96 protein-coding genes, 6 tRNA genes, 1 pseudogene and 1 riboswitch (2 of these 104 cut by a window edge) are annotated in these 115,343 nt (G+C 35.8%); of the genes and pseudogenes, 78 read left to right on the top strand and 25 right to left on the bottom strand.

The window, feature by feature from the left end; genetic code table 11:
- The 31 genes from ACFQ02_RS02030 to hldE all read left to right on the top strand — a co-directional run.
- Positions 1 to 229, top strand: partial view of a 5'-methylthioadenosine/adenosylhomocysteine nucleosidase gene (locus ACFQ02_RS02030; protein ID WP_380818631.1) — the 3' portion only. Its footprint begins 461 nt before the window's first position; 229 of the gene's 690 nt are visible here — the last part of the coding sequence; the start codon falls outside the window, past its left edge; the stop codon is at positions 227 to 229.
- Positions 230 to 267: 38 nt separating this feature from the next.
- Positions 268 to 744: an rRNA maturation RNase YbeY gene (ybeY, locus tag ACFQ02_RS02025; protein ID WP_380818629.1), complete on the top strand. Its 477-nt coding sequence runs from the start codon at positions 268 to 270 to the stop codon at positions 742 to 744.
- Entirely contained in the window at positions 738 to 2,708 is a 1,971-nt protein-coding gene (locus ACFQ02_RS02020) for a tRNA(Met) cytidine acetyltransferase TmcA (RefSeq protein ID WP_380818626.1), read from the top strand. Before ybeY ends, ACFQ02_RS02020 begins: the two co-directional genes overlap by 7 nt.
- A 51-nt stretch (positions 2,709 to 2,759) precedes the next feature.
- Positions 2,760 to 2,930, top strand: coding sequence for a DUF5363 family protein (locus ACFQ02_RS02015; protein WP_380818623.1), 171 nt, complete (start codon positions 2,760 to 2,762; stop codon positions 2,928 to 2,930).
- 135 nt (positions 2,931 to 3,065) lie between these two features.
- Positions 3,066 to 4,574, top strand: a complete 1,509-nt coding sequence (locus ACFQ02_RS02010; RefSeq protein ID WP_380818620.1) for a carbon starvation CstA family protein — start codon at positions 3,066 to 3,068, stop codon at positions 4,572 to 4,574.
- Between the two features lie 220 nt (positions 4,575 to 4,794).
- The gene (gene mraZ, locus ACFQ02_RS02005; RefSeq protein WP_380818618.1) at positions 4,795 to 5,253 is read left to right on the top strand and encodes a division/cell wall cluster transcriptional repressor MraZ; all 459 of its coding nucleotides are present in this window, start codon (positions 4,795 to 4,797) and stop codon (positions 5,251 to 5,253) included.
- A 96-nt stretch (positions 5,254 to 5,349) separates the two neighbouring features.
- Entirely contained in the window at positions 5,350 to 6,318 is a 969-nt protein-coding gene (rsmH, locus tag ACFQ02_RS02000) for a 16S rRNA (cytosine(1402)-N(4))-methyltransferase RsmH (protein ID WP_380818616.1), read from the top strand.
- On the top strand, positions 6,318 to 6,638 hold the full coding sequence (gene ftsL, locus ACFQ02_RS01995) for a cell division protein FtsL (RefSeq protein WP_380818614.1): 321 nt from the start codon (positions 6,318 to 6,320) through the stop codon (positions 6,636 to 6,638). Before rsmH ends, ftsL begins: the two co-directional genes overlap by 1 nt.
- A 15-nt stretch (positions 6,639 to 6,653) precedes the next feature.
- On the top strand, positions 6,654 to 8,456 hold the full coding sequence (gene ftsI, locus ACFQ02_RS01990) for a peptidoglycan glycosyltransferase FtsI (RefSeq protein WP_380818612.1): 1,803 nt from the start codon (positions 6,654 to 6,656) through the stop codon (positions 8,454 to 8,456).
- A 14-nt stretch (positions 8,457 to 8,470) separates the two neighbouring features.
- Complete coding sequence (murE, locus tag ACFQ02_RS01985) at positions 8,471 to 9,943, top strand: UDP-N-acetylmuramoyl-L-alanyl-D-glutamate--2,6-diaminopimelate ligase (protein ID WP_380818610.1); 1,473 nt, start codon at positions 8,471 to 8,473, stop codon at positions 9,941 to 9,943.
- Positions 9,944 to 9,947: 4 nt separating this feature from the next.
- Positions 9,948 to 11,330 carry a UDP-N-acetylmuramoyl-tripeptide--D-alanyl-D-alanine ligase gene (gene murF, locus ACFQ02_RS01980; RefSeq protein WP_380818608.1) on the top strand — a complete coding sequence of 461 codons (1,383 nt, stop codon included), beginning with the start codon at positions 9,948 to 9,950 and terminating at the stop codon, positions 11,328 to 11,330.
- Complete coding sequence (gene mraY, locus ACFQ02_RS01975; RefSeq protein WP_380818605.1) at positions 11,324 to 12,406, top strand: phospho-N-acetylmuramoyl-pentapeptide-transferase; 1,083 nt, start codon at positions 11,324 to 11,326, stop codon at positions 12,404 to 12,406. Before murF ends, mraY begins: the two co-directional genes overlap by 7 nt.
- A 12-nt stretch (positions 12,407 to 12,418) precedes the next feature.
- Complete coding sequence (gene murD, locus ACFQ02_RS01970) at positions 12,419 to 13,729, top strand: UDP-N-acetylmuramoyl-L-alanine--D-glutamate ligase (protein WP_380818603.1); 1,311 nt, start codon at positions 12,419 to 12,421, stop codon at positions 13,727 to 13,729.
- A gap of 16 nt (positions 13,730 to 13,745) precedes the next feature.
- On the top strand, positions 13,746 to 14,918 hold the full coding sequence (ftsW, locus tag ACFQ02_RS01965; protein WP_380818602.1) for a putative lipid II flippase FtsW: 1,173 nt from the start codon (positions 13,746 to 13,748) through the stop codon (positions 14,916 to 14,918).
- A 13-nt stretch (positions 14,919 to 14,931) separates the two neighbouring features.
- The gene (gene murG / locus ACFQ02_RS01960; RefSeq protein WP_380818922.1) at positions 14,932 to 15,999 is read left to right on the top strand and encodes an undecaprenyldiphospho-muramoylpentapeptide beta-N-acetylglucosaminyltransferase; all 1,068 of its coding nucleotides are present in this window, start codon (positions 14,932 to 14,934) and stop codon (positions 15,997 to 15,999) included.
- 33 nt (positions 16,000 to 16,032) lie between these two features.
- Positions 16,033 to 17,469 carry a UDP-N-acetylmuramate--L-alanine ligase gene (gene murC / locus ACFQ02_RS01955; RefSeq protein ID WP_380818919.1) on the top strand — a complete coding sequence of 479 codons (1,437 nt, stop codon included), beginning with the start codon at positions 16,033 to 16,035 and terminating at the stop codon, positions 17,467 to 17,469.
- An 11-nt stretch (positions 17,470 to 17,480) separates the two neighbouring features.
- A complete protein-coding gene (locus ACFQ02_RS01950; protein WP_380818600.1) occupies positions 17,481 to 18,404 on the top strand; it encodes a D-alanine--D-alanine ligase in 924 nt (307 codons plus the stop codon).
- The gene (locus ACFQ02_RS01945) at positions 18,404 to 19,174 is read left to right on the top strand and encodes a cell division protein FtsQ/DivIB (protein WP_380818598.1); all 771 of its coding nucleotides are present in this window, start codon (positions 18,404 to 18,406) and stop codon (positions 19,172 to 19,174) included. Before ACFQ02_RS01950 ends, ACFQ02_RS01945 begins: the two co-directional genes overlap by 1 nt.
- A gap of 33 nt (positions 19,175 to 19,207) precedes the next feature.
- Entirely contained in the window at positions 19,208 to 20,485 is a 1,278-nt protein-coding gene (gene ftsA / locus ACFQ02_RS01940) for a cell division protein FtsA (RefSeq protein ID WP_380818596.1), read from the top strand.
- A gap of 90 nt (positions 20,486 to 20,575) precedes the next feature.
- Positions 20,576 to 21,871 carry a cell division protein FtsZ gene (gene ftsZ, locus ACFQ02_RS01935; RefSeq protein ID WP_380818594.1) on the top strand — a complete coding sequence of 432 codons (1,296 nt, stop codon included), beginning with the start codon at positions 20,576 to 20,578 and terminating at the stop codon, positions 21,869 to 21,871.
- Between the two features lie 47 nt (positions 21,872 to 21,918).
- Complete coding sequence (gene lpxC / locus ACFQ02_RS01930; RefSeq protein WP_380818592.1) at positions 21,919 to 22,836, top strand: UDP-3-O-acyl-N-acetylglucosamine deacetylase; 918 nt, start codon at positions 21,919 to 21,921, stop codon at positions 22,834 to 22,836.
- A gap of 139 nt (positions 22,837 to 22,975) precedes the next feature.
- On the top strand, positions 22,976 to 24,139 hold the full coding sequence (gene pheA, locus ACFQ02_RS01925; protein WP_380818589.1) for a prephenate dehydratase: 1,164 nt from the start codon (positions 22,976 to 22,978) through the stop codon (positions 24,137 to 24,139).
- A gap of 219 nt (positions 24,140 to 24,358) precedes the next feature.
- On the top strand, positions 24,359 to 24,871 hold the full coding sequence (gene def, locus ACFQ02_RS01920; RefSeq protein WP_380818587.1) for a peptide deformylase: 513 nt from the start codon (positions 24,359 to 24,361) through the stop codon (positions 24,869 to 24,871).
- Between the two features lie 33 nt (positions 24,872 to 24,904).
- Complete coding sequence (gene fmt / locus ACFQ02_RS01915; protein WP_380818584.1) at positions 24,905 to 25,861, top strand: methionyl-tRNA formyltransferase; 957 nt, start codon at positions 24,905 to 24,907, stop codon at positions 25,859 to 25,861.
- 5 nt (positions 25,862 to 25,866) lie between these two features.
- Positions 25,867 to 27,210 (top strand): 16S rRNA (cytosine(967)-C(5))-methyltransferase RsmB, encoded by a 1,344-nt coding sequence (rsmB, locus tag ACFQ02_RS01910; protein ID WP_380818581.1) that lies wholly within the window; start codon positions 25,867 to 25,869, stop codon positions 27,208 to 27,210.
- 33 nt (positions 27,211 to 27,243) lie between these two features.
- Positions 27,244 to 28,620 carry a Trk system potassium transporter TrkA gene (trkA, locus tag ACFQ02_RS01905; protein WP_380818578.1) on the top strand — a complete coding sequence of 459 codons (1,377 nt, stop codon included), beginning with the start codon at positions 27,244 to 27,246 and terminating at the stop codon, positions 28,618 to 28,620.
- Between the two features lie 115 nt (positions 28,621 to 28,735).
- Positions 28,736 to 29,140 (top strand): large-conductance mechanosensitive channel protein MscL, encoded by a 405-nt coding sequence (gene mscL, locus ACFQ02_RS01900; protein ID WP_380818575.1) that lies wholly within the window; start codon positions 28,736 to 28,738, stop codon positions 29,138 to 29,140.
- Positions 29,141 to 29,429: 289 nt separating this feature from the next.
- Positions 29,430 to 32,093 (top strand): pyruvate dehydrogenase (acetyl-transferring), homodimeric type, encoded by a 2,664-nt coding sequence (gene aceE / locus ACFQ02_RS01895; protein WP_380818573.1) that lies wholly within the window; start codon positions 29,430 to 29,432, stop codon positions 32,091 to 32,093.
- 122 nt (positions 32,094 to 32,215) lie between these two features.
- Complete coding sequence (aceF, locus tag ACFQ02_RS01890) at positions 32,216 to 34,099, top strand: pyruvate dehydrogenase complex dihydrolipoyllysine-residue acetyltransferase (protein ID WP_380818571.1); 1,884 nt, start codon at positions 32,216 to 32,218, stop codon at positions 34,097 to 34,099.
- A 97-nt stretch (positions 34,100 to 34,196) separates the two neighbouring features.
- A complete protein-coding gene (lpdA, locus tag ACFQ02_RS01885; protein WP_380818569.1) occupies positions 34,197 to 35,618 on the top strand; it encodes a dihydrolipoyl dehydrogenase in 1,422 nt (473 codons plus the stop codon).
- Positions 35,619 to 35,725: 107 nt separating this feature from the next.
- The gene (gene hldE, locus ACFQ02_RS01880; RefSeq protein WP_380818567.1) at positions 35,726 to 37,153 is read left to right on the top strand and encodes a bifunctional D-glycero-beta-D-manno-heptose-7-phosphate kinase/D-glycero-beta-D-manno-heptose 1-phosphate adenylyltransferase HldE; all 1,428 of its coding nucleotides are present in this window, start codon (positions 35,726 to 35,728) and stop codon (positions 37,151 to 37,153) included.
- Between the two features lie 62 nt (positions 37,154 to 37,215).
- Here the strand turns inward: hldE and prfC are convergent, their stop codons facing one another.
- Positions 37,216 to 38,805, bottom strand: a complete 1,590-nt coding sequence (gene prfC, locus ACFQ02_RS01875; protein ID WP_380818565.1) for a peptide chain release factor 3 — start codon at positions 38,803 to 38,805, stop codon at positions 37,216 to 37,218.
- 179 nt (positions 38,806 to 38,984) lie between these two features.
- On the opposite strand from prfC, the gene ACFQ02_RS01870 reads away from it, so the two are divergent.
- From ACFQ02_RS01870 to ACFQ02_RS01770, 21 genes and pseudogenes are all read left to right on the top strand, one after another.
- Complete coding sequence (locus ACFQ02_RS01870; protein WP_380818563.1) at positions 38,985 to 39,845, top strand: phosphoribosylaminoimidazolesuccinocarboxamide synthase; 861 nt, start codon at positions 38,985 to 38,987, stop codon at positions 39,843 to 39,845.
- A 105-nt stretch (positions 39,846 to 39,950) separates the two neighbouring features.
- Entirely contained in the window at positions 39,951 to 41,285 is a 1,335-nt protein-coding gene (argG, locus tag ACFQ02_RS01865; RefSeq protein ID WP_380818561.1) for an argininosuccinate synthase, read from the top strand.
- Positions 41,286 to 41,432: 147 nt separating this feature from the next.
- Positions 41,433 to 42,302, top strand: a pseudogene (locus ACFQ02_RS01860) (VirK/YbjX family protein); the annotation flags it as partial.
- A gap of 12 nt (positions 42,303 to 42,314) precedes the next feature.
- Positions 42,315 to 42,989, top strand: coding sequence for a (d)CMP kinase (cmk, locus tag ACFQ02_RS01855; protein ID WP_380818916.1), 675 nt, complete (start codon positions 42,315 to 42,317; stop codon positions 42,987 to 42,989).
- Positions 42,990 to 43,118: 129 nt separating this feature from the next.
- Complete coding sequence (gene rpsA / locus ACFQ02_RS01850; RefSeq protein ID WP_380818559.1) at positions 43,119 to 44,765, top strand: 30S ribosomal protein S1; 1,647 nt, start codon at positions 43,119 to 43,121, stop codon at positions 44,763 to 44,765.
- A gap of 73 nt (positions 44,766 to 44,838) precedes the next feature.
- Positions 44,839 to 45,123 (top strand): integration host factor subunit beta, encoded by a 285-nt coding sequence (locus tag ACFQ02_RS01845; protein WP_380818557.1) that lies wholly within the window; start codon positions 44,839 to 44,841, stop codon positions 45,121 to 45,123.
- Between the two features lie 94 nt (positions 45,124 to 45,217).
- A complete protein-coding gene (locus ACFQ02_RS01840) occupies positions 45,218 to 45,511 on the top strand; it encodes a LapA family protein (protein WP_380818555.1) in 294 nt (97 codons plus the stop codon).
- Positions 45,511 to 46,692: a lipopolysaccharide assembly protein LapB gene (gene lapB / locus ACFQ02_RS01835; RefSeq protein ID WP_380818553.1), complete on the top strand. Its 1,182-nt coding sequence runs from the start codon at positions 45,511 to 45,513 to the stop codon at positions 46,690 to 46,692. Before ACFQ02_RS01840 ends, lapB begins: the two co-directional genes overlap by 1 nt.
- Positions 46,693 to 46,751: 59 nt before the next feature.
- The gene (gene pyrF / locus ACFQ02_RS01830) at positions 46,752 to 47,453 is read left to right on the top strand and encodes an orotidine-5'-phosphate decarboxylase (protein ID WP_380818551.1); all 702 of its coding nucleotides are present in this window, start codon (positions 46,752 to 46,754) and stop codon (positions 47,451 to 47,453) included.
- A complete protein-coding gene (gene yciH, locus ACFQ02_RS01825; RefSeq protein WP_380818549.1) occupies positions 47,450 to 47,770 on the top strand; it encodes a stress response translation initiation inhibitor YciH in 321 nt (106 codons plus the stop codon). The genes pyrF and yciH overlap by 4 nt, the downstream gene beginning before the upstream one ends.
- A 157-nt stretch (positions 47,771 to 47,927) precedes the next feature.
- Positions 47,928 to 56,072 (top strand): YadA-like family protein, encoded by an 8,145-nt coding sequence (locus ACFQ02_RS01820; protein WP_380818547.1) that lies wholly within the window; start codon positions 47,928 to 47,930, stop codon positions 56,070 to 56,072.
- A 181-nt stretch (positions 56,073 to 56,253) separates the two neighbouring features.
- The gene (gene ybgC, locus ACFQ02_RS01815) at positions 56,254 to 56,652 is read left to right on the top strand and encodes a tol-pal system-associated acyl-CoA thioesterase (protein ID WP_380818545.1); all 399 of its coding nucleotides are present in this window, start codon (positions 56,254 to 56,256) and stop codon (positions 56,650 to 56,652) included.
- 28 nt (positions 56,653 to 56,680) lie between these two features.
- Positions 56,681 to 57,367: a protein TolQ gene (gene tolQ / locus ACFQ02_RS01810; protein WP_380818544.1), complete on the top strand. Its 687-nt coding sequence runs from the start codon at positions 56,681 to 56,683 to the stop codon at positions 57,365 to 57,367.
- 99 nt (positions 57,368 to 57,466) lie between these two features.
- Positions 57,467 to 57,892: a colicin uptake protein TolR gene (gene tolR / locus ACFQ02_RS01805; protein WP_380818542.1), complete on the top strand. Its 426-nt coding sequence runs from the start codon at positions 57,467 to 57,469 to the stop codon at positions 57,890 to 57,892.
- A gap of 11 nt (positions 57,893 to 57,903) precedes the next feature.
- Entirely contained in the window at positions 57,904 to 59,040 is a 1,137-nt protein-coding gene (gene tolA / locus ACFQ02_RS01800; RefSeq protein WP_380818541.1) for a cell envelope integrity protein TolA, read from the top strand.
- Positions 59,041 to 59,072: 32 nt separating this feature from the next.
- The gene (tolB, locus tag ACFQ02_RS01795) at positions 59,073 to 60,380 is read left to right on the top strand and encodes a Tol-Pal system beta propeller repeat protein TolB (RefSeq protein WP_380818539.1); all 1,308 of its coding nucleotides are present in this window, start codon (positions 59,073 to 59,075) and stop codon (positions 60,378 to 60,380) included.
- A gap of 9 nt (positions 60,381 to 60,389) precedes the next feature.
- Positions 60,390 to 60,848 carry a peptidoglycan-associated lipoprotein Pal gene (pal, locus tag ACFQ02_RS01790; RefSeq protein WP_380818537.1) on the top strand — a complete coding sequence of 153 codons (459 nt, stop codon included), beginning with the start codon at positions 60,390 to 60,392 and terminating at the stop codon, positions 60,846 to 60,848.
- Between the two features lie 218 nt (positions 60,849 to 61,066).
- Positions 61,067 to 61,142, top strand: a tRNA-Lys gene (locus tag ACFQ02_RS01785).
- Positions 61,143 to 61,166: 24 nt separating this feature from the next.
- A tRNA-Lys gene (locus ACFQ02_RS01780) sits at positions 61,167 to 61,242 on the top strand.
- 24 nt (positions 61,243 to 61,266) lie between these two features.
- Positions 61,267 to 61,342: transfer RNA gene (locus ACFQ02_RS01775), tRNA-Lys, on the top strand.
- Between the two features lie 24 nt (positions 61,343 to 61,366).
- Positions 61,367 to 61,442, top strand: a tRNA-Lys gene (locus ACFQ02_RS01770).
- Between the two features lie 205 nt (positions 61,443 to 61,647).
- On the opposite strand, the gene hfq is transcribed toward ACFQ02_RS01770, so the two are convergent.
- From hfq to thiB, 10 genes are all read right to left on the bottom strand, one after another.
- Positions 61,648 to 61,938 (bottom strand): RNA chaperone Hfq, encoded by a 291-nt coding sequence (gene hfq, locus ACFQ02_RS01765; RefSeq protein WP_380818535.1) that lies wholly within the window; start codon positions 61,936 to 61,938, stop codon positions 61,648 to 61,650.
- Between the two features lie 112 nt (positions 61,939 to 62,050).
- Positions 62,051 to 62,986 (bottom strand): tRNA (adenosine(37)-N6)-dimethylallyltransferase MiaA, encoded by a 936-nt coding sequence (miaA, locus tag ACFQ02_RS01760; RefSeq protein WP_380818533.1) that lies wholly within the window; start codon positions 62,984 to 62,986, stop codon positions 62,051 to 62,053.
- A complete protein-coding gene (gene mutL, locus ACFQ02_RS01755) occupies positions 62,980 to 64,797 on the bottom strand; it encodes a DNA mismatch repair endonuclease MutL (RefSeq protein WP_380818531.1) in 1,818 nt (605 codons plus the stop codon). Before mutL ends, miaA begins: the two co-directional genes overlap by 7 nt.
- Positions 64,798 to 64,806: 9 nt before the next feature.
- The gene (locus tag ACFQ02_RS01750; RefSeq protein ID WP_380818529.1) at positions 64,807 to 66,027 is read right to left on the bottom strand and encodes an N-acetylmuramoyl-L-alanine amidase; all 1,221 of its coding nucleotides are present in this window, start codon (positions 66,025 to 66,027) and stop codon (positions 64,807 to 64,809) included.
- Between the two features lie 2 nt (positions 66,028 to 66,029).
- The gene (gene tsaE / locus ACFQ02_RS01745; protein WP_380818913.1) at positions 66,030 to 66,518 is read right to left on the bottom strand and encodes a tRNA (adenosine(37)-N6)-threonylcarbamoyltransferase complex ATPase subunit type 1 TsaE; all 489 of its coding nucleotides are present in this window, start codon (positions 66,516 to 66,518) and stop codon (positions 66,030 to 66,032) included.
- 82 nt (positions 66,519 to 66,600) lie between these two features.
- Positions 66,601 to 67,788 carry a tyrosine--tRNA ligase gene (tyrS, locus tag ACFQ02_RS01740; protein ID WP_380818527.1) on the bottom strand — a complete coding sequence of 396 codons (1,188 nt, stop codon included), beginning with the start codon at positions 67,786 to 67,788 and terminating at the stop codon, positions 66,601 to 66,603.
- Between the two features lie 93 nt (positions 67,789 to 67,881).
- A complete protein-coding gene (gene bioB, locus ACFQ02_RS01735; protein WP_380818525.1) occupies positions 67,882 to 68,883 on the bottom strand; it encodes a biotin synthase BioB in 1,002 nt (333 codons plus the stop codon).
- 66 nt (positions 68,884 to 68,949) lie between these two features.
- Complete coding sequence (gene thiQ, locus ACFQ02_RS01730; RefSeq protein WP_380818523.1) at positions 68,950 to 69,582, bottom strand: thiamine ABC transporter ATP-binding protein; 633 nt, start codon at positions 69,580 to 69,582, stop codon at positions 68,950 to 68,952.
- The gene (thiP, locus tag ACFQ02_RS01725) at positions 69,569 to 71,167 is read right to left on the bottom strand and encodes a thiamine/thiamine pyrophosphate ABC transporter permease ThiP (protein ID WP_380818521.1); all 1,599 of its coding nucleotides are present in this window, start codon (positions 71,165 to 71,167) and stop codon (positions 69,569 to 69,571) included. Before thiP ends, thiQ begins: the two co-directional genes overlap by 14 nt.
- Positions 71,167 to 72,162, bottom strand: a complete 996-nt coding sequence (gene thiB, locus ACFQ02_RS01720; protein WP_380818519.1) for a thiamine ABC transporter substrate binding subunit — start codon at positions 72,160 to 72,162, stop codon at positions 71,167 to 71,169. The genes thiP and thiB overlap by 1 nt, the downstream gene beginning before the upstream one ends.
- 95 nt (positions 72,163 to 72,257) lie before the next feature.
- Positions 72,258 to 72,354: riboswitch (TPP riboswitch) on the bottom strand.
- A gap of 97 nt (positions 72,355 to 72,451) precedes the next feature.
- Between thiB and glnE the strand changes: the two genes are divergently transcribed.
- Positions 72,452 to 75,394, top strand: coding sequence for a bifunctional [glutamate--ammonia ligase]-adenylyl-L-tyrosine phosphorylase/[glutamate--ammonia-ligase] adenylyltransferase (gene glnE / locus ACFQ02_RS01715; protein WP_380818517.1), 2,943 nt, complete (start codon positions 72,452 to 72,454; stop codon positions 75,392 to 75,394).
- Positions 75,395 to 75,459: 65 nt separating this feature from the next.
- Here the strand turns inward: glnE and pepT are convergent, their stop codons facing one another.
- Complete coding sequence (pepT, locus tag ACFQ02_RS01710) at positions 75,460 to 76,710, bottom strand: peptidase T (protein ID WP_380818515.1); 1,251 nt, start codon at positions 76,708 to 76,710, stop codon at positions 75,460 to 75,462.
- A gap of 267 nt (positions 76,711 to 76,977) precedes the next feature.
- Here pepT and potA point away from each other — a divergent pair, with 267 nt between their 5' ends.
- From potA to ACFQ02_RS01690, 4 genes are all read left to right on the top strand, one after another.
- A complete protein-coding gene (gene potA, locus ACFQ02_RS01705; RefSeq protein ID WP_380818513.1) occupies positions 76,978 to 78,096 on the top strand; it encodes a spermidine/putrescine ABC transporter ATP-binding protein PotA in 1,119 nt (372 codons plus the stop codon).
- The gene (gene potB, locus ACFQ02_RS01700; RefSeq protein ID WP_380818511.1) at positions 78,080 to 78,940 is read left to right on the top strand and encodes a spermidine/putrescine ABC transporter permease PotB; all 861 of its coding nucleotides are present in this window, start codon (positions 78,080 to 78,082) and stop codon (positions 78,938 to 78,940) included. The genes potA and potB overlap by 17 nt, the downstream gene beginning before the upstream one ends.
- The gene (gene potC, locus ACFQ02_RS01695; RefSeq protein ID WP_380818509.1) at positions 78,940 to 79,707 is read left to right on the top strand and encodes a spermidine/putrescine ABC transporter permease PotC; all 768 of its coding nucleotides are present in this window, start codon (positions 78,940 to 78,942) and stop codon (positions 79,705 to 79,707) included. The genes potB and potC overlap by 1 nt, the downstream gene beginning before the upstream one ends.
- Before the next feature lie 149 nt (positions 79,708 to 79,856).
- Positions 79,857 to 80,933 carry an extracellular solute-binding protein gene (locus ACFQ02_RS01690; protein ID WP_380818507.1) on the top strand — a complete coding sequence of 359 codons (1,077 nt, stop codon included), beginning with the start codon at positions 79,857 to 79,859 and terminating at the stop codon, positions 80,931 to 80,933.
- A 635-nt stretch (positions 80,934 to 81,568) separates the two neighbouring features.
- Here the strand turns inward: ACFQ02_RS01690 and acnB are convergent.
- The 5 genes from acnB to ACFQ02_RS01665 are packed head-to-tail and all read right to left on the bottom strand — an operon-like array spanning position 81,569 to position 86,376.
- A complete protein-coding gene (acnB, locus tag ACFQ02_RS01685; RefSeq protein ID WP_380818504.1) occupies positions 81,569 to 84,175 on the bottom strand; it encodes a bifunctional aconitate hydratase 2/2-methylisocitrate dehydratase in 2,607 nt (868 codons plus the stop codon).
- 57 nt (positions 84,176 to 84,232) lie between these two features.
- Positions 84,233 to 84,523 (bottom strand): YciI family protein, encoded by a 291-nt coding sequence (locus ACFQ02_RS01680; RefSeq protein ID WP_380818910.1) that lies wholly within the window; start codon positions 84,521 to 84,523, stop codon positions 84,233 to 84,235.
- A gap of 25 nt (positions 84,524 to 84,548) precedes the next feature.
- Positions 84,549 to 84,995, bottom strand: coding sequence for an acyl-CoA thioester hydrolase YciA (gene yciA / locus ACFQ02_RS01675; RefSeq protein ID WP_380818502.1), 447 nt, complete (start codon positions 84,993 to 84,995; stop codon positions 84,549 to 84,551).
- 35 nt (positions 84,996 to 85,030) lie between these two features.
- Positions 85,031 to 85,603 (bottom strand): septation protein A, encoded by a 573-nt coding sequence (locus ACFQ02_RS01670; protein ID WP_380818499.1) that lies wholly within the window; start codon positions 85,601 to 85,603, stop codon positions 85,031 to 85,033.
- On the bottom strand, positions 85,603 to 86,376 hold the full coding sequence (locus tag ACFQ02_RS01665; protein ID WP_380818496.1) for a hypothetical protein: 774 nt from the start codon (positions 86,374 to 86,376) through the stop codon (positions 85,603 to 85,605). The genes ACFQ02_RS01670 and ACFQ02_RS01665 overlap by 1 nt, the downstream gene beginning before the upstream one ends.
- Positions 86,377 to 86,690: 314 nt before the next feature.
- On the opposite strand from ACFQ02_RS01665, the gene ACFQ02_RS01660 reads away from it, so the two are divergent.
- Positions 86,691 to 87,332 carry an OmpW/AlkL family protein gene (locus ACFQ02_RS01660; RefSeq protein ID WP_380818494.1) on the top strand — a complete coding sequence of 214 codons (642 nt, stop codon included), beginning with the start codon at positions 86,691 to 86,693 and terminating at the stop codon, positions 87,330 to 87,332.
- A 76-nt stretch (positions 87,333 to 87,408) separates the two neighbouring features.
- Here ACFQ02_RS01660 and ACFQ02_RS01655 read toward each other — a convergent pair whose 3' ends face one another.
- A complete protein-coding gene (locus tag ACFQ02_RS01655) occupies positions 87,409 to 87,672 on the bottom strand; it encodes a GrxA family glutaredoxin (protein ID WP_380818492.1) in 264 nt (87 codons plus the stop codon).
- Between the two features lie 130 nt (positions 87,673 to 87,802).
- On the opposite strand from ACFQ02_RS01655, the gene ACFQ02_RS01650 reads away from it, so the two are divergent.
- Positions 87,803 to 88,753 carry a RimK family alpha-L-glutamate ligase gene (locus ACFQ02_RS01650; RefSeq protein ID WP_380818489.1) on the top strand — a complete coding sequence of 317 codons (951 nt, stop codon included), beginning with the start codon at positions 87,803 to 87,805 and terminating at the stop codon, positions 88,751 to 88,753.
- Positions 88,754 to 88,771: 18 nt separating this feature from the next.
- On the opposite strand, the gene fdhD is transcribed toward ACFQ02_RS01650, so the two are convergent.
- On the bottom strand, positions 88,772 to 89,593 hold the full coding sequence (gene fdhD, locus ACFQ02_RS01645) for a formate dehydrogenase accessory sulfurtransferase FdhD (protein ID WP_380818486.1): 822 nt from the start codon (positions 89,591 to 89,593) through the stop codon (positions 88,772 to 88,774).
- A 179-nt stretch (positions 89,594 to 89,772) separates the two neighbouring features.
- Here fdhD and fdnG point away from each other — a divergent pair, with 179 nt between their 5' ends.
- From fdnG to fdhE, 4 genes are all read left to right on the top strand, one after another.
- The gene (gene fdnG, locus ACFQ02_RS01640; RefSeq protein WP_380818484.1) at positions 89,773 to 92,832 is read left to right on the top strand and encodes a formate dehydrogenase-N subunit alpha; all 3,060 of its coding nucleotides are present in this window, start codon (positions 89,773 to 89,775) and stop codon (positions 92,830 to 92,832) included.
- Complete coding sequence (fdxH, locus tag ACFQ02_RS01635) at positions 92,829 to 93,752, top strand: formate dehydrogenase subunit beta (protein WP_380818482.1); 924 nt, start codon at positions 92,829 to 92,831, stop codon at positions 93,750 to 93,752. Before fdnG ends, fdxH begins: the two co-directional genes overlap by 4 nt.
- On the top strand, positions 93,733 to 94,464 hold the full coding sequence (locus ACFQ02_RS01630) for a formate dehydrogenase subunit gamma (protein WP_380818479.1): 732 nt from the start codon (positions 93,733 to 93,735) through the stop codon (positions 94,462 to 94,464). Before fdxH ends, ACFQ02_RS01630 begins: the two co-directional genes overlap by 20 nt.
- A gap of 78 nt (positions 94,465 to 94,542) precedes the next feature.
- Entirely contained in the window at positions 94,543 to 95,475 is a 933-nt protein-coding gene (fdhE, locus tag ACFQ02_RS01625) for a formate dehydrogenase accessory protein FdhE (protein ID WP_380818476.1), read from the top strand.
- 5 nt (positions 95,476 to 95,480) lie between these two features.
- Here the strand turns inward: fdhE and ACFQ02_RS01620 are convergent.
- From ACFQ02_RS01620 to orn, 3 genes are all read right to left on the bottom strand, one after another.
- Positions 95,481 to 95,556 (bottom strand) — tRNA-Gly (locus ACFQ02_RS01620).
- Between the two features lie 31 nt (positions 95,557 to 95,587).
- Positions 95,588 to 95,663, bottom strand: a tRNA-Gly gene (locus ACFQ02_RS01615).
- A 110-nt stretch (positions 95,664 to 95,773) separates the two neighbouring features.
- Positions 95,774 to 96,328, bottom strand: coding sequence for an oligoribonuclease (gene orn / locus ACFQ02_RS01610; RefSeq protein ID WP_380818473.1), 555 nt, complete (start codon positions 96,326 to 96,328; stop codon positions 95,774 to 95,776).
- A 69-nt stretch (positions 96,329 to 96,397) separates the two neighbouring features.
- Between orn and rsgA the strand changes: the two genes are divergently transcribed.
- The 6 genes from rsgA (at position 96,398) to ACFQ02_RS01580 (ending at position 101,750) form a co-directional block, all read left to right on the top strand.
- Positions 96,398 to 97,447 (top strand): small ribosomal subunit biogenesis GTPase RsgA, encoded by a 1,050-nt coding sequence (rsgA, locus tag ACFQ02_RS01605; protein ID WP_380818471.1) that lies wholly within the window; start codon positions 96,398 to 96,400, stop codon positions 97,445 to 97,447.
- Between the two features lie 229 nt (positions 97,448 to 97,676).
- Complete coding sequence (gene ptsH, locus ACFQ02_RS01600) at positions 97,677 to 97,934, top strand: phosphocarrier protein Hpr (RefSeq protein WP_380818469.1); 258 nt, start codon at positions 97,677 to 97,679, stop codon at positions 97,932 to 97,934.
- Positions 97,935 to 98,049: 115 nt separating this feature from the next.
- Positions 98,050 to 99,777, top strand: a complete 1,728-nt coding sequence (gene ptsI, locus ACFQ02_RS01595; RefSeq protein ID WP_380818466.1) for a phosphoenolpyruvate-protein phosphotransferase PtsI — start codon at positions 98,050 to 98,052, stop codon at positions 99,775 to 99,777.
- 62 nt (positions 99,778 to 99,839) lie between these two features.
- Complete coding sequence (gene crr, locus ACFQ02_RS01590; protein ID WP_380818463.1) at positions 99,840 to 100,340, top strand: PTS glucose transporter subunit IIA; 501 nt, start codon at positions 99,840 to 99,842, stop codon at positions 100,338 to 100,340.
- Between the two features lie 160 nt (positions 100,341 to 100,500).
- Entirely contained in the window at positions 100,501 to 100,920 is a 420-nt protein-coding gene (gene rraB, locus ACFQ02_RS01585; protein ID WP_380818460.1) for a ribonuclease E inhibitor RraB, read from the top strand.
- A 119-nt stretch (positions 100,921 to 101,039) separates the two neighbouring features.
- Positions 101,040 to 101,750: an SIMPL domain-containing protein gene (locus tag ACFQ02_RS01580; protein WP_380818457.1), complete on the top strand. Its 711-nt coding sequence runs from the start codon at positions 101,040 to 101,042 to the stop codon at positions 101,748 to 101,750.
- Between the two features lie 44 nt (positions 101,751 to 101,794).
- Here the strand turns inward: ACFQ02_RS01580 and ACFQ02_RS01575 are convergent, their stop codons facing one another.
- Positions 101,795 to 102,880 (bottom strand): ABC transporter ATP-binding protein, encoded by a 1,086-nt coding sequence (locus tag ACFQ02_RS01575; protein WP_380818455.1) that lies wholly within the window; start codon positions 102,878 to 102,880, stop codon positions 101,795 to 101,797.
- Positions 102,867 to 104,402: an ABC transporter permease gene (locus ACFQ02_RS01570; RefSeq protein WP_380818452.1), complete on the bottom strand. Its 1,536-nt coding sequence runs from the start codon at positions 104,400 to 104,402 to the stop codon at positions 102,867 to 102,869. Before ACFQ02_RS01570 ends, ACFQ02_RS01575 begins: the two co-directional genes overlap by 14 nt.
- 266 nt (positions 104,403 to 104,668) lie before the next feature.
- On the opposite strand from ACFQ02_RS01570, the gene ACFQ02_RS01565 reads away from it, so the two are divergent.
- The 3 genes from ACFQ02_RS01565 to rimO all read left to right on the top strand — a co-directional run bounded on the left by ACFQ02_RS01565 (position 104,669) and on the right by rimO (position 107,958).
- Complete coding sequence (locus ACFQ02_RS01565; protein WP_380818449.1) at positions 104,669 to 105,664, top strand: iron ABC transporter substrate-binding protein; 996 nt, start codon at positions 104,669 to 104,671, stop codon at positions 105,662 to 105,664.
- Between the two features lie 232 nt (positions 105,665 to 105,896).
- Positions 105,897 to 106,493 carry a peptidylprolyl isomerase gene (slyD, locus tag ACFQ02_RS01560; RefSeq protein ID WP_380818446.1) on the top strand — a complete coding sequence of 199 codons (597 nt, stop codon included), beginning with the start codon at positions 105,897 to 105,899 and terminating at the stop codon, positions 106,491 to 106,493.
- Positions 106,494 to 106,626: 133 nt separating this feature from the next.
- Positions 106,627 to 107,958 (top strand): 30S ribosomal protein S12 methylthiotransferase RimO, encoded by a 1,332-nt coding sequence (gene rimO, locus ACFQ02_RS01555; RefSeq protein WP_380818441.1) that lies wholly within the window; start codon positions 106,627 to 106,629, stop codon positions 107,956 to 107,958.
- A 110-nt stretch (positions 107,959 to 108,068) separates the two neighbouring features.
- Here the strand turns inward: rimO and mazG are convergent, their stop codons facing one another.
- The gene (gene mazG, locus ACFQ02_RS01550; RefSeq protein WP_380818437.1) at positions 108,069 to 108,872 is read right to left on the bottom strand and encodes a nucleoside triphosphate pyrophosphohydrolase; all 804 of its coding nucleotides are present in this window, start codon (positions 108,870 to 108,872) and stop codon (positions 108,069 to 108,071) included.
- Positions 108,873 to 109,044: 172 nt separating this feature from the next.
- Between mazG and uspA the strand changes: the two genes are divergently transcribed.
- From uspA to metJ, 6 genes are all read left to right on the top strand, one after another.
- Positions 109,045 to 109,470, top strand: coding sequence for a universal stress protein UspA (uspA, locus tag ACFQ02_RS01545; RefSeq protein ID WP_380818435.1), 426 nt, complete (start codon positions 109,045 to 109,047; stop codon positions 109,468 to 109,470).
- A 179-nt stretch (positions 109,471 to 109,649) separates the two neighbouring features.
- Positions 109,650 to 112,274: an alanine--tRNA ligase gene (gene alaS / locus ACFQ02_RS01540; protein ID WP_380818433.1), complete on the top strand. Its 2,625-nt coding sequence runs from the start codon at positions 109,650 to 109,652 to the stop codon at positions 112,272 to 112,274.
- A gap of 153 nt (positions 112,275 to 112,427) precedes the next feature.
- Positions 112,428 to 112,613: a carbon storage regulator CsrA gene (gene csrA / locus ACFQ02_RS01535; protein WP_380818430.1), complete on the top strand. Its 186-nt coding sequence runs from the start codon at positions 112,428 to 112,430 to the stop codon at positions 112,611 to 112,613.
- 28 nt (positions 112,614 to 112,641) lie between these two features.
- The gene (locus tag ACFQ02_RS01530) at positions 112,642 to 114,006 is read left to right on the top strand and encodes a phosphomannomutase CpsG (RefSeq protein ID WP_380818427.1); all 1,365 of its coding nucleotides are present in this window, start codon (positions 112,642 to 112,644) and stop codon (positions 114,004 to 114,006) included.
- Between the two features lie 51 nt (positions 114,007 to 114,057).
- Positions 114,058 to 114,945: a UTP--glucose-1-phosphate uridylyltransferase GalU gene (gene galU, locus ACFQ02_RS01525; RefSeq protein WP_380818424.1), complete on the top strand. Its 888-nt coding sequence runs from the start codon at positions 114,058 to 114,060 to the stop codon at positions 114,943 to 114,945.
- A 103-nt stretch (positions 114,946 to 115,048) separates the two neighbouring features.
- A protein-coding gene (metJ, locus tag ACFQ02_RS01520) for a met regulon transcriptional regulator MetJ (RefSeq protein WP_380818421.1) crosses the window boundary here: on the top strand, positions 115,049 to 115,343 show its 5' portion. The gene runs 23 nt beyond the window's last position; the window shows 295 of its 318 coding nt (coding positions 1-295); the start codon lies at positions 115,049 to 115,051; its stop codon lies off the right edge, out of view.

Genomic DNA, 115,343 nt, shown 5'->3' with positions numbered 1-115,343 from the left:
CAATGATAAAATCGATCAAATTAAGAGCGACTTTCCTGATGTGATCGCTGTAGAAATGGAAGCAGCCGCAATTGCTCAAGTGTGCCATTCTTTCGAGCTACCTTTTGTAGTCGTACGTGCAGTGTCCGATAGTGGGGATGGTAGTGCATCAGTATCTTTTGAAGAGTTTTTGCCGTTAGCAGCAAAACAATCTTCAGAAATGGTGCTAGCAATGTTGAAAAATTTGTAAAAATTAACCGCAGTTTTAGTAAAAATTGAGAACAAAAAATGAGAAAAGTGATAGTTGACTTGCAAGTTGCTACAGAAAATACAGAACACTTGCCTACATTGGAGCAAATTGAATATTGGGCAACATTGGCAATTCAACCGCAATGTAATGAGCCTGAAATTACTGTACGAATTGTCGATGAAGATGAAAGTCATCAGTTAAATTTAATTTATCGCGGTAAAGATCGCCCAACAAACGTTTTATCTTTTCCTTTCGAGTGTCCTGATGAAGTCGAATTGGCATTGCTCGGTGATTTAGTTATTTGCCGTCAAGTGGTTGAAAAAGAGGCAAAAGAGCAAAATAAACAGCTTGTTGCACATTGGGCTCATATGGTTGTGCATGGTTGTCTGCATTTGCTTGGTTATGATCACATTGAAGATATTGATGCTGAAGAAATGGAAAGCCTTGAAACACGAATTATGCAAAATTTAGGATTTGAAGATCCTTATTTAGCGGAGAAAAATGAACATTGCTAGCTCGGCAAATTGCGTTATTAGTAGGAGAAGATGTTTGGCTTCGTCAACAAGTAGATAAAATTTTTTCTTCTAAATTGTTAAGTGCGGTAGTTTTTTATCAAGAAAATTATCCACTTTTTGAAGTTGAATTTTCTACCTTGCACGTCCCCTTTAATAAAGCTAGAAATCAGCTAGGACAAGAACATCGATGTATCATTTATGATGCCCGTGTTGGAATAAATTTAGAGGCTTTAGCTATAGCTGTAGGGACGTTACAGGCTGGTGGGGTGCTAGTTTTATTATTTAACCACTGGGAAAGCCTTCGATCTCAAATTGATCAAGATAGTTTGCGTTGGAATGGATTAAACCAAGCAAGCAAGACTCCAAATTTTATTCATTTTTTTCAAAAACTTGTTGAAAAATATCGATTTCCTATTTACCAACAAAGTTTATCCTTAAATCCAAATTTGAATTTTAAGGTAACGCCAAATACTATTAATATAAAGCAAAGCCTGTCGCTACAGCCGACACTAGAACAGCGAGAAATTATCGAACAAATTTTAAATGCTAAGCAACAAATCTATGTCATTACAGCAAAGCGAGGTAGGGGAAAGTCAGCTTTAGCTGGATTTTTAGCGAGTCATCTTGATTCTGTAATAATGACAGCCCCGAATAAAAGTGCGGTCAAAATTTTACAAAAATTTTCTAATAAAAATCTCAAGTTTATAGCTCCCGATTTATTATGCGAACAAATTGAAAAAAATCCATTGCAGTATCAAACTCAGTGGTTGATTATTGATGAAGCAGCCATGCTCCCCATTCCATTATTACAAAAATTGATCTCAAATTTTTTCCGTATTGTTTGCACTACAACGGTGCAAAGTTATGAAGGTACAGGACGTGGATTTTTGCTACGATTTATGCAGAAAAATCACCGCACTTTAGCATGTTTTGAATTATGTAAACCTTTACGCTGGCGACAAGATGATACTATAGAGCCTTTTATTGATGAATTGTTACAGGTTAATGCAGAAGATAAACTTACTAAGCAGCCATTTCAAATTGAATCTAAAATTAACATTAGCGAATTTTCGCAACAAGATTTGCTTATAAAGAATGCTTTTTGTGAATTTTACGGTTTATTAGTAGCCGCTCATTATCGTACTTCGCCTGTAGATCTGCGTCGTTTGTTTGATGCTGAAAATCAATTTTTTACTCTAGCAGAATGTGATCAAAAAGTTATTGGTGGAGTATGGACTGTTGCTGAAGGCAACATGCAAGATCTCAACTTAATTAAGCAAATTCAATTAGGAGTGCGTCGTCCTCGGGGAAACTTAGTAGCACAACAACTTTGTCATCAAATGAATTTATCACAAGCCTGTAAGCTACAATCAAAACGTATTTCACGAATAGCTTTACTTCCTGCTTGGCAGCAGAAAGGAATCGGACAGAAATTAATAGAAAAAGTCGTTGAAAATTCCCAAGTGGATTTCATTTCAGTGAGCTTTGGTTATACTCCTGAATTAGCAAAGTTTTGGCAAAAATGTGGGTTTAACATTGTCCATGTAGGGGAAAATCAAGAAGCAACTAGTGGGTGTTATTCTGTCATTGCATTACGTGCAGTATCAAAGTGCGGTGAAAATTTTTGCCAAAAAGCTATTTCGCATTTTAAAAGAAATATTTCACTTTCTTTTCATTGTTTAGCGAAATATTTCGCAACTACGTCAATTGATTGGTGTTTGCGAGAAGAAGATTTGATTTCTTTACAAAATTTTGCAAATTTTCACCGCTCTTTATCGACTACATTGCCCGCTATTCGTCGCTTACTTCGATATGTTGAAGCGGACAATAGTTTATTGTCTGATTATTGTGATGCGATGATGATAGCAGAAAAGTCAAATTTTACTTTAGGGAGAAAGCAAACGCTTAGTTTATATCGGCAAGAAGTAAAAGAAATGTTGCAAAAATATCACAGTATTTTATGATTTAACTTGAATTATTTTTGTTCTTCTTTAATTTCAATTCAAGGTGACATTATGACAGAAAATAACCCTTCAAAAAATTGGTTTCGTAAAATCATAGCAAAATATAATGAACTTTGTGAGCAACTGGGCGTAGATAATGGAGCTTGTCGAAGCTGTGTGCCTTTAGTAAGATTTGATGATGAATGTGATATAGACGATAAAAAAACTAACAATAAAATGTGATGTATCTCTCGTTTTGAGAATATTTCTATTAACCTACAATTGCTTTTATTTACTTAATTATAACAAATCAATAGAATACGTTTGCTCAATAGAGAGTAAACGTATTTTTTTGGTCTTAAATTGTAGAGGATTATTATGTTGTGGTTTTTTTTGTGTGTCCTTTTACTTCTTATGGGGTATTTTTTCTATAGTAAACTCATAGAGAAGATTTTTGTGATTAATCCAACACGTAAGACACCTGCATTATCAATGCAAGATGGTGTAGATTACGTGCCAATGTCTAAAAAGAAAATTTGGTTAATTCAACTGTTAAATATTGCCGGGACTGGTCCAATTTTTGGTCCTATTTTAGGTGCATTGTATGGACCTGTCGCAATGTTATGGATTGTGTTTGGTTGTGTATTTGCAGGGGCAGTACATGATTATTTAACAGGAATGTTAAGTATTCGTAATGGTGGAGCGAATATTCCTTATTTAGCAGGAAAATATTTAGGTAACCCCGCAAAACATTTTATGAATGTGTTAGCAATTCTATTATTGTTACTTGTGGGTGTCGTGTTTGTAGCGAGTCCAGCTTCTTTATTGACAAATATTACTACAGATTTGATGAATTCTGGGTCAGTAGGTGTTGCCGCAGTAAATGATGAAGCAGGTGCTAGTAAAGGGAGCATTTTAGCTCTTTGGACAGCAATTATTTTTGTTTATTATATTATCGCAACACTTGTTCCAATTGATAAAATTATTGGGCGTATTTATCCTCTTTTTGGCGCATTACTGCTATTTATGACGTGCGGTATGTTATTTGGTTTAATTTTTGAAGGGATCCCGTTTTTTAGAACCGTAGGTACAGACATTAGTGTATTTGATTTCTTTAAAAATATGCATCCATCTAATTTACCGATTTGGCCAATTCTATTTATTACGATTGCTTGTGGAGCTGTTTCAGGTTTCCATGCAACGCAGTCTCCGCTGATGGCTCGCTGTACTCAAAATGAGAAAGAAGGACGTTTTATTTTTTATGGAGCAATGATAGGTGAAGGCGTAATCGCTTTAATTTGGTGTATGGTTGGCTTAAGTTTCTATGATGATCAAGCAACTTTAGTAGAAGCAATTAAAGCTGGAACTCCCGCTAAAGTTGTTTATGACTCAGCAGTTGGCATGTTAGGATTTTTCGGTGGTATTTTAGCCGTGTTAGGTGTAGTCATTTTACCTATAACATCAGGAGATACAGCATTCCGAGCTGCTCGCTTATTAATTGCGGATTTTTTTAAATATGAACAGCGTAATTTAGTAAAACGTTTAACGATTGCTATTCCTCTATTTGCTATTGGTTATTTTGTATCAACCATTGATTTTTCCATTTTATGGCGTTATTTCGGTTGGGCAAATCAAACTACAGCAACAGTTACTTTATGGGTTGGGGCTGCATTTTTATATCGCAATAGAAAATTTCACTGGTTGGCAACGATCCCTGCTATTTTTATGACAGCAGTTTGTTCAACTTTCATTTTGAATGCAGGCATTGGGTTAGGTTTAGATTACCAATTATCTGTATGGGGCGGCATTATTGTAGCGGCTGTTGTTGCATTAGCGTTCTTAACTTTATTAAAACCTTTAACGACGGATGAAGGAAACGAAAGTTAGTTTTTTTAATTTATATTTGAAAGGCCGTTTGATTTGATTATTCAGACGGCTTTTTCTTTTTTCGTAGAAAATTAAATAGATTGTTATTAATTTCTTGCAACTTGAGTGAACAAGGGCTAAACTTAGGAAAAGTGGTAATAAGTGGTGTTTTATGGTAAAAAATGGATATTTTATCTAGTTAATGAATGAAACTCGCAAAATTATCAAATTGGGGAAAGTTATGTTTCGTGGTGCGTCAGCGGTGAATTTAGATTCAAAGGGAAGAATTGCTATCCCGACCCGTTATCGTGCTGAGATTATTGAACATAGTCAAGGAGCAATGGTTTGTACAGTTGATATTCGCCAACCTTGCCTATTGTTATATCCCTTACAAGAGTGGGAGCTTGTTGAGCAAAGATTGTATAAATTATCCAACTTCGATCCTACTCAACGTAGTGTACAACGCGTCATGCTAGGTTATGCGACAGAATGTGAATTAGATGCTACAGGTCGAATTTTAATTGGTAGTCTATTACGTCAGCATGCCAATTTAGAAAAAAGCGTTATGCTAGTTGGTCAGTTAAATAAATTTGAGATTTGGAGCGATGTACAATGGCAGGCTCAAATTGAAAAAGACATAGCGTTAGGTTCTAGTGGACAGTTGGCATTATCTGAAGTTTTAAAAATGCTATCAGTATAATTTTTATCACAAATGATAGCGGCACTAGTAAAGATAAACGGCATATTTCCGTATATGCCGTCTTATCTTCCAATTTTACTTTGATGATAAATAAAAATGAGTAAGCAGAATAATTTTTCTTCCTCCGACCATTTTACCGTATTATTGCACGAAGCGGTTGATGGGTTAGCACTAAAAGAAAGAGCGGTCTATATTGACGGTACTTTTGGACGGGGAGGACATTCTCGTTTGATTTTATCTCGTTTACCACAAAATTCTCGTTTAATTGCCATTGACCGAGATCCTAGTGCGGTACAAGTCGCGACACAAATTCAAGATCCTCGTTTTCAAATTGAGCATAATAGTTTTTCTCAAATTCCTGAAATTTGTAAGAAATTAGATTTAGTGGGGAAAATTGATGGTATTTTATTAGATCTTGGTGTTTCTTCCCCACAACTTGATGATGCAAATCGAGGATTTAGTTTTATGAAAGATGGTCCATTAGATATGCGAATGGATAATACTAAAGGACTATCAGTAGCTGAGTGGCTTCAACAAGTTTCAGAACAAGATCTTGCTTGGGTTTTGAAAACTTTTGGTGAGGAGCGTTTTGCTAAGCGTATTGCACAAGCTATTGTTAATTATAATAGAAATGCATTACAAAATGGTACGGAGCCTTTAACTCGAACTTTGCAATTAGCAGAACTTATCTCTAGATCAATACCGTTTAAAGATAAACATAAACACCCTGCTACTCGTAGTTTTCAAGCAATTAGAATTTTTATTAATAATGAATTAAGTGAGTTAGAGCAAGTTTTACAAAGTGCGTTACAAGTTTTAGCTCCTCAAGGAAGATTATCTATTATTAGTTTTCATTCTCTTGAAGATCGAATAGTCAAACAGTTTATGCGTAAACAAAGTAAAGGTGAAATGATACCTAAAGGTTTACCTTTACGAGAAGATCAAATTCAACGTAATCAAACTTTAAAAGTGATAGGTAAAGCAATTATGCCGACAGATGAGGAAATTATGGCGAATCCTCGTTCTAGAAGTGCGGTACTAAGAATTGCTGAGAGGGTGGTGTAATGTTAGAAGGTTCAGAACGTTATCCATTGCGTAACATTATCCTAGAAGATTTATTTGTAGCGAATAAATTGCCGATTTTATTACTGATAGCAGTAGTGGTTACTGCACTTGGTACAATTTGGTTGACTAACAGTACACGAGTATTAGTGAGCGAAAAAAATGATTTGGTGTTGCAATATCAAGCATTAGAAAATGAGTTTCGAAACCTACAACTAGAAGAAATCACTCAAAGTGATAATACTCGAATAGAAGCGATTGCAACAGGTAAGTTACAAATGAAAAAAATAGCTCCAGAACAAGAAGTATTAATCTTAGAGTAATCTGAGGTGTCTAATATGATGATAAATAATAAAAAAAGCAAAGTGAAAAGAAATCAATCAAAAAATGCGATTAAACCCAACAAGCCAAAAGTTATTTATGAGACAAGTTTTCTCAAAGGTCGATTTCGTTTTGCAGTAGTTGCTGTTATTTTAGGATTAACGGCATTGATTGCCCGTGCTACTTATGTTCAAGTGATTAATTCAGATTCTCTTAATTATGAAGCTGATAAACGCTCTTTGAGAAAGCAGAAAATTTTATCTGTACGAGGATCAATTTTAGATCGCAATGGACAGCTATTATCAGTGAGTGTCCCAATGTATTCTGTGATTGCTGATGCAAAATTTATTTTTGATGAAAATGCATTGCAGGATAAAGAACGTTGGAAGGCATTAGCAAAAGCACTAAAAATACCTTACAACAATTTACTGAGACGAGTAGAAAAAGATCCAGCGTCGCGATTTGTGTACTTATCGCGTCAAGTGTCAAAAACAGTTGCTGATTATATAAATCAATTAAAGATTAAAGGAATTAGATTAGAGACAGAAGCTCGCCGTTTTTATCCTAGAGTAGAAGAAACCGCTCATTTGATTGGTTATACGGATCCTGATGGTCGAGGTATCGAAGGAATTGAAAAAAGTTTTAATTCTTTGTTAATAGGAAAGTCTGGTTCACGAACTTATCGAAAAGATAAATATGGCAATGTAGTAGAAGATATTGCTGATATCAAAAAATATGATGCACAGAATGTAATTCTAAGTATTGATGAAAAATTACAATCAATGGTGTATCGTGAAATAAAAAAAGCAGTGACTGAAAATAAAGCAGAATCAGGAACAGCTGTATTAGTAGATATTCGTACAGGTGAAGTATTAGCAATGGCAAATGCACCTTCTTATAATCCCAATAAACGAATAGGGGTCAAAGAAGAATTATTGAGAAATCGAGCTATTACAGATACCTTTGAGCCTGGTTCAACAGTAAAACCTTTTGTGATTTTGACCGCACTTCAACAGGGGGTTGTTGGTAGAAATGAAGTTATCAATACTGGTCCTTTAGTACTGAATGGGCATGAAGTAAGAGATGTTGCACCTCGTGATAAACAGACGTTAGATCAAATTTTAGAAAATTCTAGTAACCTTGGTGTGAGTCGCTTGGCATTGCGTATGCAGCCTCATATGTTGATGGAAACTTATTTAAACGCAGGTTTAGGTAGACCAACAGAGCTTGGTTTAGTTGGTGAGCGATCTGGAGTTTTAAACGCAAATCGCAAACGCTGGGCTGATATAGAGCGAGCTAATGTTGCATTTGGTTACGGTATTAATGCTACTCCATTACAAATCGTTAGGGCTTATGCAGCTTTAGGAAGTTTTGGGATTTATCGTCCTTTATCTATTACTAAAGTTGATCCGCCAGTGCTAGGGAAGCGAGTTTTTTCTGAAAAAATTACTAAAGAAGTCGTTAATATGATGGAAAAAGTGGCGATAAAGAATAAACGTGCAATGGTGGAAGGTTATCGTGTTGGAGTCAAAACTGGAACAGCGAAAAAATTAGAAAATGGGCGTTACGTTGATAAATATATTGCTTATACGGCAGGCATCGCTCCAATAAGTAATCCACGCTATGCCTTAATTGTATTAATTAATGATCCAAAAGCAGGAAAATATTATGGCGGTGCAATATCTGCCCCAGTGTTTTCTAGCATCATGGGATACACATTACGAGCTAATAATGTTCCGCAAGATAGTACGGAGCAAGTACGTACAGTAAAACGCACAGTGAGATTAAGCGAACAAAAAATTAACTCTGATAATAAATAATAAAAGGTAAAATTATGCAGGAATTAGCTGCACTTTTAGGTTTGCCTTCCTTGCCCCCAATAGGTAAACTAACAACAATGAGCTTAGACAGCCGTTCTGTGACAGTCGGCTGTCTTTTCGTTGCAATAAAAGGGCATCAGACGGATGGTCGAAACTATATTACGCAAGCTTTGCAAAAAGAAGCAAGTGCGGTGCTTTTTGAGACAGATTCGGCTGAACAACATTTGATAGTGAAAATGGATAATGGCGTACCACTAATAGGCTATTATGAGTTAGCTAAACATTTATCACAGATCGCAGGTCAGTTCTATGATAATCCATCACATAAATTAACACTAGTTGGCGTTACAGGAACAAATGGCAAAACTACCGTTTCTCAGTTGCTTGCTCAATGGACACAGCTTCTCGGTCAGAGAAGTGCAGTAATGGGAACTATTGGTAACGGCTTATTTGGAGAAATTAAGGAAGGTACCAATACAACTGGAAGTGCGGTAGAAATTCAGCAAAATTTAGCCGATTTTGTCAAACAGGGGGCTGATTTTGTTGCGATGGAAGTATCTTCGCATGGTTTAGTACAACAAAGAGTAGAAGCATTACAGTTTGCAGTGGGAATTTTTACTAATTTAACTCGTGATCACTTGGACTACCATAAAACAATGAAGAATTACACGGCGGCGAAAAAACGATTATTCACCGAATTAAAGTGTGATATAAAAATCATCAATGGTGATGATAGTATAGGACACCAATGGTTAATGGAGTTGCCTCAAGCAGTAGCAGTAAGTTGCAATCCAGATTATCAATTGGGGCAACATCGATGCTGGTTGCAAGCAGAAAAAGTGACTTTTAATGCTACAGGTGCAATTATTGTATTTCGATCTAGTTGGGGAAATGGTGTATTACATAGCCCATTAATAGGTGTATTTAATGTCTCCAATTTGTTATTGGCAATGGCAACGTTACTTGCATTAGGGCATGATTTACATGAATTAATCGAAACCGTAAGCCAGCTTAAAGGTGTTTCTGGACGAATGGAAATGCTGAATGTAGCAGATCAACCCACTGTTATAGTGGATTACGCTCATACACCTGATGCTTTAGAAAAAGCTTTACAAGCCTCTCGTATTCATTGTCATGGAAAGTTATATTGCGTTTTTGGTTGTGGCGGAGATCGAGATCGAGGTAAGCGTCCTTTAATGGCTGAAGTTGCAGAAAAACTAGCTGATTTTGTAATCGTTACTGATGATAATCCTCGTACAGAAAATCCAGCTCAAATTATGCAAGATATTCAACAAGGTTTTACACATCTAAGTGCGGTGACAATTATCCATGATCGTAAATTGGCAATCACAGAGGCGATTAAAAGTGCGGATCAAAATGATGTTATTTTGATTGCTGGTAAAGGACATGAGAACTATCAAATTATTGGTACGGAAAAACAGTATTTTTCTGATCAAGAAGTAGTTAATAATTTATTTAAAAAGTAAGAAAATGATAGAAATTGAAATTAAGTCTATTGCTGATGTTTTAGAAGCAAAATTAATTGGTGATGGAAATATTAGTGTTAGTGAAATTAGTATAGATAGTCGCAATCCTGTAAAAAATGGATTATTTTTTGCTTTAAAAGGAGAAAATTTTGATGCTCATCATTATTTAAAAAATGCAATAGAACAGGGTAATGTTGCAATAGTAGTAGAACAACCATCAGAAGCAAATTTCCCTCAATTAATTGTTTCAGATACTCGTTTAGCTTTGGGAAAACTTGCAAAATGGTTAAAAGCAAGAATTAATCCACGCACACTAGTGATAACTGGGTCATCGGGAAAAACTTCAGTAAAAGAGATGACTGCGGCAATTCTACAGCACTTGGTACAAGATAAAGATGAAGTTTTATTTACTAAGGGTAATTTTAACAATGATATTGGAGTGCCATTAACTTTATTGCGACTAACGCCTAAACACAAATATGCTGTAGTTGAGCTAGGTGCTAATCATCAAGGAGAAATTGCTTATACAACAACTTTAGCTGAACCTGATGTTGCATTGATTAATAATGTTGCCTCTGCTCATTTAGAAGGATTTGGCTCAATTGAAGGGGTCGCAAGAGCTAAAGGCGAGATTTTTCGTAGCTTAAAGCATGATGGGATTGCGTTGATTAATTTAGACTGTGAATATTTAAAATTTTGGCAACAAGAAATAGGTTTGCATCAAATCCAATCTTTCTCATTGCATAGTTCAAAAGCAGATTTTTATGCTGAAAATATCAAAATTACTCCAGAAAGAGCAGATTTTTTGTTGTGTACTCCACAGGGGAAAATTCAAATTCAACTTCCTTATTTAGGTGAGCATAATGTTGCCAACGCTCTAGCAGCGACCGCTTTAGCAATGAATGCAGGAGCAACATTGATACAAGTGAAAGCAGGATTAGAACAGAAATCTCAAGTTAAAGGACGATTATTTCCTATTCAGCCTTGTGAGAATTTATTGTTATTAGATGATACTTACAACGCTAATCCAAATTCGATGCAAGCTGCAATTGCAGTTTTGCAAAAATACCAAGCATTTCGAATTTTTGTTGTTGGTGATATGGGCGAATTGGGGGAAAATAGTCAGTCTTGTCATGTGCAAGTAGGAGAAACTGCGAAAAGAGCAAATCTAGATCTGGTGGTAAGTTTTGGTTCACAAAGTGCGGTGATTTCACAAATTTGTGGCGGTAAGCATTTTGAAAATAAGCAAACTTTAAGTGATTTTGTCATTGATATAATTGAAGAAAAATTAGAACAAAAACGACAAGTAGTATTATTAGCAAAAGCCTCTCGCAGTATGCAGGCAGAAGATGTTATCAATACGTTGAGGGATTATTTTATATGTTAATTTGGTTAGCTGAGTATTTGCAGCAATTTTATAGTGGTTTTCACGTGCTATCTTATATTACAGTACGTGCAATTTTAGCATTATTAACCGCTCTTTTATTATCTCTGTTAATTGGGCCTCATTTAATCCGCCGTCTGCAAATTCTGAAGTTCGGGCAAGAAGTCCGTCATGATGGACCTGAAAGTCATTTAAGCAAGAAAGGTACTCCTACTATGGGTGGGATTATGATTTTATTTGCTATTGGGGTAAGCACGTTGTTATGGGCAAATTTATCTAATTTATATATTTGGATTAGCTTATTTGTGTTATTTGGCTACGGCACAGTTGGGTTTATAGATGATTATCGTAAGATTACGCATAAAAATACAGATGGTTTAATTCCTCGCTGGAAGTATTTTTGGTTGTCAGTGATAGCATTAGTTGCAGTATTTTGGATGTATGTAATAGGAAAAAATACAGATGCTACACGTCTAGTCGTGCCATTTTTTAAAGATGTCATGCCACAGCTGGGAGTATTTTATATTGTGTTAGCTTATTTTGTAATCGTTGGTACGAGCAATGCGGTAAATTTAACGGATGGCTTAGATGGTCTAGCGATTATGCCAATAGTTTTTGTCGCTGGAGGCTTTGCTCTGATTGCTTGGGCGACAGGTAATGTAGAATGGGCAAAATATTTGTATATTCCGCACATTAAATATACATCTGAATTAGTTGTATTTTGTACTGCGATAGTGGGAGCTGGGCTAGGCTTTCTATGGTTTAATACTTATCCAGCTCAAGTATTTATGGGTGATGTTGGTTCTCTTGCTTTAGGTGGTGCATTAGGTGTTATAGCTGTTTTAGTTCGACAAGAATTACTGTTAGTCATTATGGGTGGTGTATTTGTAATGGAAGCAATGTCCGTGATTTTGCAAGTAGGATCATATAAATTGCGTAAACAACGGATTTTTCGTATGGCACCCATTCATCATCATTTTGAATTGAAAGGGTGGCCAGAACCAAGAGTAATCATTCGGTTTTGGATCATCTCTTTAATGCTAGTATTACTGAGTTTAGTTACTTTGAAATTGCGATAAGTGTGGTGAAAAATGAACAATTATCAAAATAAATCTATTTGTGTAGTAGGATTAGGCAAAACAGGGTTATCTTGTGTAGATTTTTTACTGTCTAAGCAAGCAAAAGTGCTAGTGATGGACACGCGTGACACTCCATCAGGTGTACATCAGTTGGCAGCGGATATTCCTTTACATACTGGAGGGCTAAATCAACAATGGTTGCTGGAAAGTGACTTGATTGTTATTAGTCCAGGCGTATCTCTCAAAACAAGAGAAATTCATACCGCACTTGAGGCTGGTATTGAAGTGGTTGGTGATATTGAATTATTTTGCCGTGAAACTAATAAGCCAATTATTGCAATTACGGGTTCAAATGGAAAGAGTACAGTAACTACATTAGTCGCTGAAATGGCAAAAAATGCAGGCCTTGAAGTAGGTATGGGAGGGAATATAGGTATTCCTGCTTTGTCTTTACTTGAAAAAAATTATGATATTTATGTACTAGAACTATCAAGTTTTCAATTAGAAACTACTTACAGCTTGCACGCAATCGCTGCAACCGTGCTAAATGTTACTGAAGATCATATGGATCGTTATCAAGACTTGAGAGAATATCAACAGCAAAAACTAAAAATTTATCATCAAGCAAAAACAGCTGTAGTAAATGATGACGACCCACTTACTAAAGAAGAGCATCAAAGCTCGCAGAATCAAGTTAGTTTTGCACAAAAAAATGCCGATTATTGTCTTCAGCTTGTTAATAATAAAATATATTTAATGGCAAAGGGAGAGCGAGTCTTAGCTTGTGAGGAAATGCAACTTACAGGAAGTCATAATTACTTAAATGCTCTCGCTGCAATTGCATTAGCTCAGGCTGCTAATATTAATTTAACTGGAATTAAGACCGCACTTCGACAATTTGGTGGACTAGCACATCGTTTTCAAACAGTACATTTTGCTGATGGGGTACGCTGGATTAATGATTCTAAAGCTACGAATGTAGGTAGTACAGTAGCTGCACTAAGGGGATTGAGAGTAAAAAGTAATTTATATTTATTGTTAGGTGGCGATGGAAAAGGAGCTGATTTTTCTGAATTAGCATCATTGATTAATAAACCAAATTTTTATTGTTATTGCTTTGGTAGGGACGGTGCTGAATTAGCGAAATTGTCTATTCAAAGTAAGCTTTTTAATACAATGGAACAGGCAATTGAACATTTTAGACCGCACTTAAAGGAAGGAGATGTAGTATTATTATCACCAGCATGTGCTAGTCTTGATCAATTTAAATGTTTTGAACACCGTGGTAATGAATTTACTCGTTTAGCAAAATTAAAAGAATGAAAAATTGAAAGAAAAAATGAAATCTAGTTATAAAAGGATAACAGAATTAACGCCATCAAATTTGCTTTATGATAGAGCATTATTGTGGTTGTTTATTATTTTATTGATGATCGGGTTAATTGCAGTATCTTCAGCATCTATTCCTGTTGGTGTGCGGTTATTTGACGATCCTTTTTATTTTGCGAAACGTGATGGCGTGTATGTTTTAATGTCAATTGCTGTTTGTTATTTTTTCTTGAATGTTCCAATATCTGTGTGGGAAAAATACTATGGGTGGTTCTTTTGGGCTGCATTTATTTTATTGATACTCGTACTTTTACCTGGTATTGGACGTGAAATTAACGGGGCAAGACGCTGGATTCCATTACAGATTTTTAATTTTCAGCCAGCTGAATTTGCTAAGCTAGCTTTAACTTGTTTTTTAGCAAGTTATTTTACTCGGCGTTATAATGAAGTACGTAGCAAGAAACTCAGTGCATTTAAGCCAATGATTGTAATGGGGATTTTTGGTGGGTTATTAATTTTGCAACCAGATTTAGGTAGTACAGTGGTACTTTTTATTATTACTTTTGGGCTATTATTTATTGCTGGTGCAAAATTTGGGCAATTTATTGCCTTAGGAATTTTGGGCATTTTATTGATTGTTTGGTTGGCTGTATCATCTGCGTATCGTTTAAAACGTGTAACAGGGTTTATCGATCCTTTTAAAGATCCTTACGGTACTGGTTTCCAGCTGTCTAATTCATTAATCGCATTTGGTAGAGGTGAATTTTTTGGTGAAGGACTGGGCAATTCTATTCAGAAATTAGGAAACTTACCTGAAGCTCATACTGATTTTGTAATGGCAGTAATTGGTGAAGAATTTGGTTTTATTGGTATTGTTTTCATTGTTATATTGTTAGCATTATTAGTTTTTAGGGCAATGAAAATTGGACGAGAATCCTTACAGTTAGAACAGAGATTTAAAGGGTTTTTCGCTTTTGGCATTAGCATTTGGATCTTCTTTCAAGGATTTGTGAACCTAGGAATGGCATTAGGATTATTACCTACGAAAGGATTAACGTTTCCATTAATTAGTTATGGAGGTTCAAGTTTAATCATCATGTCGATTACAATCAGTATTTTATTAAGAATCGATCATGAAAATCGTTTAATGGTTGGTGGGCAAGCTAGATTACGAGATAATTAAGGATTTTGTTGTGATAAAGGAAAATAAAAAAAGATTATTAGTCATGGCTGGAGGAACGGGAGGGCATGTTTTTCCAGCTATCGCAGTGGTACAGGAATTGCAAAAAAAAGGATGGGATATTTGCTGGCTTGGTACAAAAGACCGTATGGAAGCACAAATTGTACCTAAGCATGGTATTCCTATTCAATTTATCCAAATTTCAGGCTTGCGTGGTAAAGGAATTAGCTCATTATTGACTGCACCTTTTAAGATTTTACGAGCAATTTTTCAAGCAAAGAAAATTATTAAACATTATCGACCAAATGTAGTGCTAGGAATGGGGGGGTATGTATCAGGACCAGGAGGCGTTGCTGCCAAATTAAGCGGAATCCCTATTGTATTGCATGAGCAAAATGCGGTAGCAGGTTTAACTAATCGTTGGTTAGCTAAAATTGCAACTACAGTATTACAAGCATTTCCTAGTGCATTTGAGCAAGCGGAAGTAGTTGGTAATCCAGTACGAGCAGATTTATTTGGAGAGTTATCTCCACAACAGCGATTAGAAAAGCGGGCAGGAAAACTACGTTTGTTAGTTGTTGGTGGTAGTCAAGGTGCTAGGATATTGAATTTTACGATTCCACAAGCAATGGCTCAGTTAGCAGAAAAATTTGAAATTTATCATCAGGTAGGAGCAGGTTCAGTTCAAAATGTGACCGCACTTTATACTCAGCACTCTCCAAATGTGGATGTTAACATCACTGAATTTATTGATGATATGGCAAAAGCTTATAGCTGGGCAGATATTGTTGTCTGTCGTGCAGGAGCGTTGACAGTATCTGAATTAGCAGCTGTAGGCGTTCCTGCTATTTTTATTCCTTTTGAACATAAAGATCGTCAACAATATTTAAATGCAAAATATTTAGCAGATGCTGGTGGAGCAAAGATTATTGAACAATCTGATTTTACAGCTGAAAAATTAACTGAATTATTGCTTTCTTTAGATCGTGATAAATTATTAGTGATGGCAGTTAACGCAAAAGCAATGTCAACACCACAGGCAGCTTCGCAAGTAGCACAAATAATCATTGATGTAGCAAAATAATTGAGATAGAAAATGACAGAATTTCAAGAAAAAATGACAAAATTTCAAGAAGAAATCAGAAAAATAATTCCTGAAATGCGACGAGTGCGACAAATTCATTTTGTTGGTATTGGTGGTGCTGGAATGGGCGGTATTGCGGAAGTATTGCTTAATGAGGGTTATTTAGTAACGGGTTCAGATATTACAGAAAGTGCAGTGACTAATCGGCTTACTGCTTTAGGAGCAAGGATCTATTTTTCTCACGAAGCAGAGCATGTGGAAAATGCTAGTGTAGTTGTAATGTCTAGTGCCATTAGCTCAGATAATATAGAAATTTTAGCCGCTAAAGAAAGAAGAATTCCAGTCATCCAACGAGCTCAAATGTTAGCCGAGATTATGCGTTTTCGGCATGGTATTGCAGTGGCAGGTACTCATGGGAAAACAACAACAACAGCCATGATTTCAATGATTTATGCTCAAGCTGGGTTAGATCCTACTTTTGTCAATGGTGGGTTAGTTAAATCTGCAGGGACAAACGCTTATTTAGGTTGTAGTCGTTATTTAATTGCGGAAGCAGATGAAAGTGATGCATCATTTTTACATCTACAACCAATGGTATCAGTCGTAACAAATATAGAGCCAGATCATATGGATACTTATCACGGTGATTTTGCTGAGATGAAACAAACGTATGTGAATTTTTTACATAACTTGCCTTTTTATGGTTTAGCCGTGTTATGTGCTGATGACCCTGTATTAGATGAATTGATACCAAAAATTGGACGACAAGTGATCACTTATGGTTTTAATGAAAAAGCAGATTATCGTATTGAAAATTATCATCAAGTAGGATTTAAAGGTTATTATATTGTTAATATGCCAAATGGTCGAAAGATCGAAATAATGTTAAATGTTCCTGGTAAGCACAATGCTTTGAATGCGACCGCAGCATTAGCAGTGGCAAAAGAAGAAGGCATTGATGATGAAGCCATTTTACTCGCATTAGCAGATTTTCAAGGAGCAGGAAGGAGGTTTGATCCTTTAGGAGAATTTCAGCGTCCAAATGGTAAAGTGATGCTTGTTGATGATTATGGACATCATCCAACAGAAGTGAGTGTTACTATTGAAGCAGCTCGTAAAGGATGGAAAGATAAGCGAATTGTGATGATTTTTCAACCTCATCGTTATTCTAGAACTCGAGATTTATTTGATGATTTTGTTCAAGTTCTTTCACAAGTTGATGTCTTGATCATGTTTGATGTTTATAGTGCTGGAGAAGAGGCAATACCAGGTGCTGATAGTCGTTCACTTTGTCGCTCAATTCGTAATTTAGGCAAAATTGATCCTGTATTTGTAGCAGACCAGAGTCAATTAGCAGAAACTTTAGATCGTTTAATTCAAGATGGTGATCTGATTTTAGCTCAGGGGGCAGGAAACGTAAGTAAATTATCTCGTCAGTTAGCTACTGAGTGGACAAAAAAAATAACATAAGAGAATATAAAATGAAACCATTAAAACAACAAAAAATAGCAGTCCTATTAGGTGGTACATCAGCAGAGCGAGAGGTGTCACTTAACTCAGGAAAAGAAGTGTTACAAGCTCTTAAAAATCAAGGGTTTGATGCTTATCCTATTGATCCAAAAACTTATCCTGTAGCCACTTTAAAAGAACAAGGATTTGATCGAGTTTTTAATATTTTGCATGGTCGTGGCGGTGAAGATGGTACAATGCAAGGTCTGTTAGAGCAAATTGGATTGCCTTATACAGGGTGTGGGGTGATGACCTCCGCTTTAACAATGGATAAAATGCGAACCAAAATGTTATGGAAAGCTTTCGGATTACCTGTTGCTGAAATGGAAATTGTAACAAAATCAAATGCATGCGAACTAAGTCCAGAAAAAGTTGTCGAAAAGCTAGGCTTGCCATTAATGGTAAAACCCTCTCTTGAAGGGTCTAGTGTAGGCTTAACTAAAGTTAAAACCGTTGAACAACTTAAAAGTGCGGTCGAATTTGCCTTAAAATATGATGAAACAGTATTGATTGAAGAATGGTTGAGCGGTGAAGAATTTACAGTGCCTGTGCTTGGTGATGAAGTGCTACCATCAGTGAAAATAGTACCTGATGGAGAGTTTTACGATTATGACGCTAAGTATATTTCTGATAATACAAAATATTTTTGTCCATCAGGATTAACAATAGAACGTGAAAAAGAGCTAGCCGAATTAGTTAAGCGTGCTTATGAAATTGTTGGTGCCCGTGGTTGGAGCCGTATTGATGTTATGTTGGATGGGAAAGGGCAATTTCGTTTAGTTGAAGTTAATACAAATCCAGGCATGACAAGTCATAGCTTATTTCCAAAATCAGCGGTTACTGTAGGGTATTCTTTTGAGCAACTTGTTGTAAAAATTTTGGAGCTAAGTTTGTAATGAGTAAATTATGGCACAAGACCGAATCGTCTATAAGGAATAATACTGATAGAGCAAAGTCTTTTGTGCAGCTGAAATCTTTACTTATACTTTTGTATATTAGTGTGGCAGTCTATTTTTATACAAATTGGCAATCTTGTTTGGAAAAGCTAGACAGTCAGCCTATAAGTGCATTTGCATTATTAGGAACGCCAACATTTACTACAGACGATGATGTCAGAGATGCATTGCAAAAATTTGGTAGTTTAAAGGGTTTTTTTGGGCAAGACATCGATGTGCTAGGTGAACAAATTCAAACAATGCCATGGATTCGTGAGGCTGTAGTTAGAAAAATATGGCCAAATCGGTTAAGCATTATGGTAAGTGAATATACACCTGTGGCGACTTGGAATGAAACAGAATTTTTGTCTGATGATGGAGTAATTTTTAAACTACCCGCTGATAAATTAAAAGCAGAAAATTTGCCTCAATTATTTGGTCCAGATTATCAAAGCTCACTTGTTATGGAGGCTTGGCATAAAATTTATCATGATTTAAGATTAAAGGGATTGAAACTGAAAGCTGTTTCAATTGATGATAGAGGTGCGTGGCAAATCACTTTGGATAATGATGTTCAGTTGAAATTAGGACGTGGAGAGTGGAAATCTAAGCTAGACCGTTTCGCTACAATTTATCCACAAATTGAAATACCTGAGCATAAAAAATTATCTTACGTTGATTTGAGATATAAGGTTGGTGCGGCAGTTGGATTTAAGGATGTCGACCATTAAACATTAAATTAAAATAAGATGAAGTGATAAAAAATGGCAAAGATTGTGGAATCAAAAACAATAGTAGGTTTAGAGGTAGGAACATCCAAAGTAGTTGCTGTAGTTGGTGAGGTCTTGCCTGATGGTGTAGTTAACGTGTTGGGTGTCGGCAGTTGCCCTTCAAAAGGTATAGATAAAGGTAGCATTACTGATTTAGGTGCGGTAGTTGCTTCTATTCAACGTGCAATTGATGCTGCTGAGTCTGTAGCCGATTGCCAGATTATGGGTGTAACGCTTGCTATTACAGGGGAACATATTCAAAGTCTAAATGAGAGTGGTTTTGTGCCTATTTCTGAGGGTGAAGTAACTCAAGATGAAATTGATTCTGCTATTCATACAGCAAGATCTGTTAGGATGGGAGAAGGGCTAACACTTTTACATGTGATTCCGCAAGAATACAAAGTAGATAAACAGGTAAATATTAAAGATCCTTTGGGGTTGCAAGGTGTGAGGCTGACTGCTCAAGCTCACTTGATAGCTTGTCATCAAGATTGGCTAAATAACTTAAAAAAAGCAGTTGAACGTTGTAAATTAAAAGTAGATAAAATTGTATTCTCAGGCGTAGCTTCTGCTTGCTCTGTTTTAACAGAAGACGAGAAAGATTTAGGTGTCTGTTTAATAGATTTTGGTGCGGGCACTATGGATATTGTTGTTTATACTAACGGGGCATTGCGGTTTAGTAAAGTGATTCCTTACGCAGGTAATCGAGTAACTGATGATATTGCTTATTTTTGTGAAACTTCTAGATCAGAAGCAGAACGGATTAAAGTAAATTATAGTAGTGCTTGGCATCCCCCTTCATTGCAAGGTGATAAAAAGATTGAGGTAATTGGAATTGGTGGTAGAGCTCCAAGAGTATTAACAAAAGATCAACTTTCAGTAGCAACTTCTGCCCGTTATGAGGAACTATTGGGATTGGTTAAAAATGAATTAACTCAGTTAAAATATGAATTAGAAAGCAAACAAATGAAATTTGAACTGATAGCGGGAATTGTTTTAACTGGGGGCGGTTCTCAAATTGAAGATTTAAAACAGTGTGCGATGAAAGTATTTGGCTATCAAGTGCGGATCGGCAGTCCATTGAATATTGGAGGATTGACAGATTATGTTAATAAGCCATCATATTCTACTGTTGTTGGATTATTACAATATAATTACAATGATCAAGAAGAAAATCAAATGGGTAGAGATTCATACAATGAGGAAGGATTGTTAAAATCAGCATGGGCTGGATTGAAAAAAATCGCAAATAAAGTCAAATCAGAGTTTTGAAAAATTTGATTTTTCATCTACAATAAGAGTAAGTTAGGTTATTTGATAATTAGTGCCGGTCTGAGAATTGGCAATAACGGAGAAAAAATTATGTTTGAACCGGTTGACTACGATCTTGGCGATATGAATGGTGCACTCATTAAAGTTGTTGGTGTCGGTGGTGGCGGAGGCAATGCCGTAAATCATATGGTTGCCAATATGATTAAAGATAATATCGGTGGTACGTTGCTCAATTCTGACGAATTAACATTTCCTACAGCAAATGACGAGCATGATAGAATTATATTTTATGCAGTAAATACGGATGCACAAGCTTTACGGAAAAGCAATGTACAGCAAACTGTCCAAATTGGTGGGGCGACAACTAAAGGATTAGGTGCAGGAGCGAATCCTAATGTAGGACGCAAAGCAGCTGAAGATGATCAGGATGCGTTGCGTGCTATGCTAGAAGGTGCTGATATGGTTTTTATCGCAGCAGGCATGGGTGGCGGTACTGGAACTGGTGCGGCTCCAATTGTGGCTCAAATTGCTAAAGAATTAGGGATATTAACCGTTGCGGTTGTAACAAAGCCTTTTTCTTTTGAAGGTAGAAAGCGGATGCAATTCGCTGAAATGGGGATTAAAGAATTATCCAAACATGTTGATTCACTGATTATCATTCCAAATGATAAATTATTAAAAGTATTGGGTAAGAATATTACGTTGATTGATGCGTTTGCGACAGCGAATGATATTTTACGTAATGCTGTAACAGGTATTTCTGACATGATTACATCTCCTGGTTTGATTAACGTGGATTTTGCTGATGTGAGAACAGTCATGTCTGAAATGGGACGAGCAATGATGGGATCGGGTGTTGTTCAAGGTTCACCTGCTGATGGACGAGCAGAAAAAGCCGCTCAGGAAGCAGTAGCGAGTCCGCTGTTGGAAGATGTAGATTTATCGGGTGCTAGGGGAGTACTCGTTAATGTTACTGGCGGTTTTGATTTAACATTAGACGAATTTAATATTGTTGGTGACGTTGTGAAAGCTTTCGCATCAGAAGATGCTACTGTGGTTGTAGGAACAACATTAGTACCTGATATGTCAGATGAAATTAGAGTCACAATTGTTGCAACGGGTATTGGTGATATTTTAGCTCCTGATATTCAAATTAAAGCACAATCTCCAGTGGTTAATCGTAATGCTGGAGTTGCGGAGCAAAATCGCTCATTTGCAACTGAACGTAATGAAATTGGTGCGGTCAAAAAACAAGATGTTAGTCGAGGATCAGATATGGGAGGACGAAGTATTTTAGATACTCCAATTACTGATAGATTGAGTTCCTTCAAACGAGAAGGCAGTATTTTTAACGCAGAAAGTTTTATGCGAAATAAAGATGAATAACTGTTGAAGTGCGGTCTGTTATTCGTTAATTAATGAAGAGAAAAATTATGATTAAACAAAGAACACTAAAACAAAGTATTAAAGTAACAGGTGTGGGTTTGCATAGTGGTAATAAAGTTACCCTCACTTTGCGTCCTGCAGCAACTAATACGGGAGTTGTGTATTGTCGTACAGATTTAAATCCGCCAGTGATGTTTCCTGCGGATGCGAATGCTGTTCGTGATACTATGCTTTGTACTTGTTTAGTGAATGAAAGTGGTGTGAAAATTTCTACTGTAGAACATTTAAATGCCGCATTAGCAGGATTAGGTATTGACAATATTATTATTGAAGTGGATTCTGCTGAACTTCCTATTATGGATGGAAGTTCAAGTCCATTTATTTATCTTTTACTCGATGCAGGTATAGAAGAGCAAAACGCACCGAAGAAATTTATACGAGTGAAACAGCACGTACGAGTAGAAGATGGTGATAAGTGGGCTGAATTCAAACCTTATAATGGCTTCCGTCTAGATTTCACAATTGATTTTGATCATCCTGCAATCAATAAAAATGTTTGTAACTACGTTATGGATTTTTCAGCTCAAGCATTTATTCAACAACTTAGTCGTGCAAGAACATTTGGTTTTATGAAGGATATTGAATATTTACAATCGCAAGGCTTAGCATTAGGCGGTAGTTTGGATAATGCTATTGTGCTTGATGATTATCGTATTTTGAATGAAGATGGCCTACGTTTTAAAGATGAGTTAGTTCGTCATAAGATGCTTGATGCTATCGGTGATCTCTATATGGCGGGCTACAATATCATTGGTGATTTTAAGGCATATAAGTCTGGTCATGGTTTAAATAACAAATTACTGAGAGCATTACTATCTAATCAAGAAGCATGGGAATTTGTGTCATTTGATGAGAAAGAGCAAGTACTTCAAGGCTATGTTGCACCAGGTTATGTTTTGATTTAATTAGTTTTTAACTAAAAAGCTATATTTCGATGAAATATAGCTTTTTTCTTTACCACAAATTTTGTAGTTAAAAGTATATAAAGTAACGTCTAAATAAAATATTCTTTATTCTTATTTAGCAAAATACAAAGGGTAAAATATGAATTTTGATTTAAATGAAATACGTCAACAAATTACTCAAGTCGATCGTAGTTTATTAAAATTATTATCAGAACGACATCGTTTAGCACTTGATGTAGCACGTAGCAAAGAAATTACACAAAAATCTTTGCGTGACGTCGAGCGTGAACAGCAATTATTGAGAGAATTGGTTCAGTTTGCAGAAAATCATCATTACCAACTTGAGGCTCAGTATATTACACAAATTTTCCAACGGATTATTGAAGACTCAGTTTTAACTCAGCAAGTGTATTTACAAAAAAAACTAAATCAACAGCGTGAACAAAATATTCATATTGCTTTTTTAGGTAAGAGAGGCTCATACTCGCATCTCGCTGCTCGTAATTATGCAACTCGTTATCAAGAAGAGTTAGTTGAAATAAGTTGTGATTCTTTTAGTCAGGTTTTTGAACAAGTTCAAGCAGGTGAAGCTGATTACGGCATTCTTCCTCTAGAAAATACTACATCTGGTTCTATTAATGAAGTTTATGATTTGTTGCAGCACACAGAATTATCATTAGTAGGAGAATTGGCATATCCAATCAAACACTGTGTACTAGTGAATAGTCAGCAAAATCTAACCGAAATTGATACATTGTATAGTCATCCTCAAGTAATTCAACAATGTAGCAATTTTATTCGTACTTTGGATCGTATTCATATTGAATATTGTGAGAGTAGTTCTCATGCTATGCAATTAGTAGCGAGTCTTAATAAGCCTAATATTGCAGCATTAGGTAATGCAGATGGTGGAAATTTATATGGGCTTCAAGTACTAAAAACTGATATTGCTAATCAACAGAATAATATTACTCGTTTCATTATTGTCGCTAAACAACCTATTGTAGTTGCTCCGCAGATACATACGAAGACATTATTATTAATGACAACTAATAAGCAACAAGTAGGGTCATTGGTTGATGCATTATTGGTGTTTAAAAAGCATAATATAAATATGACAAAATTAGAATCTCGTCCGATTTATGGTCAGACTTGGGATGAAATGTTTTATTTAGAAATTGATGCAAATATTAATAATCCAAGTGTTCAAATTGCATTAGAAGAATTACGCCAATATAGCAATTATTTGAAAATATTAGGTTGTTATCCAAGTGAAATTGTAAAACCTGTCGACGTTACATAAACATCTTAATGATGTGAAAAATTACCGCACTTTCATTATAGTAAAGTGCGGTATTTTTTCTGTAAAATTAAAATATTGCCATTATGTTATAATAGCAGTGCTTTCTTATGAAGTTTTATCAATCGAAATAATCACTAATCCTTTTCACATTTTATTAAACTTTTTCGTAAAAATAGGTACAATAGCCATATATTTTTGTATTAAATTAGAAAGGATCTTATGGCGTTATTAGATGTATTGATTTATCCCGATGAAAGATTAAAAATCGTAGCTGAACCTGTTACGGTATTTGATGAAGCATTGTCACAGTTTATAGATGATATGTTTGAAACGATGTATCATCAAGAAGGAATTGGTTTAGCAGCAACTCAAGTGAATGTACATAAACGAGTGATTACTATTGATATTGAAGGTACAGGCGAAAATCAAATTGTATTGATTAATCCAGAGATTATAGAAAGCTGTGGTGAAACAGGTATTGAAGAAGGTTGCCTTTCATTACCAGGATTAAGGGGCTTTGTGCCAAGAAAAGAGAAAGTGACAGTGAAAGCCTTTAATCGAAAAGGAGAAGAATTTATCTTACAAGCAGATGAATTATTGGCGATTTGCATTCAGCATGAAATTGATCACTTAAATGGAGTGGTGTTTGCGGATTATTTGTCACCTTTAAAACGTCAACGTATGAAAGAGAAATTGTTGAAATTACAAAAACAATTGGCTAAACAAAAATAACTCAAAATTGACTGCACTTTGAAGGATTATGTAATGAAACCATTAAACATTATTTTTGCTGGCACACCTGATTTTGCAGCACAGCATCTGCAAGAATTACTTAATTCACAGCATAAGGTGATAGCAGTTTATACTCAACCAGATAAACCTGCAGGACGAGGTAAAAAATTACAGGCAAGTGCGGTGAAAATATTAGCAGAACAACATAATCTACTGGTATATCAACCAAAAAGTTTGAGAAAAGAACAAGCTCAAGCTGAATTGCTGGCATTAAATCCAGATGTGATAGTAGTTGTAGCTTATGGCTTAATTTTACCAAAAGCGGTGCTAGATATTCCAAAATTTGGTTGCTTAAATGTACATGGTTCATTGCTTCCACGTTGGCGTGGTGCAGCACCTATTCAACGTGCTATTTGGGCGGGAGATCAACAAACAGGTGTAACCATTATGCAAATGAATGAGGGATTAGATACTGGCGATATGTTACACAAAGTTTATTGTGATATTCAACCAACGGACACATCTGCTGATTTATACCAAAAATTAGCTCAAATAGCACCAAAAGCATTAATTGATGTTTTAAATCAATTAGATGAGGGAAAGTTTTGTCCACAAAAACAAGATGATAATGTTGCTAGTTACGCCGATAAATTATCCAAAGAAGAAGCTAAAATAAATTGGAATCACACTGCACTTCAGCTTGAACGTAATATCCGAGCTTTTAATCCGTGGCCGATTAGCTATTTTACATTAAATGATCCACAAGGTAATTTGCAAACTTTAAAAGTCTATCAAGCTCAAGTGTTACCTCACCAAAATAAAGTCGCAGGAACAATTTTAAGTGCAGATAAAAATGGTATTCAAATCGCAACTTCAGATGGTGTACTGAATTTATTACAATTACAGCCAGCAGGTAAGAAAGTTATGTCTGCTCAAGATTTGTTGAATGGCAGAGCAGATTGGTTTGCTGTTGGTAAAGTGTTGGATTAATGAAAATGGCAAAACAAAAGAATAGACAAAAAACAGTAAAGCTTTCTGTGCGGGCTTTAGCTGCTCAATTACTTTTTCTTGTCTTAGAGCAAGGAAAATCTTTATCTACACTTATTCCTGAACAACAAAGTAAAATAAAACCACAAGATTTACCTTTATTACAAGAAATTTGTTTTGGCGTTTGTCGTGTTTTACCTCGTTTAGACAGCATTATCGCTATGTTACTAGATAATCCATTAAAAGGTAAAAAGCGAATTGTACATTGCTTGCTATTAGTGGGTTTATATCAACTATTATATTTACGTGTTCCTGCTCATGCTGCAGTTGATGAAGTTGTAAAAGGGACAGAAAGTCTGAATGTCGGTGCATTTAAAAATTTAGTAAACGCTGTTTTGCGTCGCTTTTTGCGTGAGAAAACAGGAATTTTAGCTAAAGTAGATCAGAATTGGCATACTTTACATCCAGATTGGTTTATTAATCGATTAAAAAAATATTATTCAAATTGGCGAGAGATTATTGAGGCTAATAATCAAAAACCGCCAATGTGGTTACGAATAAATCAAAATTACAGTAACTCAGAACATTATATTCAATTATTAGAGCAAGTTGGTGTTAAAGGAATCGCAGAGGGGAGACAATCAGTACGGCTTAGTCAGCCAAGTTCAGTAGAAAATCTACCACACTTTACTGAAGGTTGGGTAACTGTGCAAGATTTGCATGCACAGTGGGCAGCTTCGTTACTTGAACCTCAGAATGATGAATTGATTCTAGATGCTTGTGCTGCACCAGGTGGTAAAACTACGCATCTTTTAGAGCTTGCTCCTAAAGGAAAAGTAGTGGCGTTGGACATTGAACAAAACCGTCTAGTGCGAGTAAATCAAAATTTACAACGATTACAACAGACCGCTTTAGTGATTCAAGGCGATGCAACTAACCCTACTTCGTGGCTCAATCAAGTAACTGATTTTTTAGGAGAAAGTGCGGTACAGTTTGATAAAATTTTACTTGATGCTCCTTGTTCTGCAACGGGCATTATTCGTCGCCACCCTGATATAAAATGGTTACGTCGAGATCAAGATATTGAAGAATTAGTCCAATTACAAAAACAAATTTTGACGACTCTTTGGTCTCTCTTGAAAGAGGGAGGCGTGTTGCTATATGCTACTTGCTCTGTTCTACAAGAAGAAAATCATCAACAGATTAGTGCTTTTTTGCAATCACAATCTGATGCGATATTAGAACCGTTGCTATTTCCATTGCAAGAAAATATGCTTGGCTACCAATTTTTTCCCACGGAGAACAGTGGAGATGGTTTCTATTATGCAAAATTGAGAAAACGAGTAAAATAAACTAAATTTAACAATAGCTAGGCTCAGAGTGAAATGAAAATAATTATCTTAGGTGCTGGACAAGTTGGCACGACTTTAGCAGAAAATCTTGTTAGTGAAGATAATGATATTACATTAATTGATAATAAATATGATCGTTTAGCCTTTTTACAAGATAAACATGATTTAAGAGTAATTAAAGGAAATGCGTCTTCACCAAAAATTTTGCGAGAAGCAGGTGCGGCTAATGCTGACTTATTAGTTGCAGTAACGAGTTCTGATGAAACCAATATTGTTTCCTGCCAAGTTGCTTATACATTATTTAATACACCGACAAAAATAGCTCGTATTCGAAATGCAGAATATTTAAGAGAACGAGATAAATTATTTCACCCTGATGTTATTCCTATTGATCACATTATTTCTCCTGAGAAATTAGTAACAGATGAAATCACTCGTTTGATTGATTATCCAGGTGCTTTACAGGTCTCACATTTTGCAAATGGAAAAATAAGTATTGTCGTAACAAAAGCTTATTATGGAGGTCCTTTAGTTGGCTATGCATTATCGGCTTTAAAAGATCATATGCCTCACATAGATTGCCGTGTTGTGTCTATTTTACGTCAAGGTAAAGTGATTCGCCCACAAGGTTCAACTATTATTGAAGCAGGCGATGAAGTAACGTTCATTTGCGAGACTATTAACATTAAAGCTGTAATGAGTGAGTTACAACGCCTTGAGAAACCTTATAAAAAAATTATGATTATTGGTGGTGGCAATATAGGGATTGGGGTGGCAAAAGCCCTTGAAGATCAATGTACAGTAAAATTAATTGAGCGTAATGCTGAAAGAGCAGCTATGTTTGCTGAGCATTTAGCTAAAACATTAGTATTTTGTGGCGATGCTTCGGATGAATCCTTATTATTTGAGGAACATATTGAAAATATTGATGTTTTTCTTTCTTTAACTAGTGATGATGAAGCAAATATTATGTCCGCTCTTTTGGCAAAACGATTAGGTGCTAAAAAAGCGATGGTACTGATTCAAAGAATGGCATACATTAATTTAATTCAAGGCGGAACAATTGATAATGCGATTTCACCTCAACAAGCAACAATTTCTGCATTGTTAGGACATATTCGAAAAGGTGATATAGCCACTGTAGTATCGTTACGACATGGCGGGGCAGAAGCCTTAGAAATTATTATACATGGTGAAAGTAGCACATCTAATGTTGTGGGACGTAAAATTGCTGAACTGAAATTACCTATGGGGGTCATTATTGGTGCGGTTTTACGTGATGGTGAAGTACTAATTGCTCGAAAAAACGTGATTATCCAAGAATATGATCATGTCATAGTATATGTGTCGGATAAAAAACATATATCAGAGATTGAAAAATTATTCCAACCGAGTGCTTTTTTTATTTAATTATAGTATTGTTATGATTTTGTAATTATATGTAATTAAATGTAAAATAAATATACTTACAACGTCCCCTTTTCTAGAATAACTCTGTATCAGCTTTATTAAAAAGGAGAATTTTATGAGTTTTATTCAAGAGTTTAAACAGTTTGCCATGCGTGGTAATGTTGTAGATATGGCTGTGGGGGTTATCATTGGTGGTGCTTTCGGTAAAATTGTGAGTTCCCTTGTCGGTGATGTAGTTATGCCTGTTTTAGGTATTTTAACAGGTGGTGTTGATTTCAAAGATTTGCATATTGTACTAAAAGATGCAGTTGGCGATATACCTGCAGTTACTTTAAATTACGGTGCTTTTATTCAAAATGTATTTGATTTTATTATTATTGCTTTTGCAATTTTCTTAATGATAAAAGCACTTAATAAGTTGAAAAAACCAGCTGAAGAACCAACTCCAGAACCTGCACCGATTGAACCATCAAATGAAGAGAAACTATTGGCGGAAATTAGAGACCTATTGAAAAAATAGCCGCTTGTTTTTGTTAAAAAGCTCGTTTCAGACGGGCTTTTTTATTTCTACAAAGTCAATTCTTATCTGTAATTAGATGATCATTCTTATTAAAAAATTACTATCTTTTTTTAAAAAAATCTAATAATATTTATTAAAATTGTTAAATATTTGTAATGTTGTTGGAAGTGCTATAAAATAGCAACTAATTTAATCTAATTACAATTTTTTAGTTATTTATCCGTTGCTTGTTTTTGTCAATATAGCAAATTCAAGCTGAATTTTAACTTAACAAAGTAAGGAAAAAACTATGTCAGATATGGTTAAGTATGACGTAGATCCAGTCGAGACTAATGAATGGTTATTGGCAATTGACTCAGTCATTCGTGAGGAAGGTGTTGAAAGAGCACAATTTATTATTGAGCAATTAATGCAATGTGCAAGAGCAAACTCAGTATCGTTACCTACAGGCGTAACAACTGACTACATCAATACCATTCCAGCCTCAGAAGAACCAAATTATCCTGGTAATTTAGATTTAGAACGCCGCATTCGTGGTGCCATTCGCTGGAATGCTATAATGATGGTATTAAGAGCATCTAAAAAAGACTTAGAGTTAGGTGGTCATATGTCTTCATTTCAGTCTTCAGCAACTATTTATGAAGTCTGTTTTAACCATTTCTTTAAAGCTCGTACCGAAAAAAACGGTGGTGATTTAGTTTATTTTCAAGGACATATTTCGCCAGGAATTTATGCTCGTGCATTTTTAGAAGGACGTTTGACTGAGCAACAACTAGATAATTTCCGTCAAGAAGTGGATGGTAAAGGTATCTCTTCTTATCCGCATCCGAAATTAATGCCAGAGTTTTGGCAATTCCCAACAGTATCAATGGGGTTAGGACCATTGAATGCAATTTATCAAGCACGTTTCTTAAAATATTTACATAATCGAGGCTTAAAAGATACTTCTGATCAAACCGTTTATGCTTTCTTAGGTGATGGCGAAATGGATGAAGTAGAATCTCGTGGTGCAATAGCTTTTGCTGCACGTGAAAAATTAGATAACTTAATTTTTGTTATTAACTGTAATTTACAACGTTTAGATGGTCCTGTTAGTGGTAATGGTAAAATTATCCAAGAACTTGAAGGTATGTTTAACGGTGCAGGTTGGGAAGTTATCAAAGTAATTTGGGGACGTCGCTGGGATCGTTTATTACAGCGTGATACCACAGGTCGCTTATTACAATTAATGATGGAAGTAGTTGATGGTGATTATCAAACTTTCAAATCAAAAGATGGAGCTTATGTGCGTCAACATTTCTTTGGTCGTTATCCTGAAACAGCAGCACTTGTAGCTGAAATGACTGATGATGAAATTTGGGCATTAAATCGTGGTGGACATGATCCATTAAAAGTATTTGCAGCCTTTAACAAAGCAAAACAAGTAAAAGAAAAACCAGTAGTGCTTTTAATGAAAACTATTAAAGGTTACGGTATGGGAGAAGCTGCGGAAGGTAAAAATATTGCTCACCAAGTTAAAAAAATGGATATGTCAGGCGTTAAACATGTGCGTGATCGTTTCTGTTTATCCATTACCGATGATGAAATTGAAAAATTACCTTATATTAAATTTGAAAAAGATTCTGAAGAATATAAATATTTGCATGAACATCGCCAAGCTTTAAACGGTTACTTACCAAGTCGTTTACCACGTTTTGATTATCCGTTTGAAGTGCCAACTCTAGATGATTTTGCATCATTGCTTGAAGCTCAAAATCGTCCAATTTCAACAACAATGTCCTTTGTAAGAACCTTAAATGTGTTACTTAAAGATAAATCTATTGGTAAACATATTGTTCCAATCATTGCTGATGAAGCTCGTACTTTTGGTATGGAAGGGCTATTCCGTCAAGTGGGAATTTATAATCCGCACGGTCAAAATTATACTCCACAAGATCGCGAGCAAGTTTCTTATTATCGTGAAGCAGTTGATGGTCAAGTATTGCAAGAGGGAATTAATGAACAAGGGGCTACAGCATCTTGGTTAGCAGCGGCTACATCCTATTCAACCAACAATGTACCGATGATTCCATTCTTTGTTTATTACTCTATGTTTGGTTTCCAACGTGTTGGCGATCTAATGTGGGCAGCAGGCGATCAACAAGCACGCGGTTTTATGATCGGTGGTACATCAGGTCGTACGACATTAAATGGAGAAGGGCTACAGCATGAAGATGGTCATAGTCATATTCAGTCTGCGGTAGTGCCAAATTGTATTTCCTATGATCCAGCATTTGCTTTTGAAGTACCTGTTATTGTACAAGATGGTGTTCGTCGCATGTATGGTCCTGAACAAGAAAATGTTTATTACTATATTACAACTTTGAATGAAACCTACGATCAACCAGCAATGCCAAAAGGTGCAGAAGAGGGGATTCGCAAAGGGATTTATAAGTTTGAAACAGTGACAGGACAAGACAAAGCAAGAGTACAATTATTGGGTTCTGGTTCGATCTTACGTCATGTACGTGAAGCAGCTAAATTATTAGCGAATGATTTTGGTGTAAGTTCAGATGTTTACAGTGTGACTTCATTCACTGAATTAGCCCGTGACGGTGCAGATGTTGATCGTTGGAATTTATTACACCCAATGGAAAAAGCTAAAGTTCCTTATATTGCTCAAGTTATGAACGAGTTTCCAGCAGTAGCTGCGACTGACTATGTAAAACTCTATGCTGATCAAGTACGTGCTTATGTACCTGCACAAAGCTATCGTGTGCTAGGTACTGACGGATTTGGTCGTTCTGATAGTCGTGAGAATTTACGTGAACACTTTGAAGTAAATGCTCATTATGTAGTAGTTGCAGCATTAACAGAGTTAGCAAAACAGGGAGCTGTGGATACTAAAGTTGTAGCTCAAGCTATTGAAAAATATGGTATTGATGCAGAAAAAATGAATCCACTTTACGCATAATGCTATAGGTAATTGAGCATAAATTGAAATGACAGTTGTCTCAAATTTTAATAATACAAGCAAGTGCGGTGAATTTGAGACAATATTTTAACGTTGATCGACGAAAAAATAAGGGCAAAAGCATGTCAAAAGAAATTCAAATTCCAGACATTGGTGGAGATGAAGTGACTGTTACTGAAGTGATGATAAAAGCAGGTGACAGCGTTGAAGTGGAACAATCAGTGATTAATGTAGAAGGCGATAAAGCTTCAATGGAAGTCCCTTCCCCAGTAGCTGGAGTAATTAAAAACGTGTTAGTAAAAGTAGGGGATAAAGTCTCTACTGGTACACCAATGTTTGTGCTAGAAGAACGACAAGAAAGTGCTACAGAACAATCTGAGTCTGTAGCTTCTATACAAAGTGCGGTAGCTTCTGTAGTAGAAATTAGCGTGCCTGACATTGGGAGCGATGAAGTTAATGTTACTGAAATCATGGTGAAAGTAGGTGACAGTGTTGTTGCAGATCAATCTATCTTGAACGTTGAAGGTGATAAAACTTCAATGGAAATTCCTGCACCAACAGCAGGTGTTGTGAAAGAGATTTTAATCAAAGTTGGCGATAAAGTTTCAACAGGATCATTAGTAATGAAATTTGAAGTTGCGGGTCTAGTCACAACAGAGCAAACTGCAGAGGAAAAATCAGTTGTATCATCAAATTCATCTATTTCAACTTCATTAGCAGTGAAAGATGTTAATGTGCCTGATATTGGTGGTGATGAAGTAAATGTTACTGAGATTATGGTAAAAGTAGGTGATTCAGTAACAAAAGAACAATCTTTGATTACAGTTGAGGGTGACAAAGCTTCAATGGAAGTCCCTTCACCTTTTGCTGGTGTAGTAAAAGAAATTTTAGTGAAATCTGGTGATAAAGTTTCAACGGGCTCATTGATTATGAAGTTTGAAGTCGTAAGTGCTACATCTGCTCCTGCTTCCGTTCCTGAAATTCAAAGTGCGGTGGAAAAACCAGCACCAACCACATCAACAAGTACACAAGTGGCAGATCAAAGTGAAATAACATCAAGTAAAACTTTTGCTCATGCGACCCCTGTAGTTCGTCGTTTAGCCCGTGAATTTGGGGTAAATCTTGATAAGATAAAAGGCACTGGTCGTAAAGGACGCATTCTTAAAGAAGATGTACAGGCTTATGTAAAAGCTGCAATTAAAGCAGTAGAAAGTGGTAGTGTATCAGCACAACCAAGTACAGCTGTCGCAAATGGAGCGGGCTTAGGCTTATTACCTTGGCCGAAAGTAGATTTCAGTAAATTTGGTGAGACTGAAGAAGTAGAATTAGGACGTATTCAAAAAATTTCGGGTGCTAATTTACATCGTAACTGGGTGATGATACCTCATGTCACTCAATGGGATAAAGCAGATATTACAGAATTAGAAGCTTTCCGCAAACAGCAAAATGTGTTAGCAGAAAAACAAAAACTGGATGTAAAAATCACTCCATTAGTGTTTATTATGAAAGCAGCTGCAAAAGCATTAGAAGCTTATCCACGTTTTAACAGTTCACTATCTGAAGATGGTCAGCGTTTAACTTTGAAAAAGTATATTAATATTGGTGTTGCAGTAGATACGCCAAATGGTTTAGTTGTACCTGTATTCCGCGATGTAAATAAAAAAGGTGTAATTGAGCTTTCTCGTGAGTTGGCAGAAATTTCGAAAAAGGCTCGAGCAGGTAAATTAACCGCATCAGATATGCAAGGTGGTTGTTTTACTATTTCAAGTCTTGGTGGTATTGGCGGAACACATTTCACTCCGATAGTGAATGCTCCTGAAGTCGCTATTTTAGGTGTATCGAAATCTGAAATGACACCTGTATGGAATGGTAAAGAATTTACACCTCGTTTAATGTTACCACTATCATTATCGTATGATCATCGAGTGATTGATGGTGCTGATGGTGCAAGATTTATTACCTATATTAATGGCGTATTAAGCGATCTTCGTCGTTTAATTATGTAACGGAAATTGAGTGCTTTTTCTTGTTGGAAAAGCACTTTTTGCAAATTCTAAAGTGCGGTGCGAATCGCCCAATTTTTAATCGGTAAACGAGGTAAAAATGAATAAAGAAATCAAAACTCAGGTTGTTGTACTTGGTGCAGGTCCTGCTGGCTATTCTGCAGCGTTTCGTTGTGCGGATCTTGGTTTAGAAACCGTCATAGTTGAACGTCATTCTACGTTGGGCGGTGTATGTTTAAATGTAGGTTGTATCCCATCTAAAGCTTTGTTACACGTAGCAAAAGTAATTGAAGAAGCAAAAGCCTTAGCTGCACACGGTATCGTATTTGGTGAACCAAATACAGACGTTGAGAAAATTCGTGGTTGGAAAGAAAAAGTAATTACTCAGTTAACAGGCGGTTTAGCTGGTATGGCGAAAATGCGTAAAGTTCAAGTAGTGAACGGTTTTGGTAAATTTTCAAGTCCAAATACGATTATAGTCGCTGGTGAAGAGGGTGAAACCACAATTCATTTTGATAATGCGATTATTGCGGCGGGTTCACGTCCAATTCAATTACCATTCATACCACATGAAGATCCTCGTATCTGGGACTCGACAGATGCACTTGCGTTAAAAGAAGTACCGCAAAACCTATTAATTATGGGCGGTGGCATTATCGGCTTGGAGATGGGAACAGTATATCATGCTTTAGGATCTAAAGTTGATGTAGTAGAAATGTTTGATCAAGTTATTCCTGCTGCGGATAAAGACATGGTGCAAATTTACACTAAACGTATTGAGAAAAAGTTTAGTTTGCTTTTAGAAACGAAAGTAACTGCGGTTGAAGCAAAAGAAGATGGTATTTATGTATCAATGGAAAGCAAATCAGGTACAGAAACTCGCCGTTATGACGCAGTATTAGTTGCGATTGGTCGCACACCAAATGGAAAAATGATTGATGCTCAAGTAGCTGGCGTGGAAGTAGATGAACGTGGTTTCATTCGCACAGATAAACAAATGCGTACTAATGTACCTCATATTTTTGCTATTGGTGATATTGTCGGTCAGCCAATGCTCGCTCACAAAGGTGTGCATGAAGGGCATGTTGCAGCAGAAGTCATCGCAGGAAAAAAACATTATTTTGATCCAAAAGTGATCCCGTCAATTGCTTATACTGAACCTGAAGTAGCTTGGGTAGGTAGAACTGAAAAAGAATGTAAGGCGGAAGGTATCAACTATGAAGTAGCCAAATTCCCTTGGGCGGCTTCTGGTCGAGCAATTGCTTCAGACTGTGCTGATGGAATGACTAAATTGATCTTTGACAAAAATACACATCGTATTATTGGCGGAGCAATTGTAGGAACAAATGGAGGCGAACTCTTAGGTGAAATTGGTTTAGCAATTGAAATAGGTTGTGATGCAGAAGATCTTGCATTAACGATTCACGCACACCCGACTTTACATGAATCTGTTGGTCTTGCTGCTGAAGTGTTTGAAGGATCTGTAACAGATTTACCGAATCCAAAAGCGAAGAAAAAATAAATTTTAATTATTTTGATTTTTTAACAGAGCCTTTCCTCCATAGAGAAAAGGCTTTTTTTTTTGAGCTATGGTAGAATGTGCAAAATTTCCAAATAAGAGGAATAAACATGTCTCAGTATTCAGCACAATTTCCACAAGCGAAAGTATTAGTTTTAGGCGATGTAATGTTAGATCGATATTGGTTTGGTGCGACTAATCGCATTTCTCCAGAAGCACCCGTGCCAGTAGTAAGAGTGCAAGAGCATGAAAATCGAGCTGGCGGAGCGGCAAACGTAGCGATGAATATTGCGAGTTTAAATGTTCCTGTTCGTTTGTTAGGTTTTACAGGGAAAGATGAAGCAGGTACAACGCTATCAAATTTACTAGAACAGTATAATATTGACTGTGATTTTACAAAATTAGAGACTCACCCAACTATTACTAAATTACGTATTTTATCTCGTCATCAACAGCTATTACGTCTTGATTTTGAAGAAGATTTTCAAAATGTTCAAAGTGATGAATTGATTAAAAAACTACAAAGTGCGGTACAAAATTACGGAGCATTAATTTTGTCTGACTACGGAAAAGGCACATTAAATCAAGTGCAGCAGATGATTCAAGTTGCTCGTCAAGTTGGCGTGCCAGTGTTGATTGATCCTAAAGGTACGGATTTTCAACGCTATCGTGGAGCAACTTTATTAACGCCAAATATGTCTGAGTTTGAAGCGGTTGTAGGTAAATGTCATGATGAAGAAGAAATCGTAACAAAAGGGTTAAAATTAATCGAGCAAATTAATTTGACTGCGTTGTTAGTAACACGTTCAGAAAAGGGCATGACTTTATTGCGACCAAGTTTACCGCCATTCCATTTGCCGACACAAGCAAAAGAAGTGTTTGATGTGACAGGAGCAGGAGATACAGTCATTAGTGTGCTAGCTATCGCATTAGCTGATGGGCGAAGTTTTGAAGAGGCTTGTTATTTAGCGAATGCAGCAGCTGGAGTAGTAGTAGGTAAGTTAGGGACATCAACAGTTTCTAGTGTTGAATTAGAAAATGCAATCCATAATCGCAATGCAAGTGGTTTTGGAATCATGTCTGAATCTGAGCTTAAAACTGCCGTACAATTAGCTAAAGCGAGAGGTGAAAAAATAGTGATGACGAATGGTTGTTTTGACATTTTACATCCAGGACACGTTTCCTATTTAGAAAAAGCTCGCAAGTTGGGAGACCGCCTGATCGTAGCAGTAAACAGTGATCATTCAGTGAAGCGTTTAAAAGGAGAAACTCGACCAATTAATCATTTAGCCGCAAGAATGGCAGTATTAGCAGGATTATCTTCAGTAGATTGGCTTGTTCCCTTTGAAGAAGATACTCCGCAACGTTTAATTGGAGAAATTTTACCTGACTTTTTAGTAAAAGGTGGCGACTACAAACCTGAGGAAATTGCAGGCAGCAAAGAAGTATGGGAAAACGGTGGTGAAGTGAAAATTCTCAATTTTGAAGATGGTTGTTCGACGAGCAATATTATTAAAAAGATTCAAACGCAGAGTTAATTTAAAATAATGAAAAATAAAACCGCACTTTGACAGAGGTTAAAAAGTGCGGTTTATTTTTATCAATGTTCTCTCGTTTTAAAGAAACTCACGTCAGGATAACGTTCTTGAGTGAGATTTAAATTCACCATAGTAGGGGCAATATAAGTGAGATTATCACCACCGTCTAAAGCGAGATTTTGTTCATTTTTACGTTTAAATTCTTCAAGCTTTTTGTTATCCGTACAAGTTACCCAACGTGCAGTAGCAACATTGACATTTTCATAGATAGCTTCTACGTTATATTCCGTTTTTAAACGTGAAACCACAACGTCAAATTGCAATATCCCCACCGCACCTACAATTAAATCATTGTTGGAAAGTGGGCGAAAAACTTGCACAGCACCTTCTTCGGAAAGTTGTACTAATCCTTTCAGCAATTGTTTTTGTTTGAGCGGATCTTTAAGACGAATGCGACGAAATAACTCAGGTGCAAAATTTGGAATTCCCGTAAATTTTAATTCTTCTCCTTGCGTGAAAGTATCGCCAATTTGAATAGTGCCATGATTATGCAATCCAATAATATCACCTGCATAGGCTTCTTCTGCATGAGAACGATCTCCAGCCATAAAAGTTAGAGCATCGGAAATTACGACATCTTTACCAATTCTGACATGACGTAGTTTCATTCCTTTTTCATATTTACCCGACACAACTCGCATGAACGCAACTCGGTCACGATGTTTAGGATCCATATTAGCTTGAATTTTAAACACAAAACCAGTGAATTTTTGTTCCGCACTTTCTACTACTCTAGTATCTGCTTGGCGAGCTTGTGGTACAGGCGACCATTGCGTTAATCCATCTAGAAAATGATCCACGCCAAAATTACCTAAAGCCGTACCGAAAAAGACAGGGGTTAATTCCCCTTGTAAAAATAAATCAAGATCAAATGGATTAGATGCACCTTGCACTAATTCTAATTCATCTCTTAATTGTTGTGCTAAGTCTGAGCCAACGTATTGATCTAATTCAGGATTATTCAAGCCCTTAATCACTCTAACATCTTGAATACGATGACCTTGCCCTGTTTGATATAAATACGTTTCATCTTTATAGAGATGATACACGCCTTTAAACAATTTCCCACAACCAATAGGCCAAGTAATAGGTGCACAATGAATTTTGAGTATGTTTTCGACTTCATCAAGCAACTCCATTGGATCACGAATATCACGATCTAACTTATTCATAAAAGTTAAAATCGGCGTATCTCTTAAGCGAGTTACTTCCATTAATTTAATGGTTCGATCTTCCACCCCTTTAGCACTGTCAATGACCATCAAACAGCTATCCACCGCAGTTAAAGTGCGGTAAGTATCTTCTGAAAAATCCTCATGTCCTGGTGTATCTAAGAGATTCACTAGACAATCATTATAAGGAAATTGCATAACTGAAGTCGTAATTGAAATGCCCCGTTGTTTTTCCATTTCCATCCAGTCAGATTTCGCGTGTTGGGTAGAACCTTTCCCTTTAACAGAACCAGCTTTTTGAATTGCATTACCATAAAGTAACACTTTTTCAGTGATGGTCGTTTTCCCTGCATCGGGGTGAGAAATGATCGCAAAAGTGCGACGTTTATTGACTTGCTGTGGGTAATCGTTGAAAGACATAATAACAATGGTTGATTAAATTTAATAATCTTTTATTGTGCCTTAAAATAGCTATTTTCTCAATCACTTTACGGAAGAAGAAAAAATCTTTAAAAATAGCAAACGTTTGCGTGATTTTTTACTAAAAAGTGCGGTACAATATCTCATTACTTTTTTATTTAATAGTGCAAGGTGTAAAAATGACGCAACTCAGTTTAAACAAAATTTACTCAGGTAAAGTACGAGATCTTTATGAAATTGATGACAAACGTATGTTAATGGTTGCCACAGATCGACTTTCTGCTTTTGATGTAATTTTAGATGATCCTATTCCAAGTAAGGGAGAAATTTTGACTCAAATTTCAAATTTTTGGTTCAAAAAATTAGCTCATATTATGCCAAATCATTTCACAGGTGACAGTGTTTTTGATGTCTTATCGCAACAACAAGCAGAAATGATCAAAAATCGTGCCGTAGTGTGCAAACGATTAAAGCCAATTAAAATTGAAGCTATCGTACGTGGCTATTTGACAGGAAGTGGATTAAAAGATTATAACAAAACAGGCTCAATTTGTGGCTTGGCTTTACCAACAGGATTAGTAGAAGCGAGTAAATTGCCCGAACCTATTTTCACACCATCGGTGAAAGCAGAGGTGGGCGATCATGATGTCAACATTAGCTATGCAGAATGTGAAAAACAGATAGGTAAACAACTCGCTGCGGAAATTAGAGAAAAATCCACCGCACTTTATCAAGCCGCCGCAGAATATGCGTTAACCAAAGGTATCATTATTTGCGATACTAAATTTGAATTTGGCTTAGATGAAAATGGCACGCTCACCTTAATGGACGAATTACTTACGCCCGATTCAAGTCGTTTTTGGTCAGTAAAAACTTACCGAGAGGGGACAAATCCACCATCATTTGATAAACAATTTATTCGTGATTGGTTAGAAAATAGTGGTTGGAATAAAGAACCGCCAGCACCTGCCGTGCCAAAAGAAATTATTGAAAAAACTGTAGCAAAATACCAAGAAGCGTTAGATTTATTAACTAAATAGGAATTTCAATAAAAGTGCGGTAGATTTTACGCTAATTTTAGTTGATAATGAGCCGTTTTATCTGTGCATTTTTAAACAATAACAAATTAAATTAGAAGGTCATTTATGTCGAACACAATTTTGCAACAACTTCCTGTAGGCGAAAAAGTTGGAATTGCTTTTTCTGGTGGATTAGATACAAGTGCCGCATTGCTTTGGATGCGTCAAAAGGGGGCAGTGCCTTACGCTTATACCGCAAATTTAGGGCAACCTGATGAAGAAGATTACAACGCTATTCCACGTAAAGCAATGGAATACGGTGCAGAAAAAGCACGTTTAATTGATTGCCGCAATCAATTAGCTCATGAAGGTATTGCGGCTATTCAATGTGGAGCATTTCATATTTCTACAGGTGGGGTAACCTATTTTAACACTACGCCATTAGGTCGTGCGGTAACTGGAACAATGTTAGTTTCAGCAATGAAAGAAGATGACGTTAATATTTGGGGTGATGGTAGTACTTTTAAAGGCAATGATATTGAACGTTTTTACCGCTATGGATTATTAACTAATCCAAGTTTGCGTATTTATAAACCTTGGCTCGATAATCGTTTTATTGACGAACTTGGCGGTCGTCAAGAAATGTCCGAATTTCTCATTGCCAATGGCTTTGATTATAAAATGTCAGTAGAAAAAGCCTATTCTACAGATTCCAACATGCTTGGTGCGACACATGAAGCTAAAGATCTCGAATTTTTAAACAGCGGAATTCGCATTGTTAAACCAATAATGGGCGTTGCATTTTGGAAAGAAGATGTGGCGATTAAAGCGGAAGAAATAACAGTAAGATTTGAAGAAGGTGTTCCTGTTGCATTAAATGGAAAAACCTTTGCAAGTGCGGTAGATTTATTCTTAGAAGCTAATAAAATTGGTGGTCGTCACGGTTTAGGCATGTCAGATCAAATTGAAAACCGTATCATTGAAGCAAAAAGTCGTGGTATTTATGAAGCACCAGGCATGGCATTATTACATATCGCTTATGAACGCTTAATCACAGCGATTCACAATGAAGATACAATTGAACAATATCGTATTAACGGCTTACGTTTAGGACGTTTATTATATCAAGGTCGCTGGTTTGATCCACAAGCCTTAATGTTGCGTGAAACAGCACAACGTTGGGTTGCAAAAGCAGTGACAGGTGAAGTTACTTTAGAATTGCGTCGTGGAAACGATTATTCGATTTTAAATACTGTTTCACCGAATATGACTTATCACCCTGAGCGTTTGAGTATGGAAAAAGTAGAAAATGCTCCTTTTGATCCTGCAGATCGAATTGGGCAACTTACTATGCGTAATCTTGATATTATTGATACTCGTGACAAATTGGGTATTTATACTCATTCAGGTTTACTTACAGTTGGTAATGAAACCATGTTACCGCAACTTAGCAAAAAATAACTTGCACAAAATCTACTAAAAATGACCGCACTTTAACAAAATAAAGTGCGGTTTTGCATTCACCTTACCAATAATTAATAGTTAATACTTTAGTAAATAACAGGTATAATAACGCCATTATTTTGTAGTTTATATTTAACAAATCTCATGTTTGACTTATATTCTTTGACAACTTTTAACAGCATGTATCCTCATGAAAAAAGGGCATTAAAGCGATTGCGAGAATATTTACGCTACCAAGCACGGCGAATGTTACATGCTAAACAGTTAAAGCAACTAGGCGGTTTTTTGGCTGAACATCAACTTTGGCAGAAAGTGTTTATTCGCCACCCTTATCGTTTTAATGGATTGCTTACCAAGTTTTGTGATCGAAGTTTTCATGCTCAGCAACGATTAGAAACGATAATTACTTCTTTTACAGTAGCAGAACGTCATCTTCCACAAACTAAAATTAAAAAACTGGTTGAACAAGAAAAATTATTGCTAGCAACATTAACAGAAGAGTTAAATTTATATTTAAATATAAATCAAGTTGATCCGCTTGAAGGGTTTTTCTCACTGAATATTGTAGATCAGCAAGGGCAGAGCATTTATCATGCTTCTTTCTGTTTTTTGTCACCAACAGCGTTATTGATCGCCTCTATTCAAGGTCCAAATCACGATCAAGCTCAACAAACGGTTCGTAATGCAACGAAAAGCTTACATGGTGTACGTCCAATGTTTATGTTATTGAATGCGTTCAAGTTGTTAAGCCAAATATTAAATTGTGAACTGTACGGCATACCGCATAAAAAACAAGCAAAGTATCGCTGGAATGATAATTCAAGATTATTGTTCAATTACGATGAATTTTGGCAAGAGAATCAAGCAAATTTAGCTAACAACGGTTACTGGTTAATACCTACCGAAATTGAACAAAAACCGTTAGAGCAAATACAAAGCAAAAAACGCTCGATGTATCGTAAACGTTACGAAATGTATCAACAACTAGCAGAACAAATAACCGCTTTTTTAGCAAAAGGTGAACACATGAAAAACGTCATTATTACTGTTGATGGACCAAGTGGAACAGGGAAAGGAACACTTTGCTATGCGTTAGCACAAAAACTGGGCTTTGCTTTATTAGATAGTGGTGCAATTTATCGTGTCACCGCTTTAGCAGCACTAAAACAACAGATTGCACTTGATGACGAAAAAGCCCTTGCGGAATTGGCACAACACCTAAAACTAGTATTTTTACCACAAAATGGTGAAGTGGAAATTTTGTTAGATAGTGAAAATGTGAGTAATCAAATTCGCACTCAAGCTGTCGCAGAGGCTGCATCACAAGTGGCTGTTTTTCCGCAAGTTCGCACCGCACTTCTCGCATTACAACGGAGTTTTGCTAGCCAAAAAGGCTTAATTGCTGATGGACGAGATATGGGAACAGTAGTCTTTCCAAATGCACAAGTAAAATTATTTTTAGATGCAAGTGCAGAAGAAAGAGCAAAAAGACGCTTAAAACAGTTGCAAAATAAAGGAATTGATGGTAACTTTGCACAGATTTTAGCCGAGATAAAAGAACGCGATTTTCGTGATCGCAATCGAACTCTTGCTCCATTGAAGCCCGCAGAAGATGCTTTATTGTTAGATAGTACAACAATGAGCATTGACGAAGTGATAACTCAAGCCTTGAGTTATATCAAAGGGAAGTTAAACAATTAAGATTAACTAAGAGCGGTGCATTTTTGCTAAATTTTTCCGTTTATTCAAGGAAGAATGAACATTTATTATCAGCCCCACTTTTGCTGGAATGAAAGTGGTCGTTATTAACTTAAATTTAGAAGATTAATTATGTCAGAATCTTTTGCTCAACTTTTTGAAGAATCATTAAAAGACCTTGAAACTCGTTTAGGTTCAATTGTTAACGGTACAGTAGTAGCTATTGAAAAAGGCTATGTGTATGTTGATGCTGGTTTAAAATCTGAATCTCGTATTCCTGCGGAAGAATTTCAAAACGCTCAAGGCGAATTAGAAGTTCAAGTAGGCGATCTAGTAAACGTAGTATTAGATGCGGTGGAAGATGGTTTCGGTGAAACTAAACTTTCACGTGAAAAAGCAGTTCGTCACGAGTCTTGGATTGAATTAGAAAAAGCATACGAAGAACAGGCAACTGTTATCGGTTTAATCAACGGTAAAGTGAAAGGTGGTTTCACAGTTGAGTTAAACGGTGTACGTGCATTCTTACCAGGTTCATTAGTGGATACTCGTCCAGTAAGAGACACTCTACACCTTGAAGGTAAAGAATTAGAATTTAAAGTCATCAAACTTGATCAAAAACGCAACAACGTAGTAGTTTCTCGTCGTGCGGTGATTGAATCTGAAAATAGTCAAGACCGTGAAGAAATCCTAGCTAACCTAGTAGAAGGTTCAGAAGTTAAAGGTACAGTTAAAAACTTAACTGAATACGGTGCGTTTGTTGATTTAGGTGGTGTTGATGGTTTATTACACATCACAGATATGGCTTGGAAACGTGTTAAACATCCAAGTGAAATCGTTAATGTCGGTGATGAAATCACAGTTAAAGTATTAAAATTCGACAGAGATCGTTCTCGTGTATCTTTAGGCTTAAAACAATTAGGTCAAGATCCTTGGGTGGCGATTGCTGAAAATCATCCAGTGAACAGCAAATTAACAGGTAAAGTAACTAACTTAACTGATTACGGCTGTTTTGTTGAAATTTTAGAAGGTGTTGAAGGTTTAGTTCACGTTTCAGAAATGGATTGGACAAACAAAAATATTCACCCATCTAAAGTAGTTAACTTAGGTGATGAAGTTGAAGTAATGGTATTAGAAATTGATGAAGAACGTCGTCGTATTTCATTAGGCTTGAAACAATGCAAACCAAATCCATGGTTACAATTTGCAGAAACTCACAACAAAGGTGACAAAGTTTCAGGTAAAATCAAATCTATTACAGACTTCGGTATTTTCATCGGTCTTGAAGGTGGAATTGACGGTTTAGTTCACTTATCTGATATTTCTTGGAATTTACCAGGTGAAGAAGCTGTTCGTCAATACAAAAAAGGCGACGAAGTATCAGCAATCGTGTTACAAGTGGATTCTGCTAAAGAGCGTATTTCTTTAGGTATCAAACAACTTGAAGAAGATCCGTTTAATAACTTTGTTGCAGTAAACAAAAGAGGTGCAGTAATTTCTGCTAAAGTTGTTGAAGCTGACAACAAAGGTGCGAAAGTTGAATTAGAAGGTGGCGTGGAAGGTTATATCCGTGCAGCTGATTTGACTAGCGAAGTTGCAGCAGGCGATGTAGTTGAAGCGAAATACACAGGTGTAGATCGTAAAGCTCGTCTTGTTCATTTGTCTGTTAAAGCGAAAGATCAAGCAGAAGAAGCAGCAGCGGTAGCAAGCTTGAATAAGCAAGAAGAAGTTGCTATTCCTAATGCAATGGCTGAAGCGTTCAAAGCAGCTAAAGGTGAATAATTAAAAAATTCCCTGTAAAGTCGGCGTAGCGTCAAGTCTAGCTACGCTGACATTGACAAGTTAGGAGAATATTATGAATAAGTCAGAACTTATTGAAAACTTAGCACGAAAAAGTAAATCTCTTTCAGCAAGAGAAGTAGAAGTTTTAGTGAAAGAAATTTTAGAACAAATGTCGCTAGCGTTAGAACGTGGCAGACGCATTGAAATTCGAGGATTCGGTAGTTTCACGCTTCATTTTCGTCAACCGAGAATAGGACGCAATCCAAAAACAGGCGAACAAGTGAAATTATCCGCAAAAGCGGTACCGCACTTTAAAGCAGGAAAATTATTGAGAGAACGCGTGAATATTCATGCTTAATATTTGACTAACTGAAAAAACGGCACTTTAGTGTCGTTTTTTATATTTATTTTTGGCATAATGAGAACAATAAAGCCTATTTAGGAGAGTAATCATGATTAAATATATTCTTGCTTTTGTTATTTTACTTGCTGTTATTTTGATTGCCATCACCGTTGGGGCTAATAATGATCAAGTTATCACTTTCAATTATATTATCGCACAAAATCAAGTTCAGCTTTCAACTCTGGTCGCTGTTTTATTTGGTTTAGGTCTAATTTTAGGCTGGTTAATTACAGGATTTTTCTATTTAAAATTAAAATTGAAAAATCTTGCCCTTTCTCGTAAAGTTAAACGTCAAACTGTACTAATTAATGAGTTAAGTGCAGCTAAGAATAAGGCTGTATAATGCTTGAATTACTCTTCCTGCTTTTGCCCATTGCCGCCGCATATGGTTGGTATATGGGACATCGTAGTGCTAAAAAAGATCAGGAAGATATAAGCAACAAATTATCTCGAGATTACGTCACGGGGGTTAATTTGTTGTTATCTAATGAACCACAAAAAGCGGTGGATTTGTTTTTGAATATTTTACAAAAACAAGAAACCGAAAATGATCTTGAACGCACATCGCAATTTGAAGCAGAACTCACCCTTGGCAATCTTTTTCGATCTCGTGGTGAAGTTGATCGAGCGTTACGCATTCACCAAACAATTGATCGCAGTCCGCATTATAGTTTTGAACAAAAATTATTAGTGAAACAACAGCTAGCAAAAGATTTTATGGCTGTCGGCTTTTATGATCGAGCAGAAGCTCTTTATATTGTGTTAATTGATGAACCCGAATTTGCTAAAAATGCCTTACAACAACTTGCCGTCATTTATCAAAAAACAAAAGAATGGAAAAAAGCCATTAATGTTGCAGAAAAATTAGCAAAAATAGCACCAGATACTGATCCATGCCCCCTTGCTCATTATTATTGTGAATATGCCTTAACTCTACCGCCACAACAAGAAAATAAGTCTATTGAATTACTCACTATCGCATTAAAGATTTATTCTAACTGTGTCAGAGCATCTATCTTATTAGCGCAAGCTTATATGTTGCGATTGGATTATCAAAGTGCGGTCAAAAATTTAGAAAATGTATTAGCACAAAATGCAGATTACGTAGGCGAAGTGCTAGCTATGCTAAAATATGCTTATGATGAATTAAACCAACTTGAAAATTTTGAATTATTTTTAATTCGGGCTACTCAAATGACTAAAAATAGTGCGGTAGATTTAGCCTTGGCAGATTTAGTGGCAGAAAAATATGGCATTGTAGCAGCACAAACTAAGTTATACCACCAGCTTAAACAGAATCCGAGTACAGTTGTTTTTTACCGTTTTATTCAGTATCAAATTGATAATGCTGGCGAAGGAAAAGAAAAAGAGAGCCTTATTTTATTGCATAACATTGTTGGAGCAAAAATTAAACAAGGCTTTGATTATCGTTGCACAAATTGCGGTTATCAAACGCACAAATTAACTTGGTATTGCCCATCTTGTCGCAGTTGGGAAACGATCATACCAATGAAAGATAATTAAACAATAGCCGAACAATAATTAAACAAAACAAGTCCTAAACAGCCAAAAAAGGAAAAAATATGAATAATAAAATCATCGTTGCATTGGATTACGAAAAAGAAGCACAGGCTTTAGCATTAGTTGATCAAATTGATCCAAGCTTATGTTGCCTAAAAGTGGGTAAAGAAATGTTTACCACCTTAGGAACGGAATTTATTAAATGCCTACACCAACGGCAATTTGATGTTTTTTTAGATTTAAAATTTCACGACATTCCAAACACTGTTGCAAGAGCGGTGCGTTCTGCAGCAGATTTAGGCGTATGGATGGTGGATTTACACGCCAGCGGTGGGCTAGCAATGATGGAACAAGCCAAACAAATTTTACAGCCTTATGGTAAAGATGCACCTTTATTAATCGGTGTTACCGTGCTAACTAGTATGGAAGATTTAGACTTATTGCAAATTGGCATTAACGCTTCACCAATGGAACAAGTGATCCGTCTTGCACATTTAACCCAACGTGCAGGGCTTGACGGCGTAGTTTGTTCACCGCAAGAAGTGGAAATTTTACGTAACCATTGCGGTAAAGATTTCAAACTTGTCACGCCAGGTATTCGTCCTGTTGGTTCTGATTTAGGCGATCAACGCCGTGTGATGACCCCACCAGCAGCCATTCAAGCGGGAGCGGATTATTTGGTTATTGGTCGCCCAATTACTCAAGCCGATAATCCAGCACAAGTTTTACGAGCTATTAACCAATCAATTGCTGAATTAAAATGAGCGAATCTGAATTAGTTTATTCAACAGAAGTGGGGCGAATAAAAACAGTGCCTACACCGCCAGAAAAAGCCAAAGGCGATGGCATTGTTCGCATTCAACGGCAAGTAAGTGGTCGTAAAGGAAGTGCGGTCTGTGTTATTTCAGGATTAGATTTAACTGAAAGCGAATTAAAATCTCTCGCAACGGAATTAAAAAAACGCTGTGCTTGTGGCGGTGCTATAAAAAATCACTGTATTGAAATACAAGGTGATAAACGTCCGTTAATTAAACAGTTACTTGAGCAAAAAGGATTTCAAGTTAAATTTATTGGTGGCTAAATTTTTTTATTTCATACCGCACTTTTTACCATATTATGTAAAATAAACAGTATATTTTCATATATACAATCCATATATTAATATGATATTATGACAAATTTACACTATAAAGTGTTATCACTGTTAATGATTGTTAATATATTAAAAAGGAATCAGGATGAACCATATTTTCAAAACTAAATTTAACATCACTACTGGCGTTACCAAGGTGGTCTCGGAGATCGCAAGTAATCGCCGTGTATTGTCATCTAAAAAATCGAACAGGTCAGGATTAACCTGCAATGTGTTACCCCCCCTCTCCTTTAAACCCGCATTAATTGCACTTTCAATACTGTCTTATTTTTTTGCTCCACATGTTGCTTATGCCGCGCCAATACACGTTGATGGAGGTTCTATTGCAAGTGATTGGGGTCATAATAAAAAATGTGATTATTATGGTTGGTTTTCAAATAATCGTGATAACTCATATTGCCAATTTATTGCTTTAAATCCAAGTGGTACCCAAGGAGTTGTTAATTTCTCCGTTATGGGGGTAAAAGCGGTAGCCATTGGTAATGATGCTAAAGCAAGGGGCTCGCAATCTGTTACTGTGGGTAACAACTCTGCAGCACATAACCAATCTGTTGCCATTGGGGCGGATGTTTTCGCTAGGGGAAAATCTTCTGTTGCTATCGGGAATGATGATATTGATGATAGTAATTTTTATGATAAATTACCAGAAAGTACGATAAATACCATTTACCGTGAGCTTTGGAATAATGGTAGCGGACAATATTTTATTGATGAAAGATCCTTTAAAAATAAATATAATATTACAAATGGTCAAGACAATCGTCAATTCTCCCCAACCTATGCAGGGGGCTTAGGATCAATTGCGATTGGTTCACGCACCGTGGCTAGTGGTAAACTTTCCACCTCCCTTGGGGCGTTATCTTTTGCTTTAGCTGATTATTCCACCACATTAGGTATGCGTGCATTCGTTTCTAGAGATGCCCAGGGCGGTACGGCAATTGGGCGTGAAAGCCGTGTATTTGCTGAAGGCTCGCTAGCAATAGGTAATTTTAACGAATCCACTAATAAAGGCGCAATGTCTTACGGTTCCAATGCGAAAGCAGTAGGTGAAAACACTATTGCAATTGGTTCAATGGTAGCTGCTGGGGCGAAGTTTAATGCAGATAAAGGTAACAAATGGCTTGAGTTGTATAAAAACTTTAATAAAAATGAAACTGTGCTAGATGACGCCAGTGAATTTGATACTAAAGCCAGCGAAATTCTAAAAAATGGTACTACAACTGAATCGATGCCTTTAGACACAGAAAGTGAGATATTATTAACCATTGGTAGAAAGGAAATTAAAAAGACCCAAAAACATGGTGAAACTGGAGATGGAAAAAATGCCATAGTTATTGGTGGACGTTCTTTCGCTTTATGGCAAAACAGCTTGGCGTTAGGTTATTCTGCCTTAGCTGATGCCTCAAATGCGTTTGCTATTGGTTCTTATGCCTATGCTGGAAATCGAGCGGATAACGCTATGGCAATTGGGGTGCGTTCTTACGCTGAAGGGAAAAATAGTATCGCTCTTGGTTATCGTGCAAGAGTACAAGATGAAAGTCAAAACTCTACATTTTTAAACAGTATTTCTAATGGCAAGAATAAAGATCATTATAAAGGAAATAACTCTCTCGCTTTAGGGATTGAATCACTCGCCTATTTAAATAACTCCGTTGCTTTAGGTCATCAATCAGAAACTGATTACTTATATAGCGATTTATTAGCAAAACCTTACACACCAAAAGGCTCAATTATTATCCCAACGAGCGGACAAACGGGCGTAATTTCTGTGGGGAGTAAAGGTCGTGAACGCCGTATCGTTAACGTGGCATCAGGTTATTTAGATACTGATGTGGCTAACGTAGGGCAATTAAAATCCCTTGAAGAACGTGTAAATTTACTTTCTTTCAATGGTGGTGCTAGCCATACTCCTTATTTTGGTGTGGATCAAACTTCACAACATAGCGAAGCAAAACGCATTACCGACGGACAAAAAGCGACACAAAATTATGAACGCTATGTCAATATTGCAGGGCAATATGCTAACTTGCTAAACCGCAAAGCGAACGGTAAAGAAACTTTTAATGAAGAATCGTTAAAAGGAATCGAAAAAGAAGTAACCGAATTAGGTAAAAATAATAATATCGCAACCACTGCATCTGAAATCACAAAAGTGATTGAGGAGCTTAAAAAACTAGAAGCTGGTGCACTTTCACGTGCTTCTGATGCAGAATTAAAAGCGAAGCTCGATGAATGGACGAAGAAAATTAATGACGCTGTTAAAGCAGACAATACCGATGACAAAAAAGCGAGACTTACGCAATTAACAAAAACAGAAATTGAAGAATCTAACTTCAACGGCAACCGTGCTGAGGGTAAAGATTCTATCGCCATTGGCTTTAAAGCACACACTGAAACCGCAGCAGAACACGCTATTGCTATGGGCTACAACGCCGAAGCCAAAGTCGCAGGTGCGGTTGCTATTGGCGACACAGCTTTAGTTGAAACAAACGCAGGCGATTCAGTGGCGTTGGGTAAAAACTCAAAAGCGAGTGCAAAAATGACCGCACTTGATGGTGCTGAAATCAGTACTGATTCAAGCAGTGTTAAATTTAGCTGGAAAGGGGCTGGAACTTCAGAGAACATTAATGCAGATAAGAAAAAAGCAGTAGTGAGCGTTGGTGACACAGGCAAAGAACGCTTAATTACTAATGTAGCTGCGGGTAAATTAGACGCCACTTCTACTGACGCTATCAACGGCGGACAACTTTACGGTGTGGCAAGTGTATTTGCGACATTGGCTACTGATGTACTTGGCGTTGATAAAGCTGATAATGGAAAAGAGGGTTTCAAAAAAGGAAGTTTTGATAAATTGAAAGATGTCAATGGTAAAGATACAAGTGTTGCAAAACCTACATCTTTCAAAGATGCAATTGATAAAAACATCGAAACCATCAACAAAGGACTAAAATTTGCAGACAATAAAGGCGGAGAATTTACTCGCCAACTTGGAGCAAAAGTAACCATTAAAGGTGACGGCACGGATCTGACTTCGGCGGCTAATGGTGATTCAATTACTTTTACATTAAATAAAGTAAAAACTCTAAATGATTCAACAAATGGAGCTGAGGGAGATAAAGTCGTTACCGCTAATGCAGTGAAAACTTATCTTAACTCTAAAATTAATGGTATTAGTACTACGTTAGAATTAGAAGCAGATAATTCTAAAAATGGTACTGGTCCTCACGGCACCGTAGCACTAAAAACGCAAAAACTGAAAATAGCGGGTACTGCGAATGAAGTAACTACTTCGGTTCAAAGTAATGGACAAACTATTACTATTGGTTTAGATAAGAAAATCAAAGATGACATTAAGGATTCTAGCGATAAGATCAAAGAGATCAAAACAGAAGTCACTAATCTGAAAAGTAACCAAACTTTAAAATATAAAGCAAATGGTACGAATGGACAAACTGTAAAATTAGCTGAAGGTCTTGATTTTAAAAATGATACTAATATCACTGTTGAAGTGGGTGCGAGCGGAGCTGTTACTCATAAACTTAACTCAACTCTAAAAGGCATCACTTCTATTGCAAAAGACACCAACGGCAACGGTACGAAAATCACTTTAGAAGATGACAAAATCACCGTAAACAAAAAAATTACGGGTGTTGAAGATGGCAGTATCACAGCGGGTTCTAAAGATGTAGTCAATGGTGGACAATTGCACACAGAGCTTGAGAAAAAAGCCAATAAACAATTGGATAACATCGATCAAGCAGGCAAAGATGTGATTTCAAAATTAGCAGCTGATGCAGTTAAAGCGGAAAAAGATCAAAAGGCTTCATCTGCACTTTCAGTTAAAGCTGAGAAAGCTGATAACGGTAAATCAACAACTATTAAAGTAGGTTTAAATGAAAGCACCCTGATTACGAATTTAAGTACAGGTGCAAGTATCGACAAGCCTAATGACGGCACACCAAAACTAGTTACCGATAAACAAGTAAACACTTATGTTAGTTCTGTATTAGGCGGTAAAAAACTGACTTTTGCTGATAAAAATGGTGGTACACACGAAAGCAAATTAGACAGCACCTTTAAACTTATTGGTAATGAGGATATTACTGTAACAGTTGGTAATGGTGATGCTAAAGATGAGGGTAAAGCAACATTTACCTTAAATAAAGCAACAACTATTCCAAATACAGACAATCACGCTGATAAAGACAAAGTAGCAACAGCAGGTGCGGTGAAAACTTATGTCGATAACGCATTGAAAACCTCAAAAGACAATGCCGATAAAACTGCGGTCAAATATGACGATGAAAATAAAACATCGCTCACTTTAGGCGGAGCAGGTTCAGGGAAGCCTCCTGTAGAAATTAAAAATCTCAAATCAGGTCTTGGTCTTGATGACAATGGCACAGCAAATCTTGATGCCAATACTGCTAAAGCTAAAGTGGATAGCTTGCTTAAAAATACTGACAAAGACGCATTGCATAAAGCAGTAAATGCTGGTGATCTAAAAGCGATTGCATTATCAGGCTTAGATTTTGCAGGTAATTCAGGCGAAGTTCACCGAAATCTTGGTGAAAAACTGAATATTAAAGGTGCTGGAATAATAGCTCAAGATTTTAAAGGAGCTGATGGAAATATTAATGTAAAAGCTGAAAACGATACATTAACTGTAGAACTTGCTAACAAACTAAAAAATCTTGAATCTGCTGAATTTATTTCAGACTCTGTGAGAGGCGGAAATGTCAAACAAAAAGTGAAAACTACTATTGACGGCACAGGCACTGCGATCAAAGAGATTGAAGATAGTGGAGTTAACAAACGTAATGGAAAAACTGCTGAGTACAAGCTGGATAAAGTCCTGCTTAAAGATGGAGATAAATTAGTTGCTATGGATACCGAGCATGGCACAACAGTAAAATACGGAAATGAACAGGTTACCACAACTGCGGATGGCATCTCTATTAGAAATGGAGAAAACGAAGATAAAGAAGTGCTTTCCATTAAAAATAAAAACGGCAAAGGCGAAATAAATTTTGCTAAAGGTGCTGATGGTAAAATCACTGGCTTAGCAGATCTTACAGATACTTCTGATGATTCAAGTGCAACTAACAAAAAATATGTTGACAATGCACTGAAAACATTAAAAGACAATGCGGATAAAACTGCGGTTAAGTATGATGATGACACTAAATCATCTATTACGTTAGGCGGAAAAGATTCAGGCAAAGCTCCTGTTGCGATCACAAATCTGAAATCAGGTCTTGGTATCGATGATATTCAAGGTCAACCAGATTCCGCTAAACAAGGAAAAATGGTTGAGTTAGTGAAAGATTTAGTTGCTGGAAAATTTGACACTAACACTCACAAAGCCGTTAATGTAGGGGATCTAAAAGCTATCGCATTATCAGGCTTGAACTTTGTAGGCAATGACGGAAAAGATGTTCACAAAAATCTAGGTGAAAAATTAGAGATTGTGGGTCGTGGCGTGAAAGATATTAACAACTTTAAAGGTACAGACAATAATATCGCTGTAACCAATAAAGACAGTAAGTTAGAAATTTCACTCAACGAATCGCTAAAAGATATGGACTCTTTTGAAACTAAAGCAAAACAAGTCAGAAATGATCCAGAACTTTATGCAAAAAGTAAGTTAGATGGTGCAGGTTTACATCTCAAGCCTTATGCTGACGATACAGGATTATTACCATTGACAGATAAAGAAGCTGATTACGGTTTATTAAGTTTAAAACTAAGAGATGGTGATAAAACCAACACTCAAACTGCTGACGATATTACTCTGAAAAACGGTGATAGCGAAAATGTTTCTACTGCAATTGCAAATACGTTAGAGGCGAAAGATGGTAATGATCCAACAGTAACGCTTATTAATAAGCAAACTGCTGCTGGAAATACCATGAGTGATGATAAAGGCAATATTGCAGTCTATAGTCGAACAGGGGCAACTTTATCAAATAAAAAAGGTGATGATGCTACTTATAAGGCTGATAGAGTAACTTTATTAGATATTGATGGTAACACTGCAACATTGAATAGCAAAGGCTTAACCGTTGGTGATAGTGATTCAAAAAGTGGTGATAAAACTAATACCACTTATGCTAAAAATGGTTTAACGGTTCATGGTAAAGATGGTAAAGAAGCAGTAAGTTTAACTACCACTCATAAAGATGGTAAAGATACTGCGACACTTGCTTTTGCTAAAGATGGTGATAAAGCAACAGGTGTGATTACAGGATTGAAAGATCTTGATGATAAAGCCGATGGCTCAAGTGCAGCAAATAAAAACTATGTTGATAGTAAGCTTGAAAAAGCTTTAAGTGATGCTGCTGGCAACCGCCCATTTGATTATTATTTAGATGATGTCAAAGTTAGCAAAGACAAAGACGGTAAATTCTATAAAGAACAAGATGGTGAAAAAGTTGAGCTAAACGATGATGAAAAAGCAAAAGTTGTCATTAAAGCTGAGCCGACAGCCACTCCAATGGTAGTGAGCAATATTAAAGACGGTAAATTATCTACTGATTCGAAAGATGCAGTAAATGGTTCACAATTGGTGAAAGCTACAGGTGCAATGTTAGACAAAGACGACAATATGACCTTTGCTGATGGACGTGATGGCAAAGCAGCAAGCGATGCTGATGCAGCAGCTAATAAAGGTTTAACTGCACAAGATGGCTTAAATGGCAAAAATGCTAACGATAAAGCTAACGCATTACGCAATGGTGAAGCTGGAACTTTAGTTTATACTGATGAAGCAGGTAACCGTTTAGTGAAAGCCAATGACGGTAAATACTATAAAGCAACGGATATTGAAGCTAATGGTATGCCGAAAGCGAATAAAAGTGCGGTAGAAAATCCACAACTTTCTTTAGTGAATGCTGAGGGTAAAACCGATGTACCAACTGTGTTAGGCAATGCGGCAAGCGGATTAGGTGTTAGCACACCAACAGAAAATCAAAAAACGAAATTAGCAGAACTTGCTAAAGCGATTGATGACAAAGTGGGCGTTGTGGGCGAAAAAGCGAAAGCGCTTTCTGATAAAGCTCAAACTTTTACTGATTTAACGTTAGCGGTAAGCAGTTTAGAGCAAGCTATCGACGCAATGCCTGATGGTGAGGCGAAAGAAAAAGCTCAAGCAACGTTGCAAGCTAATAAAGAAAAATTAGCACAAGCTAAAACGGATTTAGAAACTGCGAGAAACGAGTTAAAAACAGCGAAAGCGGAGTTAACTAAAGCTAATAGTGATTATGACAACGGTTATAATGACGCAACTAAAGCAACAGATAAAGTCGCTGATTTAGTGAAAGCTGATAGCAGTGCTAAATTAAGCAATGTTGCGACAGTTGGTGATTTACAAGCAGTTGCTAAAGCGGGCTTGAACTTTACTGGTAATGACGATGTGAAAGTACATAAGAATATCGGTGAAAGTGTCTCGATCAAAGGCGAGGGCGAATTTAACAGCGAAGCAACAGCGAAAGGAAACATTAAAGTTGAAGCATCACAAGATGGACAAGGCTTAGAAGTGAAATTGTCTGATCGCTTGCAAAATATGACCTCTTTTGAAACTCGTGAAGTTGATGGCAAAAAAGCAGTATTAAATAGCTATGGCTTGCAAGCAACAAGTGCAGAAGCACAAACAAATATTAGTGCAATGGGTGTTGCGATTAAAGGCAAAGGTAATAATGCGGGTAAATCAGCAAATTACCAATTAGATGGCGTTAAATTGCAAGACAAAGACAATACCGCAACAATGTCAGCAAATAATATCACGTTGGCTGATAAAGCAGGTAAAGCGTCTTCAAGCTTAGATAAAAATGGTTTAACTGTTAAAGGCGAGGGCGGTGAAATCGCAATTAACGGTGCAAGAGGTGAAATTACGTTACCTGATGTGAAACCAGATGCAAGCGGAAGTGTTGCGGTGAATAAAAACTATGTAGATGCAAAAAATAATGAATTGCAAGAAAAATTGAATTCTTCTAGCAAAGAGTTACGTGCAGGTATCGCTGGAGCGTTAGCAGCAGCTGGATTGCCTAATTCTTCAATGCCAGGTAAATCAATGATTGCAGCATCGGCTAGTTCATATAAAGGTCATAGTGCGGTTGCTTTAGGTTATTCACGAGTGAGTGATAACGGAAAAGTGATCATTCGATTACAAGGAACAAGTAACTCAGCAGGCGACTATGGCGGTTCTGTTGGGGTTGGCTACCAATGGTAATCAAACTTGACTAAAACTCACCGCACTTGTTTAGTCAAAGTGCGGTGTGATGATTACAGCTAAGTTTAAAATTAAAATCCCTTTTTACAAAAAAGGGATTTTTTGCTTTAATATTCACTTGCTTATCTTTGTTCATCTCTCTACAATGGCGTTTTCCTACATTTAAAATATGAGTAATCAAATGAATATTTCTCAGCTTGCTGTGCGAGTTTATTATGAGGACACTGATGCGGGTGGCGTAGTTTATCATGCAAGATATTTGCATTTTTTTGAGCGAGCTAGAACAGAATATTTACGGCAGATGAATTTTTCTCAACAACAATTGTTAAATGAACATAATATCGCTTTTGTGGTCAAAACTATGCACATTGATTACAAAATTGCAGCGAGATTAGATGATTTGTTACTGGTTGAAACTGAAGTAACAGAAGTTCGAGGTGCTACAATTTTATTTGAACAAAAATTAAAACGAAACGAACAAATTTTATCTACTGCACAAGTGAAAATTGCTTGTGTGGACATGGTGAAAATGAAAGCAATGGCATTGCCTGATATGATTAAATCGGCATTTTTGAGCTAATCAGTGATTTTCAATTTCGGAGTTTATAATGACCACTGAATTAAATTTTTTAGGACTATTCCTTAAAGCGAGTATTGTTGTGCAAGTGATTATTTTGATTTTACTTGCTTTTTCTATTATTTCTTGGGCGATTATTATTCAGCGTAGCCGTATTTTAACTCGTGCGTTAAAGGAGTCTGTTGCTTTTGAAGATCGTTTTTGGTCGGGTGAAGATTTAAATAAATTATACGAGGGATTATCCAATCGCCGTGATGGATTATCAGGTAGCGAACAAATCTTTTTTGTTGGTTTTAAAGAATTTTCACGCTTAAAACAAGCTAATCCTGATGCCCCTGAGTCAATCATTCAAGGCAGTACAAGGGCAATGAATTTAGCGATGAATCGAGAAGTAGAAGATCTTGAAACGAGAGTGCCATTTTTAGCTACTGTTGCTTCAATTAGCCCTTATATTGGTTTGTTTGGGACAGTTTGGGGAATTATGCATGCGTTTATGGCATTGAGTGGAGTAAAACAAGCAACTTTACAAATGGTTGCACCAGGCATCGCAGAAGCGTTGATTGCTACCGCAATTGGTTTGTTTGCGGCAATTCCAGCGGTGATAGCATATAACCGTTTAAGCTTAAGAATCAATAAGTTAGAGCAAAATTATGGTAACTTTATTGATGAATTTACTTCAATTCTACATCGTCAAGTATTTGGGCGTAATCATTTATAATCATTTTATTGAAAATTTATCCAAAATTGCCCGCACTTTGCATTTTGCATAAAGTTATAAATTAAGTGCAGTCGGTTTAGCAAAATTTTAGGGGTAAAAATGTCTTATCGTCGTCGAGGTCGAAATATTAAATCGGAAATCAATATTGTTCCGTTTTTAGATGTGTTGTTGGTATTGTTGCTGATTTTTATGGCAACAGCACCGATTATTAGCCAAAGTGTGCAAGTAGAATTACCTGATGCTGTTGATAGTGAGTTAGTATCGAGTAATGAAAATAAACCGCCTGTTATTTTAGAAGTGTCAGGTATTGGGCAATATGCTTTATCTATTGCGGGTGAACGTGCTGAAAATCTTACCGAAGAAATGGTCAGTCAAATGACTAAACAGGAATTTGAAAAAGATAATAAAACTGTATTTCTAGTAGGGGGAGCAAAAGATGTCCCTTATGAAGAAATTATTAAGGCATTGAATTTATTACATTTAGCGGGCATTAAATCGGTAGGTTTAATGACTAATCCAATTTAAGTAGGTGTTTTGTGCGTAAAAATCAACAAAATAACGGCATAAGTGCAGTGATTATTTCTGTTGTTCTGCACCTGATCTTATTTGGCTTGTTGATATGGGGATCTTTTTATAGCCATGTAGAAATTATGGGCGGTGGAGAAGATTCTGGCGAGGCGATCGGGGCAGTAATGGTGGATACTGGTAAAGCTGCACAAGAGTGGGGTCGCTTGCAACAAAACAAAAAAGGTGAAATAGAAAAGCAGCGTTTATTGCAACAACAAAAGCTTGAGGAAGAAAAGCGACAGCAGCAGTTGGAAATTGAGCAACAACAGCTAGAAAAACAGCGTATTGAACGTGAAAAACAGCTTGCGGAGCAGAAAAAACAAGAGCAACAGAAAAAATTAGAAGAGCAAAAAAGGTTAGCTGCAATTGAAAAACAAAAAGCTGAAGAAGCTCAAGCTAAACAGGCAGCAGAAGCAGCAAAACTTAAAGCAGAGGCGGAGGCTCAACGCTTAGCAATGGCAGCTAAGCAAGCAGAACAAGAAAAAATTGCGAAAGCGAAAGCAGAAAAAGAACGGTTAGAAAAAGAGCGGTTAGAAAAACAAAAAATTGAACGTGAAAAAGCGGAAAAAGCCAAGGCTGAAAAAGAGAGGGCAGAACGAGAAAAAGCGGAGAAAGAAAAGTTAGCCAAATTAAAAGCAGAGAAAGAGGCTAAAGCCAAAGCCGAAAAAGAAGCTAGAGCTAAAGCAGAAGCTGAAAAACGTGCGGCTCAAGCCGCAGCACTTGATGATTTTCTCAATAGTGGTGATATTGGTGGTGGCAGTGCTGCGGTGGGTGGAAACGCTAATAAACGAGGCTCTCAAGGTAGTGGTGCAGCGATGGGGAATGGTGACGGCGGAAAAATTGGAGATCAGTACGCAGGCTTGATTAAAAAGGAAATTATGCGACGATTTTTGATTGAACCTAGCTTTTTAGGTAAAAAATGCGAAGTACGCATTCAATTAGAACGAGATGGCACAATTTCAAGTTATCGAAAAATCTCAGGAGATGGAGCTGTTTGTTCTGCTGCATTAAGTGCGGTCGCTCGTACGAAAAAAGTGCCAGCGGCTCCAACAGACGCCATTTATGAAAGAAATAAGAGTCCGATTATTGTTTTTGAACCGAAATAGTAATGATAAACACATAAAATAAGGGAAAATTTATGAACATAATTAAACACATACTGAATTTATCGCTGCTGTTGTTGATAGCTTGTGTGGCTACAGCTCAAGCAGAAGATGAAGTTCGAATTGTGATTGATAAAGGGGTTGATAGTGCTAGACCTATCGCTGTTGTGCCGTTTAAATGGAATGGTGCAGGCACAATGCCTGTTGATGTGGCAGATATTATTTCAGCAGATTTACGCAATAGCGGTAAATTTAATCCTATTCCAGTTAATCGTATGCCACAACAACCAACTTCAGCAGCAGAAGTTAATTCTGAAGCTTGGTTAGCGTTGGGGATTGATGCAATAGTTGTTGGTCAAGTAACACCGAATGGTAATGGTTATAGTATCGCTTATCAGTTAGTGGATACTATAGGAGCAACTGGTACAGCGGGGGCGGTATTGATGCAAAATCAATATGCGGTACCCGCAAATGCAATACGTTTAGGTACTCACACAATTAGTGATGAAGTGTTTGAAAAATTGACAGGTATCCGTGGTGCATTCAGAACGAAGATTGCTTATATAGTACAAAAACATGGTGGTTCAAAGCCTTATCAAGTACGTATAGCTGATTATGATGGACATAATCAATTTATTGTAACTCAAAGTTCACAACCGCTAATGTCACCAGCTTGGTCTGCTGATGGTGGTAAGTTAGCTTATGTTACTTTTGAAAATCGGAAGTCTCAGTTAGTTGTTCATGACTTGCACTCTGGAAAAAGACGAGTTGTAGCTTCATTTGAGGGACACAATGGAGCTCCATCTTTTTCTCCTGACGGTTCTCGATTGGCTTTTGCTTCCTCTAAAGAAAGTAAATTGAATATCTACGTAATGAGTTTAGCTGGTGGGCAGATAACACAGTTAACTCACAATGAGGGTAATAATACGGAGCCTTCTTGGACAGCGGATAGTCAATCCATTATTTTCACTTCAGATAGAAGTGGCGTGCCTCAACTCTATAGTATGGATACCGCTGGAGGCAATATTTCGTTAATCAGTTCAGGAGGACGTACTTATAGCGGTCAAATGTCCGCAGATGGAAGTGCATTGATCATGATTTCAGGCGATCATATTATGCGTAAAGACTTAGCAAGTGGCAAAATAGAAATGTTAAGCACGACTTTTTTAGATGAAAGTCCAAGTATATCGCCAAACGGTATAATGATTATTTATAGCTCTACACAAGGCGTAGGAAAGGTGCTACAATTGGTTTCCTCTGATGGTCGCTTTAAAGCACGTTTGCCAGGAAGTGACGGACAAGTGAAATTTCCTGCCTGGTCACCATATTTAAGTAAAAACTAGGAGAATTAAATGAAAAAATTTGCAAAATTATTAGTTGTAGCGGGTTCTGTTGCAGTATTAGCAGCATGTAGTTCATCAAAAAATGAAACTGCGGATGCAAACGGACAAACTTTTGGCGGTTATTCTGTGCAAGATTTACAACAACGTTATAACACTGTTTATTTCGGTTTTGATAAATACGCAGTGGAAGGCGAATATGCTCAAATTTTAGATGCACATGCAGCTTATTTAAATGCAACTCCAGCATCTAAGGTTTCTGTGGAAGGTCATGCAGATGAACGCGGTACACCTGAATACAATATCGCATTAGGTCAACGTCGTGCTGATGCTGTTAAAAATTTCTTATCAGCAAAAGGCGTGCAAGCAGGACAAGTTTCAACTGTTTCTTACGGTGAAGAAAAACCAGCAGCTTTAGGACATGATGAAGCAGCATATTCTAAAAACCGTCGTGCAGTGTTAGTATATTAATTAACTGTTTTGCATTAAAAAATGATAAGAATAAAACCAGACTTAGTTCTGGTTTTATTTTTTTTACAATAGAATTGATTATTTTTTATTTTAGAATACGTTGTTCAGTACAAAGAATAGATAAATTGTTGAGTATTCATTCAAACAGACAAAAGAATGAAAATTTTTGTTGATTATTAAAATAAAAACGCTATTATAAGCACCTGTTACGCAAGAGTGGGTCGTTAGCTCAGTCGGTAGAGCAGCGGACTTTTAATCCGTTGGTCGAAGGTTCGAATCCTTCACGACCCACCACTTAGAACAAAACCTTAATTTTAAGGGTCGTTAGCTCAGTCGGTAGAGCAGCGGACTTTTAATCCGTTGGTCGAAGGTTCGAATCCTTCACGACCCACCACTTAGAACAAAACCTTAATTTTAAGGGTCGTTAGCTCAGTCGGTAGAGCAGCGGACTTTTAATCCGTTGGTCGAAGGTTCGAATCCTTCACGACCCACCACTTAGAACAAAACCTTAATTTTAAGGGTCGTTAGCTCAGTCGGTAGAGCAGCGGACTTTTAATCCGTTGGTCGAAGGTTCGAATCCTTCACGACCCACCATTCAAGCGTTCGATATCTCAAATTAGAATACTATGAAAAGAATAATTTTATTTTATTCTTAATACAAAGATATATTTACAAGATATAACTTGTGTAGGATCAAAATAGCAACTCATCTCAGTTAGAATGAAATAAAAAGTGCGGTAAAAATTTTTATTTTATACCGCACTTGTTTCGTTAATTAATTTTTTTATTTCACTGCAAGTTATTCAGCTAATTGAGTGCTACTTGGCTCACTAGAAACATCATTTAAGCTACCTTGAGGCTGCTGAGCAGAATTATTATGATGAGCTACAGAGCGAGCAGGAACTACAGTGGAAATTGCATGTTTGTAAACCATTTGATTTACAGTGTTCTTCAGTAAGATTACAAACTGATCGAAAGATTCAATTTGACCTTGAAGTTTGATGCCGTTTACTAAGTAAATTGATACGGGAATACGTTCGCGACGTAGTGCATTTAAATAAGGATCTTGTAAAGATTGCCCTTTTGCCATATTTTTATTCCTTTTTATTATTTGTTGATTAGATCAAACTATTTGGGAGTATTCATTTGTCTCCTCCGACAATATAGCAATAATCTAATAAAATGTCATCTCTGTGACAAAATTATTTTACAGATTGTATAACTGATTGCTTTGCCTGTTCAATTTGTAGGCTGTCTAACCATTGTAGCGGATATTTCCAGCCTCTAAGCCAAGTGATTTGTCGTTTAGCGAGCTGTCTTGTAGCACAAATGCCTCTAAATACCATTTCATTATAATCATAATCACCTTGCAAAAATTCCCACATTTGACGATAGCCTACACAGCGAATTGACGGTAAGTTGAGGTGTAAATCAGATCGTTGAAATAATGTTTCAACTTCCTGCTGAAATCCTAAAGCTAGCATTTTATTGAATCGTTGTTCTATTCTTTGGTGTAAAATGGCTCGTTCTTGAGGAGCTATCGCAAATTGTAAGATTTTATAGGGTAGTTTATTGCCTTTTTGATTCATTAATGAAGTTAGAGACTGGCCACTAATATAAAAAACTTCCAATGCTCGGTTAATCCGCTGACTATCATTAGGATTGATTCGCTGAGCGGATATAGGATCTATTTCCGCTAATTTTTGATGTAAAGCATGCCAACCGTATTTTTTTGCTTCTTGTTCAATTTCACGGCGAATATTCTCATCGGCGGAGGGTAACGGAGAGAGTCCTTCTAGCAAGGCTTTGTAGTATAGCATTGTGCCACCAACGAGTAATGGTATCTTTCCTTGAGCAGTAATTTTTGTCATTTCTTGTAATGCATCATGACGGAACTCAGCAGCCGAATAAGTTTCAGCGGGATCTTTAATATCAATCAAGCGGTGAGGTGCTAGTGCTAGCTCTTCTGCACTAGGTTTTGCCGTACCAATGTCCATTCCTTTGTAAATTAAAGCGGAATCTACGCTGATAATCTCTAAAGGCAAAGTTTGGCATAGTTTTATGGCTAAATCTGTTTTACCAGATGCCGTTGGCCCCATTAAGAAAATTGCAATGGGGTTATCTGAATTTCTTAGCATGATAGTTTTTCCAAGTAGATTTTCCAATCTATAGGCAATAATAGTTGTTTAAGTTGGTAATCTGTTGTAATGAGTTGTTCTGTTTCCGTGAGTAATGCTATTGCATCAGCAAAAATATTGATTTCTGTAGTCTGTAATACATCACAAAGTGCGGTCAAAAAAGTAGAAAATTCAGTTAGATTTTGTTCTAGCAAACGGATTATAGCATTTTGTATATTTTGATGACGTAAACACGCAGGAACTTTAATGATGCTAATTCGTTGTTGCGGTAAGTTTTCGTTAAAATAAAAACCTGTTTGCTGAAAAAAATGTTTCTGTTGCTGCCATTGCAAAAATTGCGATGCATTCAAACGAAATGTTATTGGAATCAATAAAGCTTGTTGTGAAACAGGAGATTGTTGTAATTTTAGTTTACATCTCAATTTCTGTAATGCAGTCAGTGAAATTAAATAGAATTGTTGATCTTGTTGTAATAATAACGCTTTATTCTCAATCAGTGATAAAGCACGAAGCATATTTTTATTGCTTTGTGAGAGCGTGTTAGTATTTTCTCTATTATGTTGTTTTGTGAGCAATTCGCCATATACTTTTTGTACTTCTAAATTAGCGTTATCGGCTGATTTTACAGAATTTGGCATAAACTCTTTATGTACAGGCTGAGAGATTGGATATTGCCGATTAGATTGAGTAAAAATATTTTTTCCTGCTGCTGCTCGATTTGGCTTATTAGAAGAAATCCATTGTCCATCGGGTTCACAAACTTGCACTAATGTAGCATTTTCTTTGCTCTCGGAGGGAAACGATAAGTCTACTTTCTCGTTATTTAGTGCATCAAAAATACCTTGAAAAATAAAATCATGAACTAGACGAGATTGATGAAAACGTACTTCGTGTTTAGTTGGGTGAACATTCACATCAACTTCATTAGGATCCAAATCGATAAATAAAACGAAAGCAGGGTATTGATTCGCTGAAAGTCGCTCAGCATAAGCTTGTCTAATAGCGTGATTTATAACTTTATCTCGGATCATTCGTCCATTGACATAACAATAATTCAGATCGTTTTGATTACGACTGTATGTTGGCAAGCCAACCCAACCAAATAAATGTAATTTATTGTGTTTCCAGTTAATTTCTAAAGCATGATGAACAAAATTTTCTCCACAAATTGCAGCGAGGCGTTTCATCTTTTGTTGATTATTGACCGCACTTTTATATTGTTTGATGATTTTTCCGTTATGAGTGAGAGTGAATGCAATATTGAATTTTGCTAAAGCAATACGACGAATAACTTCTTCAATATGAGCAAATTCCGTTTTCGCAGTACGCAAGAATTTGCGTCTTGCTGGCGTGTTGAAAAATAAGTTTGCAACTTCTACAGTTGTTCCTACAGGGTGCGATGCAGGTTGTATGGTAGTCTCCATCTCTCGACCTTGAGCGTAAACTTGCCAAGCTTCTTTTTGTTCTTGAGGGCGAGATGTTAGGGTTAGACGAGAAACCGAACTGATACTAGCTAAGGCTTCTCCACGAAATCCTAAACTGAGGATTGCTTCTAAATCTTCAATACAAGTAATTTTGCTAGTTGCGTGACGAGCTAGAGCAAGTGGTAATTCTGTTTTTGCTATGCCGATACCATTATCTCGCACTCTGATTAATCCAGCTCCACCATCTTCAATATCAATTTGAATTTGCGTTGCACCCGCATCAAGGCTATTTTCTACTAGCTCTTTTACGACTGAAGCAGGACGTTCGACTACTTCTCCAGCGGCAATTTGGTTAGCGAGCTGAGGCGGTAAAATTTGTATTGGCATTTTTACTTCTTATTCTCGTAAACGAATTTTTTGTCCAGTTAGCACTTTACCATTTTTTAAGTGCGGATTTAATTTTAGTAATTTTTGCGGTGAAACCCCATATTCACGAGCAATGCTATATAGGGTTTGATTTTTTTTAACAATATGAAATTTTGCAACTACAGTTTTTTTATTTTCAGCTTTTTCTTGCTTTGTTTCCTGTTTATTTTCTTTAGAAGATAGCTTTTGCTTTTTGTTTTCTTGTGCTTTTGACTCACTATTTTCAACAATATTGGGTATTTTCAGATTTTGCCCAACAAAAACTTGCTTGTTTTTAATATTATTTAATTTTATCAGTGCATTCATACTGATATTGTATTTTACTGAAATTTGGAATAGAGTCTCGCCTTTTTTGACTTTATGAATAAAAGTGCGGTCAATTTTTTGATCTTTTTTATCATCTCCAGCGACTAATATTTTTGGCTGAGGCTTATAATAGCGTTTACGATATTCTACAAGGCTATCGTAAATTAAGCGTGCGATTTGTTGACGATATTGTTTATTACTTAATTTTTTTTCTTCCGTAGCATTTGATAGAAAACCTGTTTCTACTAAAATTGAAGGAATATCAGGCGAACGCAGTACGCCAAGACTTGCATGTTGTGGTGTATTGCGGCTAAGTGTTGTTATTTTAGCGAAACGTTTTAAGACGATGCGACCTAGTTCATAACCAACACGTTGGCTATGTCCAAATTGTAAATCAAGTACAGTTTGATCTAAATATTTTTCATTATGAGATGAAAGCACAGTGCCTGCACCACCAAGTAATTCTGATTGTTTTTCACTATCTTCTAACCATCTCCCCATTTCACTATTAGCTCGTCGATTTGATAATACCCAAACCGAAGCACCACGTAATTGCGGAGAAAGGGAAGAATCTGCATGAATAGAAATGAGAAAATTCGCTTTTTGTTTGCGTGCAATTTCTGAACGCTGAGATACTGAGATATAATAATCACCCTTACGAGTAAGTACAGCATCGAAATTAGGATCTTTATCTAATAAATATTTGAGTTCTTTTGCAATAGCTAAAGTAACGTTTTTTTCGTAAGTTTTTAATTTACGTCCAATTGCACCAGGATCTTTTCCACCATGACCAGGATCGATAGCTATTATCCATTCTTGTGAAAACCCAGCGATGGAGAAAAAAGATATAAAAATCAATAAAATAAATTGAATAATCGGTTTCATTGTTATCCATCAAGTGCGGTTAAATTTTGTAAAATTTTTTCACCAAGTTGGGTTGTAGCAACTAATTGAATATTACGTGCAAAATCAGCATACTCAATATTGATGAGCAAGTCAGCTTCAGCCAATAAGCCTTGCCCTTTTTCTGCCCATTCAATTAAACAAAGGCTATTTGCTTTAAAATAATCACGAATTCCAATAAATTCAAGTTCTTCAGGATCACTTAAACGGTATAAATCAAAATGATAAACTTGTTTTTGCGGTAAATGATACTCTTCTACTAATGTATAAGTAGGGCTTTTTACGTTACCTTGATGACCTAAACTTTGGATAATTCCACGGCTAAGTGTCGTTTTCCCAGCACCTAGTTCACCGTTTAAGTACAGTACAACGGTTTCATTGTTTTGTATATTACAAATCGCCTGAACTAGTTTCGCACCAAATTGGCACATTGAATTTTCATCGGCAATATATTGGCTGTAAGTTGTCATTATTCGTTGAGTATCAAAAGTTAAATTTATAGTTATTAGTTGAAAGTGCGGTAGAAATCACCGCACTTTTAATGTTGTAAAATTATTATTTTACAGTAACTCGAGCAAATTTTCGTTTACCTACTTGATATACAGCAGTAGATGCAGCGATTTTTAATTTGCTATCATTGATTTTTTTACCATCAATTTTTACGCCACCTTGATTTATCATACGGATAGCTTCAGAAGTCGTTTCTACTAAACCAGCTTCTTTTAACAGATTAGCGATAGCAATTTCACCAACAAGTTCAAATTCAGGCATTTGATCTGGTATTGCTCCTTTTTGGAAACGGTTAATAAAATCCTGTTCCGCTAAATCTGCTGCCTCTTGTGAGTGAAAACGAGTGATGATTTCTTTTGCTAATAAGATCTTAATATCACGAGGATTTCGTCCTTTTTCAACTTCTTGTTTAAATTGTGCAATTTCAGTGAGTGGACGGAATGAAAGTAAATTGTACCAATCCCACATTAATTTGTCAGAAATGGACATGATTTTACCAAACATTTCACTTGGTGCTTCGTCTACACCAATGTAATTGCCGAGTGATTTGGACATTTTTTTCTCGCCATCTAACCCTACTAATAATGGAAGTGTAATTGCCACTTGAGGTTTTTGCCCTTCCATTTTTTGTAATTCACGTCCCATTAGTAAATTGAAAGTTTGATCTGTGCCACCTAATTCCACATCTGCTTGTAGATGTACGGAATCCTGTCCTTGTAAGAGTGGATAAATAAATTCATGAATAGCGATAGATTGATTATTAGCAAAACGTTTTTTGAAGTCGTCACGCTCTAACATACGTGCGACAGTATAGCGAGAAGCAAGACGAATCATGCCGATTGTACCTAATTCACTTAGCCATTCAGAGTTAAATACCACACGAGTTTTTTGCGGATCTAAAATTTTAAAAATCTGAGTTTTATAAGTCTCAGCATTACGTAGCACATCTTCTCTTGAAAGCGGTGGGCGAGTCGCATTTTTACCAGATGGATCTCCCACAGTAGCGGTAAAATCGCCTATTAAAAAAATGACTTCATGGCCAAAATTTTGAAATTGGCGTAATTTATTCAGTATTACAGTATGCCCTAAGTGAATATCAGGTGCGGTTGGATCTGCTCCTAATTTAATTCGTAACGGACGATTTTCTTTTAACTTATCAATAAAATCTTGCTCAGAAAAAATTTGTTCAACACCACGCTTAAGCTCAGCAAGAACTACATTCATATCGGTCATACTGTTTTCCTATTTAGAAATGAAAATAATCTTGTTATTATAGAGATAATTGTAAAAATGAAAAGCTACAACAGCCTGTTTTATATAAATTTGCTATTTTTTACGATTTTGCTCTGTTTCGGGTTCAAGATCGAGTTTTGCCATTAAAATTTGATCGTTATCCTCTTCCGAATTTTCTGTGACTAATAATTTATCGCCGTAGAAAATTGAATTTGCCCCAGCTAGAAAACATAATGTTTGCATTTCTTCTGACATATTAGTACGACCAGCAGAAAGACGAACATAGCTTTTGGGCATAACGATGCGAGCTACTGCGACAGTACGAACAAACTCTGTCCAATCAAGATCTGCTGCTTCTGCTAAAGGCGTGCCTTCTACTTTGACTAATTGGTTTATTGGTACTGATTCAGGTTGAGGATCTAAATTAGCAAGACTCGCAATAAATGCTGCTCGTTCTTTACGAGTCTCATCCATTCCTACAATTCCACCACAGCATACTTTTAAACCTGCTTTGCGAACTTTTCCTAGCGTGTTAAGGCGATCATCAAATTGACGTGTACCGATGATTTTTTGATAATGTTCAGGTGCGGTATCTAAATTGTGGTTATAATAATCAAGCCCAGCATTTTTTAAATCTTCAGCCATACCATCTTGCAATAAACCAAACGTACCGCAAGTTTCTAAGCCAAGAGCTTTTACTGCTTTAATAATTTCAGTTATTTTTTCAATATCCTTTGGTTTTGGACCTCGCCATGCAGCTCCCATACAAAAACGCCCAGCACCACGAGATTTTGCAATTTTTGCTTTTTCAATGATTTCTTCTATATTAACCAGTTGCTGATTTTGTACACCTGTTTGATAGCGAGCGGATTGCGGGCAATAGCCACAATCTTCGGGGCAACCTCCAGTTTTGATGGACATTAAAGTAGAAAGTTGAATGGCTTGTGGATTAAAATTTTCACGATGTATTTGTGCGGCACGATAGATTAATTCTAAAAAGGGTGTTTCAAACAACGCCTCAACTTTACATACTGACCAATATTCGAGCGTTGGATGAGGGGTAAGTGAGGGAATTTCAATAGTTGTAATACTCATAAGCTAATAACGTTTCCTAAAAAATAAAACAGTATTATTTTAATGTTAAATCAATATCAAACACAATTAGTCATTTCTGATCCGACCTTTTTCAAGTAGTAAAGTGCGGTCAATTTTTCCTTCTAATTCTTTGGGCTGATGAGTAACTAACAGCATTGTGAGTTGTTTTTCATTACATAATTGGTCAATTAAATTGAACATTTCACTACGCAAATCGGGATCTAATGAAGAAAAAGGTTCATCTAATAGTAAAATTGGTTTATCTCGTAATAAACATCGAGCGAGTGCTACACGTTGTTTTTGTCCTCCAGACAGTTCTGTTGGACGACGTTTTAAAAAATTCTGCAAACTGACCGCACTTGCCGCATTTTCAACTTGCTCTAATTGTTTAGAGTTGAGCTTACTGTGCGTAGTCAAACTGAGAGCAATATTCTGCTGAACAGTTAAATGTGGAAATAAATTATTTTCTTGAAATAGTATTGAAACGGGGCGTAAATGCGGTTCACTATAAGTATGATTTTTTCCATTTAACCAAATCTCCCCTTGTGATGGTAATTCAAAGCCCGCGATCAAATTCAACAGGCTACTTTTACCAGAACCACTGGGACCAATTAATGCAACTTTTTCTTGTGGACGAATATGTAAATTAAAGTGCATTGATGTGTTAGGGTAATCGAATTGAACATTAAGTTTTATCATGATGATGCTCTGCAAAAATAAAAATTAAGCTACAAAAAATTAATAGTAAAAGTGCAGTGACAGCACCTTCTTGATTACGATAACTACCAAGCTGGCTGTAAAGTAAGTGCGGTAGAGATGTAAAATCTTGAGTGCCGAATAACGCAATTGCAGTGAAATCACCTAGTGACAACGCACAAGCTATAGCAAAAGCATATTTTAGAGGATGAGATAAAGTATGGCGTTCTACCCAGTACCATCTTGCTATCCCCTTAATACCAAGTGATTGACATAGTTTTTCATAATATTGCATATTGTTATTCATTGGTGTATGCAGTATTCGTAAAACAAAAGGCATTGCTGCAAGGGCATTACATAACACGACAATTCCAAAGAGATGGATTGGTGTAAAATCAATGTGTTGTAAGCAAATAAATAGCCCCATTGCTAGTACTAGAGTAGGAATTGCTAAAATTACCATTCCAGCATTTAAAATAGCATTTGCCACATTATTATAATTAAGCCATTGTAAACGTCTTGATAGCAATAGTAGAGCAATTGAAAAAATTAATGCTGTACAAGCAGATATAGGAGCAATAGTGATGGAATATCCTAATGCACGCCAAAGTTGCGGATTTTGTAATGATTGAAAAATTAAATGTAGATTAAATCCAGCAACGATGATATTTAATAGTGGGGTCAGTAAAAACAATAGGATAGTTAGTAGGATAAATAGTTGTAAAATTTTGACCGCACTTGATTGAGAAGCTTTCCATAATTTTTTTTGATTAATTTCTGCTATATGGTTTTTAGAAAATGAACTCATAGTGGAAAAAATCACAAAACAAAATAAAAACTGTAGTAAAGCAAATAAGGCAGCTTTGGATAAGTTAAATTCAAAAACAATAGCCTGATAAATAGCTACTTCTAACGTAGTATATTGTGGTCCTCCGCCTAATGTTAATACAATAGTGAAACCTGTGAAGCAAAGCATAAAAACTAATGCAAATAATGATAGCAATTGCTGACGTAAATAAGGTAACTCAATCAATCTTATAAACTGCCAACCTCGAATTCCAAGTTGTGCAGCTAGCTGTCTTTGCTGATTGGGTATACTACACAGTGACTGCAAAAAAATTTTTGTTGCTAAAGGAATATTGAAAAACAAATTTGCAACTAAAATACCGCTTAAACCATAAATATTAGGTTGCCAGTCAATATTTAACCTCGCAGTTATATTAGCAATCCAGCCTGCATTGCCATAAATGCCGATAATTCCAAATACAGCGACTAACGAGGGCAGTACATAGGTAAGGGAAAGTAATTTTAAAACTAGTGATTTTCCAACAAACTCTAAATAGAATAGTGTTCTAGCAAAAAATACGCCGATGATAATAGAAAGCCAAGCAGAAAGGAAAGCCTGTAAAACGCTGAAAAAAATAACATGGTGTAAGTAACTATCTTTTAAAAAGCTGTGCCAATCTGCGTTTTCGCTTACTGAAAACACAGATTTTAGTGCTATAGCATAAAATGCAGTTAACCCTAATATTACGCAAATTCCGCCCATATAATGAGCTGGGCGGAGTTTTTTTAGACTAAGATTCATTATTTGATCAAACTACGTTGCCAAGTATCAATCCATTTTTTCAAATCAGCTTGTTTTACATTTTGTGTATTTAATATTAGTTTTGTAGCCACTTCTGCCTTCAGTGCATCGTAATGAGGTTCAATTGATTCACGGCTGACAGGAAGCATTGTATTGTATAATGCAATTTCTTTTTGAGCTGTTGGGCTAATTAGAAATGCCATGAAATGATCTGCACAATTATTGTTGCGACCAGCGACTTTTGCAGCTAATTCAATTTGTAGAATATTGCCTTCAGAAAATTCGGTAGCAGCGTAATTGTCTTTTTTCTCATTAATTAAATGATAAAGTGGGGATGTGTTTTGACTTAATACTAAATCTGCTTCACCTTTCAAAAATGCACCATAAGTTGATGACCAACCTTTCCCTACAGTAACGGTGTGTTTAGCTAAAGTTTGCCATGCTGATGCAACTTGATCTTGTGGATAAACAGCATTCAACCATACCATTAAACCTTGCCCTACGCTACTAGTACGAGGATCTTGATAAATTATTTTGAGATCTTGACGCTCAACTAATTCTTTTAAGCTTTTTGGGGGATGTGGTAATTTATTTTTATCGTAAATAAACGCATATAATCCGAAATCATAGGGTAAAAACGTTTGATTATTCCACTCTAAAGGTAGAGAAATTGTGTTTAGATCCACTGCATTTTTAGTAAATAAACCAGTGTGCTGAGCCTCATCTAACATATAGTTATCTAGTCCTAACACTATATCTGCTTTTAATTTATTACCTTCTAAACGTATGCGGTTAAACATTGTTCCTGCACTATCAAAAGTAGTGTATTGTAATTGACACTGTGGGAATTTTTGTTCAAATAATGTTTTGATTTTAGGACCTGCACCCCAATCAGAAGTAAAGCTATCATAGCTGTATACATTTAAATTTTCTGCTTGAGTAGTTATAGCACAACAAGCAAGTGCGGTAATGAATGAGAATGTTTTGAATTTCATCAGTTTTCCTTAAAGTTAAAAATTAATAAATTTTAACGGGTAAGGCTTATAGATAGACTTAACTAATTGGAAAGCAAAGAGTTAATTTGCTTTAAGAAATGGTCATATAAGTTTCCTACGTCAGCATTACCTGTATCAGGTTCACGGGTATGATCTCAGCTTAACTTTTGGTCAGCACCCCGACTACTCTGACATCATATACTATTTTTCTTACTAATGAAAGAATGGATTTTAAGAACGTTAATTTGTATAGTATTGGAAATTATTGTTTTCAATTACAAGGATTTTCATGTCACCTCAATTGCCTATATCGAAAGAAATATTGCTCAGTTTTGCAAGAATATTGATTTCTCATTTTCCTAGTCAATACGATGAAACACTGCTTGAAAAAATTTCGACATCCGATTTGTCAGTTAATATTAAAGCTATTGCAAGTGCAGTAGCAATGTCTGATTTTGTCGCAGATGTATTGCAAAAACAACCGCACTTTTTGCATTCTTGTTGGCAACAAACGCCTCAATTAGCGGATTGTGAAGATTATCGTCAACGTTTGCAAGTGATTCTGGCTAATGTTGATAATGAGGAAATGTTATATAAATTGATTCGCCAATTTCGTCATCGTGAAATGGCAAAGCTTAGTTTTTGTCAAACTTTAAATTTAGGGACAGTAGAGGATATTTTTATCCGTCTTTCTCACTTGGCAGAAAGCTTGATTATTGAGACTCGAAATTGGCTTTATTTAAGAGCTTGTGCAGAGATGGGAACACCTCTTGATAATGAAGGTCATCCACAGCAACTTTATATTTTAGGCATGGGAAAGTTGGGTGGTTTTGAGTTGAATTTTTCATCAGATATTGATTTGATTTTCGCTTATCCAAGTAATGGGCACACTGACGGAGCAAGAAGAGCAGTAGAGAATAATAAGTTTTTTACTCGACTTGGGCAACGATTAATCAATGCGTTGTCTCAATTTACTCCAGATGGTTTTGTATATCGTACAGATATGCGACTTAGACCCTTTGGCGATAGTGGAGCGTTGGTATTTAGTTTTAGTGCAATGGAGCAATATTATCAAGAACAAGGGCGAGATTGGGAACGTTATGCTTTAATTAAAGGACGAATTTTGGGGCAAGATCAAGAAGATCCTCATGTAAAAACGCTACAGCAATTACTGCGTCCTTTTGTCTATCGACGTTATATTGATTTTAGTGTCATCCAAGCATTGCGTGATATGAAAGATAAAATAGAGCGAGAAGTTCGTCGTCGTGGGCTTGTGGATAATATTAAATTAGGTGCAGGTGGCATTCGTGAAATTGAATTTATTGTGCAAGTTTTTCAGCTTATTCGGGGAGGTCGTGAAGCTCATTTACAACAGCATGAATTACTCAAAATTTTACCGCACTTACAGCAGTTAGAGTTGCTAACAATAGAACAATGCGAAGATTTAAGACAATCTTATTTATTTTTACGAAGAACGGAAAATATATTACAGGCAATTAAGGATCAACAAACTCAAGTTTTACCGACAGATGAAAAAGATCAATTGCGATTAGTTGTTGCAATGGCAAAATTTACTCAACTTGATCATCAAAATCAAGTTGTAAAAATTGAATATCCAATTGAAAATTGGCAAGATTTTTACCGCACTTTACAACATCACCAGCAAAAAGTGCGGTTAATTTTTGATAGTTTAATTGGCGAAGAAAATGGCAAAGAAAGTAGCGATTGCAACAGCAATTGGTGTGATTTTTTAGATGAGTCTTTTGCGGAAGATGAAGTCGCTGAGATACTACAACAGCAATCAGTCGATAGCGAGTTTCATGACGAAATTATTGAAAAACTAGTCTGCTTTAAACAGGAATTAAGGCATCGAGTTATTGGAGCAAGAGGACGAACGGTGCTTTCTCGTTTAATGCCATCTGTGCTATCACAGGTCTTTCATCATGAACAATGTGTAAAATTATTACCACGGGTGTTAAATATCATTGATAAGATTGTCAGCAGAACTACTTATCTAGAATTATTGTTGGAAAATCCACAAGCACTAAGTCAACTAATTGAACTTTGTGTAAAATCGAAAATGATCGCTGAACAAGTAGCTCGCTATCCTATTTTGTTAGATGAATTGTTAGATCGTCAGTCTTTACTTAATCCACCTGATTTTACGCAATATCCAGCACAATTACGACAATATATGCTCCGTTTGACACAAGATGATGAAGAACAGTTAATTAATGGATTACGTCAATTCAAGCAAACGGCACTTTTACGTGTAGCTGCCGCAGATATTTTAGGTGCATTGCCTGTAATGAAAGTAAGTGATCATTTAACTTATTTGGCGGAAGCAATTATTGAGTCAGTAGTACATTTTGCATGGAAACAAGTAACACAACGCTTTGGTGTCCCTGATTTTTTGCAGCCCAATGAAAAAGGATTTTTAGTCGTTGGTTATGGCAAATTAGGTGGCATTGAATTGGGCTATCAATCAGATTTAGATTTAGTTTTTTTATATGACAATAGTCAGACTGGGCAAACTGTAGGAGGAACAAAAGTTATTGATAGTAATCAGTTTTATTTGAGGTTATCACGAAAGATCGTTAGCATTTTTAGCATGAATACGAGTGCTGGGGTATTATATGATGTTGATATGAGATTGCGTCCATCAGGTGAGGCTGGATTGCTTGGTTGTCCATTAACTGCCTTTAAAAATTATCAACTTAATGAAGCATGGACATGGGAAAAACAGGCGTTGGTGCGGAGTCGACCGATATTCGGCGAAGAGAGGTTAAAATACCAATTTGATCAAATTCGACATCAAGTGTTAACTGAAAAACGAAATATTGCTATCTTAAAAAAAGATGTACGTGAAATGCGAGAAAAAATGTATCAACATTTAAGTAACCATAAAGGAGGACAGTTCAATATTAAAACAGATAGTGGTGGTATTACTGATATAGAATTTATTGCCCAATATCTAGTTTTAGCTTATTCAGAACAACACCAAAATTTAACTAAATGGTCAGATAATGTCCGCATTTTTGACAGCCTGGCAGAAAGTGCGGTAGTTCCAGTAGAAATTTGTGAAAAGTTAAAACATTGCTACATCACATTGCGTGATAAAATTCATCATTTAAATTTACTTGGTTTACCCTCCGTAGTTAGTGCGGAAGAATTTAAACAGGAACGGCTATTCATTACTCAAATTTGGCAACAGTTGTTAATGGATTGTTGATGAGTAATACTGTTTAAGTCGATATATTGATAGTTGCAGTATTTTGCTTTTAAGTGTATTTGCGTTTAAATTGGTTTCATTGCACAGTGGCTAATTTGTACGATAAGTTTTACGCTTTCTAACATTCCTTCTAAAGTGATTAGTTCATAATTACTTTGGAGATTATAAGCCCCAGTAAAAAGAGTTGGACAAGCCATACCTTTTAAAGCTAATTTTGCACCTTCAGTATCAGTACGGATTGCTTTATGTAAGGGTTTTATACCGCAGTTTTTCATGGCTTTATCAGCGAGAGCAACAGCATTAGACAAAGAAATGGGAGATTCAGCTATATTGTAATAATGATCTCTGATCTCAAGTTCAACTTTTCTTTTTAATTTTTTCTTAGTATTAAAGTTATCAACGAGATTTTGCAAAAATTGTTTTCGTTGTTCAAATCTTATTTTGTTGAAATCTCTGATCCAATACTGGATTTTAGAATGTTCAATATTGCCATTAAAAGTGGCTAAATGGAAGAATCCTTGTTCACCTTCAGAGTTTTCTGCCATTTCTTGCTGTGGCAGACTTTGTTGAAATTCACAAGCTAATGCAAGGGCATTGATGAGATTATTTTTAGCTTTGCCAACATCACTATTTTGACCGTGAAATGTTATATCAGCATAAGCAGCATTAAAATTTTCACAGCCTAATTCCCCGACTTCTCCACCACTGACAGTATAAGCCCAATTGCAGGGAAATTTATCTAAAGGCAGAATTTTTGTTCCTAAGCCAATTTCTTTATCGGGACAGAAAGCTACACAGATGTTGCAATGAGGAAAAGAGGTATCCTTTAGAAAAGCAAGTGCGGTGATAATTTCAGCAATTCCTCCTTTACTATCAGCTCCTAATAACGTGTTGCCGTCAGTTACAATAAGTGTCTTGCCAATAAGATGATGTAAGAAATGATAATAAACAGGGCTGATAAATTTTTCACCTAAACCCAGTGCAATATCGCCACCACGATAATTTTCAATAATTTCAGGGCGAATATGCTTTCCACTGCATTGAGGTGAAGTATCTAGATGAGCAATAAAACCGATAGTTGGCATTTTAGGGCTGACATTAGAAGGAAGTAGGGCAGTTAAAACACCATTTTTATCTAATGTTATATTTTGTAATCCTAGTGCATACAACTCTTGCTGTAAATATTTTGCTAACTTCATTTGACCAATAGAACTAGGCGAAGTTTTAGTATTACTTTTTGATTGAGTATCAAAACCGACATAACATAAGAAACGTTCTAATAATTGGTTTTTGTATTGAGCTATTTCGTTCATCATATTTTACTGAAAAGTTACCGCACTTTTAACTTGAATGGCGTTATTCTATCATCAGCCTTAAGACGGGTTTTGATATACAACAATTTTTTTTGAAATTGTTAGTTATTAATAATAGATTTTTAACGAAAAACAAATTAATTACTTTTAATTAAAAGTCAATCGCTATATCATAGCAGTAATTTATTGGTCATTTACAATTTAAGTTGTAAATGTGTTCTTCATAATCAATATGATTATGTCATCAGTGTTAGGAGAAAATCAAAGCTAGTGGAAAGTTTAATTCAAAGCAAACCTATTGTTGAGCTTCGTTCTCTGACGAAATCTTACGATGATAAAACTATCATCAGCAATTTTAATCTAACCATTAATAATGGCGAATTTTTGACTATTCTTGGCCCGTCTGGTTGTGGTAAAACGACAGTTTTAAGATTAATTGCTGGGCTTGAAGAATTAAATGAAGGCTCGATCATTCTTGATGGTCAGGATATTACAAATATCCCAGCAGAACGTCGTTGTGTCAATACCGTATTTCAAAGCTATGCTCTATTTCCACATATGACGATTTTTGAAAATGTGGCTTTTGGTTTACGTATGCAGAAAATTCCGAATGAGCAAATTAAACCTCGTGTTATGGAAGCTTTGCGTATGGTTCGTTTAGAAGAAATGGCAGATCGTAAGCCAACACAACTTTCTGGTGGACAGCAGCAACGTATTGCGATTGCACGTGCGGTAGTCAATAAGCCTAAAGTTTTACTTTTAGATGAGTCTTTGTCTGCACTTGATTATAAATTGCGTAAAGAAATGCAAAATGAGTTAAAAGCTCTACAACGTCAATTAGGTATTACTTTTGTCTTTGTTACTCATGATCAAGAAGAAGCATTAACTATGTCTGATCGTATTATTGTCATGAATAAAGGACATATTGAACAAGATGGCTCGCCACGTGAAATCTATGAAGAACCGAAAAATCTTTTTGTAGCTAAATTTATCGGTGAAATTAACGTATTCGATGCAACAGTCATCGAGCGAATAGATGAAAAAACAGTTAAAGCTAATGTTGAAGGTCGAGTATGTGAAATTCATACATCAATCCCTGTAAATAGTGGACAACATCTCACGGTGTTGTTACGTCCTGAAGATATAGTCATTACTGAACTTGATGAAAATGAGCAATCAAAAGCAATTATTGGGCATGTTCTAGATCGTAATTATAAGGGTATGACTTTGGAGTCAACAATTGTACTAGATCATAATAATATGAAAGTATTGGTTAGCGAGTTTTTTAATGAAGATGATCCTAATATTGATCACTCATTAGGTCAGAAAGTTGCTCTCACTTGGCATGAAGGTTGGGAGGTTGTGCTAAACGATGAAGATAGTCAGTAATAAATTTCAAAATATCACTGTTACCATTATCTTCGCATGGTTAATTTTCTTTGTACTAGCACCAAATTTATTGGTGCTGGCGGTTAGTTTTTTAACACGTGATAGCAGTGATTTTTATTCATTACCCCTTACAATAAGCAATTATTCTAGATTATTTGAGCCACTTTATGCTCAAGTTGTGTGGAACTCGTTGTTCATGTCAGCAATGGCAACACTAGTATGTTTAGTAATTGGTTATCCATTTGCTTTTATGATGACTAAGATTAAACCGAAATTTAGAGCTATTTTACTATTCCTAGTTGTGTTGCCATTTTGGACTAATTCTTTGATTCGTATTTATGGTATGAAAATTTTCCTTGGCGTGAAAGGTATTTTCAACAGAGTTTTGCTTGGTATTGGGATTATTGATGAACCTATCCGCACTTTAAATACAGAAGTCGCCGTAATTATCGGATTAGTTTATTTATTGTTGCCATTTATGATATTGCCTTTGTACGCTGCAATTGAGAAATTAGATAATCGCTTGTTGGAAGCAGCAAAAGATCTAGGTGCGAATGGATTTCAGCGTTTCATTAAAATTATTTTGCCGATGACTATGCCTGGAATTATTGCAGGTTGTTTACTAGTGTTATTACCAGCAATGGGAATGTTCTACGTTGCAGATTTACTTGGTGGTGCAAAAGTATTGTTAGTAGGTAATATTATTAAGAGCGAATTTTTAGCTTCTCGAAATTGGCCGTTTGGTTCAGCAATTAGTATTAGTTTGACTGTATTAATGGCGTTACTTATCTTTATTTATTACAAAGCAAGTAAGTTGATGAATAAGAAAATGGAGTTGGAATAATGAGTCGTTTACTACGTAATATTTTTATGTTGGTGGTGTACGCTTATCTGTATATCCCAATTGTCATTTTAATTACTAATTCTTTTAATGCTGATCGTTATGGTTTGACCTGGAAAGGGTTCAGTTGGAATTGGTATGAACGCTTGTTTAATAACGATACATTAATTCAAGCAGCGATTCATTCTGTAACTATTGCTTTTTTTGCAGCAACTTTAGCAACTATTGTTGGAGGTTTAACTGCCATTGCTTTATACCGTTATCGTTTTCGTGGAAAACAGGCTGTTAGTGGTATGTTATTTGTAGTCATGATGTCTCCAGATATTGTAATGGCGGTATCGTTGTTAGCGTTATTTATGATCATTGGTGTATCACTAGGTTTTTGGTCATTACTTTTAGCTCATGTTACATTTTGTTTGCCGTATGTAGTTGTAACAGTATTTTCTCGTCTAAAAGGTTTTGACGTTAAGATGCTCGAAGCTGCAAAAGATTTAGGTGCAGGGGAAATTACTATTCTACGTAAAATTATTTTTCCTCTAGTCTTACCTGCTGTGATTTCTGGTTGGTTGTTTAGTTTTACTATTTCTTTAGATGATGTAGTAGTTTCTTCTTTTGTTAGTGGTGTGAGTTATGAAATTTTACCATTGAAGATTTTTTCATTAGTGAAAACTGGTGTAACACCTGAAGTTAATGCTTTAGCAACTATTATGATTATTCTTTCTTTATCTTTAGTGATCTTAAGCCAATTAATTGGAAGAAGGAATAAATAGCGGAAAAGTAAAATAAAATACTTCACAAATAACTCAATAGAAAATAGAATATACCTTGCTTCAATCAAGGCTATTTCTGTGTGCCGTTGCTTTGTTTTAGCAACAAAGTGCGGTTGATATTCACTCTAAATTAAAAGGGAATGATGAACATGAAAAAATTAACAAGTCTTTTTACTGCTGGGGCTATAGCACTTTCTCTAGCAGCTTGTAATGATAAAGAGACAAAAACTGCTGAAACTAAAGCACCAGAAAATGACACAGTATATCTTTATACTTGGACTGAATATGTCCCAGATGGTTTGTTAGATGAATTCACAAAAGAAACTGGCATAAAAGTAATTGTTTCTAGCTTGGAATCAAATGAAACAATGTATGCGAAGTTAAAAACACAAGGTGAATCAGGTGGTTATGATGTAATTGCTCCATCAAATTACTTTGTTTCAAAAATGGCACGTGAAGGTATGTTGATGCCTTTAGATCACAGCAAACTGCCAGTAATTAAAGAATTAAATCCAAATTGGTTGGATAAACCTTATGATAAAGGTAATAAATATTCTTTACCACAATTATTAGGTGCTCCAGGTATTGCGTTTAATACGAATGATTATAAAGGCACAGACTTTACTTCTTGGGCTGATTTATGGAAACCTGAATTTGCTAATAAAATTCAATTATTAGATGATGCACGTGAAGTATTTAATATTGCGTTGTTAAAACTTGGTCAAGATCCTAATACCAAAGATCCTAAAATTATTGAACAAGCTTATGAAGAACTTTTAAAACTACGCCCAAATGTGCTTGCATTTAGTTCTGATAATCCAGCGAATTCTTTCATTGCTGGAGAAGTGGGTGTTGGTCAATTGTGGAACGGTTCAGTGCGTATTGCGAAAAAAGAGAAAGCACCTTTGGATATGATTTTCCCGAAAGAAGGACCAGTGCTTTGGGTTGACACATTAGCGATCCCAGCAAATTCAAAAAATCCTGAAGGGGCTCATAAACTGATTAACTATATGCTAGGAGCAAAAACAGCAGCTCAATTAACTAAAGAAATAGGTTATCCAACTTCTAATGTTAAGGCTTTGGAATTGCTTCCAGCGGAAATTACTCAAGATCCAGCAATTTATCCAACGCAAGAAGTATTGCAAAATAGTCATTGGCAAGATGACGTAGGAGATGCAGTACAATATTATGAAAATTTCTATCAAAAATTAAAAGCGGCTCAATAATTACCGCACTTTAGTTTGTTATTTAAAAATCTGCCTTATAGGCAGATTTTTTGCTTAGCAATAAAAAAGGGTGTAATACACCCTTTATAGAAAAGTATTGCCGATAAAAGAGGCTGACAAAGTAGAAAAAATCATAATATAAACTATAATAGAAACTATTGATAAAGAGTTGAAACAAGCTAAGGGGGACATTTTGATTACAACTATACTAGTTTTATTAAATTTAATCTGTATTTGTTCCAGTTTATTTTTAATGTGGATTTGTTACAAAAGAGAGCAAATAAACTATCTATCGGCTACTGGTATAATAGCGATTTGCTATCAGGTACTCTATATTGAGATCTCGAATGAATACTTTAAGCTGATACTCTCTATTATTTATATAGGCTTTGTATGGATCATCATTAAAGCCTATAGCGATAAGATTAACAAAGAACACAATGAAAAACTGCTAAATGAAATACTAGCAGAAAACGCAAAATTTGAAGCCTTACAAAAATATCGTAAATCTAAATAGCAGGCGATTTCGCCTGCTACAATATTGTGAGACCTCAATCGGGCTACTATTATCAGTGATTGATATTTGATTTCTACACTGTCAAATTTCAATTTTTTATCGAAAACGAACGATATAATTATACCGCAGTTTGAAATATCACTTTTTCCGCTTTTTTAGTATAGCTGTTGATTTGATCGAAGTTCATATATCGATATGTATCGTCTTTATCTTTTTGTAAATCAGCAACATAAGATAGATATTCTTTAGCGGTTGGTAATCTGCCCAATAGTGCTGCCACTGCTGCTAGTTCTGCGGATGCTAAATAAACATTTGCACCTTGCCCCAGACGATTTGGGAAGTTTCTAGTGGAAGTTGATACTACAGTAGCATTACTTGCCACACGAGCTTGGTTACCCATGCATAGTGAGCAACCTGGCATTTCAATTCTCGCTCCACTTTTACCATAAATGCTGTAGTATCCTTCTTCACTGAGCAAAGCTGCATCCATTTTAGTAGGAGGAGCAAGCCATAAACGAGTTGGAATTACATCTTTAAATTTAGCTAATAATTTACCAGCTGCACGGAAATGTCCAATGTTAGTCATACAAGAGCCGATGAAAACTTCATCAATTTTATTTCCCTCAACTTCGGACAATAATTTTGCATCATCAGGATCGTTCGGAGCACATAGAATAGGTTCTTTAATTTCATTGAGATCAATTTCGATTACAGCAGCATATTCAGCATCTTTATCAGCTTCTAATAACTGCGGATTTTCTAACCATTTCTCCATGTTTTTAATTCGTCGCTCGAGGGTACGAATATCTCCATATCCTTCAGAAATCATCCATTTTAACAGTACAATATTGGAATTGAGGTATTCAATAATTGGCTCTTTATTCAATTTAATAGTGCATGCTGCTGCTGAACGTTCAGCTGAAGCGTCAGAAAGCTCAAAAGCTTGTTCTACTTTTAGATGCTCAAGTCCCTCAATCTCTAAGATACGACCTGAGAAAATATTTTTCTTTCCTTGTTTTTCTACAGTTAATAAACCTTGTTGAATAGCATAATAAGGAATAGCATGAACAAGATCACGTAGCGTAATGCCTGCTTGCATTTCCCCTTTAAAACGAACCAATACACTTTCAGGCATATCTAACGGCATAACACCTGTCGCAGCGGCAAATGCCACTAAGCCAGATCCAGCAGGGAATGAGATACCAATTGGGAAGCGTGTATGAGAGTCACCTCCAGTTCCGACTGTATCTGGTAATAGCATACGGTTTAGCCAAGAGTGGATAACGCCATCTCCAGGTCTTAGCGATACACCACCACGATTCATAATGAAATCAGGTAAAGTATGATGAGTAACGACATCTACTGGTTTTGGATAAGCAGCGGTATGACAAAATGATTGCATAACGAGATCAGCAGAGAAACCTAAGCAAGCAAGATCTTTTAATTCATCTCTAGTCATTGGTCCTGTTGTATCTTGAGAGCCAACAGACGTCATTCGAGGTTCGCAATATTGCCCTGGGCGAATACCTTCGACTCCACAGGCACGTCCTACCATTTTCTGTGCTAAAGTAAACCCTTTATTGCTAGCTATTACGTCTTGAGGCTTAGCAAAAATGTCGCTTTCTGGCAAACCTAACTCTACACGTGCTTTATGAGTTAAGCTACGCCCAATAATTAATGGAATACGTCCGCCTGCCCTAACTTCATCTAATAATACTTTAGTTTTTAGAGAGAAATTTGCGAGCACTTCGTCACTATTATGTTTGCAAATTTTACCTTGATAAGGATAAATATCGATAATATCTCCCATATTTAAACGGCTTACATCAACTTCTATAGGTAATGCTCCCGCATCTTCAAGAGTATTGAAAAAAATTGGAGCAATTTTACCTCCTAATACTACGCCACCCGCACGCTTATTAGGAATAAATGGAATATCTTCGCCCATAAACCATAGAACAGAATTTGTAGCTGATTTACGTGATGATCCTGTCCCAACAACGTCACCAACATAAGCTAATGGAAAACCTTGCTGCTTTAATTTTTCAAGTTGGTGAATCGGTCCAATGTTACCTACATCATCAGGTTCAATGCCTTCACGAGCGTTTTTTAGCATAGCTAAAGCATGTAATGGAATATCAGGGCGAGACCATGCATCTTGTGCTGGAGAAAGATCATCGGTATTTGTTTCTCCTGTTACTTTAAAAACAGTGACGGTTAATTTTTCTGCCAATTTTGGTCGTGATAAATACCAATCGGCATTAGCCCAAGCTTGCATGATTTCCTTCGCAAATGGATTACCACGCTTGGCTCGTTCTGCGACATCATGGAAATTATCGAACATTAGTAGAGTAGAAGATAATGCTTTTACTGCAAAAGGAGCTAATTGCTCATTATCAAGTGCGGTCAATAACGGCTCAATATTATATCCACCTTGCATTGTGCCTAGTAACTGAACCGCTCTTTGTGTACTAATTAACGGAGAAGCAGTTTCACCTTTTATTATTGCCGCTAAAAAACTGGCTTTTACGTAAGCTGCTTCATCAACTCCCGCAGGGATTCGATTTTCAAATAAATCCAGTAAATAATCTGTTTTATCTATTGGCGGATTTTTCAATAATTCAATTAAGTTTGCTGTTTGTTGTGCATCTAAAGGCTTAGGTACAATGCCTTGTGCGGCACGTTCTTCAACGTGCTGTTGGTAGTTTAGTAGAAAGTCTGACATTGTTTTTCCTCACGTTAGGTTGATGTTGTATTTTTGTTTTGTTGAATGATTCACAACTTAAAATACTTTTGTAAAAGGTTTAACAATAACATTGTCGTATACCCCTGCTTCTATATAGGGGTCTTGTGAAGCCCATTCTTTAGCCGAAGCCAAGTCTTCAAAGTCTGCGATTACAGTAGATCCTGTAAATCCTGCTTGTAGATCATGCTCATCTACAGGATTAGGACCTGCGGTTAATAATCGACCTTGATTATGCAGTTCTTGTAAACGAGCAAGATGTTTTGTTCTCACCGCGAGACGTTGTTGTAATGTGTTAGGTTTATCTTGAGCAAAAATAACGAAAAACATCATTTTCTCCTTATGTTAATGTTGTTCAAATATTTTTTAATGCGTTCTCTAATTCTTTATTGTTTTCACGTTCAATTGGACGAGGTTTGCCTTGAGTATCAACAGCTACAAAACTGAATACTGCTTCAGTTACACAATAACGCTCGCCTAAAGGTTCTGTAGATACTTTTTTTACCCAAACTTCAATTTTAATTTTAATTGAAGTTCGTCCCACATAAATACATTTCCCGTAACAACAAATGACATCACCTACAGCAACAGGACGAATGAAAGTCATGCTGTCTACAGCAATGGTCACAACGCGTCCGTGAGCAATTTCTTTCGCTAAAATAGCACCACCAATATCCATTTGTGACATAATCCAACCACCAAAAATATCACCATTTGCATTAGTGTTTGAAGGCATTGCTAGAGTGCGTAACAACAAACAACCTTCTGGCTGACGAATTGTTTTTGCATCAATAAAAGTCATAGTTTTTCCTTTGTTTCATTAATTTGCTCGAGCATTTATTTTTTATTTTGTAAATCATCTTGAGTTGTAACGCTGTGATTTTCTTTCGGTAAATAACGGTAAATATAAATACCAGTAATAAGACTTGCAACGATAGTCATTGTTAAAATACCAAAAGTTTTAAAATCTACCCAGATATCGTCAGAGAAGAATTGACTTATTACTATATTAACTAACATACATATAATAAAGAAAATAGCCCAACCTACATTTAATTTTACCCATACTGCTTCAGGCAAACTAATTTCTTTACCTAATAGTTTTTGTATTAGTAGCTTTTTAAAACCAAATTGACTAATTAGTAAAACGAGAGCAAACAATGCGTAAACAATAGTAACTTTCCATTTTAAAAATTCTAACTCATTAAAATAAGCAGTCAATGTGCCAAAAAACACGACGGCAACGCCCATAACTAATTGTTGCTGTCCGATTTTGCCATATTTTATTTTCAAAATTATCATTTGGATAATAGTTGCAATAATTAAAGTTACTGCAGCTTCACGAATGCCAGCTAATTTATACACTACAAAGAATAAAATAAGTGGAATAAATTCTAGTAACTGCTTCATTATTTTCCCCTTTGTATAAATAAGCTATAAAAACGATAGCTAAAAATCAGTGAAAACATAGAAATAAACGTCATTAATATTGTGCCAATGATTGCCGTAAATAGATTGACTTGCGAAAGTGCGGTCAAATTTTGTGAAATTAATGGGAAAAAGATATGTGCGATTAAAAAGTAAATAAATAGCACACCGTTATGTTTTTTACCGTAAGCCCAAATTTCTTTTATACTTTGTAACCACGATTTATTGCTAATTGCATAATGTACAATCGCTAAATTTAACCGAACAAACAGAAATAGCCCAATCATCGTCAAAAAAAGAAAAGGTAGACTATCTGACTGTGATGGCATTATCAATAAAGCTAAACTACCACTCACTCCAATTGATAATGGAATAAGAATGATGGCTCCAATAAAAATAACGCCAATTATTTTTTTCAGGGCAAGAGTAAATGTTTCAGATATAGTAACCTGTTGCTGATGGCTCAATTTATCAAAAGTGATATAACCCCAAATAGTAATCAAGACCGAAGCGAAGATAAATACGATTAAGCAAAATAAGATAAAAGAGTTTTCCTGCTCAGCGGCAATTTGCGAATCTAGCACATCAATAGGATTATTACTTTGTTGAATTGCACTAATGGGGATTTTTTGTTGTACAAAATAACTAAATAAGTTGACTAGCACGTAAAGTGCGGTGAATTTAAACACAATTTGTTGTTGGTTGCGGATAAAATTCCAACAATCAGAAAATATTTTAGTGAAGTTAATCGGCATTTTTTAATCCAAATTTAAATCAATCTCAATTGTAAAAAAAATGTAACATCTCGCATTATACAATACAACCTATATTTAAAAAAGCCACTCAATCTTATTTTATTTGAATTTGAGTTAGATCAACTTTGACTTTTTTAGAAAGAAATAAAAAAATGATTTAGATTAAAAATAAAGTTCAATGATTTTTTTAAAAATTTGATCCTCATCACAAAAAAAATAATTATTAAGTGTTATATTTATCACCGTCAAAAGACATTATTTTTTGTAAGGATATAATCCTAATCACAATTAACAATAAAATTGAGGAATTGATTATGAAAAAAACAGCATTAGCGTTAGGTATGGCAGCAGCTTTAATAGCGGGTTCTGCATCTGCACATGAAGCAGGTAGTTTTATTGGTCGCTTAGGGGGTGTATTTGTTTCTGCCCATAACACTTCTAACGCTAAAACGGAAACGCCAGTTAAGCTAGATGTAAACGACAATGCACAAGTAGGTTTAACTTTAGGATATATGTTAACTGATAATATCGGTATCGAATTATTGGGTGCAACACCTTTTGCTCATCGTGTAAGTGCTTCAATTCCAGGCTCTAGCTTGGGTGAAGTGGTTAAATTAAAACATTTACCGCCAAGCCTTTACGTACAATATTATTTCTTAGATAAAGATGCTGGTTCTCGTCCTTATATTGGTGCTGGTTTGAATTATACTCGTTTCTATGATGCTCAATCTTTAAATCCAGCAGTCACTAATTTAGAATTGAAAAAACATTCATTTGGGCCAGTAATTAACGCAGGTATTGATATTAAATTAACTGATAACCTTTATTTCAATACTGCAATGTGGTACACCAAAATCAAAACAACAGCAAAATTTGATGCTTTAAGTAAAAAGCATGAAGTGGATGTTAAACTTGATCCATTTGTGTTCTTCTCAGGTTTAACTTTCAGCTTCTAATGAACAGTTAAAATTAGTTAAAAACAAAAAGTGCGGTAAATTTAACCGCACTTTTTATATTATTTTAGCTTGAAAATTACGCTACTACGCCGAATTGCTCTTTCATTAAGGCTTCAAAATCAGTACAGCCGCCGATTGGTTTTTCATCGATAAAAATTTGCGGTACGGTTTCTACAGGCTTACCAACTGATTTTGATAAATCCGCTTTGCTGATACCTTCTTCAATAATATCAACATAACGGAAATCAAAATCCGCAATTTGAGTTTTTAATTTTTCTGCTAAATTTTTTGCACGCACACAATATGGACAACCTGAACGACCAAAAATCACAACAAACATAGTTTTTCCTTTTTCCATTGAGTTAAAATTTGCCACAATTTTACAAGATCTGCGTAAAAAGTCGAAAGGGTTTTTCAGCATTGCTGTAATTGGTGTAGTATATTGATAAAAAATAAAGCAGGGACATTTTATGAAATTATTAATGCTGTGTCGTGAACCTCGTTTATACAGCTGTCAACGTTTACAGCAAGCAGCAGCAAGTGGTGGGCATCAAATGGATATTTTTGATCCTAATCGTTGTTTATTAAAATTGTCTGTAAATCCACCGCACTTTCAACTTTATTATCAAGCCAATCGTAATGCTGATCCTATTCTTTTAGATAAGTACGATGCGGTTTTACCTCGTTTTGGGACATCGAGTACAAAAATGGGATGTGCAGTGCTACAGCACTTTGCTGCACAGCGTATTTATTGTTTAAACCACGCAAATGCTTTTGCTTTAGCTCGTGATAAATGGCAAAGTTTGCAATTATTATTGCAAAATGGAATTCCCGTCCCCTCTTCATTTTTATCAGGTTGTGAATTTACAGCAGAAAATGCAGTAAGAACAGCAACAAAAAGTGCGGTACAAAATAATGTAGAACAGGCTGAATCATCTCTCATTTTGAAGACTCTCAGCGGATCTCAAGGTATTGGCGTAATGCTTACAGAAAAACCACAAAGTGCGGTGAGTTTATTGGAAACTTTAACCCAAGCACAAATTTCTGTGCTGTTACAGGATTTTATTGCTGAAGCCGATGGGGCGGATATTCGCTGTTTTGTGATAGGTGAACAAGTTGTAGCGACAATGCAACGGAAAGGGCAGTCAGGAGAATTTCGAGCGAATTGCCATCGAGGAGGCGTAACAGAAAAAATTCAATTAACTCAGCAAGAAAAACAAATCGCTATTAATGCAACTAAAGCGATTGGTTTAGATGTGGCAGGGGTTGATTTAATTCGTTCTAAACAAGGCGTGCTAGTGCTAGAAGTAAATGCGAGTCCTGGATTAGAGATGATCGAAAAAACAAGTGGTATTGATATTGCCACTCAAATGATTTCTTTTATTGAGCGTAAAGTCACTGAGTCAGTAAACATATTATAAGTAAAAATGGTAAAAATACTAAATGATTAACCGCTCTTTACCAGTGTAGATTGTGGCTCGTTCTTTGCGAGCAAAACCGATCAAGCTCAAGTTATGCTGTTCAGCAATTTTTACCGCAAAATCCGTTGCCGCTGACATTGCTACTAACATTTCAATTTTGCAGGAAATTGTTTTTTGGACCATTTCATAACTTGCACGGCTCGTTGTTAATAGAAAACCTTGTAAATTTTGCTGTGTAGCATGCCAGCCAAGTATTTTATCTAGTGCAACATGACGTCCAATATCTTCTCGAATAGCAAGTAGCTTGCCATCTTGATCAAAAAATCCTACAGCATGAGTTGAACCAGTTACAGCTCCCAATGCCTGAGCTTGAGTTAATTGGACTAGACAATTTTCAAGTTGAGAAATTGGAAAGTGTAAAGTGTGGTGTAAAATTGGCAATTTTTTATGAATTTGTTCTAATTGTTCAGAACCGCAGATCCCACAACCTGTGCGTCCTGCAAGTGTTCGTCTCATATCTTTTAATCGCATAAAACAACGACTCGATAGCTCAATTCGCACTTCAATGCCATTATGCGTTTCTAACTCATCGATAGCAAATATATCAGTCGCTTTATCAATAATCCCTTCACTAAGAGAAAATCCAATAGCAAAATCAGCTAAATTTTGTGGGCTACACATCATTACTGTGTGAGAAATACCGTTATACACAAGAGCGACAGGAATTTCGTTTGCTAAATTATCTTCTCTTGTAGTGAGACAATCAATTTTTGAGAAAGTCTGTTGTGATTTTGTTAAATTTGCAAAAGATAAAATTTCTTTTTTTGTGATGGAGTTCACATTTTTACCCTGAAATAGTGATTTTTGTCAAAAAAGTGTTATTATATGTTTGTTTTTTAGTTAGTTATTCTAATGAAAATTTTCGTAATTCTCAAACAAAATAAAGCTAACTAAAAATAGAAACGAAATAATCTACTACTACTTGAAATGCCTAATAGGATTAGGCGGGGGTATCACAAATGCAGGTCTCCAGACGTAAGTTTTTTAAGATCTGTGCAGGTGGTATGGCGGGAACATCAGCAGCAATGTTGGGATTTACTCCATCAACCGCATTAGCTGCACCTCGTTCATATAAATTATTGCGAGCTAAAGAAACACGTAATAACTGCACATACTGTGCCGTAGGCTGTGGAATGTTGATGTATAGTCTAGGCGATGGTGCAAAAAATGCACAGTATAAACTCATTCATATTGAGGGTGATCCCGATCACCCTGTCAGTCGAGGTTCACTTTGTCCAAAAGGGGCGGGTGCATTAGACTTTGTTAATAGTCCTAATCGATTAAAATATCCAGAATATCGTGCACCAGGTTCAAATAAATGGGTTCGCATTTCTTGGGAAGAAGCGATTTCTCGTATTGCACGTTTATTGAAAGATGATCGTGATGCTAATTTTGTTGAATATAACGAAAAAGGCACAAGAGTCAATCGTTGGTTGACTACGGGCATGTTAGCTTCATCTGCTACTAGTAATGAAACTTGTATGATTTCTCACAAATGGGCAAGATCACTTGGAATCATGGCGTTAAATAATCAAGCTGCAACTTGCCATGGTCCAACGGTACCAGCATTAGCTTCTGCTTTTGGACGAGGGGCAATGACTAATCATTGGGTTGATATTAAAAATGCTAATTTAATCATTGTGATGGGAGCAAATACCGCAGAAGCTCATCCAGTGGGTTTTAAATGGGTGATTGAAGCAAAAAAAACGAATAAAGCAAAATTATTTGTTATCGATCCTCGTTTTAATCGTACTGCATCAGTATCGGATTTTTATTCACCAATTCGTCCAGGTACTGATATTGCTTTCTTGTTAGGCGTTATACGATATTTATTACGTAATGATAAAATTCAACACGAATACGTTAAGCATTATACCAATGCTTCTTTTTTGATTAATAAAGGTTTTAAATTTGAAGACGGTTTTTTCAGTGGTTTCGATGAAGTTAGTGGACAATATACAGATAAATCTACTTGGAGTTATCAAACTGATGAAAATGGTCAACCAAAACGAGATTTAACATTGCAACATCCTCGTTGTGTGATTAATTTACTGAGACAACATGTTGAACGCTATACACCTGAAATGGTCTCTAATATCACTGGTGTAACTGAAAAAGCCTTTCAAACTGTATGTGAAGCCTTAGCAGAAACTTCTGCACCCAATAAAACTGCAACTTTCCTTTATGCTCTAGGTTGGACACAGCACTCTGTAGGAACTCAGAATATTCGTTCTATGGCGATGATTCAGTTACTTTTAGGCAATATTGGTATGGCTGGTGGTGGAGTCAATGCATTACGAGGACATTCAAATGTGCAAGGTGCAACAGATATGGGATTATCACCAATGGCATTGCCTGCATATTTATCACTACCGCATGAAAATGATACGACATTAGAGAAATATTTAGCTCGTACTACACCGAAAGATGTAATGGCAGGTCAAGTCAATTATTGGAAAAATACGCCTAAATTTATGGTAAGTTTGCTTAAATCTTTTTATGGTGACAAAGCAACCGAAGAAAATGAGTTTGGTTATCAATATTTACCTAAATGGGATATTTTTTACGATCCGTTTCGTTTTATGGACATGATGTCACATGGAAAAATTAATGGCTTTATTTGTCAAGGTTACAATCCTGTCTCATCTTATCCTGATAAAAATCGTGTAGTGCATGCTTTAAGCCAATTGAAATTTTTTGTTGTACTTGATCCAACTGAAACAGCGACATCTAATTTCTGGCAAAATCATGGTGAAATGAATGACGTTGATCCTTCAACTATTCAGACAGAAGTATTTCGTTTACCAACAGTGTGTTTTGCTGAAGAAGATGGGTCAATTGCTAATTCAGGTCGTTGGTTGCAATGGCATTATAAAGCTACTGAACCACCACATGAAGCTAAACCAGATGTAGATATTTTCTCAGAAATTCGTCATCACATGTTAGAACTATATCACAAAGAAGGTGGACGCGGTTTAGAGTCTTTTGAGGCTATGACATGGAATTATGCGAATCCATTAGAACCAAAAGCTCATGAAATAGCGAAAGAAAGTAATGGTTATGCTTTACAAGACTTGTATGATGCTAGTGGCAAACTAATTGCTAAAGAAGGCGAATTGTTGTCATCTTTTTCTCATTTGCGTGATGACGGTTCAACAGCTGCTGGTTGTTGGATTTATACAGGTCAGTGGACTGAAAAAGGTAATATGATGGATCGTCGTGACAATAGTGATCCGTCAGGCTTAGGTAATACTCTCGGTTGGTCATTTGCTTGGCCTGCTAATCGTCGTGTTTTATATAATCGTGCTAGTGCAGATCTTTCTGGTAAGCCGTGGGATCCAAAACGACAATTAGTGAAATGGAATGGCAAAAACTGGAATTATATTGATATTGCTGATTATGGTAACGCCCCACCAAATTCTCCAACTATGCCATTCATTATGCAAGATGATGGAGTGGGGGGAATTTTTGCCTTAAAACGTATTGGTGACGGTCCACTTCCTGAACATTATGAACCAATTGAGAGTCCAATTGGAACAAATCCATTACATCCAAATGTAGTGTCAAATCCAGCAGCTCGTATTTTAGAAAATGACCGTGAAACTTTTGGAAGTGCGGTAGAATATCCTTATGTTGGCACGACCTATAGTTTGACTGAACATTTTCATGCATGGACTGCTCAAAATTTATTGAATATGATTACTCAGCCACAAGGTTTTGTAGAAATAAGTGAGGAACTGGCTCAAGAAAAAGGTATTGCAAAAGGCGATATGGTAAAAGTCAGTTCAAAACGTGGTTATATCAAGGCTGTTGCAGTAGTAACTAAGCGAGTTAAGCCACTTATGATTCATGGTAAACGAGTTCATACTATTGGAATTCCTATTCACTGGGGATTTTCAAGTGTCGCAGGTAAAAGCTTTATTGCCAATACGTTAACTCCACGTGTAGGTGATGCAAATTCTCAAACTCCTGAATATAAAACGTTTTTAGTTAATTTGGAAAGGGTGGATGTATTATGATGAATGGAAGTGGAGTTCAATCTCAAAATGTAATAAAAGTTTCCGCAACTTCTGAGTTAACGCCCCCACCTCATGCAAGAGATCATCAAGTTGAAGTTGCTAAATTAATTGATGTGACGACTTGTATTGGTTGTAAAGCTTGTCAAGTAGCTTGCTCTGAATGGAATGATTTACGCACGGAACCGCAAAAATGCGTAGGTGTTTACGATAATCCAATTGATATGAATGCTAAAGCATGGACTGTTATGCGGTTCAATGAAGTGGAAGAAAATGACCGTTTAGAATGGCTTATTCGTAAAGATGGTTGTATGCATTGTTCTGAACCTGGATGTTTAAAAGCATGTCCAACTCCAGGAGCAATAATTCAATATGCGAATGGTATTGTTGATTTTCAATCAGATAAATGTATTGGTTGTGGTTATTGTATCGCGGGCTGTCCATTCAATGTACCACGGATGAATCCAGAAGATAATCGCGTATATAAATGTACGCTTTGTGTAGATCGTGTTACTGTGGGACAGGAACCTGCCTGTGTAAAAACCTGTCCAACGGGAGCAATTCGTTTTGGTAGCAAAGAAGAAATGAAGCACTACGCAGAAACTCGTATTGCGGATTTAAAATCTCGTGGCTATGAAAATGCAGGATTATATGATCCTGAAGGAGTTGGTGGAACTCACGTAATGTATGTTTTACATCATGCTGACCGACCAGAGCTTTATTCAGGGTTACCAAAAGATCCTGGTATTGATCTTTCTATTACGCTTTGGAAAGATGTACTTAAACCAGCAGCAGCACTAGCGATGGGCGGTCTAGTGTTGGCAGAAATTGCACATTATGTATCATTTGGACCAAACAATGAAGAAGATGTAGAAGATCATCATGCACAAAATGGGGGAGATCATGACTCAGAAGAAAATTGAAATCAGTAATGATCATAAAATTATTCGACACAGATTACCTGCTCGCCTTAGTCACTGGTTACTTGTGATCTGTTTTTTCACTACTGGGCTATCAGGTTTAGCGTTTTTCTTTCCTGATTTTTCATGGCTTACTGAAATTTTAGGTAATCCACGACTTGCTCGTTTTGTTCACCCATTTACTGGATTGGTAATGTTTGTTGCCTTTATTAATCTTGCATTAATTTATTGGCGTCATAATTTTCCTGAGAAATCGGATATACCTTGGTTACTTGGAATTGTAGAAGTACTAAAAGGTAATGAACATGATGTTGCAGATAATGGTAAGTATAACCTTGGTCAAAAAATGCTGTTCTGGAGCTTGATTTTATCAATGTTACTATTGTTAGTCACAGGTATTATTATGTGGCGGCAATTTTTTTCTCATTATTTTCCTGTTCCTGTAATTCGCATTGCGATTTTGTTACACTCATCTTGTGCTTTCATGTTATTTACAGGCATTATGGTTCATATTTATATGGCATTTTGGGTAAAAGGCTCGATTCGTAGCATGATTGAAGGTTGGGTGACAGTTCGTTGGGCTAAAAAACATCATCCGAGATGGTATCGTGAAGAAGTATTGCCTAAGTTGGAAAAAGAATTAGCTGAACAACAATCTAAAGAGCAAGAAAAAATGGATAAAAACAAATCACAATTGCGAACAGAAGCTAATTAATTATCAAATCTAAGGGAAAAGTGCGGTAAATATTACCGCACTTTGTTCTAAAACATTTAACGAAGTTTATAAAATATCATGGGAATCCGAATTCTACCAAAATCTGAAATTAAAAAGATGTCGACAGATTTTAATACACCTATATTACTTTTTGCTAATCCGAAAAATATTTATCAGCGTAGAACAGCACGTCTTGAGGCTTTAGCAAAAAATAGTCCATTAGGCGATTATTTACGGTTTGCTGCTAAAATTAGTACAGCACAATTAGAAATTTTGACACAGCAACCTTTGCCCCAACAAGCACAGTTAGAAGAAATTTCTTGTTCTTGTACCGCACTTGCTAATAATCCTTTTTATGGAATACACTGGAAACGCTCTGAAGACTGGTTGAAAATTTTAATGTTGTTACTAGAAAAAATTAAGCCTGATGCTAATGAGCTGACGCTCGCTACTATTGAGTGGCTAGAAAAGGCTCACAGTGATCAAATTAATCAATTAGCTGATTATTTACTAGCTCAACAATATGAAAAAGTGAGTAGCGATAAAGCGGTATTTATTTGGGCTGCCCTATCATTATACTGGTTACAGTTAGTGCAACAAATCCCTCATAATGCGGAATTAAAAAATACAGAAAATTTGCATTGTTGTCCTATATGTAATGCTCCACCAGTAGCAAGTGTAATTCAGTTAGGTGCCACACAAGGACTACGTTATTTACATTGTTCATTATGTGAAACAGAATGGAATGTTGTGAGGGCTAAATGTAGTCAGTGTGATCAAACTAACAATTTAGAATACTGGGTGTTGGATAATGAATTTTCAGCTGTACGAACAGAAACTTGCGAAGATTGCTACACTTATCTTAAAGTAATGTATCAAGAAAAAGATCCTTATTTAGAACCTATTGCCGATGATCTCTCGAGCATTTTTCTTGATATAGAAATGGAATCAAAAGGTTTTTCTCGTTCAGGACTAAATCCTTTTATGTTTCCAAATAATGAAATAAGTTAACTTTTTGGAGCGGGAAACGAGGCTCGAACTCGCGACCCCGACCTTGGCAAGGTCGTGCTCTACCAACTGAGCTATTCCCGCATTGAGTAGATTTAACATACGACAGAAAAAATGGAGCGGGAAACGAGGCTCGAACTCGCGACCCCAACCTTGGCAAGGTTGTGCTCTACCAACTGAGCTATTCCCGCAACTCTATTCTTTCATAAAGAATGCGTTGTATTATACGAAAAAATTTTTTTCTGACAAGAACAATTAAAAAAAATTTTACACTTGCTTAGTTATTCAGCATATTGAACAGCTATTTTTCATTTAAACAAATAAAATGATTACGATAATAAGCTAACTCCGCAATAGATTCTTTAATATCGTCTAAAGCTAAATGGCAATTTTTCTTTTTAAAACCCGATAAAATACTGGGTTTCCAACGACGAGCTAACTCTTTTAACGTACTAACGTCAAGATGGCGATAATGAAAATAGTTAGCGAGATCAGGCATGTATTCATATAGAAAACGTTTATCCTGTGCAATACTATTACCACAAATTGGTGAATGACCTTTTTCTACCCATTTTTTAAGGAAATCAAGAGTTTGAAGTTCAGCAGCTCTTTCGGTTAGCTTGCTATTTTTTACTCTCTCAATCAGACCGTTTTCGGTGTGGGTTTTCGTACACCAAGCATCCATATTATCCAATAATTGATTAGATTGCTTAATTGCAAGAACAGGACCTTCGGCTAAAATATTAAGATCTTTATCTGTAACAATAGTAGCTATTTCGATAATACGGTCTTTTTTGGGATCAAGTCCTGTCATTTCGAGATCAATCCAAATTAGATTTTCTTTATTTAATTGCATAATTTAGGGTATCCTATAGTAAATTTGTATTACTTTATCAAAAAACTCACCGCAGTTTAAGGATTTATCTTGGCTAAACGAAAATTAACACAAAATCAAAAACGGCGAATTCAATCAAACAATGCAAAAATTCATCATCGTCATCAGCGAAAAGAAAAAAAGGATTTTGAATGGCTTGATGAAATGTTAGGCGATTCACAAGAGGGTAGAGTTGTGAGCCGTTATTCTTTGCATGCGGATGTAGAAACAAAGAGTGGTCAAATTTTTCGTTGTAATTTACGTCGTACGTTGACGAGCCTTGTCGTTGGTGATTACGTTATTTGGCGGCAAGGAAAAGAGAATTTACAAGGAGTAAATGGCGTAATTGAAGCCGTATTACCTCGAGACAATGAAATAGCACGTCCAGATTATTATGATGGGATGAAAATAATGGCGGCTAACATTAGTCGTATAATCATTGTTTCTGCTGTTTTGCCAAAGTTATCATTAAATATTATCGATCGTTATTTGGTTATTTGTGAAACTGCGAAAATTCCTGCGGTAATTGTTTTAAATAAAGCGGATTTATTAGACGAAAAAGAGCGGTTAGAAACGGAAAATTTATTAGCGATTTATCAGAATATTGGCTACCAAACTTTATTGATTTCAGCCAAAAGTGGTGAAAATATGGAAAATTTGACCTCACTTTTAGCACAAGGTACATCTATCTTTGTTGGGCAGTCAGGCGTTGGCAAATCCAGTTTGATTAATTATTTTTTGCCACAAGTAAATGCTCAAGTAGGTGATGTGAGTGAAATTTCAGGGCTAGGACAACACACAACTACGGTTTCGAAGTTATATCACTTGCCACAAGGAGGGGATTTAATAGACTCTCCTGGAATTAGAGAATTTGGATTATGGCATTTACAACCCGACCAAATTACTAAAGGTTATAGAGAGTTTCATTATTTTTTAGGAGCTTGCAAATTTCGAGATTGTAAACATGCACAAGATCCAGAATGTGCATTACGTTTAGCAGTAGAGCAAGGTAAAATTCACCCTCTACGTTTTGAAAATTATCATCGTTTAATTGCTGGTTTAACAGAAAACAAATCTCAACGGCATTTTTCTACAGAGTAAAGCGTTAAATAAAAGTTAATCCACGGTCAAAAAACACTCTTTTTTTGACCTTTTTTGTGACTTGAGTCAAATTTTACAGCAATTACGCTTGATTATTGTTTTACTTCCTTTGATACTACCCTCAGATTTATTTTTTTATATAAAATAAATAAGAAGACGTTATACACTAATAACTAGTCTATCGATTTTATTGAATAGTTAAACCATTTATTAAGAAGAGGATACAATTATGTACTCAAAAGATGTTGAAATTATTGCACCTAACGGTTTACATACTCGTCCAGCAGCACAATTTGTGAAAGAAGCCAAAGCATTTAGTTCTGATGTTACTGTAACTTCTGCTGGAAAAAGTGCTAGTGCTAAAAGTTTGTTTAAATTGCAAACTCTAGGTCTGACGCAAGGGACAGTGATTACAATTTCAGCAGATGGTGAAGACGAAGAAAAAGCTGTTGAACATTTAGTTGCTCTTATTCCTACTTTAGAGTAAGAGAGCTAGGCGGAATTAGCCGTGAAGTGGTATTAAATCTCATTCTAAATGTAATACTTTATGGCTTTTTTCATTTCGATTGGAAAGTTTAATTTAATCATTTTGAAGGTTACACATGATTTCAGGTATTCCCGCATCACCAGGCGTTGTATTTGGTAAAGCATTAGTTCTGAAAGAAGAAAAAATTGTTTTTGATACACAGAAAATTACAGATGATCAAATTGAAGTTGAAATTGCTCGCTTTTATGAAGGAAGAGCAGCAGCGATTGAGCAGTTAACATCTATCAAGGATCGAGCTTATTCTTCATTGGGTGAAGAAAAGGCTGCCATTTTTGAAGGTCACTTAATGATCCTAGAAGATGAAGAACTTGAAGAAGAAATTATTGACTATTTGCGTTCGAACAAAGTAAATGCGAGCGTAGCTGCAAATACTATTATTAATCAACAAGTAACAATGCTATCCGAAATTGATGATGAATATTTAAGAGAACGAGCAGGAGACATCCAAGACATTGGTAATCGTTTAATAAAGAATATTTTGGGTATGCATATTGTTGATTTGGGTGATATTAATCAAGAAGTTATTTTAGTAGCTTATGATCTTACTCCATCACAAACTGCACAATTAAATCTAGAAAAAGTTTTAGGTTTTGTAACTGATATTGGGGGACGTACTTCACATACATCTATTATGGCTCGATCATTAGAGTTGCCTGCGATTGTAGGCACAAATAATGTAACTGAAGTAGTGAACACTGGAGATTATTTGATTCTTGATGCAATTAATAATCAAGTTTATGTTAATCCAAAAGAGGAAGATATTGAAAGACTCAAGCTTTTGCAAGCTCAGTTGCTAGAAGAAAAAGCAGAATTAGCAAAATTAAAAGATCTTCCTGCGTTGACTCTTGATGGACATCATGTTGATGTAGTTGCCAATATAGGGACTATTCGCGATGTAGAAGGTGTGGATCGTAATGGAGCTGAAGGAGTCGGGTTATATCGTACAGAATTTTTATTTATGGATCGCGATCAATTACCAACCGAAGAAGAGCAATTTATTGCTTATAAAGAAGTAGTTGAAGCAATGAAAGGGCGGTTAGTAATTTTGCGTACTATGGATATTGGTGGAGATAAAGAATTACCTTACTTAAATTTACCAAAAGAAATGAATCCATTTTTAGGTTGGCGAGCTATTCGCATTGCATTAGATCGCCGTGAAATTTTGACCGCACAATTGAGAGCAGTATTACGTGCTTCTGCTTTTGGTAAACTTGCAGTAATGTTTCCAATGATTATTTCTGTAGAAGAAATTAGAGAGTTAAAATCAGTGATTGACGTTCTCAAACAAGAATTGCGAACAGAAAATAAAGCCTTTGACGATCAAATTCAAATTGGTGTTATGGTAGAAACTCCATCAGCAGCTGTGAACGCTAAATTCCTAGCGAAAGAAGTTGATTTTTTTAGTATTGGTACGAACGATCTAACTCAATACACATTAGCAGTTGATCGCGGTAATGAATTGATTTCGCACCTTTATAATCCAATGAGTCCATCTGTATTAGCATTGATTAAACAAGTAATTGACGCATCGCATGCTGAAGGCAAATGGACGGGTATGTGCGGTGAATTGGCTGGTGATGAAAAAGCCGCTATTTTATTACTAGGTATGGGATTAGATGAATTTAGCATGAGTGCAATATCTGTACCTCGTATTAAGAAATTAATCCGCAATGTTAATTATCAGGATGCGAAAGAGTTAGCGGAAAAAGCTTTACAACAAGCAACGATAGCTGAAATTGAATCGTTAGTAGTTGATTTTTTAGCTGAAAAAGCATTAAATTAGGGTATCAATTACGAGCTTTTTACGCTAGAATAGGGTTAACAGTTACTGGTAGGAGAATGAGAATGGGATTTTTTGATAAATTATTTGGTTCAAAAGACAGTAAAGCCATTAATGTGGAAATTTATGCACCTATTTCTGGTGATATTGTAAATATTGAAGATGTACCAGATGTTGTTTTTTCAGAAAAAATAGTGGGCGACGGTGTTGCTATTCGTCCTACAGGTAATAAAATGGTTGCCCCTGTTGATGGCGTTATTGGTAAGATTTTTGAAACAAATCATGCCTTTTCAATGGAGTCTAAAGAAGGCGTTGAATTATTTGTTCATTTTGGGATAGATACAGTAGAGTTAAAAGGTGAAGGATTTACTCGAGTTGCACAAGAAGGACAGGCTGTTAAGCGTGGAGATACAGTGATTGAATTTGATTTAGAACTTTTAGAATCTAAAGCAAAGTCAGTTTTAACTCCTGTAGTGATTTCTAATATGGATGAAATTAGTAGCATGGAAAAAAAATCTGGTGAAGTCGTTGGTGGTGAATCTATTGTGCTAGTACTGAAAAAATAATCACGATGAACTAATTTATTCTAAAAGCCCTTGTTTTAACAAGGGCTTTGTTATTTATTAAATAAATTTTTTGCATCATAATATCTTTGTTGAATATGAGCAGATTTTTTATTTAAAAATGCTACAATAAGTGCGGGTAATATTTTATGAAGGAATTTGTATGATGCAAGTTGAGCAATTTCAACAAGAGACGAGAGAGATTATTAGTAGTTTATTAAATGACGGCAGTGATCCCAATGCACTGTATATTATCGAACATCATATTGCACACAGTAATTTTGAACAATTGGAAAAAATTGCTGTTGATGCTTTTAAACTTGGTTATGAGGTATCTGAAGCTGAAGAATTAGAAGATGAGGAAGGAAATATTGTTTTTTGCTTTGATGTCATTAGCGAAATCCATCTTAAGCCAGAGTTAATTGACCTTCAGCAACAGGAGTTGCTACCACTAGTAAAAAAATATAAAGGGACTTATGATGGTTGGGGAACTTATTTTGAAGATCCAAATGCAACAGATGATGAATATGGTGAGGATGGTGAGTTTTTAGTTGATGATGTGGATGAATATGATAGAGGTTAAGTGTAATTGTATGAGAGAGTAAGGTAAAAAGATACCACGTTTTTATCAGAGTTAATTGTTTACAGCGAAACATTAGTAATATGTCTATGAAGAGTGATTTTATTGATTAAGGAGTTGCTATGCGACTAAGATTACTTTTTTTTATCTTATGGTTATTTCCAATAGTGAGTTATGGGAATCAACAAGAATCCACCATTTCTAATATAAGTACAGTATTATTCAATGCTGAAGTGGAAAGAGAAATCCCTTATGATTTACAAACAGCAAGTTTATTTATTCAAACAGAGAACAGTGATTTGTTGGTTGCAACAACAAGTGTGAATAAAAAAATTGTACAAGCACTGGATATTTTGAAATCCTTTAGTGCGGTTAATATTCAGGAAAATTCACGTTCAACACAAATAAGATATGATTCTTCAGGAAAGCAAAATGGCTGGATTGCTCGAGGTCAGTTAGTTTTGCAAAGTAAAGATAATGTAATCTTATCTCAAGCAATATCTGCTCTTGACGGTGTTCTAGCAATAGAATCTATTACTTCATCTTTATCTTCTACTGCACTTTCCACTGTCGAAGATGAAATGACTAAACAAGTATTAGATAAAATGCAACATAAGGCTTTAGTTATTCAACAATCTCTACAAGCGAAAAGCTATCAAATTATTGAATTAAATGTGTTTCCACCAGTAGAGCAGAACGATTTTAATCCCAAAGTCTATAGTGCGGCAGTAAAATCAAGAAGCGTTTCTTATGATGCTCCTGAAATATATTTAAGTAGCCCAAAAACAAATATTAAAGTTCGTATTGAAGCTCGTATTTCACTGAATAATTAACAAAAAATGCGTGAGTTTTCACGCATTTAATTTGATTAATATACTCATTTAGTTGAGTAAAATAATCCACATCCTTGTAAAGTAATGTTGATTTTTTTTCCGATTTTTAACTTAGGCTGATGCGTTGGGATTAGTTGAGTTTCCAGCATAAATTGAGTGTTGTTTACAGCTAAAAGTAGCCTTATTTTTAACCCGCTAGAAATTATTTTTACTATTGTTGCCTCAAAATGTGTAAAATCATTTTCCATGTTTTCGGTAAATAGACTAAATTGTTCAGGGCGAAATAAAACAATACCATGTTTGTTTTGATATTTCTCATTTTGATGAATTAGTATTTTTCCCAATGGACAGTGAATGTATTCTCCTTTCTGATCAGCTACGGCATCAAATTCAATAACTGTTCCAATAAACTTTGCGGTTTCACGAGTTTGGGGATGCCAATATAAATTATAAGGCGTGTCAATTTGCAAAATTTTTCCTTTTTGCATGATTGCAATTCGGTCTGCATAAGTGAGAGCCTCTTCTCTATCGTGTGTAACGAATAATGCACTAGTATTACTCTCTCGTAGAGCACTCAGCATTTCTTTACGAATTTGATGACGAAGATGTTCATCTAATGCACTAAAAGGCTCATCTAACAAAATTAACTTTGGCTTTGGTGCCAATGCTCTTGCTAGAGCAACACGTTGTTGTTGTCCTCCCGAAAGTTCATAAGGAAAACGTTGCGATAAGTGGCTGATCCCAGTGAGTTCCATGACTTCCTGCACTCGATCGATTTCTTGTTTAGTTTTACCCATGCCATTTCCCAATCCATAGGCAATATTACGATAAACAGTTAAATGAGGGAAAAGGACACCTTCTTGGACAACATATCCTAAATTACGTTGTTGTATTGGAATAGATTTTTTTTCATTTGCAATAAGTTTATCGTAGAGAAAAATACGACCTTTGTTTATTTGTTCGAATCCAGCAATAATTCTTAATAAAGTTGATTTTCCACAACCTGAAGAGCCTAATAAAAATAAAAGCTCACCTTCTTTCAATGAAAGAGAAATATTATTTAATACCTCAATTTCGTTGAAATTTTTTGATAGTCCGTTAATTTCTAATATTGATTTATTTAAAAGCATACTTTTTTAGTAAAAAAACAGGGATTGCAGAGAAAAAGACCAGCATTGTAGCATAAGGCGTGGCGGCTGCATATTGTGCATCACTTGTATATTCCCATACTGCAATAGAGAGTGTTTTTATGTCATTTGGAGTTAGCAATAATGTTGCGGTCAATTCTTTCATTAGATTTAAAAAGACTAAAGCAAAAGCAGCAGCAATACCAGGTAACATGGCTGGTATAGTTAGTGTGCGAAAAATATAAAAAGGAGAACGTCCTAAACTTTGCCCTATTTTTTCAACATCTACAGGGATCTGTTCTAAAGCACTACGTAATGTTGTCTGTGCCATAGGAAGATACAACATAAAATACGCAATCACTATAACAATGAAAGTTTGATAAAACGGGTAAGCATAATTAATTGTGAAATAAGTTAAGGAAAGTGCAATAATAATGCCTGGTACAGCGTGTAAAATATAAGGTAGCCTGTCAATCCATATACTTAGACAAGTGCGATAACGGACTGCTGCCCAAACTAATGGCAAAGCACCAATGACAGTCATTGTAGCCCCCAAAGCAGAAATGATTGTTGAATTTAAGAATGCTTCAAAAAAAGCACTATAATCTTGAATATTACCTTTAGAATTTCCAATAATCAGCCAATAAATTAACATTATAAATGGTATTCCAATGCTTAGAATAAAAAGCAATAAAAAGAAAAGAATAATGGGAATTTGTTTATATAGAGGAAGTGTAATTGGCTGATAAGATCTTATTACTCCTTTTCCACTACGATACAATTTGTTTTGTCCTCTTAGTTTTATTTCACCAAATACAATGAATATACAAATTACCATGAGTACCGCAGAAAGTAGGGCCGCTACATTATTATTAAAAGACATTTCATATTCTTGAAAAATAGCAGTTGTAAAAGTTGGATAGTTTAAAATGGAAACAGCACCAAACTCTATAAGCATGTGTAGAGCGATTAGTAAAAGACTACTCCCAAGTGCGGGTTTAAGTTGTGGCAAAAGAACATGGACAAATGTATATATCTTGCTTTTTCCTAAGGAAAAGCTAATGTCTTCTAATGAGCGATCTAAACGTTTTAATGTGGCGGATACAGGTAAATAAGTAAGAGGAAAAGAATTTAATGTCATTATCATAATAGCACCGAAAACGCCTTCTACTCGAAAAGTTAAACTAATCCAAGTAAAACAGCTGACAAAAGCAGGAATACAGAGTGGTAATGCCATGGACACGCTAAAAAAGGACTTTCCCCAAAAATGATAACGTTCTAAACAAAATGCACAAAATACACCAATAGTCATTGCTAAGATAGTTACTGAAAACACGAGTATTAAAGTATTACTCAATAGTTCCCACATCCTTGGACGCCATAGTAATTCTATACTGCGTTCAATACCAACTGTATACGTTCTTAAAATAACATATAAAAAAGGACATATCAGTAATAGACTGATTGCTAAAATTAACAGTTTAAGAGGTAATGGAAGAAGAGTTTGAGTATTATTTACTTTCATAAGATATTGTTTTTTATTCAGCGACTATTGTGTTTTTATTTAGTTATGTATCAATGAAGTAGCAAGTTTATACTATGCGAGTGTACTCATCAATTTAATATTTTTATTTAATAAATATAACTATATATAGTTATATTGCATTTTTTGAAAAAAAGAATAATTACTATTTGTTTTTGGTTGCATATATGCTATTCTTGCCACGATTCGTTCATAGTGAAGTGAGCGAAGCACGGATAAGTTTTAGTTTTAATATAAGGAATAGTTAAATGAAATCTAGTTTTAAATTTGCGTTACTTTTTTCTGCTTTAATGTTACCGAGAGTAAGTTTAGCTGATATTGTGGTATATAATGGTCAGCACAAAGAAGCTACAAAAGCGGTTGTTGAAGCATTTACTAAAGAAACAGGTATTAAAGTAACAGTAAATAGTGCAAAAACCGATCAACTTGCTGGTCAATTACGGGAAGAAGGTAACAAAAGCCCTGCTGATGTCTTTTACTCAGAGCAAATTCCACCTTTAGTTACCCTTTCTGAAGCTGGTTTATTAGAACCCCTATCGAATAATATAATTAAACAAACCCAACAAAAGGGAGTTCCACTTGCACCGAAAAAAGACTGGGTTGCCTTGAGTGGTCGTGCTAGAGTAGTTGTTTATAACAAAAATATGCTTTCCGAGAACGATTTAGAAAAATCAGTGTTAGATTATGCAACTCCTAAATGGAAAGGCAAAATTGGTTATGCTCCTACTTCAGGTGCTTTTTTAGAACAAGTTATTGCAATTACTAAACTGAAAGGAGAAAAAGTAGCACTTGATTGGTTAAAAGGTTTAAAAGAAAATGGTAAACCATATGCGAAGAACAGTGTTGCTTTACAAGCAGTTGAGAATGGTGAAATTCCAGCGGCTTTAATTAATAACTATTATTGGTATGCGTATGGAAAAGAAAAAGGATTTGACAATATCAATAGTCGTTTGAATTTTGTGCGTAATCAAGATCCAGGTGCATTAGTTACTTATTCTGGTGCCGCAGTATTGAAATCGTCAAAAAATAAAAAAGAAGCGAAGAAATTTGTTGAATTTCTAGCAAGTAAAAAAGGTCAAGAAGCACTTGTTTCTGTGCGAGCAGAATATCCATTACGTTCTGATGTTGTTTCTGCATTTAATATGGAACCAATTGCAAAATTAGAAGCTCCAATAGTTTCAGTAACAACAAAAGCAGATAAAGACAATGCAATTAAATTGTTGGAAGCTGCAGGATTAAAATAAAGAAATAACTCCTTTCATTTACTATACCGAGTCGTCATGACTGGGTATAGTTTGATCTGATCTCGCTATAGAACTCTTTCCTTTGGAATGACAATAGTTGAGTTTCATATGTATTAATTAAATAATATTTAATTGATAATTATCATCAAGCGTGTAGTAAAAGATTAACGAATGACAGTCTATTAGATTTCCGTTACAATAGGCACCATTTTAGTCAGCAATGAGGTAATGAATGAAAGTTGCAAAAAATGTTGTAGTAAGTATTGCTTATCAAGTACGTACAGAAGATGGCGTGTTAGTTGATGAAGCTCCAGCAAATCAACCTTTAGAGTATTTGCAAGGTCATCAAAATTTAGTGATTGGTCTAGAAAATGCTTTGGAAGGAAAATCCGTTGGAGATAAATTTTCAGTAAAAGTTAAACCAGAAGAAGCTTATGGTGAATACAATGAGAATATGGTTCAACGAGTACCGAAAGATGTATTTGAAGGCGTTGATGAGTTAGTTGTTGGTATGCGATTTATTGCTGATACAGATATTGGACCTTTACCTGTGGTGATTACTGAAGTTGGTGAGACTGAAGTTGTTGTTGATGGAAATCATATGCTAGCAGGGCAAGAGTTGTTGTTTGAAGTTGAAGTAATTGCGACTCGAGAGGCAACGTTAGAAGAAATTGCACATGGTCATCTTCATCAAGAAGGTGGTTGTTGTGGTGGACACCATGATAGTGATGAAGAAGGTCATGGTTGTGGCTGTGGCGGGCATCATCACCATCATCATGAGCATGCTCATGATGGTTGCTGTGGTGGCAAAGGTGGTTGTAGCCATTAATATGATTATATAAAATAACCGCACTTTGAGTTTAAATTGCTTAAAGTGCGGTCTTTTATTGATTTTTTTACATGTTTTCTGATGAAGAATTTTGTAGAATAATTGTCCTATCTATAATTATTGAGATTTTTGTATGAGTTTAGCCCCAAATGTAGGGTTTATTAGTTTAGGTTGCCCTAAAAACTTAGTTGATTCTGAACGAATTCTAACAGAACTACGAGCGGAAGGATATAATATCATTTCAAGCTATGAAAATGCGGATTTAGTAATAGTTAACACTTGCGGTTTTATTGATAGTGCTGTGCAAGAGTCTTTAGAGGCAATTGGTGAGGCTTTAGAAGAAAATGGGCGAGTAATTGTAACAGGCTGTTTAGGTGCAAAAGAAGATCGCATTAGAGAAGTTCATCCAAAAGTATTAGAAGTGAGTGGACCACATAGCTATGAAACTGTCATGGAACAAGTACATAAATATGTTCCGAAGCCTAAATATAACCCTTATGTAAATTTATTACCTCAGCAAGGCGTAAAGTTAACACCAAAACATTATGCGTATTTGAAAATTTCTGAAGGTTGTGACCATCGTTGTACTTTTTGTATTATTCCTTCTTTGAGAGGAGATTTAGATAGTCGATCAATTGTTCAAATTTTAGATGAGGCAAAGCGTTTAGCAGATGCTGGAGTAAAAGAACTATTAATAGTTTCTCAAGATACATCGGCTTATTCTCTTGATTTACCTAAAGAAAACCAAAACAAAACTATTTTTTGGAACGGCAAACCTATAAAAAATAATTTATTAAGTTTATGCCGTGAATTAGGGGGATTAGGACTTTGGATTCGTTTACATTATGTGTATCCTTATCCGCACGTAGATGAGCTTATTCCATTAATGGCGGAAGGAAAAATTCTGCCTTACCTAGATATTCCTTTGCAGCATGCTAGCCCGAAAGTACTCAAAGCGATGAAAAGACCTGGTACAATTGACCGCACTTTAGAGCGAATTAAAAAATGGCGTGAAATTTGTCCAGATCTAACTTTACGCTCGACGTTTATTGTGGGATTCCCTGGAGAAACGGAAGAAGATTTTCAGCAATTATTGGACTTTTTACAGGAAGCTCAGTTAGATCGTGTTGGCTGTTTTAAATTTAGTCCAGTAGAAGGGGCAGTGGCAACAGATATGTTGGAGCAAGTGCCTGAAGATATAAAAGAGCAAAGATTTCATCGTTTTATGCAATTACAACAGAAAATTTCCGCTGCAAAATTACAACAAAAAGTAGGTAAAACGCTAGCGGTAATTATCGATGAAGTTGATAATGAAACTGTTATTGGACGTTCAATGGCTGATACCCCTGAAATTGATGGTCTTGTTTATGTAGACAATGAATCTCAACAGCAGATTAAAGTAGGACAAATTGTTTCAGTAAAAATTACTCATGCAGATGAATACGATTTATGGGGAACTTGTTAAATCTAATGTCATATAATTGAAATTTATCAAGTATAAAGACTAAAGTATTTACTTTAGTCTTTTTTAGTACTAATAAAAAAATCAACTATAGTTAAATAGATAAAGTCGTTTTATGAGAGCAAGTTTGACTTTTCTTCTTGTTTTACTTCATTCCAAATCAGATCCATTTCAAATAAAGAGCATTGTTCTAGCGTTTTATTAGATTGGTTCAATTTTTCTTCAATTCGACGGAAACGACGTTCAAATTTATTGTTAGCAGAGCGGAGGCTTTCTTCTGCTGAGCATTTTAAATGTCTAGATAAATTAACTACAGCAAATAGAAGATCACCTACTTCTTCAGTAATGTTATCTTGATTGACTGATTGTTGAGCTATTTCATGTTTGACCTCAGCCAATTCTTCTTCTACTTTTGCTAAAACGCCTTCGATATTTTGCCAATCAAAACCAATTTTAGCACACCGTTTTTGTAATTTTTCTGCTCTCATCAGTGCGGGAAATGCGATAGGAACATTATCTAATATAGAAGTTTGCCCTTTTTCTTCATTTTCTAATGACTTTATTGCATTCCAACTAGATAGAGCTTCTTGTTCATTATTAGCTTTGTTAGTACCAAATACATGAGGGTGACGGCGGTAGATTTTTTTTGCGACAGAATGTACGACATCATCAAAAGTAAAGCGTTTTTCTTCTGCAGCTAATTGGCTTAAAAAAACGACTTGTAACAAAAGATCGCCTAACTCTTCTTTTAAATTAGCAGTATTATTTTGCTCAATAGCTTCAACTACTTCATAACTTTCTTCCAATAAACAAGGAATCATACTATAGTAATTTTGTTTTAAGTCCCAAGGGCAACCTTCGTTAGGATCTCTTAATTTAGCAATAAGTTGAATAAAATCTTGAATAGAATAAATCATTTTTTTCTTCTCTAAGTGCGGTTAGTTTTAAGATAAATTTTAGCAATGCAATTTAAAATAAAAAATTGCCTTTTTCAAAATTGTGATCAACATCATATTTTTTTTGTTTGAATAGTGATAATATCTTACTACAAAATAGTTAAACAATCGCAACTCATACAAGGAGGCAATTATGTATAAACACGTATTAGTAGCAGTGGATCTTTCTGAAGAAAGTTCAGTTTTACTCCAAAAAGCAGCAAAAATCGCACAAAAGTGTGATGCAAAATTGTCAATGATTCACGTAGATGTAAATTTTTCTGATCTCTATACTGGATTGATCGATGTAAATTTATCATCTATGCAAGATCAAGTCTCAACAGAAACTCATAAAGCATTAATGCAACTTGCTGAGCAGTCACCTCATCCAGTATCAGAAAAATTAAGTGGCAGTGGTGATCTAGGACAAGTGCTATCAGATGCTATTGAAAAATATAATGTAGATTTGCTTGTAACAGGTCATCATCAAGATTTTTGGAGTAAATTAATGTCATCAACTCGTCAAGTGATGAATATTATTACTGTAGATATGTTAGTTGTTCCTTTAAGAGAAGAATGATAATTTATTTTAATAGTTAAGACCGAATTAATATTAATTCGGTCTTTTTTATTTGTAGTAAACAATTTTCTCTTCTGATCTAATAAAAATCCATTCTCTAAACTTAAAAAGTATGACAAAATAAGTGGATCTACAATATACATAAGACTATAAGTATAGATAATCAATAAGGTTTATCAATGAAGACAACAGCAGAAATTAGAAAATCTTTTCTTGATTTTTTTCATAGTAAAGGGCATCAAATTGTTGAAAGCAGTTCGTTAGTACCACATAACGATCCTACTTTGCTATTTACCAATGCAGGTATGAACCAGTTTAAAGATGTGTTTTTAGGGATGGATAAACGTCCCTATAGTCGTGCAACAACAGCACAACGTTGCGTAAGAGCAGGTGGAAAGCATAATGATTTAGAGAATGTGGGTTATACAGCTCGTCATCATACTTTTTTTGAAATGTTGGGAAATTTTAGCTTTGGAGATTATTTCAAACAAGATGCGATAAAATTTGGTTGGGAATTTTTAACTTCACCGCAATGGCTTGGCTTACCAAAAGAAAAATTATGGGTGACGGTGTATCAAAGTGATGATGAAGCCTACGATATTTGGCATAAAGAGGTTGGTATTCCAGCAGAACGAATAATTCGTATTGGTGATAATAAAGGTGCAGCCTACGCTTCGGATAACTTTTGGCAAATGGGAGATACAGGACCTTGTGGACCTTGTACTGAGATTTTCTATGATCACGGTGATCATATTTGGGGTGGACCACCAGGTTCTCCTGAAGAAGATGGTGATCGCTATATTGAAATTTGGAATATCGTTTTTATGCAATTTAACCGCCAAGCCGACGGTTCAATGGAAAAATTACCAAAACCTTCTGTAGATACAGGGATGGGACTAGAGCGAATTTCTGCGGTATTACAGCATGTAAATTCAAATTATGATATTGATATTTTCCAAACTCTGATAGCAAAAGTTGCAGCATTGACTGGAGAAAAAGATTTAACTAATAAGTCGTTGCGTGTGATAGCTGATCATATTCGTTCTTGTGCATATTTAATTGCAGATGGCGTAATTCCGTCAAATGAAGGTCGTGGTTATGTATTACGTCGGATTATTCGGCGAGCAGTGCGACATGGGCATTTACTTGGGGCAAAAGGTAGCTTTTTCTATAAGTTAGTACCTACTTTAATTGATGTTATGGCAGAAGCTGGTAAACAAGTTAAAGAAAATCAAGTGACTGTTGAACGTTTATTAAAATTAGAAGAAGAACAATTTGCACGTACTTTAGAGAGAGGATTAACACTCTTAGATGAAGCTCTAATGCAAGTCAAAGGAAATGTATTGTCTGGTGAGGTCGCATTTAAACTATATGATACTTATGGTTTCCCGCTAGATTTAACAGCTGATGTGTGTCGTGAGCGAAATATTGGCGTAGATGAAACTGGTTTTGAACGTGAAATGGAGGCTCAGCGACAACGAGCTCAATCAGCTAGCCAATTTGGTGCAGACTACAGCAATGTTATTCGTGTAGATGGTTCTACTGAATTTGAAGGCTATACAGAATCTGAAAGTTTAGCGAAAGTTACCGCACTTTTTCACGATGGAAAATCTGTTGAAAGCATTTCAAGTGGTCAAAGTGCGGTTGTTATTTTAGAAAATACGCCATTTTATGGTGAATCTGGTGGGCAAATCGGCGATAGTGGTTATTTAGCAGGACAAGATTTACATTTCACAGTAAATGATACTCAGAAATATGGTCAAGTATTTGGGCATATTGGCGAATTAGTTCGTGGTTCACTGAAAGTTGGTGATAATGTTAATGCCGTAGTTGATATTGATCGTAGAACAAAAATTTCCTTGAACCATAGTGCAACACATTTACTGCACGCAGCATTACGTCAAGTATTGGGCGAACATATTAGTCAAAAAGGATCTCTTGTAGGAGATAATATTTTGCGTTTTGATTTTTCCCAGCCCGAAGCTATCAATAAGCAACAGCTTATGCAAATTGAACAAATTGTTAATGAGCAAATTAGAGCTAATAATCCAGTTGAAACTGACATCATGGATTTAGAAATGGCGAAAGCTAAAGGAGCAATGGCACTATTTGGTGAAAAATATGCTGAAAAAGTACGAGTGCTTTCTATGGGAGATTTTTCTATGGAATTGTGTGGTGGGGTGCATGTAAAACGTACTGGTGATATTGGCTTATTTAAAATTATCAGTGAGTCAGCAATAGCAGCTGGTGTTCGTCGTATTGAGGCAGTGACTGGCGAAACTGCAATTAACTGGTTACAACAGCAGCAAGATATTTTGCAACAAAGTGCAGATTTATTGAAATCTGATGTTAATTCTTTAGCTGAAAAAATTCAGCAGTTACAAGACAAAGCTAAGAAATCCGAAAAAGAGTTGAATCAATTGAAAGAAAAAGCGGCTATGCAAGCGGGATCTAGCTTAGTGCAAAGTGCAGTAAAAATTAATGAAACTTCAGTGATCATAAAGCAGCTTGATAACGTAGAAAGTAAGTCCTTGCGTGTGATAGTAGATGATCTTAAAAATCAACTTGGTTCAGCTGTGATTGCGTTTGCATCAGTAGTTGATAGAAAAGTTAATTTGATTGTTGGTGTTACTACTGATTTAACTAATAAAGTAAAAGCTGGTGAGCTAGTTAATGTAATGGCTCAGCAAGTAGCTGGAAAAGGTGGTGGTCGTCCTGATATGGCAATGGCTGGAGGTTCTCAACCTGAAAATGTAACAAAAGCGTTATCAATTTGTTCGGAATGGTTACATTCTCATTTGTAATTAAAAATTTTTGTGTGCTAACTCACAACTTTTTAATTTATTAGTAACTTTCAATGAATAAATCAGGTAACATTAGCTTGTAATTACTCAGTGATTTAGAGTGTTTACAATCTTATAAGTTATATTTTGTTTATTTTATTTAAAGAGGACTCTATGCTGATTTTAACCAGAAAAATTGGTGAAAGTTTACTTATTGGTGATGAAGTATCTATTACGATTCTTAGCGTTCGTGGAAATCAGGTAAAAATTGGTGTAAATGCACCGAAAGAAGTTTCAGTCCATCGTGAGGAAATCTATCAACGTATTAAAGAAGCGACTCAAGAAAAGTCGCCTCAGTAGATTGTAGTCTTAGTACAAAGGAAGTTGTATGAGTAAATTAACTTGTTTTAAAGCTTATGATATTCGAGGACGTTTGGGCGATGAACTAAATGAGAATATTGTTTACCGTATAGGGCGTGCATTCGGTCAGTTTTTAGCACCAAAGACAATTGTAGTTGGGGGTGATGTTCGTTTGAGTAGCAAATCACTGAAAAGTGCGGTAACAAATGGCTTGCTTGATTCAGGTGTGAATGTTATTGATCTTGGTGAAACGGGTACAGAAGAAATATACTTTGCGACTTCTTTTTTACAAGCTGATGGTGGGATTGAAGTTACTGCTAGTCACAATCCCATTGATTACAACGGATTAAAACTAGTTCGCCAAAATTCTCGTCCAATTAGTGCAGATAGCGGTTTATTTGAGATCCAACGATTGGCTGAAAACAATGATTTTCCAGTAGTTACTCAGCGAGGTCAGTATAAACAGTTTTCTGTTTTAGCAAATTATGTAGAACATTTGTTGTCTTACATTGATGTGAAAAATCTTAAACCAATGAAATTGGTTATTAATTCGGGCAATGGTGCCGCTGGACATGTAATAGATGCTATTGAAGCTCAATTCCAAGCACATGATGTTCCAGTAGAGTTCGTGAAAATTTACAATAATCCTGATGGTTCTTTTCCTAATGGTATTCCTAATCCACTTTTACATGAAAATAGACAGGATACTATCAATGCTGTATTAGAAAATAAGGCGGATATGGGAATTGCTTTTGATGGTGATTTCGACCGTTGCTTTTTATTTGACGAAAATGGAGAATTTGTTGAAGGATATTATATTGTTGGTCTTCTTGCTCAAGCTTTTTTAGCTAAAGCAAAAGGTGAAAAAATTATTTATGATCCTCGTTTAATTTGGAATACGATAGAATTAGTTGAGAAAAATAATGGTCAAGCAGTAATGTGTAAATCAGGACATTCTTTCATTAAAGAAAAAATGCGAGAGATTAATGCTGTTTATGGTGGTGAGATGAGTGCTCATCATTATTTTAGAGACTTTTTTTATTGTGATAGTGGCATGATTCCATGGCTACTCGTTTTAGAATTGTTATGTACAACAGGAAAAACTTTAGGTGAATTAGTTGGGGAAAGTATCGCTAATTATCCATCACCTGGCGAAATTAACAGTAAATTAATTGATGCGAAAGCAGCTATTCAAAGAGTTAAGGACGCTTATGAAAAAAACGCGATTAATATTGATGATATTGATGGAGTAAGCATTGAATATTCAGATTGGCGTTTTAATTTGCGTTGCTCTAATACTGAACCAGTTGTTCGATTAAATCTTGAAACTCGAGGAAATAAAGCCTTGATGGAAGAGAAAACTACAGAAATATTAGCGTTGTTGCGTAAATAAACTCTATTTATCCACGTTATTTTGCATGTTTGTATTGAGGAAGAAATATTCATGAAAGCAGTGATCCCTGTGGCTGGATTAGGTACACGTATGTTACCTGCGACTAAAGCTATTCCTAAAGAGATGTTAACTTTAGTAGATAAACCGTTGATTCAGTATGTAGTAAATGAATGTGTTACGGCAGGTATTAAAGAGATTGTGCTTGTGACTCATTCTTCAAAAAATGCGATTGAGAATCACTTTGATACTTCATTTGAATTAGAAACTATGTTAGAGAAACGAGTCAAACGGCAGTTATTAGATGAAGTGCGGTCGATTTGCCCAAAAGATGTAACAATTATGCATGTTCGCCAAGGTAACGCCAAAGGCCTAGGACATGCTGTATTATGTAGTCGTCCCGTTGTCGGAAATGAACCTTTTGCCGTGATTTTGCCAGACGTATTACTTGCAGATTTTACAGCTAACCAAAAAACTGAAAATTTAGCAGCAATGTTGAAACGTTTTAGAGAAACTCAAGCAAGTCAAATTATGGTTGCTCCTGTTTCACAAAAAGATATAAGTAGTTATGGTATTGTAGATTGTGGTGATGCAAATATAGAACCTAATGGAAGTGCTAAAATAAATAATATTGTGGAAAAACCTACTATTGATCAAGCTCCATCCAATTTAGCTGTAGTAGGACGTTATGTTTTTTCTGCATCAATTTGGGGATTTTTAGAAAAAACCCCTATTGGTGTTGGTGATGAGATTCAATTGACTGATGCTATTGATATGTTGATAGAAAAAGAAACTGTAGAAGCTTTTTATCAAACGGGCAAAAATTTTGATTGTGGAGATAAAATCGGTTATATGCAAGCATTTGTGGAATATGGTATTCATCATCCACAATTAGGTGAAAAATTTAAGCAGTATTTGAAAGAATTAGTGAAATCTTTATGAAAAATAAGAGTAAAAATGGCATTCTAGCAGTCTAGATTGTCATTTTTTTTGTTTTTATTTATAATTCAACGCAAATTTAATAATCATTAATAGGGTAGTAGTCATGGCAGATTGGGATGGAAAATATATTAGTCCTTATGCAGAACACGGCAGAAAAAGTGAGCAGGTTAAAAAAATTACTGTTTCCATTCCGATTAAAGTATTGGAAATTTTAACGAATGAGCGTACAAGAAGACAAATTCGTAATTTACGTCATGCTACTAATTCTGAATTACTTTGCGAGGCTTTTTTGCATGCCTTTACAGGTCAGCCTTTACCAACAGATGAAGACTTGCAACGTGAACGCCATGATGAAATCCCCGCTCAAGCAAAAATAATTATGCGTGAGTTAGGCATTG

It is taken from the genome of Seminibacterium arietis, from assembly GCF_042675725.1.
GTDB lineage: Bacteria > Pseudomonadota > Gammaproteobacteria > Enterobacterales > Pasteurellaceae > Seminibacterium > Seminibacterium arietis.
This window is presented reverse-complemented; position numbering and strand designations above follow the sequence as displayed.

What these genes read in the sequence shown, in the direction of transcription:
- ybeY (WP_380818629.1), top strand. Translation starts at nt 268, where the DNA reads ATGAGAAAAGTGATAGTTGACTTGCAAGTTGCTACAGAAAATACAGAA.
- ACFQ02_RS02015 (WP_380818623.1), top strand. Translation starts at nt 2,760, where the DNA reads ATGACAGAAAATAACCCTTCAAAAAATTGGTTTCGTAAAATCATAGCA.
- ACFQ02_RS02010 (WP_380818620.1), top strand. Translation starts at nt 3,066, where the DNA reads ATGTTGTGGTTTTTTTTGTGTGTCCTTTTACTTCTTATGGGGTATTTT.
- mraZ (WP_380818618.1), top strand. Translation starts at nt 4,795, where the DNA reads ATGTTTCGTGGTGCGTCAGCGGTGAATTTAGATTCAAAGGGAAGAATT.
- rsmH (WP_380818616.1), top strand. Translation starts at nt 5,350, where the DNA reads ATGAGTAAGCAGAATAATTTTTCTTCCTCCGACCATTTTACCGTATTA.
- ftsL (WP_380818614.1), top strand. Translation starts at nt 6,318, where the DNA reads ATGTTAGAAGGTTCAGAACGTTATCCATTGCGTAACATTATCCTAGAA.
- ftsI (WP_380818612.1), top strand. Translation starts at nt 6,654, where the DNA reads ATGATGATAAATAATAAAAAAAGCAAAGTGAAAAGAAATCAATCAAAA.
- murE (WP_380818610.1), top strand. Translation starts at nt 8,471, where the DNA reads ATGCAGGAATTAGCTGCACTTTTAGGTTTGCCTTCCTTGCCCCCAATA.
- murF (WP_380818608.1), top strand. Translation starts at nt 9,948, where the DNA reads ATGATAGAAATTGAAATTAAGTCTATTGCTGATGTTTTAGAAGCAAAA.
- mraY (WP_380818605.1), top strand. Translation starts at nt 11,324, where the DNA reads ATGTTAATTTGGTTAGCTGAGTATTTGCAGCAATTTTATAGTGGTTTT.
- murD (WP_380818603.1), top strand. Translation starts at nt 12,419, where the DNA reads ATGAACAATTATCAAAATAAATCTATTTGTGTAGTAGGATTAGGCAAA.
- ftsW (WP_380818602.1), top strand. Translation starts at nt 13,746, where the DNA reads ATGAAATCTAGTTATAAAAGGATAACAGAATTAACGCCATCAAATTTG.
- murC (WP_380818919.1), top strand. Translation starts at nt 16,033, where the DNA reads ATGACAAAATTTCAAGAAGAAATCAGAAAAATAATTCCTGAAATGCGA.
- ACFQ02_RS01950 (WP_380818600.1), top strand. Translation starts at nt 17,481, where the DNA reads ATGAAACCATTAAAACAACAAAAAATAGCAGTCCTATTAGGTGGTACA.
- ACFQ02_RS01945 (WP_380818598.1), top strand. Translation starts at nt 18,404, where the DNA reads ATGAGTAAATTATGGCACAAGACCGAATCGTCTATAAGGAATAATACT.
- ftsA (WP_380818596.1), top strand. Translation starts at nt 19,208, where the DNA reads ATGGCAAAGATTGTGGAATCAAAAACAATAGTAGGTTTAGAGGTAGGA.
- ftsZ (WP_380818594.1), top strand. Translation starts at nt 20,576, where the DNA reads ATGTTTGAACCGGTTGACTACGATCTTGGCGATATGAATGGTGCACTC.
- lpxC (WP_380818592.1), top strand. Translation starts at nt 21,919, where the DNA reads ATGATTAAACAAAGAACACTAAAACAAAGTATTAAAGTAACAGGTGTG.
- pheA (WP_380818589.1), top strand. Translation starts at nt 22,976, where the DNA reads ATGAATTTTGATTTAAATGAAATACGTCAACAAATTACTCAAGTCGAT.
- def (WP_380818587.1), top strand. Translation starts at nt 24,359, where the DNA reads ATGGCGTTATTAGATGTATTGATTTATCCCGATGAAAGATTAAAAATC.
- fmt (WP_380818584.1), top strand. Translation starts at nt 24,905, where the DNA reads ATGAAACCATTAAACATTATTTTTGCTGGCACACCTGATTTTGCAGCA.
- rsmB (WP_380818581.1), top strand. Translation starts at nt 25,867, where the DNA reads ATGGCAAAACAAAAGAATAGACAAAAAACAGTAAAGCTTTCTGTGCGG.
- trkA (WP_380818578.1), top strand. Translation starts at nt 27,244, where the DNA reads ATGAAAATAATTATCTTAGGTGCTGGACAAGTTGGCACGACTTTAGCA.
- mscL (WP_380818575.1), top strand. Translation starts at nt 28,736, where the DNA reads ATGAGTTTTATTCAAGAGTTTAAACAGTTTGCCATGCGTGGTAATGTT.
- aceE (WP_380818573.1), top strand. Translation starts at nt 29,430, where the DNA reads ATGTCAGATATGGTTAAGTATGACGTAGATCCAGTCGAGACTAATGAA.
- aceF (WP_380818571.1), top strand. Translation starts at nt 32,216, where the DNA reads ATGTCAAAAGAAATTCAAATTCCAGACATTGGTGGAGATGAAGTGACT.
- lpdA (WP_380818569.1), top strand. Translation starts at nt 34,197, where the DNA reads ATGAATAAAGAAATCAAAACTCAGGTTGTTGTACTTGGTGCAGGTCCT.
- hldE (WP_380818567.1), top strand. Translation starts at nt 35,726, where the DNA reads ATGTCTCAGTATTCAGCACAATTTCCACAAGCGAAAGTATTAGTTTTA.
- prfC (WP_380818565.1), bottom strand. Translation starts at nt 38,805, where the DNA reads ATGTCTTTCAACGATTACCCACAGCAAGTCAATAAACGTCGCACTTTT.
- ACFQ02_RS01870 (WP_380818563.1), top strand. Translation starts at nt 38,985, where the DNA reads ATGACGCAACTCAGTTTAAACAAAATTTACTCAGGTAAAGTACGAGAT.
- argG (WP_380818561.1), top strand. Translation starts at nt 39,951, where the DNA reads ATGTCGAACACAATTTTGCAACAACTTCCTGTAGGCGAAAAAGTTGGA.
- cmk (WP_380818916.1), top strand. Translation starts at nt 42,315, where the DNA reads ATGAAAAACGTCATTATTACTGTTGATGGACCAAGTGGAACAGGGAAA.
- rpsA (WP_380818559.1), top strand. Translation starts at nt 43,119, where the DNA reads ATGTCAGAATCTTTTGCTCAACTTTTTGAAGAATCATTAAAAGACCTT.
- ACFQ02_RS01845 (WP_380818557.1), top strand. Translation starts at nt 44,839, where the DNA reads ATGAATAAGTCAGAACTTATTGAAAACTTAGCACGAAAAAGTAAATCT.
- ACFQ02_RS01840 (WP_380818555.1), top strand. Translation starts at nt 45,218, where the DNA reads ATGATTAAATATATTCTTGCTTTTGTTATTTTACTTGCTGTTATTTTG.
- lapB (WP_380818553.1), top strand. Translation starts at nt 45,511, where the DNA reads ATGCTTGAATTACTCTTCCTGCTTTTGCCCATTGCCGCCGCATATGGT.
- pyrF (WP_380818551.1), top strand. Translation starts at nt 46,752, where the DNA reads ATGAATAATAAAATCATCGTTGCATTGGATTACGAAAAAGAAGCACAG.
- yciH (WP_380818549.1), top strand. Translation starts at nt 47,450, where the DNA reads ATGAGCGAATCTGAATTAGTTTATTCAACAGAAGTGGGGCGAATAAAA.
- ACFQ02_RS01820 (WP_380818547.1), top strand. Translation starts at nt 47,928, where the DNA reads ATGAACCATATTTTCAAAACTAAATTTAACATCACTACTGGCGTTACC.
- ybgC (WP_380818545.1), top strand. Translation starts at nt 56,254, where the DNA reads ATGAATATTTCTCAGCTTGCTGTGCGAGTTTATTATGAGGACACTGAT.
- tolQ (WP_380818544.1), top strand. Translation starts at nt 56,681, where the DNA reads ATGACCACTGAATTAAATTTTTTAGGACTATTCCTTAAAGCGAGTATT.
- tolR (WP_380818542.1), top strand. Translation starts at nt 57,467, where the DNA reads ATGTCTTATCGTCGTCGAGGTCGAAATATTAAATCGGAAATCAATATT.
- tolB (WP_380818539.1), top strand. Translation starts at nt 59,073, where the DNA reads ATGAACATAATTAAACACATACTGAATTTATCGCTGCTGTTGTTGATA.
- pal (WP_380818537.1), top strand. Translation starts at nt 60,390, where the DNA reads ATGAAAAAATTTGCAAAATTATTAGTTGTAGCGGGTTCTGTTGCAGTA.
- hfq (WP_380818535.1), bottom strand. Translation starts at nt 61,938, where the DNA reads ATGGCAAAAGGGCAATCTTTACAAGATCCTTATTTAAATGCACTACGT.
- miaA (WP_380818533.1), bottom strand. Translation starts at nt 62,986, where the DNA reads ATGCTAAGAAATTCAGATAACCCCATTGCAATTTTCTTAATGGGGCCA.
- mutL (WP_380818531.1), bottom strand. Translation starts at nt 64,797, where the DNA reads ATGCCAATACAAATTTTACCGCCTCAGCTCGCTAACCAAATTGCCGCT.
- ACFQ02_RS01750 (WP_380818529.1), bottom strand. Translation starts at nt 66,027, where the DNA reads ATGAAACCGATTATTCAATTTATTTTATTGATTTTTATATCTTTTTTC.
- tyrS (WP_380818527.1), bottom strand. Translation starts at nt 67,788, where the DNA reads ATGACCGATATGAATGTAGTTCTTGCTGAGCTTAAGCGTGGTGTTGAA.
- bioB (WP_380818525.1), bottom strand. Translation starts at nt 68,883, where the DNA reads ATGAGTATTACAACTATTGAAATTCCCTCACTTACCCCTCATCCAACG.
- thiQ (WP_380818523.1), bottom strand. Translation starts at nt 69,582, where the DNA reads ATGATAAAACTTAATGTTCAATTCGATTACCCTAACACATCAATGCAC.
- thiP (WP_380818521.1), bottom strand. Translation starts at nt 71,167, where the DNA reads ATGAATCTTAGTCTAAAAAAACTCCGCCCAGCTCATTATATGGGCGGA.
- thiB (WP_380818519.1), bottom strand. Translation starts at nt 72,162, where the DNA reads ATGAAATTCAAAACATTCTCATTCATTACCGCACTTGCTTGTTGTGCT.
- glnE (WP_380818517.1), top strand. Translation starts at nt 72,452, where the DNA reads ATGTCACCTCAATTGCCTATATCGAAAGAAATATTGCTCAGTTTTGCA.
- pepT (WP_380818515.1), bottom strand. Translation starts at nt 76,710, where the DNA reads ATGATGAACGAAATAGCTCAATACAAAAACCAATTATTAGAACGTTTC.
- potB (WP_380818511.1), top strand. Translation starts at nt 78,080, where the DNA reads ATGAAGATAGTCAGTAATAAATTTCAAAATATCACTGTTACCATTATC.
- potC (WP_380818509.1), top strand. Translation starts at nt 78,940, where the DNA reads ATGAGTCGTTTACTACGTAATATTTTTATGTTGGTGGTGTACGCTTAT.
- ACFQ02_RS01690 (WP_380818507.1), top strand. Translation starts at nt 79,857, where the DNA reads ATGAAAAAATTAACAAGTCTTTTTACTGCTGGGGCTATAGCACTTTCT.
- acnB (WP_380818504.1), bottom strand. Translation starts at nt 84,175, where the DNA reads ATGTCAGACTTTCTACTAAACTACCAACAGCACGTTGAAGAACGTGCC.
- ACFQ02_RS01680 (WP_380818910.1), bottom strand. Translation starts at nt 84,523, where the DNA reads ATGTTTTTCGTTATTTTTGCTCAAGATAAACCTAACACATTACAACAA.
- yciA (WP_380818502.1), bottom strand. Translation starts at nt 84,995, where the DNA reads ATGACTTTTATTGATGCAAAAACAATTCGTCAGCCAGAAGGTTGTTTG.
- ACFQ02_RS01670 (WP_380818499.1), bottom strand. Translation starts at nt 85,603, where the DNA reads ATGAAGCAGTTACTAGAATTTATTCCACTTATTTTATTCTTTGTAGTG.
- ACFQ02_RS01665 (WP_380818496.1), bottom strand. Translation starts at nt 86,376, where the DNA reads ATGCCGATTAACTTCACTAAAATATTTTCTGATTGTTGGAATTTTATC.
- ACFQ02_RS01660 (WP_380818494.1), top strand. Translation starts at nt 86,691, where the DNA reads ATGAAAAAAACAGCATTAGCGTTAGGTATGGCAGCAGCTTTAATAGCG.
- ACFQ02_RS01655 (WP_380818492.1), bottom strand. Translation starts at nt 87,672, where the DNA reads ATGTTTGTTGTGATTTTTGGTCGTTCAGGTTGTCCATATTGTGTGCGT.
- ACFQ02_RS01650 (WP_380818489.1), top strand. Translation starts at nt 87,803, where the DNA reads ATGAAATTATTAATGCTGTGTCGTGAACCTCGTTTATACAGCTGTCAA.
- fdnG (WP_380818484.1), top strand. Translation starts at nt 89,773, where the DNA reads ATGCAGGTCTCCAGACGTAAGTTTTTTAAGATCTGTGCAGGTGGTATG.
- fdxH (WP_380818482.1), top strand. Translation starts at nt 92,829, where the DNA reads ATGATGAATGGAAGTGGAGTTCAATCTCAAAATGTAATAAAAGTTTCC.
- ACFQ02_RS01630 (WP_380818479.1), top strand. Translation starts at nt 93,733, where the DNA reads ATGACTCAGAAGAAAATTGAAATCAGTAATGATCATAAAATTATTCGA.
- fdhE (WP_380818476.1), top strand. Translation starts at nt 94,543, where the DNA reads ATGGGAATCCGAATTCTACCAAAATCTGAAATTAAAAAGATGTCGACA.
- orn (WP_380818473.1), bottom strand. Translation starts at nt 96,328, where the DNA reads ATGCAATTAAATAAAGAAAATCTAATTTGGATTGATCTCGAAATGACA.
- ptsH (WP_380818469.1), top strand. Translation starts at nt 97,677, where the DNA reads ATGTACTCAAAAGATGTTGAAATTATTGCACCTAACGGTTTACATACT.
- ptsI (WP_380818466.1), top strand. Translation starts at nt 98,050, where the DNA reads ATGATTTCAGGTATTCCCGCATCACCAGGCGTTGTATTTGGTAAAGCA.
- crr (WP_380818463.1), top strand. Translation starts at nt 99,840, where the DNA reads ATGGGATTTTTTGATAAATTATTTGGTTCAAAAGACAGTAAAGCCATT.
- rraB (WP_380818460.1), top strand. Translation starts at nt 100,501, where the DNA reads ATGATGCAAGTTGAGCAATTTCAACAAGAGACGAGAGAGATTATTAGT.
- ACFQ02_RS01580 (WP_380818457.1), top strand. Translation starts at nt 101,040, where the DNA reads ATGCGACTAAGATTACTTTTTTTTATCTTATGGTTATTTCCAATAGTG.
- ACFQ02_RS01575 (WP_380818455.1), bottom strand. Translation starts at nt 102,880, where the DNA reads ATGCTTTTAAATAAATCAATATTAGAAATTAACGGACTATCAAAAAAT.
- ACFQ02_RS01570 (WP_380818452.1), bottom strand. Translation starts at nt 104,402, where the DNA reads ATGAAAGTAAATAATACTCAAACTCTTCTTCCATTACCTCTTAAACTG.
- ACFQ02_RS01565 (WP_380818449.1), top strand. Translation starts at nt 104,669, where the DNA reads ATGAAATCTAGTTTTAAATTTGCGTTACTTTTTTCTGCTTTAATGTTA.
- slyD (WP_380818446.1), top strand. Translation starts at nt 105,897, where the DNA reads ATGAAAGTTGCAAAAAATGTTGTAGTAAGTATTGCTTATCAAGTACGT.
- rimO (WP_380818441.1), top strand. Translation starts at nt 106,627, where the DNA reads ATGAGTTTAGCCCCAAATGTAGGGTTTATTAGTTTAGGTTGCCCTAAA.
- mazG (WP_380818437.1), bottom strand. Translation starts at nt 108,872, where the DNA reads ATGATTTATTCTATTCAAGATTTTATTCAACTTATTGCTAAATTAAGA.
- uspA (WP_380818435.1), top strand. Translation starts at nt 109,045, where the DNA reads ATGTATAAACACGTATTAGTAGCAGTGGATCTTTCTGAAGAAAGTTCA.
- alaS (WP_380818433.1), top strand. Translation starts at nt 109,650, where the DNA reads ATGAAGACAACAGCAGAAATTAGAAAATCTTTTCTTGATTTTTTTCAT.
- csrA (WP_380818430.1), top strand. Translation starts at nt 112,428, where the DNA reads ATGCTGATTTTAACCAGAAAAATTGGTGAAAGTTTACTTATTGGTGAT.
- ACFQ02_RS01530 (WP_380818427.1), top strand. Translation starts at nt 112,642, where the DNA reads ATGAGTAAATTAACTTGTTTTAAAGCTTATGATATTCGAGGACGTTTG.
- galU (WP_380818424.1), top strand. Translation starts at nt 114,058, where the DNA reads ATGAAAGCAGTGATCCCTGTGGCTGGATTAGGTACACGTATGTTACCT.